Origin of the sequence: Thermoleptolyngbya sp. PKUAC-SCTB121, assembly GCF_016919485.1 — a bacterium.
GTDB lineage: Bacteria > Cyanobacteriota > Cyanobacteriia > Elainellales > Elainellaceae > Thermoleptolyngbya > Thermoleptolyngbya sichuanensis.
On sequence record NZ_CP070366.1, the window covers coordinates 1,610,273 to 1,725,615 of the forward strand.

The following is a 115,343-nucleotide window of genomic DNA, read 5'->3' on the forward strand; positions in this document are numbered from 1 at the left end:
TTGCGGGTAATCCGAACTAATCGCTGACTTTCTGTCTTGGGTTCCCTCAGAACTAGAAGAGATTCAGTATCATAAGCGGTGAGTCTTGATGCTTGATCAGGCTTGCCGCTTTTTACATCCGGCTTTCAACCCTGAGCAAAAAGGACTGAGAGATAAGACCGATGCGCGATCGCTCTCTTCAGTTTGCAATCTACCTCGCGCCCTATTGGGCCCGGCTGCAAGCTCGGCTGCGGCAACTGCGGGCAAAGTGGCGATCGCAGCCGCCAATTGTGCGGGCTTCCCTGATAGCCAATGCCGTGATGCTGACCCTGCTTACGGGAACCCTGCTGCGGCATCACCACACTCGCCTCGCGCCCAGCGCCCTGTCTCAGGCGTTGCCCCAGACCCCACAAGCTGCGCCCCCACCCGCCACCCAGACCGGAACACGCCACCTGCTGAACTATCAGCAGTGGGTTGACCTATTGCAGCAAGAGGCGATCGCCGCCGCCGAAAATCCACCAGAGCGGCTGGCCGTGCTGCTGGGCGATTCCATCAGTCTATGGTTTCCGCCCGACCTGCTGCCGCCAGAGCGCAACTGGATTAATCAGGGCATTTCGGGGGACACTACCGATCGGCTGCGGGCACGCCTCCATCTCCTCGATCCCGTGCAGCCCCAAACCATCGTGGTGATGATCGGCATCAACGATTTAATCTGGGGCGCAGACGATGCAGCCATCCTGTCCCACTATCGAGATATTGTGCGCTATCTGCGCCACACCCACCCTGGAACGCAGGTGTTGGTGCAGTCCATCCTGCCCCATGCCGCAGAGCAGGCGACTTGGGAAGGGCGCGATCGCCTCCTAGCCTTACCCAACAGCCGCATTCGGGCGCTCAATCAACAACTCGCGGCGATCGCCCAGTCCGAGGGAGCCTACTATCTCGATCTATATCCGCTCTTTGCCAACGCCCAGGGCAACCTTAAGATGTTCCTCAGCACGGACGGTTTGCATCTCAATTCGCAGGGTTACCTGGTGTGGCGGGCAGCGCTGCAACTGTACCTGCGGCAAACACTGCCCACCGGGTAGCGCAATCGATTACGCCGCAAGCGTCTGCTTCAAAAATGCCAGGACTTACGCATTTACGACAAGCTTTCTGGATTTTGGGTGGTTTCTTGTAGACAAAGCCCGCGAGAAACCGCCCTAGTGCGTAATTCCTAAATCTTCAAAAATAAAGCATTGAAGATGGTGCGACTCGGCGCGTCTGTTGAACCGGGCGGTTATCCCGCAAGATGGGCTGGAAGTAAGACATGAGCATCAGAATAATAAGCGTGATCCAAATCCAGGGAAAGTCGTTGTTGGGCGAGGGATCTTTGGGGGTTGAAAGGTCACGCTTGAAGTCACAAGAGAGACACTGGTAGAGATTGGGGCCAGCCAGGACTACCGTCTTTTTGCCGCAGCTTGGGCACTCAACAATTTCAGCCATGAGGAGTCTCCTTAGGGTGGGGGCAGGAGCAGTCAAGATTTAAGGAACCAAATTTAAGGAACCAAGTAGGGAGCCAGGGCTTTTAGCTACAGAAACCTACTGGTCGTCCAAACTTAGCTATGCAACTTGAGTCATACACCCTGAGTGATGCAGCCTGAGTGATGCAGCTTGAGTGATGCAAATAAATATCAGCCTGGGATATCAAAATTACGTAAATCCCTTCTAAATCCTTACTAAATAGGTGGACATTAATAAATAAACATAAAACCCAAAGACCCTGCGCCGCCCGCGCAGCGGGCGGCGCAGGGTTCAGGGTCTGTTTTTTAATCTGGTCTATCTACTTATGAAGTTTCTTGGCATCGATTTTGGCTGGACTTCTCAGCCCAGTGGTCTTTGTTGCTTGGTTTTTCAGGACAACGCTCTGTGGCTGAAGGATCTCACCCGTCTTGCCGATATTCCCGACTTGTTGGCCTGGATCGATGCCTGCGTGTCGCCAGAAGAGCCTGCGGGGGTGGCAGTTGATGCGCCCACGCTAATTCCCAATGCCACCGGAATGCGCCTCCCCGATCGCCTGGCCCACAAGCACTTTGGACGCTATCACGCGGGCTGCTATCCGGCCAATCTGGGACTCCCGTTTGCCCAGCGCACAGTGCAGCTTGGCCTCAGCCTGGAGGCTCGCGGCTTTGCCCACGCCCCGACAATTCAGCCCCAGGCTCCCATCCGCTTTCAAATCGAATCTTTCCCGCACCCGGCGATGGTGCATTTGTTTGGGCTGTCGCGCATTTTGAAATACAAAAAGGGCACAGTTGCCGAACGTCGTGCCGAACTCGCTAAACTGCGGCATTATGTCCTGACCGTGCTGCCTGTCCTGACCCCAGCGCTGCATTTTATGCCCGATCAAACCCTGCCCAATATTCCCATGCGCGGTGTGGACTTGAAGGCCGTAGAAGACATGCTCGACAGCATTGTGTGTGCCTACATTGCCGCCCACTGGTGGTATTGGGGCGAGGCAAGAAACTGGGTGTTGGGCGATCGCACTCAGGGCTACATTGTCGTTCCTGCCCCCGCTGCTGACCCGTCAAGCCATGCAGTAGCGGCCATGCCAGTGGGATAAGCTCAAGCCCCACATCCAATACCTGACGCAGGTTTAGCCAGTGGTTCTCTTCAGCAATCTCGTTGATCTCGTTGAGGCCCCAAGCGCATTTGTCTGCCCTGTGCCGGGGGTCAGGTTTCAGAGCTTGCAGGTTATGACGAAATCTCAAGAATCATTGCGGTAGGTGCAGGGACATGGGTGGAGGGCGATCGCCACAACATCGACCAGGCAAGAGATTGGGCGATCGCTCTCTGGCTAAACCCCACATTTCCGTCCGTTACAGCCCGCACCCCGGGTTCCCCATCCTCTGCGACAATCGAATATCGTAAACGGAGCCAGTGCCCGCTCTACATCTGGGCTTGCTGCGCCTCCTTGTCCCCAACTCCAAACCCCTATGAAACTTGCCTACTGGATGTACGCTGGCCCAGCCCACATTGGCACATTGCGGGTAGCCAGTTCCTTCAAGAACGTCCACGCCATTATGCACGCGCCGTTGGGGGACGACTATTTCAACGTGATGCGATCGATGCTGGAACGGGAGCGAGACTTCACGCCTGTCACGGCGAGTATTGTGGATCGCAACGTTTTGGCACGCGGTTCGCAGGAAAAAGTAGTAGACAATATCACGCGCAAAGACAAAGAAGAACGCCCCGATCTAATCGTGCTGACACCCACCTGCACGTCCAGCATTTTGCAAGAAGATTTGCAGAACTTTGTCGAGCGGGCGCAGCTAGAGGCGAAAAGCGATGTGCTGCTGGCAGATGTGAATCATTACCGGGTGAATGAACTGCAAGCGGGCGATCGCACGCTGCATCAAATCGTGCAGTTTTACATTGAAAAGGCCCGCAAAAAAGATGATTTGCGGACGGATAAAACGACGGAGCCATCCGTCAATATCATCGGTATTTCCACGCTGGGATTTCACAATCAGCACGACTGTCGCGAACTGAAAAAACTGATGGGTGACCTGGGCATTCAGGTCAACGCGGTCATTCCTGAAGGCGCATCGGTGCATGAGCTAAAGAACCTGCCCCGCGCTTGGTTTAACCTGGTTCCCTATCGCGAACTGGGGCGCATGACTGCGGAGTATTTGCAAGCTGAATTTGAAATGCCCTTTGTAGACATTACGCCAATGGGTGTGGTGGAAACAGCTCGCTGTATTCGAGCAATTCAAATCATTTTGAACCAGCAGGGCGCAAACGTAGACTATGAATCGTTCATTCAAGACCAGACGCTGTTCGTCTCGCAAGCGGCCTGGTTTTCGCGCTCGATTGACTGTCAAAACCTAACGGGTAAAAAGGCGGTCGTGTTTGGCGACAACACTCACGCAGCGGCGATTACCAAGATCCTGGCGCGGGAAATGGGCATTCGTGTGGTGCTGGCGGGAACCTATTGCAAATACGATGCTGAATGGTTTCGTGAACAGGTGCGCGGCTACTGCGATGAGATTTTGATCAGCGATGACAATGGTGCAATTGGAGATGCGATCGCCCGGTTGGAACCCGCTGCCATCTTTGGTACGCAAATGGAGCGCCACGTCGGCAAACGGCTGGATATCCCCTGTGGGGTAATCGCCGCGCCGATTCATATCCAGAATTTCCCCATCGGCTATAAACCATTTATGGGGTACGAAGGGACGAATCAGATCGCGGATTTGATCTACAACTCCTTCACGCTGGGCATGGAAGATCACCTGCTGGAAATCTTTGGCGGGCACGATACCAAAGAGGTCATTACGAAGGGCGTTTCGGCGGATTCTGATCTGGCGTGGAGCAAGGATGGTCTAGCAGAACTGAACCGCATTCCCGGCTTTGTGCGCGGCAAGGTGAAGCGCAACACCGAAAAATTTGCCCGCGATCGCGGGATTGAAACTATCACCGCCGAAGTCCTCTACGCGGCCAAAGAAGCCGTCGGCGCATAGAGCGAGACCGCTGAAATGCGGGTTTGCTAAGATTTGCAGGGACAGTGATGTGCCTGATGTTTCGATAGTTTTCTTCTCAGTGAATTCCAGCAGTTTAGCGAACCGTTTAACGCATGGGCGATCGCCCTACCCGTTCCAGACAGCCGTTCAGCCTGTTGCTTTGGCGTTTTGGGCTGGGCGAGTGCTGGCTGTGGGGGTGCTGCTCAGTGTCGGCATGGCTACGGCTGCCCTTGCCGGAACCCGCCAGCCGCAGGCCACCGCCGCCGCACGTCAGGCATTCCGCCAAGAACAGCAGGACAAAATTCGTCCAGAACACTATGACCTAGCGCAATATCCCCTGACGGAGGAGACGGTCGTCCACTGGCGCGGGCTGCTGTGGGCGACAGCAATCTTGGAACCGGCCGATGAATCGATCGATGCGGCCATCGCGCGGCTGCTAGAGTTTGCCTATTCGCCCGATGAGCTGGGGTTTTCGTCGGCGCAGCGGTCGGTGGTGGAAATGGCGCTTCAGGTGGGGACGCAGCGCTTGCTCGGCGAAACCTCGTCTCCGCAAATTGCAGCACAGTTTCAGCAAGTCCTAGAGCGCAGCGAGAACCCCCGCTGGGTAGCGATCGCCCTCTCGGCTCTGGCGCAGGCTACAGACCATCCGGCAGATCGTCGGCAGTGGGGCGATCGCGTCCGGCAGCGCTTCTCCACCTGGCAGCAGGAGCCGCTTTTGGAAACGACCCTGCGCGACGTGGCAGCACTGGATGCGCCGCCGGCCCTGCCGCCGCTGCAAGATTTGCTGGACTGGCAAATTGCGCCCAACCAGATGCACGCCTATGTCTTGTGTCCGCGCGATCGCACGGCCCTGTGTCAACTGACGGTCAAAGACTGGACAGGAGCGTTTGTGGAACGGGCAGACGGGACGCGATGGTCAGTGCCACTGCTGCGGCGATCGCTCCACGGGCTACGCTGGAACCTGACGCGGGGCGACACACCCCAGGGCATTTATCGGATTGAAGGCGTGCGATCGCCCAGTGCTGACACCTTCCGCGCCTACGGGCAGTTTCCCCGCGTGAATCTGTACGTGCCCCATGAGGCCGGCGTGCGGGAATTCTTGCCAGGACAGCCGGGAACCGTGGGGGCGATCGCCCAATATCGCGCCCTGCTGCCCCCGTCCTGGCGCAATTATTTCCCGATTTACCAAAGCTATTGGGCCGGGCGCATGGGTCGGGGACTCTTTCGCATCCACGGCTCCGGCGAAGACCCCGCCTTTTTTGCCAACAGCGCCCGCTTCCCCCATAGCTATGGCTGGAGTCCTGCGATTGGCTGCCTCTCTGCCCTGGAGCAATACGACGAATCCGGCAATCTGCAACAGGCCGATATGCCTGCTATTTTGCAAGCCCTGACCCAGGCGAGTGGCGCAGCGTCTCCCTCAGACTTGGTGGGCTATTTGGTGCTGGTAGAGAGAGAGTGAGTAGAGGGAGAGTGAGGGCGCGATGTTCTCCGAATCTAGCCCCCCGTCAGGCATGAACCTCTCCATCCGGCATGATTGCCCCACTGAGGTACGCCCCCGTCATCTTCACCATGATCCGATCCTTCACGCCCATGCGGGCCCCGCGCAGGTTTGCGCCGCGCAGGTCTGCCCCGCTGAGGTCTGCGCCAATCAGGTTGGCATCTTGCAGGTTGGCGTGACTGAGATCGGCTTCTAGCAAATTGGCGCGAAACAGGTTAGCCCGCTCCAAGTTGGCATGGTTCAGGTTAACGCGGTGCAAAAAGGCATCGCTAAGGTTGGCATCGCTGAGGTTGGCGTTGCTCAGGTTGCGTCCGCTCAGGTCTTTTTCGCGCAGATCGCGCCCGCTCAGGTCACTGCCGCTGAGGTCGGGGTCTTGGCGACGGGGGGGACGGGGCGGCGGTTCCGGCGGAGGCGGGCTGGTGTGGCTGCTGTGGGAATTGCCTGGATGCGTGTGGCTGGTGTGGCTATTGCCGGAGGCGTGGGCGCTGTTGCCATTCCCGCTGGGCGGCCGCGTGGAGTGGTGTCCTGATGGGCCAGCCGTTCCTCTGGCTGTGGAGTGAGAATAGGTGGATTCGGAATAACTGGAGCCAGACGACCCAGCACCGGGATAGCTTGAGTACGCGCTACCGGGATAGCCTGCGCCGCGATAGGAAGAACTGGGGTCGGATGCACCTTTATAAGTGGAGCCTTGGGCGTATCCGGGGCGGGCGGGCGGGCGATAGCGGGCGCGGGAATAGGAGGGGCGGGATGGCTCTGGACGAGCGCTGCTGGTGGATTGAGCCGATGGGCTGGCGGCAGCGCTTGATCCAGCGTCGGATTTCAAAAAGGTGCGGAGGCGATCGCGCGCCTGGTTAATTTCCTTAATCTTTTCCTGCGCCTTCTGATGCAGTCGCTCGTTATCAGTCGGAATTCGATCGGGATGCCATACAAACACCAAGTCTTTGTAAGCCTGGTTCACCTCTTCGAGGGACGCACCAGGCTCCAAATCCAGGACTCGGTAGTAGTGTTCGAGGTCTTTCATCTAGAACACCATATCATTTCCCCAGGGGCGCGGGGATGGCGGAAATCCTCTCTGCATCATAGATTGATCGCCGGTTGATCGCCGACTGATTGCCGATGGCGGCGGCCGAATGGGGGTTGGTCTGCGCTGCGCCCAAAATCGCCGCCTCGATTGCCATGAGTTGGGTTGAGCCGTTTGTTGGGATCAGTTGATCGGGGCGATCGCCCGTCGTCCCCATCCCGCGCCTCTACAGCAACTCTAAGCAAGACCCCGCAAAAACTCATCCGAGCTACGGGAAATCTAAATAATTGACGTGTCCAAAGCTTCATCTGTCTTGCAAACCGGGCCGCTAAACTGTGGGGTGATGAATGCAAAGGGTAAAAACAATGATGGATGCCACTGCACTCTGGCAACGCTATCAAGACTGGCTTTACTTTCATGAAGGGCTGGGTCTGTATCTCGATATTAGCCGGATGCGCTTTGCCGATGACTTTGTGGAGCGCATGAAACCCAAGTTTGAGAAAGCGTTTAAGGACGTGGCGGCGCTGGAAGCAGGGGCGATCGCCAACCCCGACGAAAACCGCATGGTCGGCCACTACTGGCTGCGAAACCCCGACCTCTCGCCCAGTCCGGAGATCAAAGCCGAAATCGTGGATACCCTGGCCAGCATCAAAGAGTTTGTTGCCAAAATTCATGCAGGCGAAATTCGCCCGCCCCAAGCCACGAAATTTACCGACCTGCTATCGGTCGGCATCGGTGGATCTGCCCTCGGTCCGCAGTTTGTCGCCGAAGCGCTCGGCCCAGAACCCGCGCCGCTCAAAATTCACTTCATTGACAACACCGACCCCGCAGGCATGGATCGCGTGCTAAATCGGCTCAAAGACCGGCTGAACAGCACGCTGGTTCTGGTTACCAGCAAATCCGGCGGCACGCCCGAAACCCGCAATGGCATGTTGGAAGTCAAGCAGTTTTACGAAAAGCACGGGCTAAACTTTGGGCAACATGCCGTCGCTGTCACCATGCCCGGTAGCAAGATGGATGGCATTGCCAAGTCCGAGGGCTGGCTGGCCACTTTTCCCATGCAAGACTGGGTGGGCGGTCGCACCTCCGAACTCTCCAGCGTGGGCTTGCTGCCTGCGGCGCTGCAAGGTATTGATATCCAGGCCATGCTGGACGGCGCAAAGGAAATGGACGAAGCCACCCGCGTCCCCGATCTTCGCAACAATCCTGCCGCCCTCCTAGCGCTGTGCTGGTATTACGCGGGCAACGGCAAGGGCGAAAAAGACATGGTGATGCTGCCCTACAAAGACAGCCTGCTGCTGTTTTCACGCTATTTGCAGCAGCTGGTGATGGAGTCGCTGGGCAAAGAAACCGATCTCGACGGCAATAAGGTCTATCAGGGCATTGCGGTCTACGGCAACAAGGGATCTACTGACCAACACGCCTATGTGCAGCAGCTTCGGGAGGGTGTGCCCAATTTCTTTGTCACGTTTATTGAGGTGCTGGGCGATCGCCAGGGCGACTCGATCGAGGTGGAACCCGGAGCCACCAGCGGCGATTTTCTATCGGGGCTGCTACAAGGCACTCGTCAGGCGCTCTACGAAAACCAGCGCGACTCGATCACGGTGACGGTTCCCCAAGTCACGCCGCGCATCGTCGGCGCACTGATCGCGCTATACGAGCGGGCCGTTAGCCTCTATGCCTCGCTGGTGAATATCAACGCCTACCACCAGCCCGGTGTAGAAGCAGGCAAAAAGGCAGCGGCCTCGGTGCTGGAGTTGCAGCGGCAAATCGTCGCTACCCTCAAGGCCACCGGGCAACCCCTCTCGCTGGCAGAACTGGCGGACAAGATCGGCGCATCTGACCAGGTAGAAACGGTTTATCTCATCGTCCGCCATCTCAGCGCCAATAGTCGCGGCATTACGCTGGCCGGAGATCTGGGCAAGCCCAGCAGCCTGACGGTTTCTGGCCGCTAGTCGGGTTTGTGGCTTGAGTCTCCGGCGCGATCGGTGCGACAGATCAACCCGTTTGGCAGGGGTGGGGAGTTTGGCGCTCTGCCCCTGCCTATGCAGGATCACGCCTGGTAAAAAAGAAGAGGTTTTCTATCACGAAACGTGCCAGTTTTGCCATTTCAGTAACAATCTTTTTATAGTGGACGTATAGGCTAAAACTGTACGCTCACAGATGAGGTGCTGATATGGGTCTGAAAGGTCGCGTTGAAATTCGCCCGTTGACCTCGATCAAGGGCGGCATGGCTGAGTTTTATACCCCCCAGTCCAGCAATGAAACGATGCTGGTCAGTATTCCGGCGGGCATGATTGATGATTTATTCGTCCACCACTTCCAGACCGACCAGCTTCTGGTGGTGCGCGGCAGTTTTGTGCTGGTGGTGCTACAAAACCGCGAGTATCAATATATTCCCTTGAGCGATCGCCACCCCACGGTGGTCACGATTCCCCCCGGCATTCCACACGCCGCGATCCATCTGGGTTCCGAGCCGTGCTTTTTGGTGAACGCAGTGCTGAGACATGGCGATGCCCACCCCAAAGACTATCGTCCGATGAAACCGCCGATGCCGTTTGATTTTGTGAAGGCTCGCGCCGCGCTAGCGGAGTTGGAGTATCCCATTGGGATCGCAAGCTAAGGATTCAGGCTGCTGCACGGGGGCAGGAGCTCGGCTGAGCGAGGAATGCACGCGGCTTCCTGCCCCCCTTTTCGCTATGCCGTTGCGGCCGTTTCCTGCTTTTGCGCCGATCCCTGGGTGCCCAGTTGAATCAGCTCCACCTTATAGCCGTCGGGATCTTCCACAAAGGCGATTACCGTCGAGCCGTGCTTCATGGGGCCAGGCTCTCGCGTCACCTTGCCGCCGAGTTCTCGAATACGATCGCACGTCTTGTAAATATCTTCCACGCCCAGCGCAATGTGGCCATAGCCATTGCCCAGGTCATACTTGTCCGTGCCCCAGTTGTAGGTCAACTCCAGCACGGTGTGATCTGCCTCGTCGCCGTAGCCCACAAACGCCAGCGTAAACTCGCCACCGGGATAATCTTTCTGGCGCAGCAGCTTCATTCCCAGCACATTGCAATAAAACGCCAGCGACTTTTCCAGGTTGCCCACGCGCAGCATCGTATGCAGCATTCTCATAGCGTTCGCCTCTTGTGTCTCCGTTGCTGTGTTCCCTCCTAATTCTAGGGCAGGGTTTTGGCGTGACGCGGCTTTGGGAGAACGGGGTCTAGCGCTAATTCTCTGATTCGTCCACTCGCCCCACTCGCACCACCTTGCCCCGCCTTCTATACTCAGGCTACAGTCAGCTAATATTTGACCCATTTCGGTAATGTCTTCTATGACTGACGCGCTCCGCAGAACGCCGCTGTATGATTTGGCGATCGCCCAAAAAGCCCGCATGACTTCGTTTTCGGGCTGGGAGATGCCCGTGCAGTTTGGCGGCATCACACAGGAGCATCAGGCCGTGCGGCAGAGCGTCGGCGTGTTCGACATTTCCCACATGGGCAAGTTTGTGCTGCGTGGCGAGGCAATCTTGACCCAGCTTCAGCGGCTAGTGCCCACAGATCTGGGCGGGCTGCAACCGGGCATGGCGCAATACACCGTGCTGCTGAATCCGCAGGGCGGCATTGTGGACGACTTCATTATTTATGCCCAGGGGACAGACCGGGCAGACCTGATTGTGAACGCGGCGACGACTGAGAAAGACAAGACGTGGCTATTGGCACATCTTTCAGGGGTGGAATTGGAGGATTGGTCGGGCGATCGCGCTTTACTGGCCGTCCAGGGGCCCGATGCCGTCGTCACGCTGCAAAAGTTTGTCGAAGAAGATTTATCGAACGTGCCGAAATTCGGGCATCTCGAAGGCCATGTTTTAGGAAAACCAGGGTTTATGGCGCGGACAGGCTATACGGGCGAAGACGGCTTTGAGGTGATGGTGGAGCCAGAAACAGGACGCGAATTGTGGCGATCGCTCCTCGATGCAGGCGCAGTGCCCTGCGGACTGGGGGCCCGCGATACGCTGCGGCTAGAGGCGGCGATGGCGCTCTACGGCCAGGACATCGACGACACCACCACGCCCCTCGAAGCCGGCCTCGGCTGGCTAGTGCATCTCGACAAAGTGCCAGAGTTCATCGGGCGGGATGTCCTTGTGCAGCAAAAGCAGGACGGCGTTTCTCGCAGGCTCATCGGCTTACAGCTTACAGGTCGCAACATCGCCCGCCACGATTACCCCGTGCTGCACAGCGGCGAACCCATCGGCAAAGTCACCAGCGGCACGCTCTCGCCCACGCTGGGCTACCCCATCGCCCTGGCCTCTGTCCTCGCCGACCTTGCCAAAATCGGGCAAATCCTGGAAGTCGAAATTCGCGGCAAGAGCTACCCGGCCACCGTCGTCAAGCGCCCCTTCTATAAACGCTGAAAAGACTCTGAAAACGCTGACTTGCAAAAACGCTGATTTGTGAGCGCTGATCAAGCCCCAGCCCTGTCGGAAATCAGACCGACCAACGCCGAAAATTACGGTAATCTTTTCCTGTATGCTTCATTGCGCCCAAACCTATGAGCCTGGAATATCCCGAAGATCTGAAATACACAGATTCTCACGAGTACATCCGCCTGGATGGAGATACCGCCACGATAGGCATCACGGCTTTTGCGGTTGATCAGCTTGGCGACATCGTGTTTTTAGAACTGCCCGAAGTTGGCGACGCGCTGGAAAGGGGCGAAACCTTTGGCACTGTGGAATCGGTCAAGGCTGTCGAAGACCTAAAAGCGCCCCTCTCTGGCAAGGTGATCGAGCGCAATGACCCCCTGCTTGACGCGCCAGAGCAGCTTGCCGACGACCCCTACGGCACGGCCTGGCTGCTCAAAGTGGAGGTCAGCGATGGAGCCGAGCTAGACGATGCGCTGTCGATGGAAGAGTATGTAGCGCTGGTGGAGGGAGAGGAGGGGTAACCCATCAATCCGGGAATCCCTTTAGAATGAACAAATATGCGTTGTAAACGCGCATTGTAAAGATGCGTCGTAAGCACGCACTGTAAAGTAGTAACTCAGGCTAGCTTATGTCGGTTTTGGCGGCGATCGCAGTTCTTGCACTCCTAATCTTTGTTCACGAGCTGGGGCACTTCCTGGCGGCGCGGCTCCAGGGGATTCATGTCAATCGGTTTTCCCTGGGCTTTGGACCGATTTTGTGGAAGTATCAGGGCCCCGAAACGGAGTATGCGATTCGCGCCATTCCGCTAGGCGGTTTCGTGGGTTTTCCCGACGACGACCCCGACAGCGACATTCCGCCCAACGACCCCAACCTGATGCGGAATCGCGGCGTACTCGATCGGGCGATCGTGATCAGCGCCGGGGTAATTGCGAATCTGCTGTTTGCCTATCTGGTATTCGTTACGCAAGTGGCAGTTGTTGGCGTGCCACAGGCGTTTAACTATGAACCGGGCGTGCTGATCCCGCAGGTAGTGTCCACCGATTCGCCGGCTGCGCTGGCAGGTGTGCAGGATGGCGACATTGTGCTGGCGGTCAATGGGCAAAGCCTGGGCGAAGGCGAAGCCGCTCAGAAAGCGCTGATGGAGGCGATTACTACAAGTCCAAATCGCCCCATTAATCTGACCGTTCAGCGCAATTCGGGTCAGGTCAATCTCAGCGTTACGCCAAAGCCAGATGCCGAAGGCGTAGGCAAGATTGGCGTAGTGCTGAACCCGAATGGCAAGGTTGAGTTTCGCCGTCCAAATGGACTCTTCGAGGTGTTCAGCCTTGCTGCCAGAGAGTTTCAGGATATGTTCTCGCGGACGGTTCAGGGCTTTGTCTCGCTGATTACGAACTTCTCGTCGGTGTCAGGGCAGGTGGCTGGCCCGGTCAAGATTGTGGAGCAGGGCGCAAACCTAGCGGCAAATGACTGGATTAACCTGTTCCCGTTCACGGCCATCATCAGCATCAATCTGGCAATTATTAATATTCTGCCGCTGCCTGCGCTGGATGGCGGACAGTTGGCGTTTCTGCTGATCGAGGCGTTGCGCGGGAAACCACTGCCCACTCGCTTCCAGGAGAGCGTCATGCAGACGGGATTGATGCTGCTGCTGGGGCTGGGCGTGTTTCTGATTGTGCGAGACACTACCCAACTGTCCTTTTTCAGAAATTTGCTTCAGTAATTTGCTTCAGTGACCTGCGTCGGGAACGTGCTTTAGATAAGCTCTAGACAAGGAAGAGATTGCGTGCCAAGACGGGCGGGACAGAAGCAGCGAGCTTTGGAAACTCGGGCGCTGGAGATCTTGGAGCGGCTGAGGCGGCTCTACCCGGATGCGACCTGTTCGCTAGATTATGAAACGCCCGTCCAATTGCTCGTGGCTACAATCCTGTCGGCCCAGTGTACGGATGAGCGGGTGAATAAGGTAACACCGGAGCTATTTCGCCGCTTCCCGGATGCAGCATCAATGGCGAGTGCAGACCTGGCAGAGCTTGAAGAGCTGGTGCGCTCTACAGGGTTTTATCGCAATAAGGCAAAAAATATCCAGGGAGCCTGTCGCAAAATCGTCACTGATTTTGGGGGACAGGTGCCGCAGACGATGGAGGAACTGCTGACGCTGCCGGGTGTGGCCCGCAAGACTGGAAACGTGGTGCTGGCTCATGCCTTTGGGATTAATGCGGGCGTGACGGTGGATACTCACGTCAAGCGGCTGAGCCAGCGACTTGGGCTGACGACGCACACGGAACCCGTGCAAATTGAGCGCGACCTGATGAAGCTGTTGCCTCAGCCCGACTGGGAAAACTGGTCGATTCGCCTGATTTATCACGGGCGGGCTGTGTGCAATGCGCGGAACCCGGCGTGCGATCGCTGCCAGTTGGTCGATCTCTGCCCCTCCGCCGACCCGACAAAAGCTGCACTGGCGACAACGCCTGCACCTATATAGGAACCTGCGCTCCTTGAGCCTTGATTTCGTAGCTTCATAGCCCCTGCTCAAGGCTAAACAAAAAGCTGGGAGTTGATTGGTGAATCGCTCCCAGCTTTAGTTACAGGACTTACGCACTTGCGATAAGCTCTTTGGGTTTTGGTAGCAACATCTAGCCGATGCGTTCCACAGCCGTATTGCTGACACCGGGACAGTTCTGATCGCGAGATATCGCTTCAGCGACAGTCTGTTGCTTCAAATCGTTGCTTCAAACATGCGTACCAAAAGGGGCTTTCCAAACTGCGCTTACTTATGCTTACTTATATAGACGCTAGCAAAGCAGTGCTACATCCTTTGGCATTAGCGCGATGCCGTTTGGCTGCGACCGATAACCTCCAGACTGACAGGTGCGATGCCGCTGCCGATCATGCCGATGGCGCGGGCAGCTCCCGCCGATAGGTCAATCACTCGACCCCGTGAGAATGGGCCCCGATCGTTGATGCGAACCACCACCGATTGTCCGGTGTTGAGGTTGGTCACGCGCACCTGGGTTCCAAAGGGCAAATAGCGGTGGGCAGCGGTCATGGCGTTTTGGTTAAACACTTCGCCGCTGGCGCTGCGGTTGCCGTGGAATCCGGGGCCATACCAGGATGCAATGCCTGATGCAACTCGCGTACTGCCTGTTCGGTTCGCAGGAGACACTGACACTCGAACCGCAGGACGGGGACGATCTTGGATATCTTGCAGCGGGGGGGCGCTGCCCAACAAGCGACGAAGACGATTGGTGGCTTGCAGCGCGTCTTCGGCTGGGTTGCGCGTAGTGTCCGGCAAGATGATGTCGGCGTTCATCTCGATTAGCTCTTCACTGCCAACCTGGATGACGTAGCGCTCGCGCTGGGCATCCCAGCGGACAGTAATCGTTTCGGCGCTGGTGCCATCTCGGTGGATCTGGCGCAATCGAGCGGCGATCGCCCCAGCTCGCTGCATCGGGTCGGCCGAGGCGTCCGCCGTTGCACTTGAGCCGGAATCGGGCTGCCCAGGCACCACCGCAGACGCATCTGCTTCGGGTGGGGTTGGGCGCTTGACCGTTTCCGATTCGCCAGTCGCCCTACCTTCAGCCGCGTTGTCTAAAGCGCCTGCTGTAGAAACCGATGATGGATCGGGCTGGGTGACGGCACCCAAAAACGTGAAGACAGGAATGCTCTGAATACGGAGCGTGGCTGATGAGCGGTTGTTCACCTCATGCGGAATGATGGTGACCGTCAAGTCTTCAGCGGTATCTGTTTCTTCCTGGTCTTGATACTCGCCCACCTTGCGGACTTCGCCGAGGGCGGCAGCAATCCGACGAGTGGACGGGGTTTCCGAAATAGCTCCGGGCTGGACTGTATCTGTTTCCGAGGCGCTACCCACGGTTGCAGACAGTGGCTCAGGGGAACCTAGCTCGGCTGAGGCATCCAGGGAGGGAACCTTTTCCTGGGAAACCTCGTCACCCTCGCTAGCGAGATCTGTCTGTGCGTCTGCAAAGGCAGCCGAGACAGGTGCTAGAGCAGTGAACAGGAAGGCGGCAGTCGTGAGGCCGCTCCAAAGTTTCTGAGACATACACTCCATAGTGAAGGACATGGTGAGCCGAGACCTTGAACCAGCTTTGGGATGGCGATCGCCGCAAAAATACTCTGACGGCCGTCCATCACGCCAAGCACACTAAGCACAGACGCATTGACCAGTAGTGAGTCAGCGCCGTATCGGGTTCAATCGAAGCAGACCATCCGCAAAGCACCTCAAAAAATCTGCACCAGGCAGAAAATCTTTGAGTCGCCTAACGGCTGACCGCTCAACTCGTACTCATTTCGTGTTCAACTTATGGCTGTGGAACTGACTTAGCCTAGCATAGGAAATTTTGCCTGGGGATCAGGGTTCCCCAACATGCGTGGAAAACTTTACACAAGCTTCATACGGATTTATCGGGTAAATCCTTCGTCCCAAGCGTATTTTAGGTTTTTCTTCCGCAAACTTACTTCACGGAAACTTTATATAATTTTTGTTTTTCTTAGACTTTTCTCCCGTCAATTTCAGCCTTCCAGTTTCGGCCTTTCAACCTCAGCTTTGTTCCGTTGAACCGAGCAATCCAAACTTGCAGTGTCTCTCAGGCAATCTATGGGGTAATGCAAAGTGCAGTGAAGAGGAAGAGAGGATTTTTGCGTTCAGTCTGTTGTCCTCTAGCTGTACCTGATGCCACTTTATTCGATATCAAAAGACTAAAGCTATCATAGTATGGTATCACATTCCTGGGTGTTATGCCAAAACGTACCAAGTTCCTCTCCCGCAACCCCGAAAAACCTTCTCCGCGCGATCGCTTCTGGGCCGTCCTGGCAAATACGCCCCGCCTGGTTCAGTTGGTTTGGCAAGCGGCACCCCGGCTGCTGCTGCTGCAACTGGGGATCACGCTGAGCAACGCCCTCATCCCCGTCGCCCAGCTATACATTAGCAAGCTCATCGTCGATCAGGTGGTCTTGGAGCTATCGCAGCCCGGAGTCGATTGGACGGTTTTAGGTCGCTTGGTTGGGCTGGGGCTGGGCATTACGCTGGCGCAAGTTGGTCTTAATCAGGCTGAAACCTACACCACCCAGGTTTTGAATGACCGCTTCACGCTGTATGCCAACCAAATCTTGCTAAAACAGGCAATTCGGCTCGATCTGGCCCACTACGAACTGCCAGAGTTTTACGACACGCTCAACCGCGCCCAGCAAAGCGGCAGCGCCTACCCCGTGCGCGTGTTTGAAACGCTGATTGATCTGGCGGGTCAGTCCATCACCTTTGCGGGTTTGCTATCGCTGCTGGTGGCATTTAATCCGCTGCTGCTGTTGCTGCTGCTGCTGACCTCTATGCCTGCGCTCTGGGTCGGCATTCGCTTTTCGGGAGTGCGCTTTTGGCTGAAGCGTCGCCAGACCGAGAGCGGCCGTTTGGCGGAATATTTGCAGCAGGTATTGACCACGCAGGAATTTGTCAAAGAGGTGCGCCTGTTTAACTTGGGCGATTACCTGCTGCGCCAGTGGCAAAGTATTCGTCTCCAGTTCAATCGGGAAATGGCCGAAGTGCTGGCGCGAAATGCGTGGCTCCGCTTTGGCGTGGGGCTGATTGCCAATTCGGGCTTTTACGCCGCCTACGCCTGGGTTATTGTGCGGACGGTTCAGGGTGCGATTTCTCTGGGCGATCTGACCATGTACTCGGGTGCGTTTCAGCAGGCGCAGGGCCTGATCCAGGGCATTTTGTTCCAGATTGCATTGATTTATGAATTCAATCTATACGTGTCCCAATATTTTGAATTTCTGAACTTGCAGCCCCAGGTTGTGAGTCCATCCGACCCGATTGCGTTTCCCAATCCAATGCGTCGGGGGCTGGAATTAAGGGACGTGAGCTTTCGCTATCCCGGCGCGAGTGAACCCACGCTGCACCGCATTAATCTGACCGTGAAGCCAGGGGAGAGCATTGCGCTGGTGGGCATGAACGGCGCTGGCAAGACAACGCTGCTAAAGCTGCTGACTCGCTTTTATGATGTGGAATCGGGGGAAATCACGATTGACGGCATTCCGCTGACTGCCTTCGACCTGGAAGATCTGCGGCGGAATGTGGGTGTGGTGTTTCAGGACTTTTCGCGCTATCACCTGAGCGTGCAAGACAATATCGGCTTTGGCGACCTGCGCCACCGCGATGACCTGGACCAGATCGAGCGAGCTGCCCAAAACGCAGGCGCGACGGGCGTGATTGCTGCCCTCGAACGGGGCTATGAAACGATTTTAGGTAAAACCTTTTCCGATAGCGCAGAGCTTTCGGGCGGGCAATGGCAAAAACTGGGACTGGCCAGAGCATTCATGACTCCTGCCCAAGTCCTGATCCTGGATGAGCCGACGGCGGCGCTAGATGCGATCGCCGAATATGATCTTTTCCAGCGCTTCCGCCAGCTGACGCAGGACAAAATGACCTTCCTGGTCAGCCACCGCTTTTCCACCGTCCGCATGGCCGACCGCATTGTGGTGCTAGAGCATGGGCAAATTGCGGAACTGGGCAGCCATGCAGAACTGATGGAGATGGGCGGGAAGTATGCCCAGATGTTTCGGCTGCAAGCCTCGAGCTACGCAGGAGTCGCGGAGTGAGGGTTTGCGATAAGAGGTTGACTGGCTTTCAGGGGGTCTAGCCCTCCTTGTTTTGCAGCGGCTCTACTACACGGGCGATCGCCTCTTTGACGAAGCCCTTCATAAACTCGTCGCGGCGGTTAAGCTGGAACTGTTCCTGCACGACTTCGCTGATGCCGCCGTCGCCCCAGGTCTGGTTGCGGCGAAAGTATTCGATAAAGCTTTTGCCTGCGATGCGAGTCAGGTAGGCGGCAGTCGCTCCCTGGATGGCGCGGCCAATGACAAAGGTTCCGGCATTGGTTTGCAGCGCCAGCGAAAAAATTTCCACTGTGCCCCGCACCACGCCCAAGCTGATGAGCGTTTTGGCGAGCGATCGCGCCAGTTCTTTGCCCTGGTCAAGATTCATCTCACAGCCATAGACCCGACCTAGTTCCACTACCATTTGCGCGTTGACAGCGGCGGCGGCCAGCAAGTCCACCATTGGCAACGGCGTGACCGACACCACTCCTGCACTAATCCACTGGAAGCGTTCCACCACTTTTTCTGCCTGGCGCAGCCGCTGCTGGTCGAGAATCTGGCGGGCTTCGTCGCCCAACTGCTGAGATTGCAGCAGGATATTGTCGGCAATCAGGTCTTCGCCCTCTTCGCGCAGCACGGCCGACAGACGGCGCAGCAGCGGCAAGATATCAGGCTGGGGCTGCACTCGTTCGCCGTTGGGCAGGGTAAACGGCTGCGGGCTGGCGGCTACCGCTACGATATCGGCAGGCGACAGCACCGACCGGAGGCGATCGCGCAACTGCTGCAAAATCGCCTGCAAATCTGCGTCGCTGTACAAATCTGCTTTGTTCAATACTAGGATCGACCGCTTGCCAATGCTGGAGAGCGATCGCAGCGGGTCATATTCCGAGCGGCGCAGGTCGCCGTCGATGACAAACAGCAGCAGGTCGGCGCTGGCTGCCAGTTGTCGCGCCTGCTGTTCACGCGCCGTGCCCGCGATGCCTGCTTCCAAAATGCCTGGGGTGTCGGTGATCCAAATTTCTCGATCGACCCCCCGCAGCAAAAATCGAGCCGTCTTTTCCTGGGTCGTAGTGCCCATGGCTGCCCCGATATCCCCCACGCCCAGCCCCAAAATTGCGTTGATCAGCGACGTTTTGCCCGCAGATCCTGTCCCAAAGACCACCACCCGAAATTCGCCTCGCGCCATATTTTGCGCGATTTCGCGAGAGCGGTCGATCAGCGCTTGACGAGTTACCTCATCCTGAATCTGCTCGACTTGTTGCTGCACGGCTTGCAGGTTTACTTCGGCAGCTTCGGTGCGGTCGAGGGGCACTTTGACGTGCGATCGCACCGTTTTTGCCGGACGCAAGAATAGGTAAGCATAATAGCCCAACGCCACCAGCAGCCCCACCAGCAGCGCTACCACGCTCCCCACCACCAGATTTGCCAACGTCGCCGACACTGCCGCAAGCTGGGTGTAAAGCTGCGTCAGCGACGTGACCAGCCACAGCGCAAACCCCAGCCCTATCAAGAGGGCAAGAATGATGAGCAACAAGCGCGATCGCGTCATGGCAGCCAGTGCAAGAGAGACAGCAGCGGAGAATTGAGCGAAGTGGCGAAAATTGCGCCCGGTAGACCATTCAGGGTGTCTTGATTCTAGCCTCCGGGGAGGTGCAGCGAGGAAACGGCAAATGGCAAACGAGCAACGCCAAGGCGTGGGTTAAGCCCGGCAAAAAAATTGCTGCATGGCATTGCCATGCAGCAAGCTATACCTATGAAACACTCATGAAACCAAGCCCGAATTCAAGTTGCCGACAGAGCCTTCACCGGACGGAGAATAGCCTCTTGGCAAAAGTGTCTGAAGCCATTGCAGCAAACCAGTGCCCAAGTCTTTCAAAAGCCAAAGACTCAAAGCTCTAGGCTAACGGAAACAGACTACACCTATGAAAAAACTCCAGAAGACCTGAAGTTGAAAACCGATCTATAGGTATAGAGAGAATTAAGAATTAGAAGAACCTACATTCCACCGTTGCGGGGTCGTCCGCCACCGCCACCGCCGCCTTCGCGAGGCTTGGCCTTGTTGACTCGAATCTCACGACCGAGCCACTCAGCACCGTCTAGATCGGCGATCGCCTTGTCTTCCTGCTCCTCGTCTTCCATTTCTACAAAAGCAAAACCTCTTTTTCTGCCAGTTTCGCGGTCGGTCGGCAAGCTCACGCGACTCACCTTCCCATACTCGGCAAACACTTCACGCAAATCTTCTTCGGTAGCCTGAAAAGACAGGTTTCCAACGTAAATAGTCACAATCCTCTCCAAACCTAATAACGCGGGGGGGCTCGTTCGATGGATAAACCCGCAACAGCAAAGCTGACACGCCTTAGTCTTCCATTAATCGAACGCTACTTCGCTGTCATCATAGCTGATCTATTAGTAAATGGCAGTAGCATGTCAGCAAAACGTATATATCTTTTGCCAAAAATTCCTAATGGGTGCTATGAGTACAACACCACTTTGTTTTTATCAGACTCTAGGAGTTGAGTCGGGCTTGCCCTGCATTGGCTACAGTCCTCTATCAGTAGGGCTGATGAAGATGTTACAGAAAGTTTTTCTGTGCCAAATTGGGCGATCGCATTTTGTATTCTAGGCAACATTAAAAACCGTCAAACTTTGGAGGCTGCTTGACAAATCAGGGCTGATTCTTTGTCGAGCGATGTAATCTTAGAACCCAGCTTCAACCCCGTTTCCTAGTTTTTCCGCTCGGCTAACCTAGCTAGGCGTTCGGGTGAGCGATCGCCTTTTCTGCCACTGTCTTGTTACTGTCTTACTTGTTATTGTCTTATCTCCCTCCTAAATCTGCATCAGATCAGGATAGCTAGCCACAAGTTCATCGCGGCTGAGACTAGAAGACTCGTCCTGCGGGGCCCATAGCAACTCATAGATCAGCAGGTAACTGGGCGGCAGGCTACCCAGGCGGCGTAGTGCAGCCGCTAGGGCTTCGGTCGAGCGGATTTCGCCAAACAGGGGGCGATCGTCTGCTGTGCCCACCAGCAGCGTCACCACGATATAGGCAGCGGGATCGCTATCAAGCGGCTGAGACGTGGCCTGCTGGCGCACCCGCCCGCCAATGTTCACCAGCGTTTCGGCGCTCAGCTTGCTGCGCTCAGCCAGCGACAGTTGCTCAAACAGGCGCGACCCCGCTTCTCGGCTCTGGACGGTTTGAGAGGTGGCGCGAACGTGCGTCCAATATTCGGGCGATCGCAGCAGCGCCAGCACCGTTTCTCGCAGCAGTTCTGACAAGCTCTCCTGATTGCCCCAGTTGGCCTGTTGCGCCAGCGCATTTAGGTCTCGCTGCAAGTCCCGTGCCCCCGCCAGCAGCCCGATTTGAATTTGGGACACCGTTACGATGTCGTTGTATAGCTCACGGGTTGACCCGGCTGGGGCGGCTGTGCTGTTGCCGCTCGACCCTGCCCGCACGTAGTTCAGCACCACAGGCAGCAGCGCAAACCCGACGATCGCCAGAATAAACACAAAGCCCAGGTCAAACCCGCCGCCGCCCACAGGCACGACCACCGTTGGCGATGGGCGGTAGCCATAGTCGGGAATCGGCACGAACACGGGCCCCGGAATAGGCGTGGGATAGTAGCCGCCACCAGAGGGCGATCGCGGCATGGGGCGAGGGGCAGAAGGGGCAGGTGACGACCCAAATCCGCCACCCCGGGCCCGTCCACCTGCCACGGCTCCTTCCATGAGTGCCTCTGCAGTCAGCGCCGACCCGCTCGATTTCACCTGACTCAGCGCAGGCGGGTGGAGTATCTGACTGTGGGCATAGCGCGGATGGGGACGGCTAACGCTGTAGAGAAAGGCGACACTAACGACCAAAAGCAGGGCAGTGGTCAATAACAGGGCACGCAGAGGACGATTCTGCTGCATGGCAAATCTCCGGGAAATCGAGCAATTTCAAGGCTCTGGGGCATTAGAACTGGAGCATGGCTAGGATAGCACGCCCTCTATTCTGGCTGGTGTGCCCCCGGACTGAACTACAGCATTTGTAATAGATCCCTTGGGAATTAGCGAACTAGATGGGCGATCGCCCCTAACAGCCGCTCAATTTCCGACTCTAGCGTGAAATAGTGAACGCAGGCGCGAATGCAATCCGGATACAGCAGCGTTCTCAGCAGGAATCCATTTTGCTCCAAAGTCTGAACTGCCTGAGCATGGCCACAGTCTGCAAGCTGGAACGAAACCAGACCTGCTTCTGGGGGGGCGGTCCGCAGGCAGGAAACCTGCGGCAGTTTCGCCAGCCCTTCCCACAGGAGCCGACTGAGATGACAGATGCGACGATAGCGATCAGCAGTGCTGCCCCAGCGTTGATGAGTGGCGATCGCCTCACTCATCGCTCCGTACAGGGGAACATCCGAAGTCGCCACTTCAAACCGCCGCCCGTCCGGCAGCCAGCCGATGGGGTTGCCCTGTGCATCTTTCGTCACGCCGCGCCAGCCGATGAAGGTGGGGCGCAGGTCGGCCAGCGCGTTGGGTGAAACGTATAGCCCTCCTATCCCTGCTGGGCCGCACAGCCACTTGTGCCCCGTAAAGGCGTAAAAATCAGCGGCGATCGTCCCCAAATCCAGCGGCAACACACCGACGGACTGCGCCGCATCCACCAGCACGCGCACCTGCCCGCGCCGCCCTGCATAGCCATGACACAGGGCCACAATCTCTGCCAGTGGCAACACCTGACCCGTGTTCCACAAAATGTGGCTGATCACAACCAGCCGGGTTTCGGGGCGGAGGTGTTGGGCGATCGCCTGCACCGGATCGCCATGATTGAGCGTGGACAACAGCGGGCAGACCGACACTGCCAGGTCAAACCGTCGGGCCAGTTCCCGCACAATACCCACCACGCCGGGATGCTCACAGTCCGACAGCAAGATGTGGTCGCCTGCCTGCCAGTCCAGCCCCCACAGGGCAATGTTGCAGCCGACGGTCACATTTTCAGTCAGCGTGAGCGTGGTGGGGGAAATCTGGAGTTCAGCGGCGATCGCCCCCCGCACCTGCTGCATCTGCTGATGGGCCCAGGCATTGACCGTGTTGGAAAACGGCCCGTGGGTTTGCATATATTCATGCCCAGACGAAATTTCGGCGATCGCCCCCTGAGGCATCGGGCCCTGTCCGCCATAGTTGAAATAGCACTGGGTAGACAATGCCGGAAACTGCTGCCGATGTTGTGCTAGGGATGAGTCCAGATTCAGCATTTCAGTTGTGTTGAGAGCCTTTTGTAAAGACTAGGACTGGAAAAAACGAAGGCGTGAGAGTCACCCTCCCACGCCGCGCATCTTCAAAACTATAATGACCTCACTAGTCATGCAACTATGCCTGCGATCGCCGTGTTCTAGCCATCGCGATCGGCTATCCAAAAATCTGCTTTCAGGGCAGCCGATAATCTCTACAAGTTCTTACCGATGCTTGAGAGGGTTTTACACTCCAGGATGTGCTTTTAGGCTGACTGAAGGGACGCTTTTTCCTAGTGCAAAACCTGGGAAACAGAGTGCTAGAGCCTGTCCCAACCCTGGTTTCGATAGCGTTCTTCTGGCTGATATTGCCGACAAAGGCATCGCTCTAGATGCTGCACTCGATAAAAGCGTGAGAATCGATGAATGTCTAAGATAATAGGGCTATTCCGATCGAATACGCGCTGATTCAGGTAATGCCAGAGAACGGAGGAGAAGAAAGATCTGGAAGTCATAGGTCAGCAAACAGCTAAAAGAACTAGGGGTTTAGCAGACGAATGGAGCAACCTTAGGGAATAACGTCACCGAGGAAGATTTCACCAGACCTCATTCGGCAACCTATTGCCAACACTGGAACCGCGACGGTCTAGCGGTTCTAGGGCAGCAAACAATTGCCTATCTGGTGCCTATCTGGTGCCTATCTGGTGATTGAGCGTTGCATACTTTAAGCGTTCCCACATCACTGGAGGAATCTCCCACGTCACAGAAGTTCACAAGTGGATACTTGTTTTCGTGCGATCGCAGCAAAAATCCGCCTGGCTATTCCAGCCGCACGGTCTGCTAGAACTGGGTTCCAGCCCTCCTAAAAGCCGATTGCGTTGAATAGCCTTGGCGCACACATCCTCCACCACGTAAATCTTAAAGAAGCCTTAAGACTCAATAAAACTGTCGCCAGACGGAGAATGCCCATCCCTTCAGTTACCTTTTCATCAGCTTAGGAGAGATTTCGGGACGGGACAGGGACAGATCTTTCACCGTCCGCTGACTACCACTTGCCATCGCTTTCGCTATACACTGGGGCTTCTGCCAACGATTTTGTGAATTTTCGTATATGTTCATTTTGTTGATTGGCTTGGATCGGCATTGATTGGCTTTGATTCGCTAGATCGTTCCTGCGTTGATCTGAACTTGTTTCTAAGGCGGGATGTGCAACTTTGCTGTCCTCCTCACCCTTTTCTGGTATGCCGAAGGCTTTAAGCCTGCTCCCAGAGCGGGAGAGGGGCTTCGAGCCTCTTTTGCTCCCCTTCTCCTGACTTGGGAGAAGGGGGTGGGGGATGAGGGTAGATTAGAAAGTCGCACATTGTGTTTCTAAAGCAACCGACTTGTTTCTAAAGCAACCTATGACCCAGCTTCCAGATTCTCTAGACGAGGCGATCGCCCAAGCGGTGCAATCGACCGAAGCCGCGATCGCCGATGGGCTGACTCGCCTTCAGGTAGAGCTATTGTTTCCCGAATTGCCTATGATGCCTGTGGCGCAAGCGTTTGTGGCCGGTTTTGCAGAACGAGGCAGCGGGCTACGGGTGTTTTTCCCCGATGCAGGGGCGGCTGCCCTGGCCCGGCGCGACTGGGGCGAGGTGCCCTACGCGGTTCGTGGCATTGAGGATGTAAAAACCGAGATTCAGCCGGAGGAAACGCTGATTCTCTTTATTCAGCCGTCTTCGGTGGAGGTGGGGAAGGTCGAGGCGCTGTGTCAGCAGGCGGGCGATCGCCCGGTGGTGTTCTTCAACCCCCGGCTAGAGGATGTAGCAACCATCGGCATTGGCTATGCCGGACGGCAACTCCGGGAGCGATTCCTGAACCAGTTCCAGCCCTGCTACTCGATTCGTCCGCTAGAGAACGCCGCCGTGTTTCGCGCGTATCCCGCACTGTGGCAGGTTTGGCTAGAGCAGGACGAGACGTATCAGCTTGTGGCTGAAGAGGCGCAGCGCCCTGCTGGAGAAGCGCTAGATACGATTCTGCTGCGAGCGATGGGGCAGGAACCCAGTTCGCCCGTCCCCAATCGGGGGTTGTTTGCGGAGTTGCAGCGGTTTTTGCGGGCCCTGAGTCAGTAGCGCCTCTGGAAATCACTGGGCAAGCTTCATGGGAACTTGTCAAAAAATTCACGGGCGATCGCGGCGAAAGATTAGCCTCTCTGGGCATAATGAAAGAAATACCCCCATTTTCCACCCATTTGGGATGCGCTGGGTATCGCTCTGATAGCAGCCTCACTCATCAGAGCGGGTCAAAAATTCCTTGCCCATCTCTGGTTCAGTTCTGGTTTAGTTTAAGTCTGTGAATCGCTGTGGTACGAAGGCTGGGCGGAGTGCTGATCTGCTGAGCGTGTTTCTGGCTCCGGAGGAAGATCGGTTTAGGCTGTATCTGTCTTTATGGAGCGTTTTTAGAAGTCCTTGCTTTGCCTCGCTGATCGCTTGGATTCAGATGAATGCTGAGTCAAAACGAAGAGTTCTTAGCGTTCAGCGCGTTCAGCATTGCCATCAGGGTGTGTCAGGGCGTATCAGGCAAATTCGAGCTTTGGTTTGAGCTTTGGGTGGTCTAGCCAATAGATTAGGAAGGTTTGCGGTGGGCAATCGGCGCATTTTTATTGGAGACGTACACGGGCACTATGATGGCTTGATGCGCCTGCTAGAGGTGATCGCCCCAGACGCAAGGGATCAGGTCTACTTTCTTGGAGATCTGATCGATCGAGGGCCCAAAAGCGCGCAGGTGGTTTCCTTTGTGCGGCGGCAGGGCTACGTTTCGCTGCTGGGAAACCACGAGCAAATGCTGCTAGAGGTCATGCCCCACGGCAAGCTCTCCTATCAGGCGCTACAGGCGTGGCTATTTAGCGGTGGCCAGACCACGATGCAGAGCTATGGCAAATCTGACGACCTGCTGATGGAACATGTGACCTGGATGCGATCGCTCCCCACCCACCTCGACTTGGGCGACATCTGGCTGTCTCATGCGGGAATGCACCCCGCCCTGTCCGTCGCCGACCATACTGCCCAAGAATATTGCTGGGTGCGCGACGAGTTTCATAGCATGACCCGTCCCTATTTCCCCAACAAGCTCATTATTACTGGGCACACGATTACCTTTACGTTGCCCAACGTGCCGCCAGGGGCGATCGCCCAAGGGCAGGGCTGGCTTGATATCGACACTGGAGCCTACCATCCCCGCAGCGGCTGGCTCACCGGGCTGGACCATACCCACCAGCGGGTGTACCAGGTCAACGTGCAAACTCAGGAATCGCGAGTGCTGCCCCTAGCAGAAGCCTCTGTGCAAATTGACCCAGCCCGCGTGATGGCGCGCCGCCGCCAGCCGATGACCCTGGAGGCGCTAACTAAGCCTGTATAGTGCCGTTGTGTAGTCCGTTTGTAACCCGTTTGTAACCCGGAGCCAGCAGCGTTTTGCAAGCCCCGCCTGTCTGGAATTTCCGTAGGACTTACGCAGTTGGGCAATTTCTCGCGGGCGCAGCCCGCGAGAAATTGCCCAACACCCAGAGAGCTTATCGCAAGTGCGTAAGTCCTGTTCCGATTTGGGACAATCTCGGTGTCCGAGGGCGTGCCAATGTTGCGATAATGCTGGCATGTCTATTCTGAGCCACTCCGGTGCCAAAGCCAGTGCCTATCCCATCCGGCAAGATTGGGTATGGATAACTGCGCTGCTCATTGTGGCGCTGCTGCTGATGACGGTCAACCTGGGTAGCGTGCCGCTGCGCGATTGGGACGAAGGCACCGTCGCACAAGTGGCGCGGGAGATTTGGCGATCGCCCCCAGAAGCGCGGGCCTGGCTGTTTCCGACTCTGGGCGGTGAACCCTACCTGAATAAGCCGCCGCTGATGCACTGCCTGATGGCGATCGCCTATGGCATCGGCGGGGTTAATGAGTGGACTTCTCGGCTGCCGGGGGCGATCCTGACCGCGCTTTCGGTTCCGCTGCTATACGCCATTGGGCGCGAACTGTTTCCTGGTCGCTTGCCCTCGCTGCTGTCGGCGCTGGTGTATCTTGCCTGGCTGCCCGTTGTTCGCAACGGTCGGCTGGCAATGCTGGACGGGGCGGTGCTGTGCTGGCTGCTGCTGCTGGTGTGGTGCGGACTGCGATCGCGTCGAGACACGCGCTTTGCCCTGGGGATCGGCCTCAGCTTGGGGCTGATTTGCCTGACCAAAGGACTGATGCTAGGGCTGCTGCTGGGGAGTATTCTGCTCGTTTTCTTGATTTGGGACACGCCGCGTCTGTTGCAGCAGCCCTATCTGTGGGCGGGTATTGCCCTGGGCAGCGCTCCGGTCGCCTTCTGGTATGCAGCCCAGTGGGGGCACTATGGCAGGGAGTTTCTGGGGCGAAACCTGGTGCAGCAGTCCGCCAGCCGCATCTGGAAACCCGTCGAGCAAAATGACGGCCCGCCCTGGTATTACCTCCTAGAAATTGTGAAGTATGGCGTGCCGTGGGTGGTGTTTTTGCCAGCGGGGATTCGCCTAGCGCAGAATAATCTGATTTTTGGCTGGGCAAAGCTGGCGCTGGTGTGGAGCGGTCTCTATTTTGCCGCCATTTCCCTCATGTCTACTAAGCTGCCGTGGTACGTGCTGCCGCTGTATCCGGCGCTGGCGCTGCTGGTGGGGGGCAAACTGGCTGACCTGTGGCGGGAGGGACGGCAGGTGGGCGTGCGGCAAATGCCAGGAGAGGGCTATTCGCCTCTCTGGTGGCAAGTTTTGGGCGGGCTGGGGCTGTTGGGCTGGATTGGGGCGGTGTATCTGGGATGGATTCAGCAGCCGCGCGAGGTGGATGTGGGGATTGTGATGGCTACGCTAGCGGCGGCGCTCACGGTGGCGGCGGTGCTGGTAAGGCGGCAAAATCCGCAGTTTATCGGCGTGCTGATCTGGGGGATGTACCTGTCGCTGCTGCTGCTCATGCTGACTCCCCACTGGCTATGGGAGTTGGCGGAGGCGTTTCCGGTTCAGCCTGTGGCGGCGCTGGTGCGATCGCACACCCCGGCTGGAGAAACGGTTTATAGCTCCTATGGCGATCGCCGCCCGTCTTTGGAGTTTTATAGCGATCGCCGGGTTTTGCCGGCCAATGCCGAGCGGCTGCAAAAGCTATGGACGAACGAACCGCAGGTTTATCTACTGCTAGACGAGGCGGCGCTGAAGTCTTTGGAATTGCCCCAGAAACGGGTTTTGGGGCAGGCAGAGGGATTTACGCTGGTGCAGCGGGTGCGCCCGCCTGTGCAAACGCCGCCCCTATGATATTCGGCGATATTCAGCGATATTCGGCATCGCATTAGGGAATCGCCCAAAGAAAATCTCCAGAAAAATTCCCCGAAGAAATTCCCCAAAGAAATTCCCCAAAGTCGCTATGCTGAGGGAATATGGCTGAAAACGGGTTTATTCGTTCGTTCAACAGGTTTAGGACTCACGAAGTGGAACGATTTTTCGAGGTGTCGCCCGTGAAAAATCGTTCAAAATCCAAAAAACTTATCGCAAGTGCGTAAGTCCTGAGGTTAATTTTTAACAGGATTCTATTAGAAACTGAAGGGTATGAAAAAAGCGTTATATCTACTGGCGGCAATTAGCGATCGCGACTTTGAGTGGCTCTTGCAGGCAGGGAAGCGGCAAGGCGTGCCCAAGGGATCGGTGCTGATTTCTGAAGGACAGCCGATCGACGCGCTGTATGTGGTGCTGAGTGGGCGATTTGTGGTGTCGGTGGCTTCGCCAGATGGCGATCGCCCCATTGCTGTGCTGTCCTCTGGTGAGGTGTTGGGGGAAATTTCCTTCATCGACTCGCGCCCGCCCACAGCGACGGTGAGAGCGGTTGAAAATTCAGTAGTTTGGTCAATTCCCCGGATGCAGTTGACGGCTAAACTGTCGCAAGATGTCGCCTTTTCGTCTAACTTCTATCGGGCGCTGGCGGCCTTTTTGAGCGATCGCCTGCGAACGACGGTCAGCCGCTTGGGCTATGGGGGCGACTCGCCCAACGTGCCCGATGATGAATCGCCCGACCACCACAATCCCCAGGTGTTCGATAACCTGGATCTGGCAAAAGCCCGCCTAGAGTGGCTAGTGACGCATTAGCCCAGTGATGCATTAGCCCAGTGACGCATTAGCCCAAATGTGACCTTCCCGGCGTTGCCCTATGGATTTCCCGCCAGCGCGACAGCGGTTCTACCAAGAGATTCACCAGCCCGATGAAGCCATCGACTTGGCACGGGCCGCACTGTATATCGCACAAGAAGAATATCCCCCGCTCGACCCGGAAGAATATCTCAACGCGCTGGACGTGATGGCCGCAGAGGTTGAAGAGCGCTTGCCACCCGAACGCTATCCGCTGCGGGTCATCCAAGCGCTGAACCGCTATCTATACGAAGACCTGGGCTATGTGGGCAATGCCGCGCAATATTATGACCCGCGCAACAGCTACCTGAATGACGTAATTGAGCGGCGGCGGGGCATTCCGATTACGCTGTCGCTGGTGTATCTGGAAGTTGCAAAACGAGTTGGCTTCCCGATGGCGGGTGTGGGGATGCCCGGTCACTTTCTAATTCGCCCGACCGTGGCAGATATGGATATACTGATCGACCCATTTCATCAGGGTGCAGTGATGTTTGCTGAGGACTGTCAGGAGCGGCTGAGCCAGGTGTATGGGCGGTCTGTGGAACTGCGCCCAGAGTTTTTGCAGCCAGTCAGCAATCGTCAGTTTTTGGCGCGGATGCTGACCAATCTAAAGATGATTTATTTGAACCAGGAAGATCTGCCGCGATCGCTCTCTATGGTCGAACGTATCCTGATGCTGTTTCCCGATGCGCCCCAAGAACAGCGCGATCGCGGCATTTTGTACTATCACCTGGGTCGCTGGCCGGAGGCATCGCTGGATCTAGAAGCCTATCTTGACCAGGTTCCCACTGCCAGAGATGCCAAGTTGATTCGTAATCTACTGGCGCAAATGAGCGGTTCTTAGGCCTGCCCTGCTGACTGAACCTGAAGCTGATTCAGCAGACGCTCGAACCGCAGTTGGGCGATCGCCACGCCGTCTTCCTGGGAAACATGACCGTTGGCGGTGGGTTTTGCGCCCTCGTCGCCTAGCTGCTTCACCGTGCCCCGCAGTCGCTGCGACAGCAAAATCGCCAGCGCTCGATAAAAACGGCAGCCAAAGCCTTCATCCTGCTGGAGCTTTTCGGCGAGTTGGGCGCGAGGAATCGCCAGCACCGTAGAATCTTCCAGCGTTTGCACCGTCGCCGAAGGTGGGCGCGAGTCGATAAACGACATTTCTCCCACCAGCTCGCCACTCGATAGGCGAGCGATCTGTCGGCCGTCCAGCGCCGAAATCGACACCACCAGCGTCCCATCCAACAAGATATAGAGCGTGTCTACCGGATGCCCCTCGTAAATCAGGACGCTGCCCGCGGGCACCTGTTGCTTGCGACCGACCTGCACGAGCCAGTCAATATCGCGATCGCTCAACTCACCCAGAATACACAGAACCTTTTGCATGGGCTGCTTCCTTGATAATCTTCAATCCCAAATCGCGGTCATTTACAACAGATGATCAGAGCCATCGCTCTGCCACCAGTAGAAGCACCCAAACCGAACTCGGCATCGAACCTTGAATAGCTGTGTGCGACTGGTCAAAACAGCCTTAATCTGCTGGTTTGACCTCAGGACTTGGCTGGCTCCAGGGTTGTTGCCCTAACCAAACTCTGTAGTCGAGAGAGGCTTGTGAGTATCAATTTCTCACGTGTTTCTACATCTTATACTGAGGTGGCAGGGTGAAATCCGCAGAAGACCTTAAGGTTCTTCGTAAGGGCTTGACGAATCGAGCCATGCTGGTGCGAGAAATTACATGAATCTTGCTGTGCTGAACCCAGGTGTGGGCTGAGAAACATTCAGCTAGAAAATTCAGCTACTATGCAGTCAGATATGCTGTCAGATATGCAGCCAGACGCTTTCCTTCCCCTCTAGGCTGTCTAAATGGTTCGCTGGGCAGCGGGGCATTTCGGCGCGGGTCGAGCCTTCTGTCCCTTGACTGCATCAATCCTAATGAATCCTGAAACCCTGACAATTCTATGATTTCTGATCTGCAACATCTGCTCTCTACTCTAGACCTGGATGCAGACTGGATTGGACTCCGGGCAGTCAGGGAAACCGCTGCCAGTTGCTATGTCCGCGATGGGCTGCCAGAGGGCAATGCCAAGTCGCTGAATCAGGGCGTGATGGTGGAGGTCATGGCGCAGGGGCAGATTGGCTATGGAGCGGTCAATTCCTTTCAGCCGGAACAGATCCGCGCGGCCGCTAAAACCGCCTATCAGCAGGCGATCGCCGCCAGCCGCTGGGGCATTTATCCCGCTACGCCCGCCATTCGTCCCAAAGTGGTGGGGCAATATGCCTCGCCGTTTCAAAAGCCGCTGAATGCCCTCTCGCCAGGAGAGATCAACGAGCTGCTTGTGCGCCTCTGCAAGACGCTGAAGGTTTCGGAGCAAATTGTGCAGACGCTCGCCGTTGCCCGTCACGAAACCGTGGATTCCTGGTTTGTCAGCAGCAACGGCTCTGAGGTGTATCAGCAGTTGTCACTGATTGAAACGCACTATGGGGCGATCGCCCAGGACGGCCCCATCGTGCAGCAGCGCAGCAACAACGGCCACCTGGCGCACTGCTATCAGGGCGGCTGGGAGCTATTTCTAGATGACCAGCTTTGGAGCCGCGCCCAGCACATTGGCCAGCAGACGGTCGAACTGCTGACGGCCGAGGAATGCCCCACCACCCGCACCACGCTCGTCCTCGCTCCCGACCAGATGATGTTGCAAATTCACGAAAGCGTTGGCCATCCGCTAGAGCTAGACCGCATTCTGGGGGATGAGCGCAACTACGCGGGCGGCAGCTTCGTGAAGCCGTCAGACTTTGGCAGCCTCTCCTATGGCTCCCGGCTGATGAATGTTACCTTTAACCCTGCCGTGCCGAATGAATTTGCCAGCTACCGATTTGACGACACGGGCGCACCCGCCAGTCGGGAATACCTGATTCGTGAAGGCGTGTTGCAGCGGGGGCTAGGCAGCCTGGAAAGTCAGGCGCGGCTGGGGGTTCCGGGGGTGTCTTGTGCCCGTGCCTCGTCCTGGAACCGCCCACCCATCGACCGCATGGCCAATTTGAACCTAGAGCCAGGAGAAGATTCGCCCGCCGCGATTATCGCCGACATCGAAGAGGGCGTGTATATGGAGGCAAACCGCTCCTGGTCTATCGACGATCAGCGCTACAAGTTTCAGTTTGGCTGCGAATATGCCAAGCGCATCGAAAACGGCAAGCTGACCAAAACGCTGCGAAATCCCAACTATCGCGGCACGACGCTCGACTTCTGGCATCGGCTGAGCCGCATTGGTAATTCAGAAACCTGGGAAATCTACGGCACGCCCTATTGCGGCAAAGGAGAACCCAACCAAGCGATTCGCGTGGGTCACGGCTCTCCGGTATGTGCCTTTGAAGAGGTGGAAGTGTTTGGCGGTGGCTGATTTGACGTTGGACAGTTTCGTGAATGAGCAATTTTGCAGGGCTTTTGAACAGTTGGCCTTTAGATGGCTTTTGAATGGCTGTTAAACGGTCAAACTTGGACGGTACTACGCTAGAGGTTAACGTGACGCATCTCAACCTTGAAACCACACCTGAAACCACACCTGAAACTGGAGCGGCGATCGCCCTAGATGCGTTAGAAGCTGAGTTTTCTGACCTAGCAGCGGCGATCGCCGAGCGGCTATTGCCAGAGGAACAGTTCACGCTGGGGCTAAATGCTGAACAGAGCCAATTTGTGCGGTTTAACCACGCCCGCGTGCGGCAGATGGGCGGCATTGTGGATTGCCAAGTGGGGCTGACGCTGATGGCAAACCAGCGCACTGCGTCCTGGCGGTTTCCGCTGACGGGCAATTGGGACACAGACTGGGCGATCGCCGCCGATGCGCTGGCCGACCTGCGGGCCGACCTGCCTCATTTGCCGATCGATCCCTATCAAGTGTTGCCGTCGGGCGATGCCACCAGCCGCGACGTGCATCACGGTTGCCTGCTCGATCCAAATGCCGTGGTGGATGCTGTGCTGCCGGAGGTCGATGGGCTGGACTTTACGGGCATCTACGCGGGTGGGCGAATGCTGCAAGCCTACGCCGACTCGGTGGGGCAGCGGCACTGGTTCGCCACGGACTCCTTCTCGCTGGATTATTCGCTGTTTACCGCCGACGGGCAGGCTGTGAAGGGCACCCTAGCAGGCAGCGAGTGGGATGCGGCTGCCTACGCCGCCAAACTGGCCGATTCCAAACAGCAGCTTGAGCGCCTCGCCCTCACCCCCAAACCCATTCCCAAAGGCGGCTATCGGGTTTATCTGGCTCCGGCGGCGCTGGCTGATATTGTGGCGATGTTCTCCTGGGGCGGGGTCAGTGAGGCATCGCTCCAGCAGGGCGAAAGTGCCCTGGGCGCGTTGCAGCGGGGCGATCGCACGCTGTCTTCTCAATTCACCCTGCGCGAAAACTTTGCCTCTGGTCTGGTGCCCCGGTTCAACCACCTGGGCGAAATTGCCCCAATGGAGTTGACGATTATCGACCAGGGCAAGCTTGTGAACACGCTGGTCAACTCGCGCACCGCTAAGGAATATGGCAAAACCGCCAATGGGGCAAACAGCGCCGAATCGCTGCGATCGCCCGAAGTGTGTCCCGGCAGTCTGCCTGCTGCCGACGTGCTGACGGCGCTGGAGACGGGGCTGTACCTGTCTAATCTGCATTACCTGAACTGGAGCGATCGCCCAACCGGCCGCATCACGGGCATGACCCGCTACGCCTGCTTTTGGGTGGAGCAAGGCGAGATTGTGGCCCCGATTGAAAACCTCCGCTTTGACGAAAGCCTCTATCGCTGCCTCGGCGACAACCTGATTGCCCTGACGCAGCAAATTGAATTTATCGCCACTGTGGACACCTATGAGCGCCGTCGCCTCGGCGGAATGTGGGTTCCCGGTGCGCTGGTGGAGGACTTTACCTTCACGCTCTAGCGGGCGGTCGATCCAGCATCAAACGCTGAAGGGGTCGGCAAGTCTTTCCGGGCGGGGCCGCCGCCAGCGACCGTTTGGACGAAGCTTAGACCTTTCTGACTCGTATCTTTCACAACATGGCAAACTCAGCGCTCTGGCTTAGACTAGGCGCTAGTTTTTGCACCGTTTCACAGCAGTAGGACTTACGCAGTTGGGCGATTTCTCGCAGGCTGCGCCCGCGAGAAATCGCCCAAGACCCAGAAAGTTTATTGCCAGTGCATAGGTCCTGAGCAGATTAAAACACTCCAAAAGCTTTGAGAGAAATTCGGCTTCTTCTGGTTCAATGCTATGGGAAGCGCAACGTGTAACCTTCACGTCCATTTACGAATTGCGAATTCACGAAATTATTTGAGGATTAATCATCATGGCGGCGATCGCATCCATTAAAGCCCGCGAAATTCTCGACTCTCGCGGCAACCCGACGGTAGAAGTAGACGTGACGCTGGACGATGGCGGCTTTGGGCGGGCGGCAGTGCCTTCTGGCGCTTCGACGGGAACCCGTGAGGCCCTGGAACTGCGCGACGGGGACAAGGGCCGCTATGGGGGCAAGGGCGTGCTGAAGGCGGTGGCAAACGTGAACGGGGCGATCGCCGACAAGCTCAAGGGAGCCGATGCGTCGGATCAGAAGGCGATCGACCAGACCATGCTGGATATGGACGGCACCGAGTACAAGAGCAATCTGGGCGCGAATGCCATCCTGGGCGTGTCGATGGCGGTGGCGCGGGCCGCGGCCGATTCGGCAAACCTGCCCCTCTATCGCTATCTGGGCGGTGAAGCCGCTGTGCTGCTTCCTGTGCCCTGCTTCAATGTGCTAAACGGCGGGGCCCACGCCGACAACAGCGTAGACTTTCAGGAGTTTATGATTGCGCCTGTGGGTGCCCCCAATTTCCGCACGGCGCTGGAAATGGGGGCAGAAACCTATCACGCCCTCAAGTCGATCCTCAAGGGCAAGGGCTATAGCACGGGCGTTGGGGACGAAGGCGGCTTTGCGCCCAACCTGAAGGCAAATGTCGAGGCGGTGGATTTGATTCTAGAAGCCATTACGAAGGTGGGCCTAAAGCCCGGTGACGACATTGCGCTGGCGCTCGATCCCGCCGTTAGCGAGATGTGGCAGGAGGACGGCACCTACATCAACTTCAAGTCCGACAAGGCCATCCGCACCACAGAAGACCTGATTGCGATGTGGGAAAGCTGGGTAGCGCAGTATCCCATCGTGTCTCTAGAGGACGGTCTGGGTGAGCAAGATTGGGAAGGCTGGAAGGAACTCACCAAGCGTCTGGGCGACAAGATTCGGCTAGTCGGCGATGATGCCTTTGTGACCAATCCCACCATCATCAAGCAGGCGATCGCCGACGGCGTAGGCAACTCGTCATTGATCAAGGTCAACCAGATCGGCAGCGTCACAGAAACGCTAGATGCCATTGAGCTGTCTCGAAGTGCTGACTACACAGTCATGATCAGCCACCGCTCTGGCGAAACTCCGGACGACTTCATTGCTGACCTGGCCGTTGCAACCAATGCGGGTCAGATGAAAACGGGCGCACCCTGCCGGGGCGAGCGCCTGTCGAAATATAACCAGCTTCTGCGGATTGAGGAAGATCTGGGCGATCGCGCTCAGTATCCTGGGCTTGCGGCCTTCAAGAAGTAGGCAAAAGGGGCATTTTTCGGGTGTGACACGCCTGAAAAATGCCTGGAAAATGCCTGGAAGATGCCTGGAAAATTCCTAGACAATGCCCCATCGCCGCCGCCAGCTTGTGGTTGATTCCAGCGGAGCCTGCTGTTGCTCTTGCTGATGTCGCGTCAGGATGGCGGCGGCGCTGTCGCTGAGGCTGGGGTCGCGGTAGGGCACGGCGGCGCGGGTGTGCAGATGCTCTTGCTCCATTGGCGAGAGGGGCAGCAAGCCATCGGACGACCAGGCGGCCACCGTGCCCTGGGACCATTCGTGGGGTCGGCGTGCGGCTCCGGCGGGCAGAGGAATATTGCCAAGGTGTAGTCCCGCTGCCTGCATTGCCGCCCGCACCGAGGCCGAACGCGAATAGGTGGCTAGAACTCCCGTCGGACTGAGGCATGTCGCCACCTGCGCGAAAAACTCCACCGTCCACAACTGGGGGCAGCGGCGCGGCGAAAACGGGTCAAAGAAGATTGCGTCCGCCTGGAAGTGTTGTGCCACCACCTGCCGAATGGTCTGTCGTGCGTCGCCGATCAGCAGGCGGGCGCTGAGTTGGAAATCTTGGAATTCGGACTTTTGGGCGATCGCCCTCAGCACGTTTTGCACCGGGGGCGACCAGGCGGCGAGTAGATCCGGGGCGATCGCTGCCTGGGGAACAGTCGGGTCTAGCTCTAGGGCGATCGCCTCCACTCGACAGGTCGGATTTTCTGCCCACACCGTTTCCAGCGCAGCGGCCGTGTTGTACCCCAGCCCGTAGCACACGTCGAGCAGGCGGATCGGCGGCGAATCGGATTCCGTAAACTGCCGGGCCAACGCCGCCAGCCGCGTCACCTGGGCAAACTTTTCAAACGCCTCGGCTCGTGCCCCCAGCCGACTGTGAAACGCTTCGCCAAACGCTTCCGAAAAAAAAGTAAAAGAACCGTCTTCGGTGCGCTGGGGCACCCAAGCTAGTTCGTTTGGCAGTCTGTCATTCGGCTGCAACGCTCGTCAACCTAGCAAAACGACCGCTAGACCCGCGCTTCCATCGACTGGAGCTTGAGAAACTCGGTATTCACACCCGACTCGCGCACCAGCGCAATCTTGCCCGTGCGGGCCACTTCGCGGATGCCAAAACGACCAAGCTGCTGCACGATCGCCACCATTTTGCCGGGATCGCCCACCACTTCTAGCGTCAGCGAGTCTTCGCCCACGTCCACCACCCGCGCTCGGAAAATCTGCGACAGTTCAATAATTTCTGACCGGGTGACGCTAGTGGCGTTGACCTTGAGCAGCATTAGCTCTCGCTCGACGCAGGGCGTTTCGGTAATATCCTGCACTTTGAGGACATTGACCAGCTTGTATAGCTGCTTGGTCAACTGCTCGATAATCGAGTCGTCTCCGGGGACGACCATCGTGATCCGCGAAATGCCAGACTGTTCCGCCGGGCCAACCGCCAAACTTTCGATGTTGAACCCCCGTCGGGCAAACAGGCCCGCAATCCGGGTCAACACGCCCGCTTCATCTTCGACCAACACAGAGATAGTATGCTTCATGGGATGCGATGGGACTGCGAACCGCCGCCGGGGTTAGCGTTCGGGACTTGGATTAAACCGGGACTTGGATTAAACGTAGTATTTATCAATGGATTTGTGCTTATCAATTTTAGCCCGACCCATGCGCCCTATTCCTGTCTGAAAGTTAAGGGATTGCGAGAATTTTTGCACCAGTCTATCCAGAGCGAATTCAGAGCGTATGATGAAAAGATGTTAAGAAACACGGGAACGCAGTCTCATCCGCGTTCTAGATCACCCGTCTTAAATCACTTGTCTTAAATCACTCGCTTAAGTAACCCGTCTTAAGTAACCCGTCTTAAATAGGTTGACAGACCCCTCTACCAAGCCTTTTTCGCAACTACTCATCTCAAATGGCGACGGCGTATGCATGGGGACGCACTCAAAGACCTCTACGGGTTGGGGCAGATCCAGCCGGCTGACCGAACAGAGGTCGGAGACAAAGCCTATTATTTAGGACTGCTGGAGCAGCGGGGATTTCCTGTCGTGCCGGGGTTTGTGGTAGGGGCGCGAGTGCTGCGGCAGTTTCTGTCAAGTTTGGACTGGCAGGAGCCGCTATTTGCGGATTTGCCGGATTCGTCGCTGCATGTGGATGTCGATCGGCCGCAGCAGCTTCAGGCGATCGCCCAAAAGATCCGTCAGTCCATCCTCTCTGGGCCGCTCTGGGACGACTGGCTGGCGGAGGTCGAGGCGCGAGCGCAGCAGTGGCAGTCGCCGATGGTCGTTTTGCGACCGTCGCTCGGTCTGGCGGCAGGACTCGACCCGACCTTTAGCGGGCGGATGCGGGGGCTATTGGGGTCGCAAATTTGTGAGGCAAGTCGAGGGGCGATCGCCCTGGCGTTGCGGCTGGTGTGGGCAGATTTGTTTCGGGCCAAAAGCCTATTCGTCTGGCAGCGATCGCGCCTCCAGCTTCATCAGCTTCATCTGGGCGTGCTGGTGCAGCCGATTCAGGATGCGATCGCTGCGGGAACGGCTTGCGTGAGTCCAACAAGCTGCGAAACTCAGTCGATTTGGGGGCTGGGGGCCGCTCTAGCGTGGGGAGAACTGGCTCCCGACCGCTTTTTGTTCACTCATCCCCCTGCCATCCACATGCCTCCAGCCAGCCAGGAACCTGCCGCAGCGGAGCCTGCCCCTCGAAACCTGCTTCCGGTGGTTCGGCAGGTGCATCCCAAGCCCTATTGCTATCGGCTGTGTCAGGAGTCGTCTGCTTCTGCCCACAATGGCCTGCGGAGTTCTGTTTCGGGTTTGCGGATCGAACTGCTAGAACCGTCCCAACAGCAGCAGCCCAGCCTGAGCGAAGCGCAACTTCAGACATTGCTCGCACTGTCGCGCCAGGTTCAGCAAACCCTTGGCAGCAGCGTCGATCTAGAGTGGATGCTGGGGCCGCTTGAGTCCAGTGAACCGCCTCAGTTTCAACTGACTCAGCTCAATGTGCTGTTTCCTCGTTCGGTGGCGGCGGCTCCGGGGTCATCCGCTATCGCAACGGTTCCGGTGAATAACGCTCCAGCGAATAATGCTCCGGCGAATAACGCTCCGGCGAATAATGCTCCGGCGACTGAACCATTGCCATTGCGTGGGCTGGCAGCAGCAACGGGTCAGGTTTCGGCTCAGGTCTGGGTGGTGGAGGATCTGAGCCAGGTGCCGCCAGACTTTCCAGCAGGGCAACTGCTGGTGATGTCGCATGTGCCACCGAGGTGGCTGGGGCTGGTGCAGCGGGCGGGTGGCATTGTGACAGAGCAGGGTGGCATGACCAGTCACGGCGCAATTTTGGCGCGGGAAATGGGGATTCCGGCAGTGGTGGGCGTAGCGGGGGCGACGCAGATCTTGCGGACAGGCGAATGGGTAACGGTAGATGGCGATCGCGGCTTGGTGCATCGCCTGCGAACTTCGCCAGAGGGGGGGCGGGGGGCACTCCATCCAGAAATATCCCCAGAAGTATCCCCAGAAGTATCCCCAGGAATATCTCCAGAAATATCCCTAGACAGGGTTCCAGAAATTGCCCCAGACATGGCTCCAGTGTCTAGGGTTGGACTGGATTCTCCAGCGACCGACCCCCCGCCGCCCCGCACCCGCACGCAACTGCTGCTGGCGTTGGGGCAGGCTGCCGATCTCGATGCGATCGCAAACTTGCCCAGCGAGGGGGTTGGGCTGCTGCGGGCAGAGCATCTGCTGATGCCGCTGTTGCATCAATTGGCGAGCCAGACCAACCGCGGGAGAACGATTCCGCCGATTCCTCAAGCTGAGATAGAGATAGCTGAGATATCCGCGATATCCGCAAACTGGACTGGCCCGTTTCCGGCAGAATTCGGCAAGGAAGCGGCCAAGGAAGTGGCAGAGGCGATCGCCCAAAAAATCCTTCCCGTTGCCGCCGCCTTTGCGCCCCGCCCGGTGTTTTATCGGTCGCTCGACGTGCGATCGCAGGACTTGCTGGGTGCTTTCTCCAGTTCCCAGCCCGGTTCTCCGGAGCCAAACCCAACCCTGGGAATGCACGGTGCCTTTAGCTACAAAAACAGCCCCGCCTGGTTTGACGCGGAGCTTTTGGCGCTGCGACAGGTGCAGCAAGCTGGCTATGTCAATCTTCGACTCATTTTGCCCTTTGTGCGCGGGGTCGAAGAGGTGCGCTTTTGCCGTCAGCGGGCGCTGGCGACCGGGCTAGGGGATACCCCCGACTTTCAGCTTTGGATCATGGCAGAGGTGCCATCGGTGCTGTTCTTGCTGCCGGAGCTAGTGCAAGCAGGGGTGCAGGGCATCGCCATTGGCAGCAATGACCTAGCGCAACTGCTGCTGGCGGCCGATCGCGACCTGCCGCACTTCTCCGAGGCGTTTCCGCCGCGCCACCCTGCTGTGCAGCGTGCTATCCGGCACTTGGTTCAGACGGCTCGCCACCTCGGCATTCCCTGCACCCTCTGCGGCGAATTGCCCGGTCAGCACCTTGATTTGGTAGAAGAATGGGTGCGCTGCGGAATCACCGCGCTCTGCGTTGCGCCCGGTGCAGCCCGCAGCGTGCAATGGGCGATCGCCCGCGCCGAAACCGTCATCGCAGAGCGCGAACTGCTGGGATGAGCGCGAACTGGAGTAATTAACTGGGGCGATCAGAAGTTGCAATCAGACGAGATGCAGGCAGACGGTGCAATTCGGTGCAATTCGGTGCGATTAGTAAAGTGCAGCTAGAAAGCGACGGAGTGACGGAGGCGCAAAATCGCTTCAGCAACTTGCTCTAGCCCTCCAACACTCCAATCACTCCAATCACCCAACGCTACTCTTGCGTTCGACTACACTTCCTGATTTAGCTTTTCCTCATGCTTCATCACGGCCCAGAGTCCGTGAATTGCACCCGGCACAAAGCCTAGAAGCGTCAACAGGATATTGATCAGTAGCGTGGAGCTGAAGCCATAGGTCAGATACACGCCGACGGGGGGCAGCAGAACCGATAGGAGAATGCGTACTAATTTCATAAGCCACCTACTCAATCAAGGGAAACGGGAACGTTGCTAGAGCAGTTGTATGAACCTGTGGCCCATGATTTTAGAGCCAAGTTCAAGACTTCAGAAATCTAAAGAACTTTGAACAACAGGTGCAGTGAACTGTACTTTTCTATAGTAGCGAACTATTATCTTTGGAAACGATTCCAAAAGTAGATTTAGTGGGTAAAATCCGAACCTGAATGTTACGGAGATCACATTCATTGATTTCGTGCTTATTCGTTTCTATTTCTTTTCTATTTCTTTAGAAATGGACAAGAAATAGAAGGTCAGTATTCTCTTATGTCAAAGGTATGTCGAAGGTCGGAAATTACCCTTTTTGGCAGTTCGGCTGCGAATGATGAATGTGCTGAGTTTTACATTGTGGAGTTTTAAGTGGGGTTTTAATATCTGTCGAGATTCATCGAGCGATCGCCCAAAAAACTCTAAACTGCTTGACTGGAAAGCTTTTTGAGCTTTGCTCGACAGGCGGAGCGCAGAGAGTTAAGGGCGATAAGCATAAATTTTGACCGCGTGTAATTTAAAACAGGTCGTATTTTCTAAATCAGTTGAGTAGAGATGTCCATAAAGACAGGTGCTTTAGTGTGAAATTAATCGGTACTATACTGAATCTATGGGATGAAGTGACGTGAATGGAGTGAATCAAACGTTCACTAGTCAATGGTTATCTACGCCAGTTATCTGTTTAGTGATTCATCCTGTTGAACTATTGCGATCGCAGGATGTATGAGATAACAAAAAGCATTAGTGAAACGACGGTTCACAGATTCGATGAAGGCTTCAAGTTGTTTTGATTCAACCTGGATGGAACTGCTATGTTGGGATACTTGTTGACGACTCTGATTACAGCCCTGAGCCTGCTGGTGGTAGACATCGTAGTGCCAGGGGTGACTTTGGCGAACTTTCCCGCTGCCCTACTCGCTGGGGTGTCGATTGGTGTGGTGAATACGCTGGTAAAGCCTGTGCTGTCGCTGCTGTCGCTGCCGATTAACTTCCTGACGCTGGGCCTATTTGGCTTTGTGGTCAATGGGTTCTGCTTCTGGCTGGCATCGCTGTTTGTGCCTGGATTTGCGGTCAGTGGGCTGCTGGCCTTCCTGCTGGGGCCCGTGGTACTCACCTTCGCCAGCACCTTCCTAAACCGCTACTTTGCTGAGAAGGAAGCTGCTAAGACGCTGAATGCTGGCTCTACGCCTGCGGTGAAGCTGGAAACGAAAGAAGTTGAGAAGGCAAGCTAGACTGCTGTTCTGGCAAGGGGTGAAGCGATGAGTGGGGGCGATCGCCCTCCCTGCCTCCCCAATTCGAGGATTCGCGATAAAGCTGAAAAGCGGGATGGTTTGAGGCGCTGTGCCTGGCTGTCCCGCTTTTCGTTCCCAACTGTATTAAGTCTCCAACTCGAATCGCTAAACCAGCGTCACCTGCTTCAGATGCTCCGCCAAACGGATGGCCATTGCTGCCAGCGTCAGCGTTGGGTTGGCGGCGGGCGATGAGGGAAACACCGACAGATCGCAAACATAGAGATTGTCGTACCCCAGAAACTTGAGGTTGGTATCCACCACGCCATCGTTGAGCGCTATACCATCCTGTGTTTCGCCACTCATTCGCAGCGTGCCAACTTCATGGGCAACGCCGCCCAGTCCGGCGGGCTTGAGGCTGAGGTCGTTGCCCACTAGCGGCTGTCCTCCCAGCGCGGCAATCAGCTGATCTTTGAGCCGATTCATCTCGGCAAACAGCGCCCCCTCCACCGGGCAGGGCTGCATCTGCACCACAGGTCTGACGTAGGACGGGCCCAACTGCTGCACAGTATTTTGCTCCATCAGCGGCGCATCCAGCAAAAACACGATTTCGCAGAGCATGACGTTGCCCCGCTCGCGCCGATGTCGCTCCAGCAGTTCCAGATCTACATAGCGCCCCTGGTTAAAGTCGGCCCCAAACTCCAGAACAATGTTGAACGGATTGGGCCCTTCGCGATACTGACACAGCACCTTGCTGGAAGACGTGGGGTCGTAAAGTTCTGCGGTGGCAGGCAGGACAAAATGCGTGAAGAAAATGGGATGGTCGGTGATGCCAACGCCGATTTTGCCGTTTGGGTCGCTGAGCCTGCTGAGTTGGGCGATTTTGGCGCTTTCGATCGTCCCTGCGGCAAGCACCACCTGCTTTGCCTGATAGCGGCGCTCTTGCTGAGCAATCAGGTCGTAGGCAACCACCTGCGTCACCGATGTGCCCGCCGTTTCCACCCGCACCACGGGATGGTTGAGGTTGATCGAAAGGTTTTGGTTGCCTTGGGGGCCATTGGTCAGCATCGACTCCATCAGCAAATCCGCCGTGGAAAACATGCCCGTGGGAATGGTGCTTAGGTCTTGCGTGTTGGAATATTGCACCGCCATTGGCGCATCGAAGTGGTTGAATTGGTCGAGGGTCTGCTGCAAAAAGCGCTTGACCCGGCGGCGATAGGGCGTGGGGGGCAAGGGCACGCGGTTCATCAGGTCTTCGGCCTTTTGATAGCCGCCGTCTTCTAGGAACCAGCGGACGCTACGGGGCCAGGACTCCATTTCCCAGGTGGTCATGCGCGGAATCAGCCCGCCCCAAAAGAGCGATCGCCCACCCAGGCTAAAGGCTTGCCCACCGTCGAACTGAGAGCCATAGCCGTTGGCGTAATTGGTGACTTTGAATTCGTCGTAGAGGCTCCAGACGTGCTTGTCAAACTGACCAATGCGGTGCTGGCGCGGCAGGTTGGCGGTGTGGGTGGGAAATAGGTAGCTGCCCGCCTCCAGCACCAGCACGTCCATTCCCCGGTTTGAAAGCTGATCCGCTAGGATGCCGCCGCCAATGCCAGAGCCAATCACAATCACGTCAAACAGGTGCGCCTCGTCCAGGTTGGGCGGAAAGAACATCTGCTGGACGTGCCCATTTTCCACCACCATTTCCTGAATCGGCGGAAACTGGATATCCGGCTCTTGATAGAAAAAGTTGCTGCCTGCTTGGGGCTGAATAAACCGATCGGCTCCGGTCATCCAGTAGGTGCGCTCCAGCACAAACTTGAACGTGAGACCGTTGGGATACCGGGCTTCGGGCAGTTCAAACCGCCATTCGCCGCCGTCGTAGATGCCAGGGAGGTCTTTGTCCCAGCCGTCGATGTTATTTCGCAACGTGACCAGGCGATCGGGGCGATAGTTGACGGTTCTAAAGCGGATGGTAAACATGGGGGCTTGTTTCCTCCAGAGAGATTGCGTAAAAAGAGAGCGCTAGCCAGCGATGAACCCTTTCATGCAGATCTCCAGCGCGATCGCCCCACAATCCCGAAAGATAAGATAACTCTATGTCAAAAAGCAAAGACATTGGACCTGCTTGACTGACAAAACAGGTTAAAGCTGGAACGAAAGCCAGGAGGGAAGCAGAGCTTGATTTAGCTGAGAAGTAACTACAAAATAGTCAAATCAATGTCACCTACTTCCCGTCTTTATGATGCGTTGAATGTATGATGCGTTGAGTGATTTTCTGCGTCTATGTGACATTCAGTGGCAGGATGCTCGCCATCTGCAAACACTTTGCTGGATGATCATTGGCATGATTGGAAGCCAAAACGTTCATCTCAATGGATTTGGGGTGTATGTGAGTAGTCGCGCTCAAATGGCTCAATCCCACCAACGCCGGTTTCGCCGAAGGTCAAGCACGGGAAAATTGTCAACATTCATGCTCCCGATAAGTATGTTTTTGGTCAAAATGTTCATGAAGCCGTCAGCCTGCTGCTGAATAGTCTCGTCGTCTCCAAACCCGGAAAGCTAGAATTTTTGGTCTGTCGAAATCTGGGCTGGCCGGTTGAAACCCTGGAGGTTGCTTTATACAAGATCCTGCAATCTGGAAAGAACATTCCAATTAGCCTGCATCCTGTCCCAATCCAAAATCGCCAATCTAAATTCTAAAATCGCCATCACCCTTCCCACAGCCGGAGCTGCGTAATGGCGATATTGCCTGCAAAGCACACGTCCACATCTGCACCTGTATCGCGCTGGCGCTGGTTGTAGTTACCTGCGTAAATGAACGTGTCGCCCTCTATGCGATAATCCGTCGGCAAGGGCTGTGTACAGAGCGGGCAAAATACTAGCGTGGGGTCGGGTGCGCCCGGTTCCAGGTGGGGCAGGTTCACATTCCAAAACGTTCCCGGCAGCGTGCGAGCATTTAGCAAGCGATCCAGCACCAGCCGCACCAGTCGCGTAGACATCTCCCAGTCGATCTCCAGCCCGCGCCGCTTGTATTGCGAAAAGGCAATGCCCGGAACGCGATGCAGCGCCGCCTCGCGTACGGCTGCCACCGTCCCCGATACATAGATATCTGCGCCCAAGTTGCCACCTGCATTCACCCCTGATAGCACCAGCGATCCCTCTGGGCAGAGATGCCGCAGGGCAAGACGGGTGCAATCTGCGGGCGTACCGCCGACGGCAAAGGCGTGGGGCGATCGCCTCTCCACCGAAATTGGGCGATCGCTCGTCACCTGATGGCTACAGCCTGAATAGGGCTGCTGCGGTGCGACAATCACGCACTTCTGATCCAGCGCCCGCTGCAATGCCAACAGCCCCGGTGCGTCAATCCCGTCGTCATTGGTCAACACCACCGTCATGCTTGTCTACCCAGCCTCCAAGCCCTATCGGCCGCCAAGCCGCAGCACTTCGTCGGCCACGCCCGACTCCTGAATGCAAATGGCATAAAGCTGGAGTTCATTCAGCGGCAAGCGCGATTTCGCCTGTTCGACCGACATCCCCGGAGCCGTGCAAAACTCCCGCACCACCTGGCTATATTGCTCTGGGGTGCCCAGCAGCGTGTCAAGCGTTGTGGGGTCTTGCAGGCTGGGCAATAGCCGCGTCAGGACGGCATCGGTGAGGATGTCGGTAGATGCGGTCGCCGTGGCAGGCAGCAGTTCGCTCTGGGTAATTGCAGTTTGCACGGCCTGACGCAGCACGATTCCACCCTGGGGGCTGTTCACAAACATCCGCAGCATCTCCGGAGACACGCCCGAATTGGACTGCAAAACTGCCCGAAACCCAACCAGGCTGCTGGCCGTCAGCACGTCCGACACGGTGGCGACATAGGCAGCATAGGGAACGCTGGTTGTTGACCCATCGCCACAGCGCACCGCGCCGCTGCTGGTCGGCCCGGCGGCCACATCGACCTTGCCCTGCTCCAGACAGGCTCCAATGGTGGACTGGATTTCCGGCGAAAACATTTGCTCCAGGCGTTGCAGGGCGTTGCTGCGCTGGGGCGAGGGCGGATCGGCTGCAAATCCGGGTCGGAGAGCCAGACTGGGCAGCGCGAGGGCGCTCAAAACCGTCAGTGCGGGGAAAATCTTGGGAAGAGTCCAGGGCATGGTTCAGGAAGGTTGAGAAATATCTAGGAATATTGGGGTCTGTGCGGGAACTGTTCCATATCCAACTTCCCAAACGTAGCACATGGGCTAGAGCTAGGCGGCCGGGCGATCGCCCAACGCCCCGCCCCGGACATCGCCACACAGCACCCGCCGCATTTGCTGCATATTGCGCGGCAGGTCGAGACGCACGGCCTCCTGAATCAGCGGGGCCGGAATGGGGAGCGAGGGCGCGGCCTCAACGCTATAGGAAAGCAGCGCGCCAAAGCCCAGCGGCTCGATCACCAACTCCGCCAGAAAGTGCTTAAAACTGCCCCGTTCCTTCTGAAAGCGAATCTGACGGCGATCGCCCTGCATCCGCTCGATCACGTTCAAATACACCTCCACCTGCACCGACAGCATCAGAAACGTCTTGCTGGCCGCCTGAAACAGCGTTTTCATGCGCGACTCGGCACATTCGTGCAAGACCTGGCTCTGGGAGATGTCTGGAAAGTACTCTACCCAGCGGGGATATTGGGTCAACTGGCTCCAGGCGCAGTCGGGCGACAGGGGCAGGTGCATCTGTGCCGTCACGCCCGTGCCCCACAGGTCAATGGGATGCGGCGTAATCAAAATCTCGCCTCGCAGCAGGCGATCGCGCTCGGTCTTGGGGAGATGTTGGAAGTTGGTAGCCGCTAGCCCAGCCATCGAGTCCGAAAAGGGAAGAGTATTCAAAAGTCTGAGCCTCCTATTGAGTCTCCTTGAGTCTCCTGGAGCCTGCTATGCTATGCCTCCTAGCCAAACTCGAAACCCATCATGGCTCGAAATCTGTTGTAGAAAGCGTTTGTAGAAAGCGTTTTTCCAGCAGGCAGCACACATCATTCACACATCATCAATAGTGTGCAATGGGGATCATCAGGATTCCAGGGGGTAAACCCTGAAGATTGCAAGAAGATTTGGGCAGGTTTTCGCCCGTTGCGGTTGCAGGGACTAGGGGGCGGAGCGTGGGAGGGGCGATCGCGCTTCTCATTCCAGTCTCATTCCGGCTTGTCTCATTCCGGCTTGAAGTATCGCACCAAAATCCGAATCACCTCACCCTCCACAGGCGACGGCAGCGGCGGACTCCACTCGCCCGCTTGGGCAAAGCGCAGGACATGTAGCTCATGCACAATCCGGTTTACGCCCGCCGGAGCGCCGCAGATCAGCAGGCGAATGGGGATCCGATCCGCAGGCGCGTTGGGGATAGGCGCACGAATGAGATCGGGAACGGTGTTTTTGTTTTTCATCATCATGGTTTCTCACTAAGATTGTTTCTGCGTGTCAATTGAAATGACTAGTGAAATGACAAACTGAAGGAAAAGGCAGTCCTTTTCCCCAGAGCGACGCTGGAACTCTTGAATTAAGCAATGTGACTAATCATATTGTTTAGAAAGAGGCCGGTCAAGATGTCTAAACAACTTGTTTAGCTTTCGTCCATGCCCAAAAAGCCAGACCCCCCATCCCCTACAGAGATTTCACCCCTAAAACAACTCCGGGAAGAGTTGGGAATGAGTCAAGAAGATTTTGCTCGCGCTTTGGGCATCTCTGGACAAACCGTTAGCCGCTGGGAACTCAGGAAAAATGTCCCCACCTTTACGGTGCAGCAGATGAAGGCACTAGAGCGGTTGCTCCAGACCATTGGTAAGACGATTCTGGATTTGCCAGATCAGCTTTAGAGTCGCTGGGACGGCACACCTCATCCGCTTGGCGATCGCCCTTCAGGTTGTAGATCCGTAGGGGCGATCGCGTTTCAGGTTTGTCTGAGTGTAGAGCAAGTCTTTTAGAAAGTAAACCGCTAACGCTATTAAAATAGATTCTAAAGCCAAGAAAGCAGTGCCGGACGAAACCGAGTGATAGCATCACCGCAGACAGCGTGTGTTTGGGCAAAGCGGTAAAGGGCGTGATTCATTGGCGGTTAGCAGTCATCATGGCTGAACGGAATATCAGCAACAATGAATTGGCTGAGATGCTGGGGATGCATCCAACATCTATTTCTCGCATGAAAACTCGACGCCAGTTCACCCGCATTGACGAACCAACCCTGAACGCTCTCTGCGAAGCGCTCCAGTGTCAGCCTGGTGATCTCATGGTTTACGAACCCGACGATTCCAGACCAAACAAGACATAGCAATGTTCGATTTGTCTCTCCTTCTCCTACGAAAGGAGAGTCTGGGGGATGAGGGCAATTTGCAAAAATGACATGCTCCTTACTCTCGATAGAGGGCACCTCGAAAAATTCAGATCCTCTTGAGAATGGCTAGGAGAAAACAAGGGTTTCAGGCTCCTAAAATTCTCAATAAGGCAATTAATTGAGGTGCTCTCAGGAACGTTTCGTTGAACTACTTGAAAGATAGTGTCTAGGTCAATTCGGTGGGTGTATCCCACTTTTGTAACCCTCACCCTAAATCCCTCTCCCAAAGCGGGAGAGGGACTTCCAATCCGGCTCCCCTTCTCCCTTTTTTGGGAGAAGGGGCTGGGGGATGAGGGCAAACGTGCATAACTGGGATGCGCCCAATTCGGTCATATTGGTGAACAATGATATCTCGGATTCCAGCGATATCACTCCAGGGAAGTATTCTGGCGCTAACCTGGTAAAAAAAATCGTTCTCAACTCCGATTTCTGTGTTAACAAGAGTAAGTCTGACTTAATGCCTCCCGCCCTGCCAGGTCAAATCGATGAGCGAGCCAAACTCTTCTCAAAACGAACAAGCCCAAAACTCGGTAAATCCGCCCTCCCCTTCGAGCTGGTTTGCGGGCTGGGCAGAGTTTTCGACGGATCCGCCCGTAGAAGCCGCACCGGAATCCGTGCCCGCAGACCCGGACGTTCCGAATCGTGTTCATCATGTTCCGAGTAATGTTCCGACTGTTTCTAACCCTGAGGCGGCATCATCCCCAGTCGGGTCTTGGGAAGAGTGGCAGCCTGTGAATTTTCCAAACGCTATCAGCGCAGACGCGATCGAGCGGCAGTCTGTGTACTGCGAGGCGGCATACGGCGAGGCAGCGAGTCCGCAGGTGGGTCAGCCGCAGTCGGGGCGATCGCAGCCGGGGCGATCGCATTTTATCCAGCCCCAGCGCAATACCGAATCGCGCAATCCTAGTTCGCCCAATACTTCGCCCAATGCAGCGCCTCAATCGGGTCAATCAGTGCCGCCGACCACGCGCCGCATTGTTCCAGAGCGCCCCAGTTGGGATGTAGTGGCTCCAGCCGCCAGCGAACCGGAGGCCGCTTCTCCCAGCGTTGCCGATTTGATTAGCCTGATTCAAGAACTGAACCAGTGCAACAACGCGCTGCTGGATCGCGTGTCGATGCTGGAGGATGCCCTGGAGCAGCAGCAGGCTCGTGCGGCAACGGCGATCGCCGCTGATCAGGTGCAGACCACCATTCAGCCCTTGGAGCAGCAAATTGTTCAGCTTACGGAGCAACTGGAAGCGACCCAGCAGCTTAGCCATCGACAGCAGGTGTTGGCAGAAACCGTAACCCAGGAGCTAGCGCTGAGCCGAGAGCGAATTATGCAGCTTGAGCAAGAGAATCAGCTAGCCCAGCAGCGCTACGAAGAGCAGGCGCAGCGGCTGGCTCATAGCGAGGCTCTGGTACGAGATTTGCAAACGCGGCTCCAGCGGCAACAGCGCTATACGCTCCAGTTCAAGGCGGCGTTGGAGCGTTGTTTGGAGGTTCCGGCAGCCCTGCTGGATACACCCGGCGAGGCGATCGCCCAGCCCACGCCACAGTCCACGCCCCAGCCCTGGCAGTCCCCTCCTGCCGCCGAACTGCTCTCGGCTCCGTCGCTGTTGCCCAAAGCGGCGACGATCCGCCCGTGGTCAGCAGAATCCGCTGAGTCAACGGTTCCCCCCAAGCTGGTCAATGTATTAGCCAACCAGCCTGAAAATGCGGAGGAAACGGCGGCGTGGCTGGGTGATGTGGTTTCCGCAGATGCCCTTTTGCCCAATGCCCTTTTGTCTAACGAAGCGGAACAGGGCCGTGTGTCCCTGCCAGGTTCTAGCCTTGCTCAAGGAGGGATTGCTCAAGAGGGGACTGATCCAGACCTGATTAATGCCGAGGGGACGGAATCTGTCGCTCCTCTGGACGAAGGTAGCGATGCTGCAACGGTGACGACGAACGTCATTGCGTTTCAATTTGGAGCAGGAGCAAGCCACTCAAGGCCAGCGGCGGCCGGTGCGTCGCCAGCGCTAGACCCCACGAACGCGGCTGCTTTGGAACTGAACCCACAAGCCAGTGCGGAACTGCGGGCGGCTGACCTTTCGGCGGCTGACCTTTCGGCGGCTGAACTTTCGGTTGCGGACAATGTGCGCTCTCTGTTCCGAGAGTTCACCGACCTGGTAAACGAAGTCGGCAGCGCTCCCAGCACTGACCCAAATGCAGAAACGAGCCTCTGGCAAGACCTGGCAAAGCTGGTGGAAGTCTCTGCCGAAGACCTGGTGCAAGCAGGGCTGATCGACCAGTTGGCGGCGCTTTCGACCGAGGCGATCGCCCCCGATGGCGAAATTCACCCCACGCAGCCAGCAGGCGACCCCTCCCCAAACACGCCACCCCCCGCGCTGCATGGCGCTGAGGAATCCCAACTCCAGCCCCCGTCGGACAATTCGGTATCTCGATCTGCTGCTTCGGCACCGATTCCCCCCATGCCGCCCCGACCGGTGCCCGTGCAGCCCAAATTGCTGACCATGCCCTTTGAAGCCCATCGCTGGGCTGCTACGGCAGCAGAGTCTGCGGCTCCGGCTCGCCCGGATCGCAGCAATCCTGAAGCGACAGGTTCCGAAGCCGCAGCGAACCTCGCGCCCGTGGTTTACCCCACGCGCCCATCCAAGAAACTGTCGTCCCTGGCCGCCATTGACCTGCCTAACTTCCCCAAGTAAATCGATTAGGACTTACGCAGTTGGATGATTTCTCGCGGGCGCAGCCCGCGAGAAATCATCCAAAACCCAGAAAACTTAATCGAAAGTGCGTCAGTCCTATCGATTTTGGGATTTTGGATTTTGGATTGGCGATGTTGGATGGCTCGTCAAGCGTCTACGGGGTTTCTAGAGATAAAACCCTTAGGACACTGCCTGCTTGAGGGCTTCGCGTTTGGCATCCGGCAGCGGCGTTCTGATAACGATGGGGCTGAACGCAAACAGTTCTTCGACGACACGCTCTGCGGCTTCGGCGTGAACCAGTACCAGCAGCGCAGACGAATTGGGTTGGAGTGCCTCTTCAACCTGGATGAGGAAATCGGGGTTAAAGATTTCCTGGGCGATCGTCAGCGAGCGATGAAACACCACTGCGCTCAGGATGCCGCCCCACAGGTCGTTGCTCAGTTCGCCCACAGGCTCCAGCAGGTCGTGGTAGGCTTTGACCCGGATTTTTCCCTGTGCATTTTTGGTTACGACCACCGCATCTTCAAAATCTGCCAGATGGGACTGCTCGCGCCCCAGCAGATCCAGCAGCGCATGGTCGGCTGCCAGCTTTTGGTCAAACACCACGACAATTAATTCGCTCATAAGTTAGTAGTTCACTTGTAGCTTGGTAGCTTGGTAGCTTGTTCTCTGGCCGTTAAGGAGGCTCAGCCCGTGCTTTTGGGGGACCCGTGCAATAGGGTGAGTGATTCGCCTAAAATGGCGTAGCCCAGCGTTCTGAATCCTAACGGGTTTGTCTGACCCTTTTGGTAAAGACGGGTTTAAGAAAGTCTTGTGCAGTATTCCATCCATCCGCCCAGCGACTATATTTTGCAGCACCAGTCGCGGCTGCTGCCTGCCTGGCCGCAGGCGATTGCGTCGGTGCTAGTAATGCTGCAACCCAGCCAGTTTGCGCTGCTAGCGCGGATGCTCGACACAGAGCAAGAAAAGGAAAAGCTGCGATCGCACTTCCTGAACCAAGGGAGGGCGATCGCCCTGGCACTCCAGCAGCAGGGGTACCTGGCAGACCTGTTCGACCCGCGTACGGGCTGGCCGATTCTCTCTGCCAGGGGCACACTGCCGCTGGACGATGTGGCCGTAGTGCGAGCGGCCCTGGGCTACTCGACGGATCGCTGCGGCAACTGTCGCGTGATTTTGCATCCCTGCCTGGGGACAGCAGTTTATCCCTCTACGTTGGTGTCGTCGGCTCCGGTAGAGGTGCTAGGGGCGATCGCCCAGCAGGTCTTGGGAATTACGGCTCCACAGCGCTAGCACGAGGGGAGACTCGCAGCTAGGGAGAGCCAGAGAGATTGTTTTGCGCCGCCAATTCCTCAGGATTTGGAGATTTTAACTTTCGCGAATACCACCACTCGCGCTGCTCCGGCGACAGCTTAAGCCAGTACAAGGTCACCACAAACGGTTCATTGGCGTGTTCCTGACCCAGGATTTCCACCACGTAGGAGGGCGAAGAGCGGGCCCCCACGTCGGGCACTAGCCGCCGACCAATGCGCCGCCAGCTTGGCTCTTTGCCGCGCCACTCTAGCCGACAACAGGGGTAGGGCAACTCTTCCCGGTCAAACAGGCGACAGCAGGGCCCCAGAATGCGATAGGTATAGCAACAGCCCGGACTCGAAAAGACTTGTCCGGGCTGGAGTGGATGCTGATTCAAGACTTGTGCGACGAAATCTTAATGTCGTGTAACCTGACGGCAACGAGCCGCCAGCTATTAAGCCAAACAGTTCAGTGAAGCAGTCAAGCTAGAAAGAGTTGTCCGGGAAATATTCCCAAATGCTCTACCAGCTAGACTTCACCACGCCAGGGAGCAAACCCTGGTGCGCCATTTCTCGAATGACGTGACGCGACAAGCCAAAGTCACGGTAGTAGCCCCGGGGCCGGCCGGTCATCCAGCAGCGGTTGCGCTGGCGGGTGGGGGCGCTGTTGCGAGGAAGCTGCTGGATCTTCCGGTGAATTTCGAGCTTTTCTTGCTGCGATTCAGCCTTTGAAAATTCTTCCAAAAGGGCTTCCCGCTTAGCAGCATACTTTGCCGCTAGCTTTTCACGCCTTTTCTCACGCTCGATCATGCTCTTCTTAGCCATGAATACTCACATTCACCTTTTGATTTAGACAGCGTTCTCCATTGTAACAGCTTAAATCCCAGTCCTGCCAGAAAAATTTGAAGCAGCAAGCGATTCTGATGCCCTACTCTTCGGTAGAGGCGATCGCCGCAGGTGGCTTACTTTCGGCAGAGGCGACACTCTCAGCCGAAACCACAACAGGCGACGGAGCAACCACCGAGGGCCCACTAGACTCAGCAACAGGCGGGCTAGGCGGCGCTACAGGTTCGGGCGGCTTTTCGGACAATCCCAACTGCTTGCGGGCTGCGGCGACCACTGAATCCAGCGTTGATTTGCCCGAATCCAGCAGTTTTTTGCCTGTCTCAGGGGTCAAAAGCTGCTCTGGCGAGGGTTTTTCGGCGGTTAGGTCGTTCACCCAGGCGCGAGTTTTGCGACCAGCCGCGATGGAATTCTCCAAAAACCAATCAGTGCCGACTAGCGCTAGGCACAACACTAGCCAAAGAAAATTCCCAGTTTCCCTTAAAATTTTCCAGGAAACCTCTAGGGCTTCTCGATAGGTTTTTGCGGTGCTGGGTTCCGTAATCAACGTCCAGAGTTTGTTAGCCTGATTAGAAAGTTGTTTGCTCATGATTGCTCTAGGGGCGCATTAAGGGCGCATTGTCAAACCAGAAGGGGTCAGACAGAAGGGTGCGTTCAGGTCAAAATCGGGTCGAACTTAGGGTCTCCCCTAACTTAGGGTTTATAGGGTTTCACTATCGCTCCTCAAGTCCACGTATACACTAGCAGCCTTGTTTGAGGTTGCCTAGTAGCGAAACCCCTAATTTCCTGGCCAGACTTTCAGATTGGAAACTCTCAGGTAAATCTAGATTTAGCACTGTGTCTTCAGACCTTTCGGCACGTTTTGCAACGCTGACCAATTACCAGATCAAGCTGCTGGCGGCGGGGCTGATGGTGATCGATCACGTCGGTTACGTCTTTTTGCGCGAGACGGACTGGGCCATGCTCTGCTATGGCTTGGGACGGCTCAGTTTTCCGCTGTTTGCATGGCTGCTGGTGCAGGGCGAGTCCCACACGCAAAATTTTCGCCAGTATGCGCTGCGGCTGCTGGGGATGGCAATCCTGTCGCAGCCGATTTATCAACTCACCTTTGGGATTGCGCTATTTGAGGATTTCAATATTTTATTTACGCTGCTGCTGGGCTTGCTGTGTTTGCGGGCGGCGCGGCAGTGGCCCCGTTGGGCAGTGCTGATCTGGCTGGTGGGGGCGATCGCCGCTGAGTTGGCGACCTTTAACTACGATGCCTATGGCATTGCTTTGATTGCGCTGCTCGGCAACTACAAGCCAACGCCGCTGTGGTGGACGGTGTGGTGCATTTTCACCGCCCTGACGGTGGTGGTCATGCCGGGAAATCTTCAGTTTCTCGCGGGGTTTGCTGCCCTGATCTTCGCCTGTGCGAACCACGAGCGCGGCCCCAAGGCGCGATGGTTTTACTGGTTTTATCCCGCCCATATTGGACTGATTGGGCTAGCTGCGTTTGGGCTGAACCGTCCAGCAGGCTAGCCCCCAGCCCATCGCCTCCACCCCAGACCCAGCTCATTGGAGAGCTGACATTTCGGCGATCGCATTTCGGTAGCCCTCGGCGCGGCTCTGCTGGCGATATAGCTCGGCAGACTGGCGCAGGTCGGCCAGTGCCCCAGCGCGATCGCCCAGCCGCCGTTTGGCAATCCCCCGGTGATAGAAACTGTCGGCATCTTGCGGGTTGAGCCGGGTTGCCTGGTTGAGGTCGTTGAGGGCACTGCGGGCATCGCCTAGCCGCAGCCGCACTGCGCCGCGTTTGCCATAGACCTGGGCGTTATTGGGTTCGAGGGCGATCGCCTGAGTCAAGTCTTGGGCGGCCCCAGCAAAATCGCTCTGGGCCAGACGGGCCTCGGCGCGGGCCATCATCAGGCTGGCACTGTTGGGCTGACGCTCGATGGCGCGGGTATAGTCGGCGATCGCCCGCTGCGGTTCGCCCATCTGCATCAGCACGTCGGCGCGGGCTTTGTAGGCGGGGGCATAGTCTGGCGACAGCGACACGGCCTGGTTGAGGTCGCTCATGGCTCCGTCCAGGTCGCCACCTGCAGCCCGCAGCACGCCCCGGTTCATATAGGCAGCCGTATAGCCCGGATCAAGCCGAATTGCCTGGTTAAAGTCGGACAGGGCAGCGCGGCGATCGCCCAGGGTTCCCGCCGCATAGCCCCGGTTGAAATAGGCCACGGCGGAGGTATTGTCTTTGGCGACGGCCTCGTTAAAGTCCCGCAGGGCCGCTTCTAGGTCGCCCTGGGCAAAGCGGGAACTGCCCCGGTTGAGGTAGGCATCGGCATAGTTCGAGCGCTGGCGGATCGCCTGGTCATAGTCGGCGATCGCGGCATCGTGGTTGCCCTGTCGCGCCCGCACCACGCCGCGATTCAGGTAGGCTTCGGGATAATTTGCCTGGAGCGCGATGGCCTGATTCAAGGCGGCGATCGCCCCGTCGAGGTCGCCCGTTGCCGCCCGGGCCCGCCCCTGGAAGAGAGATACCTCAGCCCGGTTTGGCGTAAGCTGGGCTGCCTGGTTAAAGTCGCTGAGGGCGGCGCTGGCATTGCCGACGCTGTAATATGCCACGCCGCGATTGAAATAGACATCGGCGTAGGTGGGGTTGAGTTGTAGGGCAGTGGTGTAGTCGGCGATCGCCGGTTCAAACTGACCCAACCCAGCGTAGGCCGCGCCCCGCATGGCATAGATGGCGGCGCTGCTGGGGCTAAAGCTGAGGGCCTGGGTAAAGTCGGCGATGCTGCCGCTGTAGTCGCGATTGTTGAGCTTGGCAACGCCGCTGTCGTAGGCCCGCTGCGCCGCCTGGGGCACGGGTTGGGCGATCGCCCCCGCCAGTCCCAGTCCGCCCAGCCACAGCGCCGCCAGCCCTGCAACCAGAGAACCGCGCACCCCTGACCGCTGGGTGGAAGGGCAGCTTCGATGGGGCGATCGCGTCAAAGCTGGTTGGAAGAATCGAGGCTGAGACGGGAGAGGTTGGGACGGTAGATGAGCAGGATAAAGTCGTTGCGCTCGATGCATCGCGGTTTTCCCCATGATATTTCCCCATGATTCAGTAGTGGCGAGTTCAGTTCAGGAGCGAGTCCAGTGAGCAAATTACCGCTTCCGGTCTGGCAATTGTCAAGCAGAAGCAGAAATGGTCAGGCAGGAATGGTCAGGCAGAAATTGTGAGGCAGAAATGGTTAAGCAGGAATGGTCAAATTCAGTCAGGCTGCACCCATACCCCAAGTTTTCTGCCCAAAGTTTCTGCCCAAAGTTTCTGCCCAAAGCTTCTGCCCAAAGCCTTCTGCCCAAAGTTTTCTCCAGAGTGCCCAGCTTTGCCCAAAATCTTAAAGGGTCGTCTAACCCAGAACTCAAGCCCCTTGCGTTACGTCTTGCTGCCAGGAGGGGGCAAAAGGGAGCGGTCGAAAGCCATCTTTGAAGGATGCCAGACTGAGAAAATCTCTGGAAAATCAAGCCCTTCAGCGCTTTTCATCGACTCTCTTGAAACCGGATTGGGAAAGGTTGCTAAAAATTCTCTAAAATTGAGACGGCCTGGAGCGGATACCGGATTTTAAGCCAGAACCCCTCCCGATTCGCGTACCCACCAGTCATGGATGGAGGACAAAAAATACTGTGAACATTGGTGAGCTTTTTTCTAAGGGCGGCTTTGTGATGTGGCCGCTGCTGCTGCTCTCGATCCTGTCGCTAACGGTGGTGATCGAGCGCGTCCTCTTTTGGTGGAAAATTTTGACCCGTGAACGAGAAACTGCCGGACGGGTGCTAGAAGCAGCCCAGCGCGACTGGCGATCGGCGGGAGATTTGGCCCGCAGCGCCATCGATCAGCCGATTGGGCGCTTTTTGAATGCGGGTCTGGAGCTAAAAGACCAGGAGCCGGACGTGGTGCAGTTGGCGATGGAAGCCAGCGCCCAGGAAGAACTCGCCGCCATGCACAAGGGCGACAAGATTTTGGAAGCCGTGATTGCGATCGCCCCGCTGCTGGGTCTGCTGGGAACGGTGCTGGGGCTGATCAACTCCCTCGGCTCGATTCGGCTGGGCGATCTGGGCACGACGGCGACAGAAAACGTGACGCTGGGCATTTCTGAAGCGCTGATTACCACCGCCACGGGGCTGATTATCGCGATTCTGTCGCTGGCTTTCTATCGCGTGTTTCAAGGGCTGATTGCTCAACAGGCCAAGATTTTCCAAAAGGCGGGCAACGAGCTAGAACTGCTCTATCGCAAAACCTGGAGTAGTCAGGATGCCGGACGCATCGCCAAACGGGTCAACTCCAGCGCGATCGCCCCAGACCCTTCGGGCACCAGCGCCGAAGCCGCAGAGCCGTCCTGAGGGTTTTAGCCCGCCCGTTTCAGCACAGGGGCTGTCTCACCCCATCTCCCTAACGTTTCTCCAAACCGCTGGCTATGAAAATCCTCAACCCCGGATCGCAGCAAGACGACGTGCGGATCGAGCTAATTCCGCTGATCGACGTGATCTTTTGTATCCTCACTTTCTTTATCTTGGCGGCGGTGTCGCTGACGCGCCAGTTTGCGATTAACACCGATTTGCCCAGGGCTTCTACGGGTGTCGCCCAGATGCGACAAACCAAAATTGTGACGATCGACCCAGTGGGCACGCTGTACTGGGATGAAGACCCGGTGGACGAGGCGCGCTTGGTGCAGTTGGTGCAGCAGTTTCAGCAAGAGTCGCCCGATGGAACGATCGTGCTGAATGCGCCGCCCTACGCCAGCTACGACAGCGTGGTGCGGGTGCTGGACTTGCTGCGGGCCGTGGGGGGCGATCGCGTGGCGCTGGCCGTCACGCCCAGTACCCAAGAGCCAACCGACCAGTTTGCACCGGGTCAACCTGGCTTTTCAACGCCCGGTGGAGCGTCAGGGTTGAATAATCCTGGTCTGGGAAATCCAGGAACGCCGCTCGATCCCTTTGGCTTGCCGACCGTGCCGGGTGATCCGCTGGGAACGCCTGCTGCACCGCTGCCCCGCAGCAATGGCGGCGGTCCTGCCCAACCGGGTGGCGCTGGCGCAGGTCAGACCACTCCTCGCACTCCGACGCTACCGCCTGCGGGTCAGCCCTAGATTTAGCCCTAAATACTTTGAAATGTTTAGAGTTTAGATCAGGGCTTGGGCAGGGCTTGGGCTGGGCTTTGACTGGGCTTTGACGAAGGCGATCGCTCCCTGCCACTGCACTGTCTGGTGGCTCAAGCATTGGCGTAATAGCGTCTGAATTTGGTTCAGATCTGCATCCGAGAGGAATTCGCGGATCTGTTCCGCATAGGTGGGCTTGGCACTGGCAGATGCAAACCAGCGGTCAATCAGCGCGGGTGAAATCAGCAGTTCCGTTTGCGTGTGTTCCAGCGCAATCTCTGCGGTGAACCCTGCTTGATCAAATAGCGTTTCCAGGTCTTGTACATTCCAGGTCATGCTCCAGACCGCGGCGCTTTCGTAAAGCTGTTCCTCCGCCTTGCGCCAGCGATTCAGTAGCCTGGATGGAATGCGGTCTGAGGGAATGAGCTGGTGCAGGCGCTGCGTATGACGAGGTATTGTCTCTGCCAGGAGCAGATACCCTTCAGGTTGCAGCAGCAATTTCCAGGCTTGGAGCCAGGTGTCGGGAGGGGCGATCGCATTCAAAAACACGTTCCGACCCATGAGCCGCTCGAAACGCAGGCTTGGACACTCGGCGTGTAGCACAGCGGGTAAATCGGCGATCGCGCTGTGCAGCACAACGGGACGCAGCAGTTCCGGCAGCGCGGCCGACTGTTCTTGCAGCGCGGCTGCATCCTGCTGCTGGGGCGCACAGGCGTAGACTCCGCCTTCGGGAACGAGCCGCACTGCCTCCCACGTCAACAAGCCACTGCCCGCATTCAGGTCGAGAATCAGGTGATGCCGCTGGGGCGGAGCCAGCGCAAAGAGGCGATCGCGCACCTGGGCCAGCCGTTCCCCAGACTGGCTCAGCGTCCGTTGCAGCCACCGCTCTACGCCCGCATCGGCCGGGCCAAAGGTCAGCACCTCCGGCAGCGCCACGCCCACACCCTCCACCAGCGCCGCCAATTGCGCCTCGCGCCGCCGCGCCACGTCCTGCTGAATGCGCCCCTCGTAGCCCTGCTCCGACGGTTGATAGAAGACTTGCCCCTGCAAGCTGCCTGGAAGATACTGCTGCGCCACCCAATGCTCCCGATAGGAATGGGGATAGAGATAGCCCTTGCCATGCCCAAAGCCGTCCTTGTCTCGGTTGGCATCGCGCAGGTGGGTCGGCACTTCGGCTTCGCGTTCGCGTTCCACCGCCGCCAGCGCATCAAAAAACGCCATGACGCTGTTGGATTTGGGGCAGGTCGCCAGATACAACGCCGCCTGGGCCAGCGGATAGCGACCCTCCGGCATCCCCACCCGGTCAAAGGCTTCGGCGCAGGCATGGACAACGACCACGGCATTGGGGTCGGCCATGCCCACATCTTCGCCCGCCAGGATCAGCATCCGCCGAAAGATAAAGCGCGGATCTTCGCCTGCGTAGACCATGCGGGCCAGCCAATAGAGGGCCGCGTCCGGGTCGGAACCGCGCAGGCTTTTGATAAAGGCACTGATGGTGTCGAAGTGGGCATCGCCTTCCTTATCGTATAAAACCGCCCGTTTCTGAATCGATTCTTCAGCAACCTCCAGCGTGACGTGAATCGTTCCCTCTGAATTCGCAGGCGTGGTTTCAACGGCGAGTTCCAGCGCGTTCAGCAATGTGCGAGCATCGCCATTGGCAACGTTGATCAGATGCGTGCGAGCGTCTGGATCAATCTGAACCTGTCGCGTTCCATAGCCGCGATCGCCCTCCTGTAATGCCTGATCCAGCACTCGTTCCAAGTCCTGTTCCGTTAGCGGCTTGAGTTGAAACACCCGCGAACGGCTGACTAGCGCCTTATTCACCTCAAAGTAGGGATTCTCGGTCGTTGCGCCGATCAGGATCACCGTGCCGTTTTCCACCCAAGGTAGCAGCGCATCTTGCTGAGATTTGTTAAATCGATGCACCTCGTCCACAAACAGAATCGTGCGCTGACCGTACATGCCACGGGTTTCCTGGGCAAGGGCGATCGCCTCTCGAATCTCCTTCACCCCCGCTAGCACTGCGTTAATCGACAGAAAGCGGGCGCGGGTCGTGTTAGCAATCACCATCGCCAGCGTCGTTTTACCCGTTCCCGGCGGCCCGTAGAAAATCAGCGACGAAAGCTGGTCTGCCTGAATAGCACGGCGCAGCAGTCGCCCCTCGCCCAAGATATGCTCCTGCCCAATGTATTCTGCTAGGGTGCGCGGCCGCATTCGAGCTGCTAGGGGCGCTTCGGCGGCGGTGATCTGCTGTCGATGCTGCTCAAACAAGTCCATCGTCTACTGCGCCGAGGGCGATTAGTGCGGCTTTTTGGAGTGTTGGTCGCTTAGATCTGAGCTTTGTGATTGCGATCGTAAGTCAGGCTAGAATTTGCCATGCGACTGCGATCGCCTGACTCTAGACATGAGAATGCGCTCCACTTGCTCCGTCCTCTGTTCCAATTGATCATACTTCGCGGAATTGCCGTCTAGCAGACTGCATCAGCTTCACCCGATATGGATCAGCATCCTTCCGCCACACGACCCGATGACCCTTCAACGCCGCACAGTGTTCTTCCAGGCATTTCTGCCATCCCCAGCGATCTCGGATCTTACTCAAATCATCCAATAGCCCCCAATCTGCCTCCTGCTGACTCAGTTTGGCAAACTTTTCATAGAGCGGATAGTCGGGCTGCACCAGCAACTCCTTTTGATGCAACACAGGTGGGTTATCTTCTGGATCGTAATCCCGATAGCTGACGTGTAGATCTTGCAAGTCAATCTGCATACTGGTGCGGAGACAGGGGTGCGGGTCGCGATCGAAGTCTGGATAGAACAGGTAAGAAATTTTGGGCTTGCGAGTATGAAACTTGACCAATGTTGCTTCTTCGGGGCGACCAATCGTGCGAGAGGCACAGCCCTCGTAAAGCCGAAGCAGGGGATCGAGCGCATCCAAGGCAGAGACATGAACCCAGAGGGAGTTCGATAGCTTTTTGCCAATCGCGCTGGACTGACACCGCTCCGCCATCACTTCCCAATTCCCCAAGCGCAGCAGCATCAAATCTGCTGCGGTACAGGCTTGCTGGTAGCTGCCAAATAATGCCTTAATATCGTGCTGAACGATGGGGGCGAGATGGCGCAGTTTTGGGCGCGTGCCAAAATGACTGAGGGCAAGATAAACCAGCAAATCCTGGCGGCGCTTCTCGCTGATGGCATCCCATTCCTGACGCTCTGTTGCCTGAAGAACCAACTGGAAGGCGCGTCGTAGCGTTCCAAATTCCGATTGCAGCGCCGCAAACTCCTGAAGTTCCTCCTCAATGGGCAACCGTCCCCGGTCGGTGAAAAATGCCATCAGGGGAGCCAGCATTTCCTTATACTGCTCAAATCGCTTGACGCTGGCTTTGACTCTGGGAGTCGTGGCACGCGATCGCCATCGGGAAACCCGGAACGTCTGCGCCTGAGCCTCGTCCCGAAACACCAGGTAGATGCCCAGCGCAACCGGGATTGCGTCCACGCCCAGCACTTGGTCGATATAACTTTTCAGTTCCTCCTGACTGTAATTCTTCTGGAACGTATTGCGGCGGGTAATCACCCCATCCCCGTAGGCCATCATGCCGCGTGTCGAGTCTTCGATCAGCACTTGCGCGGCGACAATCAGCACCTTCCTGGTCAGTTCCCAGGCTTTGAGCAATGCCTCTCGCCGTTCTGCCGGGTCTTCGATGACGTTGATGACATAACCCAGGTTGACGATATCAGCCGATGTACAGGCAGAATCAGGACGATAGTAGGGGTCCCAGCCAGAACTGGTGTAGCCGCGATCGCCCACGCGCTCTACGTCGCTCCCATGCCCACAGCCATAGTCAAAGAAGGTCGCGCCAGGGGTAAATAATCCCGCCTCTAGCGCAATCCTCACGGGCTTGGAAAGCTCGTTGCGGACGAGGGCAGCTTTGTGGCGCTCGATTTTGGGCTGAGCAACTCCAGGGATTTGAGCAACCGGACAAGCTAGGACATGGCCATGAATCTCGATCCGGCAGTCCAGCAGACGCTTTGCCCAGCCCTCACGGGTGCCAATTTCCCGCGATTGATTGAGTAGCCCGAGTGCCTCTTCCTGACGAGTCAGTTCTACAAAACGCTCATACAGCGGATAGTCAGCGGTGACAAAAGTCTCCTTGCGATGCAGCACTGGCGGGTTATCAGTGCGGCTATAGTTACGAATCGTGACTTGCGCTGTAGCTAGATCAACCTGAATGCTCCAGGATAAGGCGGGATGGGCATCGGTCTCAAACTCAGGGTAAGCCAGATAAGATACCTTGGGTTGGTCAGTATTGAACTTGACGAGCGTTGCCCCGTCTAGCTGAGTTTGGGGTTGCACCTGCTGACGCGCCAGGGTTTCATAATTTTGGAGCGATCGCTCTAGGGCTGGGAGCGCCGAGAGATGAACGTAGAGCGAAGTCGGAAGCCGCTTGCCAATTGGGCTGCGATTTACGCAATTCACAATTTCGGCAAAATCTGAAGCAATCGCCTGATCTGCTGGCTTTGAAACGTTTGGCTTTGGGGCGTTTGACTTTGGGGGGTATAGTGCTGACTCTAAGCGGTTCATGAAGCTCACCCAGTCGCTAAACCCAGCATAGGGCATTCCTTAGAGCTAATTTGTAAAGGAGCCTGAAAGCCTTGTTAATCAAGGATTTCCGAGAAACCGCTTTTCCTGGGCAAACATGACCTCAAAGCCACACATGCCAAGAGTTTCAGGCTTCTTAAGATTTGCTTCATAAATTAGCTCTTAACTTGAGGCGCAGTGCTTGCAGCGAATAACTGGCGAATGAGTTGGAAGGCACTTGAAATGCACGATGAATTTGAGTATACTTATACTTAAAACGTTCAGACTCCTCTAGCGCTTCAGAATTCATATTTAGTCTTCCGGACTCTATATCTAGCGCAAAGCTTCCAGTTCTTGCTATGGTTAGGGGGACAGAGGATGCAAAAGCGTGGTTGATGAACCCCCTGAGTCTATTTGAAGAAGAACGCCTGACCCTGTCGAAAAGCATTGCGCTATCGGTAGAGTCGCTGTGTCATTACGGTTCGCTGTACAAGCACTGGGCAGTATCTTTTTCGGGCGGCAAAGATTCTTCTGCAACCGTCACCCTGATCGCCCACCTGATAGAGACAGGGCAAATCCCTCGCCCCAAAACCCTCACCATCCTCTACGCCGACACGCGCCAAGAGCTACCGCCATTACACTTGGCGGCACTGGAAATTCTGAAGGAACTGGAGCGGCGCGGGTTCGCGACTCGCGTGGTCTTGCCGGCTCTAGACTATCGCTACTTTGTCTATATGCTGGGTCGGGGAGTGCCACCGCCGTCGAACACGTTCCGCTGGTGTACGCCCAAGCTCAAGGTGATGAGCATGGAGCGGGAGCTAGAGGTGCTGCGACAGGAACGGGGCGAAAAGTTCCTAATGATGACGGGAGTGCGGATTGGCGAGAGCGCCGCCCGTGACCAACGCATCGCCCTTAGCTGCACCAAAGATGGTGGTGAGTGCGGACAGGGCTGGTTTCAGCAGAGTACGTCAGAGGCGATCGCCGATATGCTGGCTCCCATTGTTCACTGGCGCGTCTGCCACGTTTGGGACTGGCTGGTGAAGGCAGATGTCGAGCTAGGCTTTCCCACGTTTGAAATTGCCAAGGTGTATGGGCAAGATGTGAGTGATGGCGAGGAGCCGATCAATGCCCGTACGGGCTGTATTGGCTGTCCACTGGTGCAAAAGGATGCCGCCCTCGACCGCGTGGTGGCCCAGCCGGAATGGGCCTATCTCGCCCCCCTGCAACGGCTCCGCCCCCTGTATTGGGAAATCAAAAAGCCGCAATATCGCCATCGTAAGCATGGGGAGGTCAACAAAGACGGGTCGCTGGCGGCCAAGCAAAATCGGCTGGGGCCACTGACGCTAGAGGCGCGACGCTGGATGCTGGCGCAGGTGCTTGGCATTCAGGCTGAGGTGAACCAGACCGCAGAACGACTGGGGCGACCGACCCTTAGCCTCATTAACGATGAGGAACTGACACGGATTGAAGAACTGATCGCAGCGGGCACATACCCCGACAAGTGGGACGGCACAGAACCCCACGGTGATGCGTGGCTGCCGGAAATCCTGCCCGACGGCAGTGTTCAGCCCCTCCTTTTTGATCGGCTTTAGAATATGGGCTAGTGAAAGCCGCTATTGCAGTATGTCCTGGATGATATTGCTCAGATGACTTACAGGAGAAGACAATGCAAGAACACAAGTTTAAAGCGGGAACCTCGAAAAATTGGTTAAGTAGTGTCTTGAGTTGAGACAGGCATGAGGTCATAGTCAGAGAGGGAGTGAGGGTGACGACTGATAAGCCAAGCCGGATTTTGGGAGGGGGAAGAACGCCAAGCCAAACTGAGGCAGAAAAAAGATCTAAAGATCTATTGGTGCGGCTCAACTGGTGCGGCTCAACCAAATTGTTCCTTGGGAGAACTTTCGACCCACATTGGAGCAAATCCATAACAAAGCTCGAAAGAGCAATGCGGGACGCAAAGCAATCGATGTCGTGGTGATGTTCAAACGCCTGGTTGTGTAACAGTTGTGCAACATCAGCGATGAGGAACTGGAAGATCAAGTCAGTGACCGTCTGTCGTTCATGCAGTTCACGGGGTTTAGTTTGTCCGATGAAGTGCCTGATGCAACAACCGTCTGGTTATTTCGCAAACAACTGATTGAGCAGGGGTTGATTGAGGCGTTATTCGAGCAATTCGATGGTTACTTAATCAAGCAGGGCTATGCTGCCAAAGGAGGGCAGATTGTAGATGCGACCTTAATTCCTGTGCCCCAGCAACACAACAGCGACTCAGAGAACCAGCAACTCAAGCAGGGCGAAATTCCTCAAGATTGGCAGGACAAGCCGCATCGATTGGCGCAAAAAGACACGGACGCTCGATGGACGAAGAAACGAGGTGTGTACCATTTTGGGTACAAAAACCACGTCAGTATCGATGCTGAGTATGGTTTGATCCGGCAGTATCAAGTCACCGATGCAGCAGTGCATGATTCGCAAGTGTTGGGACATTTATTGGACGACGACAATGAGGCAGATAGCTTATGGGCAGACAGCGCGCCTAACGCAGCGAGGCGATTGAGCAGGTGCTACCCAATTGTAAAAGCTTTATGATTCCGGCTTTTTTCAGCCTTTTATTTACTTGTATTACATGAATTTTTGTTAAGACAGGCAATCACTGAAGCTTCATAATTTCAGTTTTCTCCGTAAAGATTCGCATTCACTTGCACCACACGGATGCGTTTAGCAAATAGTGAAGCTAATAATTTTTGAACAAGGAGCTTTGTTCTCACTCCTCAAAGTATCTCCACGATGCCTCTTTATTAGATAAGCATCTTCAGAATTACATTTGGTCACTTCGATTAATTGCCTTATTGAGAATTTTAGGAGCCTGAAACCTTTGTTTTCTCGTAGCCATTCAAGAGGATCTGAATTTTTCGAGGTGCTCATTTTTATATTGTCAGATCTAAGTTATCGGATCTGCGTCGTCGGACGGCGGCATGTCTGTTGCGAGGAACGTCCGAGGTCAAGAAGACAGGGAATCTACGCTTAACCACTCATTCAAGGAACTCTTTGACCATGCTGACATCGGTAGATCAGGGTTTCGCTTTGGGAACGAATGAAGCACCCGAAAAATGCCCGAATTCAGGCAACAATACAAAACCTTCTTTAAGATCAAGAATTGAGATTATCCATGACATTAAGATGCTTGTCCCTGCTGGTTCTCCTGAGCCAGAGGATGAACAAGTCTTGAGCCAGCTAGCAAACTTGACCCAGGAACTCACGAAGGTCTATCAAGCGGCTGGACAACTGAGGGAAGATCCCTTTGCAGATGCCTGGAACCGTCGGGTTCACTGCTACCGAGATTTGGTCGCAGAGCAGGTCAAGGGTCGGCGTATTCTGGTGACGGGTGGAAATGGTTGCGTCGGCAGTCAACTGATTCAGGAATTGAAGACCTTTGAGCCTGAGAAGATTATTTGCCTGGACTTATGGCTAGATGAATCGTCTTCTCTGAACGAAGATCATGATTCGGTTGAGCAATTCACATTCTATAACATCGACATCAGAGATCAGAATGAACTAGAGAAGGTTTTCCTCCAAGAAAAGCCCGACCTCGTATTTCATCTGGCAGCCATACGCCTTCCTGGAATGGCAGAGCAGCGCGTTAGAGATGCTGTTTTGACGAATATTATGGGAACTCATAATGTGATTCGATTCTGCGAAAAATATGGGGTCAAAAAGTGTATATTCTCCTCAACAGGGAAGGCATCGCGCTATGTTACTGGAGAAGTCTATGCAGCCACCAAAAAGGTGTGTGAGTGGCTCTTTGATCAGGCGGCTCGGTCAGGCTTAACCGTGTATGGCATGGTGAGATTTACCCACATGCTGGACAATAGCGCCGCCTGTGAACAGTTTGATCAAAAGGTCAGGCACGGGAAAATTGTCAACATTCATGCTCCTGATAAGTATGTTTGTGGTCAAAATGTTCATGAAGCCGTCAGCCTGCTGCTGAATAGTCTCGTCGTCTCCAAACCCGGAGAGCTAGAATTTTTGGTCTGTCGAAATCTGGGCTGGCCGGTTGAAACCCTAGAGGTTGCTTTATACAAGATCCTGCAATCTGGAAAGAACATCCCAATTTATTTTCAGGGTTCGCCCGTCGGCTATGAAGAGGGCTTCTTTCGGGGCAATGTAGACTGGGATGATCCGTCGGCGTTTAACTTATTAGTCAACGCGATCGAAAAAGTTTCAAGTCGAGTTGATGCGTCCGGCGACTTTATCGTTACGCCTGTTTTGCCCTGCTGTTTTGAGCGTCTAGAAGCTGAGTTGGTGGCTGTGCGGAAGGTTCTCAATGATCCTACAAGTGCCGATAGCCAAATCAAGCAAGCCCTTGCTGAATGCATTATGAAGGTTGCTTGCTCCATCTATTCTCAAGCACCGATTGAGTTGCTCTCGAAGGTGCTGAACTGGGGCACTGATCCTGAGTACCTTCAGTTGGACGGGGCAACGCTAGATAGCCATCAGCCCACGATTCGCTTGTTTATTGAAAGCCTATCTGCCAAGTATCGAAACAGCGCCAGTCATAGTGTTGGTCACAGCGGCAGTCTCAGCACTCGTTGAAGCGATCGCCAAGATTAAGCCTATAGTGAGCGCGCTTTAGTATGTCTGCGCCTTGATCAGGCTGAGTTTGACGTGTGCTGTGGGTGGGGCGAACGAGGCGTTTTGCAGTTGGCTCCGAGTGTTGGCAATTTCAACCGCGCTTTCAATCTGCGTTGAGATTGCCAACAGCCAAGGGGCGATCGCCTTTTTATAATTACCTTTCCCCGTATCAGTGGAAAGTGGAGAATTGGATGAGAGTGCATCCCACTTTTGCAACCCTCACCCTAAGTCCCTCTCCCAGAGCGGGAGATGGATTTCCAATCCGGCTCCCCTTCTCCCGTTTTGAGAGAAGGGGCTGGGGGATGAGGGCGAATTTGCATAATTGGGATGCACCCTTAGATGAAACGGTGAGGTGATGGTAAAGCGCTAACCGGACGGAGCTTTGAGCAAGATGTTAATTTAGCATCTGAGATTAAAGTTCAGTGTCTCAGCGTCAGTGATCGCATCAGTGATTGCGTTCCAACCCTGGCGCTGTCTCCTACCGTTTGCAACTCCCCCGCAAAGCACTATGGCAACCACTCTCTTTCACCTGGCGTTTCCCGTGAGTGATCTGGCCGAAGCCAAAGCCTATTATGCCGATGGGCTGGGCTGCGAGATCGGCCGCGAAAACGCCAGCTCGGTGATTATGAACCTCTACGGACATCAGATTGTAGCGCACCTGGCCCATGAACCGCTGATGCCCCAGCGCGGCGTGTATCCCCGGCATTTTGGCGTAATTTTTATCGACGAGGCCGATTGGGAAGCCCTTTTAGAGCGATCGCAGCGATTGGGACTTCGCTTTTATCAGCCGCCCAAGGAGCGCTTTGTTGGCACGCCGCTAGAACACCGCACATTTTTCCTGGAAGATCCGTTCTATAACCTGATGGAGTTTAAGTTTTATCGCCATGCCAGCGCGATTTTTGGGCAGGCAGCGTTTGCCCAGATTGGAGATACCGCAGGCTGAAGGCAGGCAAGCAGAAGGCAGGCAAACAGTAGTTTAGGCAAACAGTAGTTTAGGCAAACAGTAGTTTAGGCAAACAGTAGTTTAGGCAAACAGAAATTCGGGCAAGCAGGAATTGAGGAAAATCGGTTTACCGCTTGCCTCGTCGAGAGGTGGCATTCAAGAGAATCGCGCCCCTCTCCCGCCTACACCAGTTCCAGCACCTCAAGACTCGCGAATCCCTAACGCGAATCCCTAAATTGCTTCAAGGTGTGTCAGGTTTCCTGATCCCAGCGACCCACAGCGGAAGAAGGAAAATATTACACACTGTTTTGGGACGATTCGCCTTGTGACGGCTGATCGCGGCTGATCACGACAGTTTAGCTGAAGGGCGATCGCCCCAAATTGGCAAGGTTTTCTGGCAGGATTTTCTGGCAGGATCTCCTGGCAAGATTTCACAGCATTGAGGGGCAAAGCGTGAGTAAACAATATCACTGGCTGGATCTGGCGGAGTATGCATCGCTGGTGGGCTTGGGCGTGGGTTCCGTCGCCTCTTTCACTACGTCGCAACTGGTCTACACCTCCGCACCCATTTCGCTGCTGGTATTGCTTAACCTGGCTAACCGCAGCCGATTCGAGCAATCCATGCAAAATCAGGTCGGCGTTGCCATCGACGAAATTGAAAAGCGCCTCTCGATGCATGTGGAGTTGCTGAATCAGCAGATTGGATCGCTGCCCACGCCAGAGATGATGGGCAGTTTGAAAAAGTCCATGCTGGTGAAAAGCCGGGAAGCGTCGGAGTCCTTTGCGGCTGACCTAAAAACCTTGCAGCGAGATCTGCAAATTCGGCTGGATGCGCTGGAAGCGGGCGATCTGGGCAGCGTGCGCGGCGAGGTGCGGCGGCTGCGCGACCAATATAGCCAGCTTTGCGACGACATGGTGCATATCACCGAGCGGCTGCACGACCTGTCGAGTTCCCGCCAGGTGGAGGAGTTGGAGACGGCGATCGCCCAGATTCGCTCTGACACGGCCCATCTGCAAACCAGCCTGCAAGTCTTCAGCGACCAAACGCGCCCTGCCCTCAACACGCTGCAAGAGCAAATCACTCGGCTGAATCGCCAGCTTCAAGCCCTGCCACCGCCCTTCGATGCCAGCACCCTGCGCCAGGATGTGTCGGAACTGATTCGCGTGGTGTCTGATCTGGTTCCCCGGCGCGACTGGACGGCGCTGGTGACCGAGATGCAGTCACTCCATGAACAGCAGGACTCGCAGGCGCGGGCAGAGGAACTGCTGCGGCGCAAGGTGCAAGACCTGACCCAACAACTGCGCGACCAGCCTAGCCGCGAAACGCTGCACTCGCTCCAGCAGCAGGTCAATTCCTTGAGCCAGCAGGTAGAAAACCTGCCGCCGCCCTTTGACCCCACCTCTTTGCGGCGGGAAATTGCCCGGTTGCTGCGAGTGGTGGGCGATCTGGTTCCCCAGCGAGATTTCAGCGGCCTCGTAGGACAGGTCAGCGCCTTGCAGCAGCAGCAGGAATTTCAAATGCAGATCGAGCAGGCGCTGCAAGCGGAACTTCAGATCATCAGCCAGCAGTTGCAAGATTTGATGGCTGAAACTCGTGGGGAGACGGGCGATCGCCCCCCTGCTTTAGCTCCCAGCGCCGACTCGACCGACTCGATCGAAACCGCCGAAGCGCTATTTGAGGCTCAAGTTGAAGCGATGCTGCGGCAAGAGCTACAGCGCATCAGCCAGCAGTTGCGATCGCTCCCCACGGGCGGCACCTTCCAGATGCAGGTCGAGGCAACAGTGCTGGGCGTGCTGCAAGAGCTAAACCAGCACCTCCGCACCTATCCAACGGGGCCGCGCTACGAGTTTGTTCTAGATTTTCGCGGTGGCCCGCCCGCCGAAGTCGAGGCCGCCACAGCCCTTCATCCGGCACTGTATGACGAGTTCACGGCGGCGGCGCTGCTCGATGTGCCTAGCAGTCGTCTGGTGCTGGAGCAAGCGCTAGATACCACGGGCGATCGCCTGCTGGTGACGTTGCCTTGGTCGAGCCAGTGCCCCATCGATCGCCCGATGGTGCGCCGCCTGCATGAGTTTTTGTCCCAGGGTCGGCAGTTGGCAATTGGCTGGTGCTATAGCGCTGACCAGGATTTGCCCCGCTTCCTCAGCGCAATGGTGCAGCGGTGGCACGCCCCGTCTGAGCAAGCCCGTAGCCTGCAAGAAACGCTGCAAAACCTGCTGGAACTCAAGCGGCAGTTTCCCAACCAGTTTCAGTTCAAGATTTTGGGAACGCGGGAGAACTTCCTCGTGTCGGACGACCGCTACGCCGTGCTGGGGCTGGACGAGTCGCTGGTGGACGATCTGGGCATTCCCCGGCTGGAACTCAAACTGCGGACGAGCGACCCCGCCACCGTGCAGCAGTTGACGCAGCGGTTTGAAAACCCAGTGCTGCACCCGACCGATGTGCAATCTCACTGGAACCGGGCCATGACGCGCTATGAATTGGGCGACCCGCAGGGGGCCCTCAGCGACGTAGAGCAAATCTTACGCATCCGCCCAGATCAGGCACTGGCATGGAATCTGCGTGGGCTGTGTCATGACGACTTGGGAGAGCGGCAGCAGGCGATCGCCGACTTTAGCACCGCCCTCCAGCTAGACCGCAACCAAATGGATGCCCACTGCAACCGGGGCTATCTGCGCTCGGAGCAGGGCGACCTGATCGGGGCGATCGCCGACTTTACAAATGCTCTGACGATCCAGCCCAACTGCGCCATGATCTACTTTTTCCGGGGGCTGGCCGCGCAAAAATTGGGCGAAATCAAGTCCGCGTTTCGCGACTATGCCGCCGCCATCCAGCTTGCGCCCGATGTGCCCACGCCCTACTACTACCGGGGGCTGGCTCGTTCCGGCAACCCCGCTGGGGCGATCGCCGATTTGCAGCAAGCCCTAGAACTCTTCGCCCAGCAGGGCAACGAAACCAACGCCCGCAAGGTCTTTAGCCACCTCCAGCGGCTCACCAAAACTCGCAACGGCAACTTGCCCATCTTTGACCCTGATGCAGTGCCCGATGCTGCGCCGATTCCCGTGGCGATCGCCTTTGAGGAGAACTAAAGACGGGCTATTATGATTGATTTTGGATTTGCGATTTTGGATTTGCGATCAGGACTTACGCACTTGCAATAAGCTCTTTGGGTTTTGGACAATTTCTCGCGGGCGCAGCCCGCGAGAAATTGTCCAACTGCGTAAATCCTGTTGCGATTTTGGATCTGCGATTTTGGATTGCTACAAGCGTCTACGAGGCTTCTGGCACTCTCGTTCGCAAGATGGGTTGATTGTGCTGCACGGCGCACCCCAAGAGCCAACCTCCAAAATACCGTCAAAACAAACCCTAGTCCTCACATTCCCATAATCTCGTAGCCCGCGTCCACGTACAGCACTTGACCCGTGATGCCCGTAGACAGGTCGCTACACAAAAACGCCGCCGCGTTGCCCACTTCGGTCTGAGTCACGGTGCGGCGCAGGGGGGCGACCTCTTCAACATGGTGAATCATGTCCAAAATGCCGCCGACAGCGGAGGAAGCCAGCGTCCGAATCGGCCCGGCGGAGATGGCATTGACTCGAATGTTTTGCGGGCCCAGTTCCGCCGCCAGATACCTCACGTTCATCTCTAGCGCTGCCTTGGCAATGCCCATGACGTTATAGTTTGGCACGACGCGCACACCGCCCAGATAGGTCAGCGTCACCACCGAGCCGCCCTCGGTCATCAGCGGCTTGGCGGCGCGGCAAAGCTGCACCAGCGAGTAGGCGCTCACGTCCAGCGCTAGGTTAAAGCCCTCACGGGAAACATCGCTGAAGTTGCCGCTGAGGTCATCGCGATTGGCAAAGGCGAGACAGTGGATCAGCACGTCCAGCCGCCCCCACTTTTCGCGCACGGTGGCAAACGCCGCCTCGACTTGCTCATCATTTTGCACATCGCAGGGCACAAACAGGCTGGGTTGGAGCGGCTCAACCAATTCCGCCACTTTCTTCTCTAGCTTGCCTTTGTCGTCGGGCAGGTAGGTGATGCCCAGGTTTGCCCCGGCTTTGTGGAGCTGTTGGGCGATGCCCCAGGCAATTGAGCGATTGTTGGCAATGCCTGTGACGAGCGCATTTTTTCCGGTGAGGTCAAGCATGGGTAACGGCATCCAAATTTCGAGGGCAATTCACAAAATACTCAAAAACGGGGCAGGACGGATAGGGGAGAGTGGGATAGGGAGGAAGGGAAGAGATGGGGGTGAAAGATGAGGGCGAGACGGGAAAATTTTTTCCTAAATTGTATCTCTTAGATACAATTGCGATATGCTGTCTGGAACGCAGGATTGAGGGCGATCGCCCAGTTTCCAGAACAGAGTCTGGGTTCTCTCATCCGGGTCTACCGATAGAGCAAACGCAGAAATTGGTATCAAAACGATCATTCTTCTTATGGAAGCGTGTTTTTAGATACAAAAAGCGGCCCCAAACTTAGTTTAAGTGTTCTAAGACTGCATTTATCCCGGTTTTTCGCCTCTTGGGCAAAATCTGGGTCTTGCTTTCATCTTTTGTTTCAGTTCGGACTTACGCAGTTGGACGATGTCTCGCGGGCACAGCCCGCGAGACATCGTCCAAAACACAGGAAACTTATCGCAAGTGCGTAGATCCTGTCAGTCATGTCTCGGTCATATTTCGGTCATATTCGCTCCCTGAGGGCGCTGGGAATCGGACGGTATGGTTGCCTCACATGAAAAGCCTTTAGCAGATGTGTTTCGCCAATTGAGCGGCGGTGCGTTTCCGCCGATGGTAGAAACCTTTGACCGGGGAAAGACCATTTTCTTTCCGGGCGATCCGGCTGAGCGGGTTTATTTCTTGCTCAAGGGCGCGGTGAAGCTGTCGCGAGTCTATGAGGCGGGCGAAGAAATCACCGTGGCGCTGCTAAGAGAGAATAGCGTGTTTGGCGTGCTGTCGCTGATTACGGGGCAAAAGGCAGACCGATTCTATCATTCCGTGGCGTTTACCCCGGTGGAGTTGCTGTCGGTGCCGATTGAGCAAGTCGAAAAGGCGCTGAAGGAAAATCCCGACCTGTCAATGCTGATGCTGAAGGGGCTGTCGTCGCGGATTCTGCAAACCGAAATGATGATTGAAACATTGGCCCACCGAGATATGGGGTCGCGTTTGGTCAGCTTTTTGCTGATTTTGTGCCGCGATTTTGGTGTCCCCACGTCTGAAGGCATCACCATCGACCTGAAACTGTCTCATCAGGCGATCGCCGAAGCAATTGGCTCGACCCGCGTGACGGTGACGCGACTGCTGGGCGATCTGCGCCAGGATCGGATGATCTCCATTCATAAGAAAAAGATCACGGTCTACAACCCCGTAGCGCTGAGCCAGCAGTTTACATAAAAAGCACGAATCAGGGGGCTGAGCTAAGGGAAACTGCTTCGCTCTGGGGTGCTTGGGAAACAGGTAGCAGGGGCGATAGCTAACCTAGTGGGGCGACTATCTATCTGGGCTGAGCCTGTCGGAGCATTTTTACGGTGTTGCGGTATCCGGGCAACTGCGAGCTACGCCGTTCAACGGCACAATTGCAGTATGGTGTAGCTGAGTGTGAGTTTTATCGGCGATGACCACCGGGCTGGTCTTGATTGCGGCAATTTTGGTGCTGGGGGCTGTGGTGGCCACGGTGGGCGATCGCCTTGGGATGAAGGTGGGCAAGGCTCGTCTCAGTTTGTTTGGCCTGCGTCCCCGCCAAACTGCCACGCTGATCACCGTGATGACGGGGATTCTCATCTCGGCAATGACCTTTGGCATTTTGTTTGCCGTAGATGACCAGTTGCGGACGGGGGTGTTTGAGCTAGAAGACGTGCAGCAGGAGCGAGACGCAGCGCTAGCAGAACTAAACCAAGCGCAGCAGCAAACCGCCGAAGTGCAGCGACAGCGCGATCGCGCTGAACGAGAACAACAAGCCGCCCAGCGCCGTCTGCGCCGCACCAACGAGTCCTTGCAAGCGGCGATCGCCCAGGAAACCCGCACCCGTGAGGAATTGCAAAGCACCCAGTCGCAGCTCAGCAGCGTCGCTGCCAACTATCAGCAGGCGCAGACTTTGCTAACAGACGTGTCTCAGCAGGCCACCCAGCTTCGCGCCGAGATTCAGCAGCTCCAGGCTGATCGCCAGCGCCAGCTTGCCCAGCGCGACCGAGATGTAGCCGAGCGCGATCGCCAGATTGCCGAACGCACCGCCCAAATCCGCGAAAAAGAATTGCAGTTGGATGACCTAGAAGCCCAGCGTAGCGCTCTGCTGGCAGAAGTGCAAACCCTGGAGCGCGAATTTCAAGGGCTGCGCCAGGGCAGTGTGGCAGTGTTGAGAAACCAGCCGATGGCCTCCGGTGTGGTGCGCGTGATTACCCCAGAGGCTGCTCCCAGCGCTGTCAATCGCCTCCTACTAGAGGCCAACCGCTTCGCCAGCCAGCGCATTCAACCGGGCACGGTGAATGTAGACAAGCAGGTGATTCAAATTACCAATGCCCAAGTAGAGCAATTGATCAATCAAATCCAGGACGGCAAAGATTATGTCGTGCGGATTTTGTCGGCAGGCAATTACATCATTGGCGAACCCTGCGTCTTGGCGGGCGAGGCTTGCATCCAGGTTTATGTCAACGCTGCGCCCAATCAGGTGGTGTTTCGAGAGGGCGATCTGGTGGTCACGATTGCGCTCGATCCCACCCGGATGCGAGATGAAGAATTGGTGGAGCGTGTCAATCTCCTGATTGCTAACGCTCAGTTTCGCTCGCGACAGGCTGGGGTGCTGGGCGATGTGCTGCAAATTGCGGACGGACAGACCGAGGCTGTGGTTAGGTTATTGCAAGATATTCGAGCCTACGGTCGCCCGGTAGAACTCCATGCGATCGCCTCTGAAACCATCTTCACCGCTGGGCCTGTCCGGCTCGACCTGGCCGCCGTACAAAATGGGCGGGTTCTGTTCAGTACGGACAGCAGAGTCAACACCACACCGCCCCCGCAGCGATCGCCCTTCGCGCCAACGAACTAAACCGCCCTGCTGCCGTTTGCCTTTCACCCCTGCCGTTTGCCCATGTCCTATTCCACTTCTGCACCTGAAGCCCTGGGGCAGCCCGTCATTCTGGGGTTCGATCCGGGTCGGCAAAAGTGTGGGCTAGCCGTGATGGGGGTCGATCGCAACCTGTTTATGCATCAAGTCGTCGCAGCAGAGCGGGCGATCGCCACAATTCAGGCGCTCCGCCAGCAATACCCGATTTCGCTGCTGGTCATGGGCGATCAAACCAGTGCCCGCCAGTGGAAACAATCGCTGAGCGAAGCCCTTATCGACCCAATCCGCGTGGTCATGGTTGATGAACGCTACTCGACGCTGGAAGCCCGCAATCGCTACTGGCAAATGTATCCACCCAAGGGACTCCAGCGCCTGTTGCCCCAGGGAATGCGAACGCCGCCACGCCCCATCGACGATATTGTGGCAATCTTGCTGATTGAGCGCTACCTCGATCGCCTGTCTGAGCCAGTTTAGACGCGGCCGGGCCAGGCAGCCTACGTACTGACCATGAAGATTTGCTGAGGCTATCGGCATAACATCCCTTGGCAAGCATATTATGCAGAACAAGATCCAGATAAACACCTCTATGAGGGTCATCATCACTACTTAATTCAGCATAACTGCCGAATTCGGGTAGATAGCCCGGCAGATTTCTGTATAAGACTCCGATCTGGTTAGTTATGCGGATAATATTCTGTATAACTGCTCCGAGAGGAGGTGATATGCCAGAAGTGTTGAATCTTGATAGTAAAACTTTACAAAAAGCACTCTCAAGAGGCGGATTATTGAGGATGGAAGCAATAAGTAGGTCATTACAGGCAGAATCATAGACCTTTTGTACTGGATTCAGCTATGAACTTGCCCTGCTAACATTGCGTTCAACACTTCTGGTGATATGCAACTTTGTTTTTGGCTAACTACTCTGCTACGGGGTGTTAGGCGGAATTTAGGAAGGAAAGTCAGTATAAGCAGTAGTTATCTCGCTTTAGTCCTGGGTTGGGGCAGTGCTTTAAGCCACTCATCCAAAGTGAAGACTCTCTACGATCGCCCCTGTCCCTTCCGCTAGAACGTTCGCCTTAGCGTGTCTGCCAGGACAATCGCCCCTATCACCTTACTCATCACACCCATTCCACCCTACAAAGAGCTTGATTTGGCGGCATTTTAGGCAGCGACTATAATTGAGCGCAGTCGTTTGCGCCTTCATGCCTTTCTATGACCCAGCAACCCACCTACGGCCCCCACAACCCCCACCCCCTCTCCCAAATGCGCACGGAACTGGTGTGGGAGGGCAAGTATGACGAGTATGGCCATCGGCGGGAGGTGGATATTGCCGGGTGTGCGATGCCGATGCAGAAGATTGAGAGTATTGATGAACCGCGACGGGCAGCGGCGGCGACGGGGCAGTTGGAGCTATTTGAACAGCAGAATCCCCGTGTGGATGACTTTAGGAATCGGCTGATTTGGGGCGATAACAAGCTGGTGATGGCTTCGCTGATGCGGTCGTTTAAGGGCAAGGTGGATCTGATTTATATTGATCCACCGTTTGATGTGGGCGCAGATTTTTCGATGCAGGTGCAGATTGGAGATGAGAAAGATTCTGTTCAAAAGGAACAGTCAACCTTAGAAATGGTTGCCTATCGAGACATTTGGGGTAAGGGATCAGATTCCTACCTGCAAATGATTTACGAACGTCTAGCTTTAATCAAAGAGTTACTGTCTGATAATGGCAGTGTTTTGGTGCATTTAGATGATTCAGTAGCTAGCCACGTCAAGATAATTCTTGATGAACTTTTTGATTCAGAAAATTTTCGTTCTCAGATTATCTGGCAGCGCGTCACAAGCCACAGTGATAGAAAAGGATTCGCGTTTAACTATGATGTAATTTTTCACTATACAAAGTCCCAAAACTTTGTCTGGAATCCTCAGTATCAAGCCTACGATGAAAACTATCTAAAATCTCACTACCGAAGTGTAGATCAGGATGGTAGGCGTTATGAGTTAGCAGATATAAGTGCTGCTGGTGCTGGAGAACCGCGCTTTTTTTTCGGAAAGTTGATTGCTCCACCTCCAGGAACCCACTGGCGTTGGTCACAGGAAAGAATTGACAAATTAATTGCAGAAAATAGAATTGAACTTACAAAAAATGGTACTCCTCGTTACAAGCGATATTTAGATGAAATGCCTGGGAAAGCTGTGCAAGCAATCTGGACAGATATTCCACCTGTCAATTCTCAGGCTCATCAGGATACAGGTTATGACACTCAAAAACCAGAAGGCCTCTTAGAAAGAATCATCCAAGCCTCTTCCAACGAAGGCGATCTGGTTGCCGATTTCTTTTGTGTCCGGCAAGGTACGCGGGTGTGGCGGGTGAATAGCCCCCCTAGCCCCCCGCGCACGGGGGGGAATGACTTCAACTCCCTCCCCGCACGCGGGGAGGGCCGGGGAGGGGCTAATTCCCCTGCTGCGTGGCAGGAGGGCTGGGGTACGCAAATGGAGCAGTTTAGCCCCCCTGGCCCCCCGCACACGGGGGGGGATGACTTCAACTCCCTCCCCGCACGCGGGGAGGGCTGGGGAGAGGCCAACACCGCTCTCGTTCCCATCGAGACCATCCAACCCGGAGACCTCGTACTCGCCCATGACGGCAAAGCCCATCGTGTGCTTCGCACCATTCATCACCCCTATCAGGGTCAAATGATTGGCTTGCAGCATTCCCGTTCAGACAAAACCCTCTGGCTCACCGCCGATCACAAAGTTCTCGCTAAAACAGCCCCCCGTACCCTGGGCGGCAACTGTGACTGGTCAGGCATTCCCAGACATATGCGCGGGCGCAGTCGTGAATTGCGGCAAAACATGACCCCGCCAGAGCGCAAACTGTGGAGTGCCTTACGGAACAAGCAGCTAGGGATTTCCTTTCGCCGTCAACACCCGATCGGTTCCTACATTGCCGATTTTTACTCCCGTGAAGCACACCTTGTTGTCGAAGTGGATGGTGCAATTGCCCACAGCAGTCCAGAGGCGATCGCCCATGATGCCAACCGCGATGCTTACTTGCGATCGCTGGGATTACGGACAATGCGTATCCCTGCTAAGGAAGTCATGACCAACCTGGAGGGAGTCGCAGCCTGGATTCAAACGATTAGTGCCGAACAATTTAGCCCCCAAGGGGCTGAGTGGATTGCGGCAAGCGATCTCAAAGCGGGTGATATCGTCTTTTGGGGTTCTACGCTAGAGGGCGTGCATTTGACCAGCGTAGAAACCGTCTCCAGCGAAGAAGAAGTTTATGATCTAGAAGTGGAAGCAGTCCATTCTTATCTCACAGAGGTTTGCGCCATCCATAACTGTGGCAGTGGCACCACCGGCGCGGTGGCGGAGCGGTTGGGGCGCAGGTGGTTGCTGTGTGATTTGGGGCGGTTTGCCATCCATACCTCGCGCAAGCGGCTGATTGAGCTTCAGCGCAAGCTGCACAGTGAGGGCAAACCCTATCGCGCCTTTGATGTCTATAACCTGGGGCGCTACGAGCGGCAGTGGTGGCAAAAAGACCGCTTGCAGGGGGCGGATGAAGAACATCGGCGGGTGATTTTGGAGTTCTTCAAAGCCGAGGTGCTGACCAATCCGCCGTCACCGCTGCTGCATGGGCGCAAAGCGGGGGCCTTTTGCCATGTGGATGGCATCGACTCGATATTTACCCGCGAAGAAGCGAAACAGGTGGCGCAGGCCGTGGCCGCAGCGGGCGGGCGGGAGTGTTACTGCCTTGCCTGGGAGTTTGAGATGGATTTGCATCTGCTGGTGAATGCCTTGACGCAGGAGTTGGGCGTAAAGCTGAAGCTGGTGCAGATTCCCCGCGAGATTATGGAGAAGAATCGCAAGTCGCCGCCGCCGTTTTTGGAAGTGGCTGTCCTCGCCGCCGAACCCGTCTACCGTAAAGCAACGACTGAAGTCGTTACTACAAACAAAAAGGCTCGTAATGAGGACTTTAGTCCTCAAACCCACACGGTAGACATCAAACTCACCCAGTTCCTCCCCTCCTTGGCGGAAGTGCCCACCAAAGAACTGGAAGCCATCAAAGAACGGGCGATCAAAAGCGGCTTTGACTTTATTGATTTTTGGGCGATCGATTTCAACTGGCATCCCGGCAAACCCTTCACCCACGACTGGCAAGACTATCGCACCCGCAAAGATCGTTCCCTCAAAACCATCAGCGATGCGGGCTACACCTACCCCGCGCCCGGTAAATACACTGCCTGCGTCAAAGTCGTCGATACCTTCGGCTGCGATACCTCGATTACTGTGGAAGTGGAAGTTTAGGAGGTCAGACCATGCACCAAGTTGATATTACTGATGCTCAGACTCAAATCACTCAACTTCTGGAATCTGCTCTGCAAGGCGAAGAAGTGGTTATCACTCGTAATAACCAGCCGATTCTGAAGTTGATTCAGATTCTACCCGTTACCAAACGACGACAACGCGGTAGTGCAAAAGGTCAAATTTGGATAGCTCCAGACTTTGATGCACCCCTCGAAGATTTTAAGGAGTACATGGAATGAAAATACTCCTGGATACGCATACCTTTCTTTGGTTCATTAACGATAGTCCCGAACTGAGTAGCTCCGCCGCTGATCTGCTGGAATCTGATGTTGATTTGCTCCTCAGTACAGCTAGCCTCTGGGAAATCGCTATCAAAGTCAGCCTGAATAAATTGACGTTACCCGATGATTATGAGCGGTTTATCCCTCAGCAGATCACCCTTAACAACATTGAGATTCTGACTATTACCTTTGAACACTTGACGGTTGTATCAAGGCTACCTTTCCATCATCGTGATCCCTTCGATCGCTTACTGATTGCTCAATCCATGTCTGAAAAGCTTCAAATTGTTAGTGCTGATACAAAGCTTGATAGTTATGAGGTCGATCGGAAATGGTAATCCTCGAATTGGTTCACGAATAAACTCAAAGAAAGGAGAAACCCTATGGCAGAGCGAGTAAAGGTTTGGTTTGACCCAGAGGCTGACTTTCTAGAAGTCACCTTTTCTGAAGCTCCCGGTTATCTGCGGGAAACCGAAAACGATGCCGTTATGGAGCGTGTCGATTTAGAGGGCAACCTGCTTGGCTTCTCCATTCTGGCGGTTAGTCAGCTTGCCAAATCAAAACCATTGATGGCTGAGTTGCTTTCAGGAAAAGGAAATGCAGCTTGAGGATTATGTTGAGATGCCTTTTGTTGTAATGCTCAGCCTCACCCCCTATGAAGGAGACAACACTGATGATGACACCCCTTGAACTCAATCGCCTTGGCTATCGAGCATTACTAGATGCCTTCGGTTTTGATGGCATGATCCGTTTCTTGCGGCAGTTTGAACCAGGGCAAGGAGACTACACGGCTGAACGTCAGCAACGCCTACAAAACATTTCGTTAGACGATATTTTTGCTGAGATCGAACATCACAAACCATCTTGAACTGGCTGCTGCCTTACCCATGACCTCCTCCTCCTCTACCCTCAATCCCACCGTTCTCGAACCCCTATTTGCCCCCTGGCAAGAACCCAACGCCCATCGCGTTCGGGCAGAAAAATCTGGCGACCCCGCCGTGGTAAAACAGGGACGCAGAGCATCCCCGATTGAGGTGGTCAATAACCTGCGGGCAGCGGTGCGGGAGTGGCGAGAAGCTTTCTACATCGGAGCCAGCGACACCACGATTCAATTGCTCAACCACTGGTTTAACCGCGCCCACCGCAAAACTACCCCAGACGGTGAAGAATTTGAGTTTCGTTACTACTTCTGTCAGCGAGAAGCGGCAGAAACCCTGATTTACCTCAAGGAAGTGCGGCGGATCGAATGCCTATCCCAAATCATTGCCGAATTTGGTGGCGCGAATGCCGAATTACAGGCATTGGGCATCACTGAAGACGAAGATGCCTGGAGCCGCTACGCCTTCAAACTGGCAACGGGGGCAGGCAAAACTAAGGTCATGAGCCTGTGTATTGTCTGGAGTTACTTTCACGCCCTGCGAGAATCCGACTCGGAGATGGCACGGCATTTTGTTGTCATTGCCCCGAACCTGACGGTCTACGAACGGCTCAAAGAAGACTTTGGCAATGGGCGCATCTTCGACGAAGACCCCCTGATTCCCCCTGAATGGCGCGGCGATTGGAACCTCTCTGTGGTGCTACAGGACGAAGCCAGTGGTGCCGCTACGGGTGGGACGCTCTATCTCACCAATATTCATCGTCTCTACGACACGGCCAAACGCAAAAAGAAAGCCGAGGAAGATACCTATGCCTGGATGGGGCCAGCCGTCTCAAAAACCAAAGCGCTGGATACAGGAGCAGCATTGCGGGATCGGATCACGGCCCATCGTCGGGTCATGGTGCTGAACGACGAAGCCCACCATGTCTGGGATCCCGGCTCGGCCTGGAACGAAGCCATCCGCACCCTGCACGAAACCATCCTGGCTCGCAGCAGTTGCAACCTGGTAGCCCAACTGGATTTTTCCGCCACCCCCAAAGACAACAAAGGGCTACTGTTCAAGCACATCGTCTGCGATACACCCTTGGGTGAAGCGGTGGATGCCGGAATTGTCAAAACTCCCATTATCGGACAAGCCAACCGCAAGTTAGTCGAACAAGCCGACGACAACGCCGCCTACCGCTGGGAACAGCATTTGCTCCTGGGTTACGAACGCTGGAAAGCCAGCCAAGCAGAATGGCAAGCCAGCGGCAAAAAGCCTTTACTGTTCATCATGTGCGATGACACCGAAGCGGCGGATCAAATTACCCAACGCTTCAACACCGACCCGTTATTTGAGCAACTCAACGGCAAAACCATCAACCTGCACACCAACCTGAAGGGCAAGCTCAAAAAAGTGGGACGAGGCAAGGATGCCCGCTATGAATTTGTCGAAGACGAAAAAGCCATCAGCGACGATGACCTGAAGGCACTGCGAAAACTCAGCCGCGAACTGGATAGCAACGCCAGTCCCTATTTCTGCATTGTTTCCGTGCTAATGCTACGGGAAGGTTGGGATGTGCGAAACGTGACCACGATCGTGCCTTTGCGTCCCTACAGCTCTAAAGCCAATATTTTGCCCGAACAAACCCTGGGTCGAGGCTTGCGTCGCATGACTCCCCCCGGACAAGCCAATGAACTGGTGACAGTAGTGGAACATCCCGCCTTTGCCAGCCTCTATCAGCAAGAACTTGCTCAAGAAGGCTTGCCGCTGGAAATTGTGGAACTCGATCGCGTTCCTGCCACAACGATTTCCATCTTCCCCGATGAAGCCCACAAAGATGTCAATGCGCTGAATATCCAGATTCCTTCCCTTTCCGCTGGCTTTCGCATTGTGCCCAAACTGGAAGGCTTGACGATTCAGGATGTGAAAAAAGCGTTTAAGCCCTACCGTCCTTTACCGTTGGGCAAACAGGGCAACAACGAAATTCAGTACGAAGGACGACACCTGTTTACGGGCGAAGTGGTTGAGAAACTGCAACTTAATCTACCGCTGTTGGCATCGGGAGTTGGTGCCGTCTCCTACTACGTCAAGCAACTGGAAACCATTTGCAAATTACGGGGATTGCATCCCATTCTGGCTCCTCTGATTCAGACCTTTCTCGAAGAAATCCTGTTTGAGCAGAAAACCACCCTATTCGATCCAGCTCTGGTGGCTCGGTTAGCTGACTCCGATGTAGGTGAACACTTGCGGGCGGTGTTTGTGCCCTTGATCCGTAGCCGCACCACCACTACCGAAGAACGGTTAATGGTTGAACCACCCAAATCCCTCAATGCCTGGAAACCCTATCAGGTAACCCTGAGTGAACGCCGTCCCGCCCTGGAAGCGGCAAAAACCCTGTTCAACCTGGTTACCTGTAATCGTGAGTTAGAAGTAGCAGTGGCGAAGTTTTGCGATCGTGCCCCTGATGTGGCTGCCTTTGCCAAAAACGCTGGATCACAATGTCTGCGAGTTGACTATCTGGCAAATGGCGATCGCCTTGCCTTCTATACCCCCGATTTCTTCATTCGTACTCTCGATGGTCACTACTACCTGGTCGAAACCAAAGGGCGAGAAGATCGGGATGTACCCTTGAAAGCCAAAGCAGCGATCGCTTGGTGTGAGGCTGCTTCGAGTGAAACAACTCAATGGCACTACCTCTACATTCCCCAAGGCGTGTTTGAGCGCATGGCAGGCGATACCATTGCTGAATTGGCTCGTGCCTGTGCCCCTGCCCTGCAAAACCTGCTCCAATCTGAGGAATTCCAGGACTTGCCTCTGTTTGTAAATTTGGGGCAGGTGGATGAAGAAGCTTCTGAGGTCGATAGCCTGATTGATCCAGCGATTCTCAATGCTCTGCCTTCTCGCTATCGCCGTGCCGCCGATCAATCTGTCATGCTCTACCGCTTCTTCGAGAACAAAGAGGGGATGAATTATGCCCCTGTTTTCACCGCTCTGTTGGGTTCGATCGATGAAGTGGCGAAAGGCTTTCTGGTACGGCGACTGCAACCAGAAATGCCCGTCACCGTAGAAGACCAAAAAGCCTGGTTTGCTCCCTATCTGGGCGGTGTAGACCGTAAATCTGAAGACTATTACCGCAAACTGGCACAAAATCTGAAACGAACGCTGGTGTTTAATAACGGGCTGTCACTGATTGGCTTACTGCGATCGTGTTTAGACTATGCTCTCAACGACACAACAAAAATTGGTGGTGTGTTTGAAGCCTTACAAACTCAGTTGCGATTTCAGGGTGGGCGTAAGTTTTTGGAAACTGTCACCCGCATCAACGACTTTCGGAACACCTACATTGCCCACCAGGAACAAGAATTAACCGATAAGAACTTAGCTGAGCAAGAACTCAAAATCTGGATTGAGGCATTGCATATGATTGGAAAGTAAGCAAGATGTAGTTGCCAAGCGAGATAACATAGGCCCTGAGGGAGACGGAGTCAATAGATAGCCGTGAAGAAACATTGAGTCAATGGATACACAAAATCTAAACGCAGCAGATTATAAGTCAGCCTCATGCTGACTGCATCACATTCATCGCCACATTCCCAAAAGCGTTCCGTTCGTTGAATTGTTACGTGTGTTTTAGCGTAACTTGAACCCTAGAATTACCGCACTCACCTCCTGCACTCGTCATCCCCTCAAGCGGACTTTGGACTAGCATCGCCGCTAGCGGCGACCTCTTCCGCTGGAGCGCCGCCAGATAGCGGTCTTCGTCATAGGGCACTCGGTCTTGCCAGCAGCGCCAGAGAATCCGTCCCCACTTATACGCCAGAGCGCGAATCGCTTTGGGATGACTTTTGCCGGATCGCCGCTGCTGCTGATAGAACGCATTGGCCCACGATGAGTGCCGCCGCGACTGGTCAGCCCACTCTACAAAGGACTGCCGCAAGAACTTTGGACAACTCCAGCGCCAATGCGTCCAACGTTTCTTGCCACTCTCCTCTTTGACGGGTGCAATGCCGATATAGCTCATAAACGCCTGGGCGCTGCCGAAGCGACTGCGGTCATCGCCAAACGCAATCAGTAGCCGGGGCGCAAGATGGGGTCCTGCTCCGGGTAAAGCATCGAAAAACGCCGCATCTGGCAAAGACTGAAACAATTGCTCAATCGTTTGATTTAACTCATCGAGTCGATGCAACAGCGCCTTGAGCTGAATCACCAGCGTTTGCACCAGCCATTGCATCGGTTCAACAATCCCTGGGTCTTCTGTCAGGGGTATGCCAGCGGTTTGGATTTGGTGAATGCGCCGCTCAATGGCGCTCCGGCGGATGACTCGATGAGACTGGAAGAACAGAGTCAATTCCTCAGCCGAAACCGCTTGGGCAGAGTGGAGGTCAGGGTATTGAGTGATAAAGTCACAAAACACTTGAGTATCTTTATCCTCAAACCACTCCAGCACTTGAGGATAAAAGTTCTTCAAAGCAGCGGTCATACGATTGGTCAGTCGTACCTTCTCTCCCACCAGCATGCGGCGGGATTCACTCCACTGCCGCAACGCTCGCAGTTCACAAGATGCGGCTTGCCACGGGGGGATCTTGTCTGGGTGCTTGAGCAGCAGCTCAATCAAAATCTGGGCATCTACGGGGTCTGATTTTGCTCGTGAGGGCTGAAAGGCTCGTCGATAGTTAGAAACCGTGCGCGGATTGATGGGAAACAGCACTAGGTTGTCGTACTGGCACAGCGCGTAAATCAGGGGTCCTCGCTTTTGCTCCAGGCAGATGGCAATTGGGCTGTTGCCGTATCGCTGTTGCAAGGTCGCAACCCAGTTGGCAATCTCTTGCGGTTGAGCGCCAATCACGCTGTATTCTCGCTGTGCGCTCTCGGGGTCATACAGACAGATGTCGTGTTTGCGATCTGACCAGTCAATGCCGATGTAGGCGACAAAGGTTCTTTCCATCAGCTAAGTTGGGGATAGTTTGTTGTCTGGAACTGGGCTGCCTGCTTCTGAGCGAAGAGATTATGGAAGGTGTCTGTCACCACTCCCTGAGAATTCGTTGAAGGAAGCTGGTCAAGGTTGAGGCGATGCAATATGTTAGTAGACATCGAGATGTCTGACGTTGGATGGTCGTCCTCAATCCCTAGCCCAGTTCCTTTTCCTATTACCATTTCTCTGGCTCTTAGTGAGCTGTATGAGAGGAGCGAAGCGATATGTTAGTAGACATCTGACTGTTGCTCAATGCATGGTCGTCTCCTCTCTGTTGCGGTTCTGTCTCCCCATAAATCGTTGGGCGGACACTAGGAATAGCAGGAACTGACGGATGCTGAAATCACACCAAACCGCACTATTTCCCGAGATGGACCTGCCTCACTTTAGTGAGGGTGCGTCGGGAACCTTCGCCGACAACGCGAGACTGCCCGTGCATCGGTGGTTCCGGTACAGCGCCGGGTTCAGCGGAGCGTGGGCCGCGGACGTGATTAGGCGGGAGGGCAAAGAACGAGACGTTCGGGTATTCGATCCGTTCGCAGGCAGCGGTACCACGCTCATCGCCGCCGAGCAATGCGGCGCGGAATGTTGGGGAATCGACCCCCATCCATTTGTGGCTCGCGTCGCTCAAGGCAAGCTGGCCTATCGAACATCTCCCGACGTGTTCGTAGATCGCGCGAAGCGCGTGCTTGCAAGCGCACGACGGCGGACGCCCGCGCTTGACTCGTATGCGCCGCTCATCCGCAAATGTTACACGGACGACGCCCTCGCTCAGCTAGATTGCCTCCGGCGTGCAGTCGAGGCCCAAGCGGACGACTCGGAGGCTTCTCTGCTCGTGTGGCTTGCGCTCGCCGCGATCCTCCGCCCAACTTCGCACGTCGGGACTGCGAACTGGCAGTACCTCCTTCCGAGCCGTCGAAAGGCGCGCGTTCAAGAGCCCTTCGCAGCCTTTGACGACATGACGAGCACGATGCTCCAGGACATGCGCGCGACCAACGGCCTCGATACGCCGCGGGCAAAGTTCACTGTGGACGATGCTCGCTCGTGCGAGAGCGTCCCAGCGGACACATTCAACCTCGTCGTCACATCGCCGCCGTACCCGAACAACTACGACTACGCCGATGCGACCCGCCTGGAACTGACCTTCTTCGGCGAGATCAAGGGCTGGGGCGACTTGCAGGACAACATACGCCAGCACCTTCTCCGATCCTGCACGCAGCACGTTCCCGATCACGCGGTGGACCTTCCGGCCATACTCTCACGTGCCGACTTGGACCCGATCCGTGACGAGCTCACTTCCGTGTGCAAGGAACTTGGAGAGGTTCGACTTACTCGCGGAGGCAAGAAGACCTACCACAACCTGGTCGCATGTTACTTCCTCGACCTGGCTGAAGTTTGGCACGCCCTGCGGCGCGTGTGCAGCTCCCCGTCCAGGGTGTGCTTCGTAATCGGTGACTCGGCTCCCTACGGTGTCTACGTCCCCGTGATCGAATGGCTTGGAAAACTGGCCCTTTCCGCGGGCTTCAAGAGCTTCCACTTCGAAAAGACCCGCGACCGCAATACCAAGTGGAAGAACCGAAAACATCGCGTCCCGCTCTGCGAAGGCCGCCTGTGGGTTGAGGGGTAGCTCGCATGGCACAATCACCTGCACATAGGCTTGGGCAGATCATCGGTGAGGAGTTGGAGCGGGCGATTCACAAACCGCTGCAAGAAATCGCCGAAGAGTTTGGACTCTATCTCGACTACAAACACCCACGCCCGGCACGTGGCGGCAAGAGAAAGGTCGCTTGGACGGACTCGCGTGGGAACGTGCACGACCTCGACTATGTGCTGGAGGAGGGCGGAAGCGAGGAATCCCTTGGGCGCCCGCGCGCCTTCATCGAGTCGGCGTGGCGCCGATACACAAAGCACTCTCGGAATAAGGCGCAGGAGATCCAAGGTGCTATCGCGCCTTTGTCCGAGACCTATCACGATTGCCACCCGTTCCTCGGCGCCGTGTTGGCGGGCGTCTTTACCGACGGCTCGCTCGCGCAGTTCCGCTCGCACAAGTTCAATCTCGTCTACTGCCAGTACGACACCATCGTCCAGGCGTTCGCGAGCGAGGGCGTGGATGTGGCCACCGACGAGAGAACGAGCGAAGGCGATTTGCAGCGGAAGGTAGATGCTCTCGACCGACTCACTGAAGCCCAGCGCGAACGGATCGCCGAAGAAATCCGAAGGCTTCACGCAGACCAATTCGATCAATTCTTCTACGAGCTGAGGACTTGTCTGAACCGCATGATCGAGCACGTTTTCGTCCTAACCCTTTCGGGTCTGTCGCGACAGCTCGCTTCAATTGAGGATGCAGTTCGTTTCGTTGAGGAGCACGACGAAGCGGCTCCGGCAAGCGAGTTCGTTCGCTACGAGTTAAACATCAGGTACACGAACGGGGACGAGATTAGAGGCAGCTTCCGAGAGAAAGCTAAGGCAATCGATTTTCTTCGGTCATTCGCACGGAGCGTCTGATGGAATCACCGCACAGCCGCCCAACAACCGGTTGCAGCGTTGCAGCGTTGCAGGGGCCAGGCTTCAAATTTCTGCCCGAATGGTAAATGAATAGTCGCCGCCCAGTTCTAGCTGATAGTCACTGCGCTCCAAAAAGCGCTCCAGAGGGTCTTTGATCAGCGCCCGCCCCAGCGACGGCTGCACAATCAGTTGCCCCTGCCGAAAGCACCACTGGAACTGCCACTCGTAGGCATTCGCCCGCACTTCGCCTTCAATTTTGCCCTGCTGCCAGGATTGATGGGTAATCCGAACGTAGGCGGTGGTTTCAGGAAGGCGCTTGCTCATCGAAGAAGGAAGGGGTCAAATGCTTTCCACTATAGGCACGGGGTCGGCGCAAGTTCAAGGGCGATCGCCATCAACCTCAAAAAACATTTAGGACTTACGCAGTTGGACAATTTCTCGCGGGCGCAGCCCGCGAGAAATTGTCCAAAATCCAGAAAGCTTATTGCAAGTGCGTAAGTCCTGACATTCTCAGAAAACACTGACAACCCCAATCCACACAAAAATCGCCCCACAGACCTTACGCACTTGCGATATGCGTCTAGGTTTTGGACGATTTCTAGCAGGCTGCACTCAGAAGAAATCGCCCAACTGTATCAGTCCCATACCCCAAAAGAATGCTGCACAAACCCATCACATAGGGTTTATGCAGCAGTTTTAGTGAATTCGCGTCGTCAACATCTAACGCAAGAGACAAAAGACTTAACGAACGATGAAAAGGGCGGGCATGAACGGGCGATCGCCCCTTACACCACAAAATCGCAGGAGCTAAGCTGGCTCACGGCGATTCCTTCCAAAACCGCCAGCGTATTGAAGAACTTACCTGCTTGCTTGCCATTCCTATCAATTTGAACCAGCGTATTTCCCTCACGTTCGATCAACCGCACAAACGTGTTGAGCCGCTGATAGTTGCTGCGTCCTGCAACCTGGAAAGGAGCGCGGGCAAAGATGCGCCGCAGGTCAATCACGTCAACCCCTGGCTGATAGTTTTGGATCAAATCCGTTCCGTGATTAACCCGGCGATAAACAAACATATCGCGGTCTAGACCGCCGATGAGCGTGTCATTTCCTGCACCGCCAACAATCGTGTTCTTGCCGCCGCCGCCATTGATCACGTCGTCGCCTCGTCCGCCCACCAGAAAATCTCGCCGTGGGCCACCCGTCAGGCTGTCATTACCCTGTTGACCGCGGAGGATGTTCTGCCGCTGACGCACCTGCAATACATCATTCCCCCCACCACCAAACATCTCAAAACCGCCACCGGGTCTGTAGTCTGCCCGGTTAAACTTGCGGGCCCTTGCAGGGGAACCTGCGGCTGCGGCTCGCCAACTGCGAGGACGGCCAGGCTGTGTAGACACCAGTTCTACCGTCAGCGTGTTGGGCCCACCTGTCAACGTCAGCGGCTGCAAGCGACGCTGCCCTCTGAGGGTGAGGAAAGGGACAGGCGTGCCGTTTCGGCATCTCAGCGGAATCGCCGCAAGACCCGTTTGACCATCCCCCACAATCATATCACCAGGAAGCGTCCCTGGACCGCCGGGGCCGGTACCACCGCCGCCACCGCCAGGGCCGCCGGGGTCAGTACCACCGCCGCCACCGCCAGGGCCGCCGGGGTCAGTACCACCGCCGCCACCGCCAGGGCCGCCGGGGTCAGTACCACCGCCGCCACCGCCAGGGCCACCAGGATCGATGATGGGGCCGCCGCCACCGCCGCCACCGCCAATCAAACTACTATCCAGACCTTGTTTGAAATCTAGGAAGTTTTCTGCGGGGGTATTGTCTACGAAGGTGTAATCAACCTGCTGGCCGGAGACCAACGAGTTGTAGAAGTTTGCGAGAAATGTGGGGTCTTGAGTGAAAAACCAGCCTGTGTCTAGCTCTTCATTGGCAAAACCAAAATTGGGGCGGTTAGAGCTAACTGGATTTCCCAGACCGTCTGTGGTGATGGTTTCAACATCGCTCCAGTTGCCGATGTCGAAACCGTTGAGGAGGAGTCGGTTTTGGTTAAAGTCAAAGTCTGAGGGCGCGTTATCCCCGTCGAACAGGGTAACGCGCACTGCAACCCGACTTAGCCCGCCGCCGAGCGTATTGATAAAGGTGGGGGTTAGCCCAGTCTGGGTGCCGATGAGTTGCTGGCTAGTGGTAACTGTACCTTCGTACAGATCAGACGCAGCAAGCTGTGCAACAAGGCGCTGACCATTGGCACCAACAAGGTCGAGAACGATACCACCGATGATGGTGACACCGCTGGGCAGAGCACCGCCTGCGGGAGAAACATTAGGATCGATTGCCATGAAATTTTAAACCCTGGTAACAAAAAACAAACGTCAATAGAGCATGACTCAAATGCTGAGGTCAATCGCTGAGATCAATCACTGAAGTCAATCTCAGAGGGAACGATGTCTGTTTCGTTTGACCCTGGGGTTACGACACCAGACATTGGGGAGACAGCAAACTTGGCATGAGCGCAGTTTTCGCGAACTCGCTCTAGTTTTCTCATGCTGCTTTTCGATCGTGAATCGCCAGTAGATTGCCTGATTTTTTGAAAACGCGAAACTGAAAATGCGAGAGAGGAGCGCCTAATCCTCTGTTTTTTCGCGGCCTGCGTCTATCACAGGCTCTTGAAACAACTCAAACAGTTTATATTGCCAGTACCCGGTCATAATAGAGCTATATCCGTATATTCTAGGAGACTTTGTTCTTTTTTCTTTACATTTCAGTTTGATTTCGGTATGAGTTGCTAGTTTTTACAGAGGTATCCCAACTAGAACATCTCTACTCCAGGAAGTTTAGAGAAGGGCTGCAATGCCCGATTTGCGAGCGCTCTCTGTGGATGCAGGTAGAAATTCTTCGAGCGACTCTGAATGCTTGACAGGCTTGATAGGTTAGGAAAGTCTGAAGGGATTAGCCTACTCAGCCATTTGTCAACCGTAATTTGCCTGATGTGTGGATCTGGAACTGGGGGGCGATCGCCCTTAGAATACTCTTCCGAAAGTCTCCAACGTTTTTCCTTTTGCGGCTGTAAGCCTGGGGCGATCGCCTCTATCGCCACGTCGTTGCTTCCTGCCCCCGGTTTCTGGTTCATTGGAGTCAGGACTAACGCACTTGCGACAAGCTCCTTGGATTTTGGACAATTTCTTGCGGGCGCAGTCTGCAAGAAATTGTCCAACTGCGTCAGTCCCAGGATTATTCGGGATATTCGGAATATTGATTTGGCTAGATTTGCTTTGGATTCTCGGTCTGGCTATCGGCGACTGCTGCCCTATCTCAAACCCCACTGGGGAACTGTGGTGCGGGCGTTTTGCTGCACGCTAATTTTTACGGCGGCGTGGCCGCTGCTGGCATGGCTGGCGGGGCGGCTGCTGAGCTTTTTGGTGGCGGGGGACGTGCGATCGCTGGCGCAAATGGCGGGCATCGTAGCGGGCGTGTTTTTGGTGCAAAAGATTGCTCAGTACGGGCAGGATGCGCTGATGGCCAAGGCTGCTTTGGCGATCGCCCTCGACCTCCGCACCCGCACCTACGCCCACCTGCAAACCCTCAGCCTTGGATATTTTGAGCGGGCCCAGACGGGCGACCTGTCCTATCGCCTCACGGAAGACATCGACCGCATCGGCGAAGTGGTCAACAAAGTGTTTCACGACTTTACGCCCTGCGTCCTGCAACTGGTTTTCGTGTTCGGCTACATGGTGTATCTCAACTGGCAGTTGACCCTGGCCAGCCTAGTGATGGTGCCGCTGATGGGGCTGCTGATTAGCTGGTTTGGCGATCGCATGTTGAAGATTTCGCGCCGCAGCCAGTCCCTCGTCTCCGACCTATCTTCCCTGCTCACGGAAGTGTTTAGCGGCATCCGCCTGGTGCGGGCCTTTGCCGCCGAAGATTATGAAATTCGCCGCTTTGCCCGCGAAGCCGAGCGCAACCGTCGGGCAAAATACGCCGCCGCCTGGCTCAAGGCAGTGCAATATCCCGTGGTGGGCTTTATGTACGCCGTCAGCGTGCTGCTGCTGCTGCTGCTGGGGGGCTGGCAAATTTCGCGGGGCAACCTGACGGGCGCACAGTTTGGCAGCTACGTCTTTGCAGTGGCGATGCTGGTAGACCCGATCGCCCACCTCACTGACAACTACAACGAGTTCAAACAGGGGCAAGCCTCGGTCGATCGCATTTTTGAACTGCTGGACGTGGAACCTGCTGTCTACGAAGCCCCAAACGCCCTCGTGCTGCCGCCCGTCACAGGCAAAGTGGAATACCGCAACGTCAGCTTTGCCTATCCCCAGCCAGGGGTTGGGAACCAGGATTCTGCTCCCGCTCCATCACCCGTCCTCCACCAACTCAGCCTGCTGGCCTTCCCTGGCGAGGCGATCGCCCTGGTCGGCCCCTCCGGCGCAGGCAAAACGACGCTGGTGAACCTGCTGCCGCGCTTTTATGACCCGCAGCAGGGGCAAATCTTAATCGACGGCGTGGATATCCGCACCGTAACGCTGTACAGCCTGCGGCGGCAGATCGGCATCGTTCCCCAGGAAACGGTGCTGTTTTCCGGCACGATCGCCCAAAACATCGCCTTTGGCCAGACCGATTACGAGCGGCAAGCAGTGGTCGAAGCTGCAAAAATCGCCAACGCCCACGCCTTTATCTCCCAATGTCCCGATGGCTATGACTCGTGGGTGGGTGAGCGCGGTGTAAACCTGTCGGGCGGACAGCGCCAGCGAATTGCGATCGCCCGAGCCGTGCTGCTCAACCCGCGCATTCTGATCCTGGACGAAGCCACCTCTGCCCTCGATTCCGAATCCGAAGCACTGGTACAGGAAGCGCTGGAGCGGCTGATGCAGGGGCGCACTGTGTTCATCATTGCCCATCGGCTGGCCACCGTCCGCCGCGCCGATCGCATCCTTGTGTTAGAACAGGGGCGCTTGGTGGAATCCGGCACGCATACAGAACTCTTGGCGCAAGACGGACGCTATGCCCAGTTCTATGCCCAGCAGTTTGCATAGCGTGCGTCGCAGTTTGCATAATCAGCTTCACAGTTGGACTTACGCAGTTGGACGATTTCTCGTGGGCTGCGCCCACGAGAAACCGTCCAAAACCCAGAAAACTTATCGCAAGTGCGTAAGTCCTGAACGGTTTGGCTTAAGGGGTCGTATACTTTAGCAGCTTGCCCATCCTCTGAACAAACCGTGCAAAAAACCTGCGAGCAACCATCCTGCTGGATAAATCTTCTGACTGAATACTCAAAAGTAGAGAATCGTCCAAGATTTGGGAATGCTATGCCTAGCAACGCGCTGTGTCCGTAAATATTCGTCCAGAGATTCACCGAAGGTTCATGGGTCAAAGCTAAAAGTTTTCGTAACTGTCCTTTGATTTCTAACTCTGGAAACCCATAATTTAGTTTGGGGCTGTGTGACTTGGGATTATAAAACTGGAATTGCATGACTGGAATTGTATTACTGGGCTGGGGCTAAGGATGCGTAGCTAGACACCAAGTGCCTGATAGTTAACCATGACGCATCAGGATTTTCCGCTGTTGATGGATGGATTTGCATGGGACACGTATTGCAGATTGGGAATCGGTCGGTCACATCGGAAGAATTGCCGTCGCTGCTGGCAGGCTATCAAATGCTGCCGCAGTTGGTGCAGGAAGTGTTGATTGATGAGGCGATCGCCCCCATCACCTGCGCTGAAGAAGAACTCATCGGGGCCCGCGAACAGTTCTACGCCCAGCACCAGATCGTAGACGAAGCCACCCGTCAGCAATGGCTAAACCGACACGGCATGACCCTGGCTCAGCTCGATGCCCTGGCCACGCGATCGCTCCGCATCGAGAAGTTCAAAGAAGCCACTTGGGGAGCCAAGCTCGAATCCTATTTCCTGGAGCGCAAAAGCAAGCTAGATAAAGTCATCTACTCGCTCATCCGTACCCAGGACATGGGCATCGCTCAAGAAATCTACTTTCGGGTTATGGAAGGCGAACAGAGCTTCGCCGAACTCGCTCGCACCTATTCTCAAGGGCCCGAAGCCCAAACCGACGGGCTGATTGGCCCGGTGGAGCTAAGTGTGCCCCATCCCCAACTGGCTCATATGCTCTCTATTAGCCAGCCGGGGCAACTCTGGCCGCCCCACCGCATTGGCGAGTGGATTGTGATCATTCGTCTGGAAAAATTCATCCCTGCCCAGATGGATGAGCAAATGCGCCGCCGCCTGCTCAACGAGTCGTTTAACCAGTGGCTCCAGCAGCAGTTGGATGACGTGTCGCTGAGTCCTCTGGCGGATGCGCTACCGGCGGATGCGCTTGCTACCGAATCCCTGCCCACCGTCGAACCCAGCGAGCCTCCTGCGGCAGACACATCCTCCCAGCCACCAGCCTCCTCGTCAACTGCCCCACCCGCAGAGCCACCTGCCAAGCCCGGAGCGCCCAAGCCGCCCTCTGGTGCAGCAGGCGGACAAGGCAACGGCGGACATCCCCCCGCTGCCCAACCCCAGCTCGTGCCGACCTCGATTTTGCTGAGTGTGCCCGATCCAAAAGCCGTAAAACCAACCACGTTATCGTCTTCCCCGCCTGCCGCCCCCACCGTTGCCCCCATTGTTGAATCATGACGTTTACCCAAAACCTTCCCAAAGAGACGGTTCAAGAATTTCTGGCAACGGTCTTTCCGTTTACCCAGCTTTCTAGCGCGGTCCTGGCTCGTCTGCTCGAACAGGTTCAACCCTTCCGCTACAAGATGGGGCAGGCAATTTTGGTGCGCGAAAAAATGCCCGCCCAGGTGACGATTTTGTATGAGGGGCAGGCGCGATCGCTCGGCTATGACCCCCGCACCGACAAGCCCACCACGCTGGGGCTGTTGCAACCGGGCGCGGTGCTGGGGGCGGTCAGCCTGATGCGCGGCGTGGCCTGCGAAACGGCGATCGCCTCCGAGGAATCTATCTGCCTGACGCTGCCCGCCCGCGTCTTCCTAGATCTGCTGGAAAAAGAGCCAGCCGTCGCCAGCGCCCTGTCTGCTCAGGCTGCGCCGATTGAGGTGTTTGATCTGCTGGGGGAAGAACTGTCGCGCCAGGCCGACGGCACGCTGGATCTGAAGGAGTTGACCCACGCAGGGCTATCTCAGGCAGAGGTGCGCTGCATTCCGCCGGGAACCTTTGCCACGCACTCGCTCCAGCGCGATCGCCTGTGGCTGGTCAGCAGCGGCGAAATCACGGGCTACCCTGTTGGCAGTCGGCTCAATCTGGGGCTACTCGACGAAATCGAGGTGGCGGGCGAGAAACCCGCGCGGCTGGTCAGCTTTCCGCTATCTCTGTTCCGCCGTTCTGCCCCAGAAGACCCGCAAGACACCAATCAGGCAGACGCAACCCTTGGAGCGCTCGATATTCCCTACGCGCCCGAACGCCCAGAGGAACTGGAACCCGTCATCATCGACAGCAAGGGCAAGGCAAAGGAATACCCCATCGTGCGCGGGCGGGGGCAGCTAGAAGCGACGATGGCCTGCTTCCAGATGCTTTGCCAGCACTTGAATCTGCCCTTCCGCCGCGATGTGGTGCGCCGCATTTTGGTGAACCAGATGGAGCGCACGGGAGGGCTGCCGCTGGATCTGTGTGGGGCGATCGCCGAATTCATGGGCCTCAGCGCCCAGTTGGTTACCGTGCCGGCCCAATCCGTCGGTCGCCTGGAAGCCCCCGCAATGGTGCGCTGGCAAGATCGCCCCGTGCTGCTCTACAGCGTCAGCGAACGGGAAATGGTGATCGCCGATCCAGAACTGGGGCTACTGCGCCGCAAGCCGTCGGAGTTTGCCGCCACTTGGGGCGAACAGGGCGACGTGCTGCTGCTGCGAGCCACCAAGCAAACGCCGCAAAAGCGCTTTAACCTCAGTTGGTTTTTGCCCTCGGTGGCGAAGTATCGCGGCGTGCTGCTGCTGGTGTTTCTCGCCTCCTTCTTTGTGCAGCTTTTTGCCCTGGCAAACCCGCTGATGATCCAGGTGATCATCGACAAGGTGATCGTGCAAAACAGCCCCGACACGCTGCAAGTGCTGGGCATTTTGCTGCTGCTGCTGGCATTCTTTGAGGCGCTGCTGGGGGCGTTGCGAACCTACCTGTTCGTAGACACCACCAACCGCATCGACATGACGCTGGGGTCGCAAATTATCGATCACCTGCTGCGGCTGCCGCTGCGGTATTTCGAGAAACGTCCTGTGGGCGAACTCTCCACCCGCATTGGGGAACTGGAAAATATCCGCTCTTTTATGACGGGCACGGCGCTGACGGTGGTGCTGGATGCCTTCTTCTCCGTTGTCTACATCGTTGTCATGCTGTTCTATAGCCCGCTGCTGACGCTGGTGGCGCTGGCGACGATTCCTTTCTTCATTGCGCTGGCGGTGATCTTTTCGCCGATTATCCGCAACCAATTGCGGGTCAAGGCGGAACGCAACGCCGAAACCCAGTCCTATCTGGTGGAAGTGCTGGGCGGCATCCAGACCGTGAAAGCGCAGAATATGGAACTGCGATCGCGCTGGCAGTGGCAACAGCGCTACGCCCGCTACGTCAGCGCCGGATTCACCACGGTGCAAACTTCCACCTTTGCAGGCTCCCTCAGCAACTTCCTAAATCAGCTTTCGGGCTTGCTGGTTCTCTGGGTGGGCGCGTATCTGGTGCTAAAGCAGGAGCTTAGCCTGGGGCAACTGATCGCCTTCCGCATCATCGCAGGTTATGTGACGAGTCCTCTCTTGCGCTTAGCCCAGCTCTGGCAAAACTTCCAGGAAGTGGGCCTGTCGATTGAGCGCCTCAGCGATATCGTGGACTCCGCCCCTGAAGCCGACGAGCTAGATAGGCTCAATATTCCCATGCCGCCGATTCAGGGCGAAGTCGCCTACGAAAACGTGTCTTTCCGATTTGGCACGACCGGCCCGCTCCAACTCAGCAATATCAACCTGGAATTTGCCCCCGGCTCCTTCGTCGGCGTTGTCGGCCAGAGCGGTTCCGGCAAGAGTACCCTGATGAAACTGCTGCCTCGCCTCTATGACCTGGAATCGGGGCGCATCCTGATTGACGGCTACGACATTACCAAGGTAGAACTCTATTCTCTGCGACAGCAAATTGGCATTGTGCCCCAGGACACGCTGCTGTTTGACGGCACGGTGCAGGAAAACATCGCGCTGAATGCCCCGGATGCCTCCGCTGAGGAAATTATCGAAGCGGCCAAAGTAGCGGCGGCCCATGAGTTCATTATGGGTTTGCCGAATGGCTATAACACCCGTGTTGGTGAACGGGGTGCGTCGCTTTCGGGCGGTCAGCGCCAGCGGATTGCGATCGCCCGCACGGTCATGCAGAATCCGCGCCTGCTAATCATGGATGAAGCCACCAGCGCCCTCGACTACGACTCCGAGCGTCGCGTCTGTATGAACCTGGCGGAGCATTTTCGCGGCCGCACCGTCTTCTTCATCACCCACCGCCTCAGCACCATCCGCCACGCCGATCTAATTCTTATGATGGATCAAGGCTCTGTTGTGGAGCAGGGCACCCACGAAGACCTGATGGCTATGCGCGGCCGCTACTATTGCCTCTATCAGCAGCAGGAAGCGCAGCTTTAGAGATAGCCAGTTCCCAGCTTTCTGCTAGCGCTCTTGCACCCCACCCCTTCTCCCCTTTCCCCCACCCCATGACTCAGACCTCCCCCAGACACAACGGAAACGGAGCCGCCAACGGTTCTGCCAAGACTCCGATTCAGCCGGAGGAGACGGAACTGGTGCTGGTATCCCCGGACGAAGAAACAGGAACCCAGTTGCCATCGCAAAAGCAGGTACGGGCCCAGGCGTTTGACCAGCCCGTGATCTTGCAGCAGACCTCGCTGTGGTCAAAGCTGGTGGTCGGCGGCATCATCGGCGTGACTTCGGCAGTGCTGCTGTGGGCCGCCGTGGCGCGGATTGAGGAAGCAGTGCCTGCGACGGGCAAGCTAGAACCGGGCGATCGCGTTCAGGAGATACAGGCTCCTGTGGGCGGCGTGGTTCAGGAAATTTTGGTAGAAGAAGGCGAGCGAGTCCGGCAAGGACAGGTTCTCATCCGCTTTGACCCGACGGCCGCCGCAGCCCAGCGCCGTTCGTTGGAGCAGGTGCGCGATTCCTACTTAGCCGAAAACCAGTTCTACCGTAGCGCCCTCAGTGGCATCTCTCTAGAGCCATCCAACCAGCCCCAGAGCATTCCCCCCGAAATGCGGGCGCTGCTGACCAACCGCGCTACCCTTGCCTCGGAGACAGCGCTCTTTCGGGCGCAGGTCTATGGCGGAAATGGCAGCTTTTCTGACGAAGAGCGGATTCGCCTGTCGGCAAGCCAGCTTGAGGCACAGTCTCGCGCCGCCGCCGCCCAGCTTGAAGTGGCCCAGCTCCAGCAGCAGTTAATCCAAACCCAGGAGCAGCTTTCCACCGCCCGCCAAACGCTGGCCATCGACGAAGGCATTTTGCGCGATATCGAGCCGCTTGCGGAACAAGGGGCACTCTCACGGATTCAAATGCTGCGACAGCGCCAGCAGATGATGGATCGTAGGGCAGAGGTGAATCGGCTCACGCTAGAACAGCAGCGGTTGAGTTTAGCAGTGGATCAGGCTCGTCAGCGCCTTTCCAACACCGTCGCCACGACTAGCACCGACCTGCTTGCCCGAGTTGCCGACAACGAAAAGCGGATTGCAGATATTGACAGCCAGATTAACCGGGCGATCGTAGACAACGAGCGCCGCATCGCCGAAATCAACAGCCAGCTTAGCCAGACCGAACTCACGCTGAAATATCAGGAGCTTCGCGCCCCCATTGATGGGGTGGTGTTTGACCTGAAGGCGCGGGGCATTGGCTTTGTGGCTAATACGAGCGAGCCGATCCTGAAAGTCGTGCCCACAGATAACCTGCTGGCTGAGGTCTATATCACCAACAAAGACATTGGCTTTGTTAGCGAGGGGCTGCCTGTAGACGTGCGAATCGACTCTTTCCCCTTCAGCGAATTTGGCGACATCAAGGGAGAAGTGGTGAATATCGGCGAAGATGCGCTGCCTCCAGACCAGATTTACCCCTTCTATCGGTTTCCTGCCAAGATTCGGCTGGATAGCCAGACCTTGAAGGTGAATGGCAGAGAAATTCCGCTCCAGTCGGGGATGGCGGTAACGGCTAACATCATTACGCGCGATCGCACGGTGTTGAGCATCTTCACTGACCTGTTCTCGCGCCGCATCGAGAGCATCAAAACCGTCCGCTAGGATTGCCAGGGCAGGCGGAACCGAAATTTGGGCGATCTGGGCGATCGCAGTTTCGACTCATTCCAGTCATTCAAGTCGCGGTAGTGCTGCCACAGCGCCCAGTAGGGACACCCCGGCTGGAGTCGGAAGCCAGCCCAGTGCAAATATTGCAGCGGCTGATTCATGTTCGGGTCGAACAGCCGCCAATCCCGCTGGCGAAACTTGCTGCCGGCCCAGTTTCCCGGTGCGCCGCCGGATCGATGCACCAGGTTAAACCGATTGGAAATTTGCTTTAGCACTAGATAATTAATAATCGGCTGATCGGACGTTTTCTGGCTAAAGTCGAAATAATCAGGATGAGCCGCACATTCTGCAAAGACAGCTTCCAAGTCTGAGGCAGAAATCAGCCCGGTTTTGCTGCCCCAGAAGCCACAATTAAAGATTTCCGCCAGGACGCTTTCGCTAAACCCTGGAGCCTCTAGAATCGCCGGAGTAAACACATTTTGAATGCCGCCGCGATGCTGATAGTCGCAGCAGATAAAGTCGTAAGTCTGCAAATGCTCTAAAACCGCAATAATGCGTTCAAACACCACAATATCGGTGTCGATATAGAGAAATCGACCGGGTTTTCCAAACCATGCCGCCTGCTTGCGAAACTGCTGCGGCCGTGTAAAAAAATCGCTGCCAAAGGTTTCCTCAATCGTGGCATCCAGCCATTCCAAAATGGTCAAATCGGGAAACAGCGTCACTCCAAAGCGATCGCCCAAAACCGCCGCTGCCTCTTTATATTTGTCGTTGTAGGGAATCAGCACGACGGGCGTTTCAGGATCATAGAGCCGAATGCTGTTGAGCAGGGCGATCGCCTGATCCAGCACGCGATCATTGCCCAAAATATAAACTTGATCCTGATGATCCTGATCTTGCTCCTTTGGTTTATTCATCCGCCCACCGAATTCAGACTCCTCATCTTCTCTATCCAAACGCTAGCCGCAACTTTTTCAAGATTCGTTTCACGACCCCAGGCTTTGCCAAAACCCTCTTACCACGGGACTCCGGCTGCTTTTCTGGTTCATACAAATAGCGATAGTGCAAGAAGGTTTCTCGGTAGGGAAAATCCACATTTCTGCCGCTACAAAGTTGATTGAACAGATCGGCAGGTAGCCCAATGTAATGCAAGTAAGTCAGCGGATGTCCGCGATCGTAAACCCGGCCCGCTTGCTCAACAAAATGGCTGGAGGTGACGGAATTTCCTGTTGCCTGTTCAGGGGGCAAATGCAGTGCCAGGTTATGAATTGAAAACGATGCGCTTTCACGCTGAGCAAGCCGCATGGCCATGTAGTTCAAAACTGACTGATTGGGCGCATTGGGATAGAGGATTTCTGCTTCTCCTGCGGCAAGGTGCTGCAATAGCCAGTCGCGCTGTTCTGCCGAAAATGCACCCCGTCTACCCGCAAAGCACCCTGCACAAAAGATAGCGCGATGAATCTCAGCGGGGCTAAACACTTCTGGCAATTTTGAAGCAGTCACATCAAAAATGTGTGACGGATCTTTGTGCTGAAAGTCGTAGGTGACAAGCGAATGGGAATCGAGCGCTGCAAAGAAGATTTGGGGTGAATTGAGCAGCAGCGTATCGGCATCTAGATAAAGAAATCGGTCGAACGGCGCACGCCCATCAAACGCCGCATAGCGTCGGTTGGAGGTGAGTCGATAGACATCAGCAATGCCCTTCTTGCGCCAGGTGGCGATCGCCGTTGGATGCCTCTGCCACACCTGTCGCGAAAACGCCTCCCACGGGGCAAACAGCGCCGGATCATCCAGCAGCATCACCTGCGGACGAGGGGCGATCGCCGCCTGCACATTCGTCAGACGGTTGTCGTAGGCAATCACCGCCACGGGCATCTCGCGCCCTGCATGAACCTCAATGCTGTTCAGCAGCGCCACCAGTTGGTTGCACACGACATCATTCGCCAGCGTATAAATGCCGTCCATTCAGCCCCTTGATATCAGTTTTCCCCGAGCGGAGCGACGAATGCAATGACTGGAAGCCCCACAGACGATTGACTGGTACTTGACTGGTACTTGACTGGCACTTGACTGACGCTCCAAAACCGCAAATCCAAAATCGAGCATCGATATGATTCTCTCTAAGCCCGAATCCCTAACGCTTCTGCCCTCACTGCCAGCCAGTTTAACAAGTTCAACTCATGCAGAATAACCTGACGCGCTTCGGCGATCGCCTCCTTTGCAGCGTACCAAGCTTCCGGCGTGGCAGTGATGTTGCGGATGTAGGCAATGCCACGCTCATCCAGGCTGGGCAGCCGCAAAAAACTGCCAGAGGGCAGCAGCCGATCTGCCGCGCTACCGCCGTAATAAATCGGCAAACTCCAAGCTAGCAGGGCATCCCACAGCTTCTCGCTCACGTACCACTCGTTGTCGGCAAAGTTTTCAATCGCCAGGTTGTAGGTGTAAGGGGCGATCGCGTGCCATTTATCCGCCACCGGGCCAAACGTGCGGATCTGCCCCCGGTTCACCTGTGCCCAGTCTGGCAAGCCCCGCCCGTACAGGTCAAAGGGCACGTCACTGGCTTGCAGCCGCCGCAGGAAATCTAGCCGATGGCGATGATTGGCTGTGCGGTCGATGCCCGACGTGATCCAGCTACAGGGGCGGAGCTTTGCGGGCGGCGGCGCGGCTTGCAAATAGTCAAACGGCTGCGACACATACCAGATAGCAGGCATAGGTTCCGACACGGGTGCAAAGTCGTCGGGCCCAGACACCACGCCGCACCACTGCTGCGCCCGTCGATAGGTGTCGATTCGCGCCTGTTGCTTTTCGGGAAAGGGCGGCTCCCGGTAGGAAAACAGAATTTGTTCGGGGGAGAGCGATCGCACTTTCTGCTGAAATTCTCTGACCTGCCCCGCATTGCTGGACTGCGCCTTCCGCCACGGCCAGCGAAACCTTCCTGCTGGTGCAGCGTCGTCAGCCGCGTCGCGGGGAAAGTCGTGGAAGTTATACAGCAGCAGCCCGTCGGGATTGGGGCAATTCGCCAACACCTGAATTCCCTTCCACAGCCCAAAGGGGTGCGGACTCTGCCGCCACAGCCAGTCCCACGGCGGCGGACGGAGGTCAGCATAGCTGCTGATCATGCCAATGGTGACACTGCCCATAGAAATCAGCCCCTTTGGGGTGTCCAGAGAATGACTGTGCTACAACACAGTGCGTCAAATCGTACAGCAGGGTCGGGCGTGCCGTCCGCTTCAGAGCGACTTATACGCTGCTCCATGCAGAAGCTCCGTAGCAGAGGCTCCGTAGCAGAGGCTCCATACTGCGTAGCAGAGGTTCACATAGCATAGGTTCCACAGCACAGGTTGCATACATAGGAGTTGCTTATATCCCGTATAAGGGTTAAGTATGTTTTCAATTCAAGACCACGCCATCTTCAGGAAGATAGAGTGGGATCAGGGAACTCCATAGGGATTCCCCACCGTCAGACAAAACAACTGTCAGACAAAACAACTGTCAGGTATAACAACCGTCAGGCACAGCAGAAGCGGAACGCTCCCTGAGAACATCCTTCTAGGAGACTCCCTTCTAAAGCGTTCCTCGACGTTTGTGAGGATTTTTCCGTTTTTGATATCGAGTGTTTGATTTGGATCATGTTGCAGCAAACTGAAAATTTTGTCTCTCGCGATCTCCAGTCCACGCTAGACCAGATCGCCTCCGGTGCCAAAGACCGCAAAGATGAAATCGTAGATCTGCTCAGTAGCGAACAGCCCAAAAAGAGCCGTCAGATTGATGCCGTCTTTGATCGCTGCATCTGGTGGGAAGGCTGCTACTATTGCCAGGACGAGCAGGGGCAATGGCAGCGCGTCAAGTGTTTTATGTAAAAGATGTAAAAGACGCTCACACACTGCAAACCACTCAGCCAGCCGTTCAGCCATCTGTCCAGCCAGAGATTCAGCCAGCAGGGGCAACCTTTGACCCGTCGGGGCGCTATCGCTACGCGCTGTGGCGTATGTGGGATTTTGCTGCTCCTCGCGTGGTGTTTGTCATGCTCAATCCCAGCACGGCCGATGCCGAGCGCAACGACCCAACGATTCGCCGCTGCATTGGGCTGGCAAAAGCTTGGGGCCATGGCGGGCTGGAGGTGGTGAATCTGTTTGCCTATCGGACAACGCGGCCCCAAGACCTGAAGCAGGTGGATGATCCGATTGGGGAGGCGGGCGATCGCCCCCTCATCACCGCTGCCGAACGAGCAGCTCAGATTATTCTCGCTTGGGGCAACGGGGGATCGCTCTATCAGCGCGATCGCGCTGTGCTGGCACTGTTGTCGGGCTATCCGCTTCATTGCCTGGGCCTCACCCAGCAGCAACAGCCCCGCCACCCGCTCTACGTACCCGGCGGAACCCTCCCCATCTGCTATTCGCCACCCAGCGAATGTACCAAAGACTGACGTAGCAGCCCGTGAGAAATCGTCCAACTGCGTAAGTCCTATCCAAAATCGACATGGGCAAACCAGCAACCCAGCAATGCTGTTACGAACTGCGTGGCTGTTACGAACTGCGTGGATTCTGCTGAATTCCTGTGGACGTGCTTGTAGAACAGGGAAAGGTAGAGTAAATCCGCCCTCTTCCTAAAGCGCATCCCCTATGCCCCTGCTCTACTATCTCCCCGACGAGCGCTGCGTCGAAACCGAGGAAACCGACACGATCCTCGCCTCCTCGCTCTATGCAGGTATTCCGCATATCCATGTGTGCGGCGGCAGTGCCCGCTGCTCCACTTGTCGAGTGTGGGTACTGGAAGGTCTGGAATACTGTTCCCCGCGCAACGATGCCGAAGATGGTCTGGCCAAGCGCCTTTGCTTTGACCCGAAGATGCGCCTGGCCTGCCAAACCCAAGTCCTGGGCGAGGGCAAGGTCACGGTGCGGCGACTGGTAGTGGATGCCGAAGACATGTCGCTGGTCGAGCAGCAGCTAAGCGGGCAGCGCAGCGCTATTGGCGAGGAGCAAATGCTGGCGGTTCTCTTTGCGGACTTGCGGGGCTTTACTGCTTTTGCGGAAGTATTGCCCGCCTACGACGTGATTTACGTGCTGAACCGCTATTTCAGCCGCATGGGGCAAATCATCGAACGCTACGGTGGCATCATCAATAACTACATGGGCGATGGATTCATGGCGCTATTTGGCTGGAACTGTCCTGATCGCCCGGTGGAGCGAGCCGTCCGCGCCGCGTTAGACATGCAAACTGCAATGGAAGCATTTAACGCCTACCTGGAAACGCTCTATCAGCGCCAGCTCAAAATTGGCATTGGCATTCACTACGGCTCGGTGGTGGTGGGTGCGGTGGGCGCGTCTCCCAAGAGCCAGCAAATTACCGCCATTGGCGACACGGTGAATCTGGCCAGCCGGATTGAAGCCGCCAACAAAGCGGTGGGGACTAGTCTCCTCGTTTCCGAGGCAGTCTATCAACAGGTGCAGCCGCTGGTCAGCTTGGGTCGCCAGTGCGACATGTCGCTCCCTGGCAAGAGCGGCGAATATCGACTGTATGAAGTGATCGACATTGCGCCCGATGCCACCGGGGCGATCGCCCTCCTGGCGCAATCCTGCCAACCCCAAAAGCCCTCCCGCTTCCGACGGGTATGGGTCTGGCTGCGTCAGCTAGGGAGACGGATGATCGGCGTGGGAGAATAGGATGAAGAGACTGTAATGAGCCAGAATGAGCCAGCCACTCCTCTGATAGCGATCGCCTTCCTCTGGGTACTTTGGGTGTAAGAGCGTGAACCCTGGAGAATGGCGATTTGGCGATCGCATACGACCTACAACAACCCGTGCAAAACAAATCCCCGGTAGAGCGAAACAAGTTGCGGCTGATGGTGGTAGACGACGAAGCCGACAACCTGGATCTGCTATACCGCACGTTTCGGCGCGACTTTCAGGTGTTTCGAGCAGACAGCGCCCTGGATGCGCTCAACCTGCTGGATCAGGTGGGTGAAATGGGCATCATTATTTCCGACCAGCGGATGCCCAAGATGAACGGCACCGAGTTTCTCAGCCATGTCGCCCGCCAGTTTCCCGATACGATTCGGATTCTGCTTACGGGCTATACCGATGTCGAGGATTTGGTAAACGCGATCAACGCGGGCAAGGTGTTCAAATATATCACCAAACCCTGGAACCCAGAAGACCTGATGACCGTGGTGCAGCAGGCCGCCGATACCTATCGCGTGGTCAAACAACGCACCAACGAGCTGCATCGCGCCCTGCGGCGGGAGTCCATTTTCAATAAAGTTTCCACGGCAACCCGCGAATCGCTGGACTACCAGAGCATGATGCAGCGGATCGTAGAGGTGCTGGGGCAAACCTTTGGGGCAACCTGCGTGCTGCATCCGGTAGAGCAGGACACAGAGGGCGTAATAGGCGACGACGGCAACACCTATCGCCTGCTGCCCAACCTATTCAGCTTTGGCCATGCCTCTGGCGAGGTCGCAAAAGCCCCGGTTCTGCCAAATGATGCGCTGCTGGCCGCTTTGCAGAGCCGTCGGGTGCAGCTTTCGGAATCAGACGAGCAAGAGACCCGGCTGGCGCTGCCGCTGATCTATCAGCAGGAATTGTTGGCGATCGCCAGCCTCCACCGCCAGGGACAGGCGATCGCCTGGTCAGAAGAAGATCTTGACCTAATTCAGGAAGTGGCAGAACGAGTCGCCCTGGCTATTTCCCAGGCCAAGCTGTATCAGCGCATCCAGCGACAAACCGAGCAAATGCAGGCAGAACTGGCCGTCGCTCGTCAAATCCAGACCAACCTGCTGCGCCAGAGCTTGCCCGAACTGGACACCGCCAAAATTCAGGCTTGTTGCCACCCAGCGCGGGAGGTCGGCGGCGACTTTTTCGAGGTTTACGAGCATCCCCAGGGCGACCTCTGGCTGGGCGTAGGAGATGTGTCGGGCAAGGGCGTTCCGGCAGCTCTGTTTATGGCTAGCGCTATTTCGGTGCTGCGGCGCGAAATTTATCAGGAAAGCCCGCCCGATCCGGCTCAGGTCATGCAAAACCTAAACCGCAGCCTGATGGATGATCTGGTGAGCAACAACTGCTTTATCACGATGGCGCTGGCCCGCTACAGCCCCGCCACGCAAGAATTGGTGTATGCCAATGCAGGGCACATCTACCCGATGGTTTGGTCGGTTAACAAGCCATCGGCTGAACCGCTATATCTAAAAGAAAGGGGGGTGCCGTTGGGCATCTTGCCCGTGTGGAAGGCGATCGCCGGCCGGCTGACGCTAAACCCAGGCGACCTGCTGCTCCTCACCAGCGACGGCATCACCGAAGCCACCCTCGCTCACCCACACGCTGCTGGCAACAGCCTGATGCTCGGCCAGCCAGGTCTTTGGGAACTGCTAAAACAACAGCCCCAACCACTTGATTTATCCAAACTGCTTTCCTGCATACAGTCACAAAGCCATGCCCAGGAAGATGACCAAACCATACTCTCGCTGGAGGTTCTGTAGTCCATGAAAACCGAGTTGCATATTCCCAGCGACCTGAAGTTTTTGCAAGTAGTCGAAAACTGGCTGCTCAATTCGCTGGAGCTAGAACTGGGCGATTTGGTGGACTGGAGCCATCAGTCGAATCGGCTGCGGCTGGTGCTAGTGGAGGCCTACTCCAACGTCGTGCGCCACGCCCACCGCAACCAGCCCAATCTGCCCGTACTGATTCGCCTAGAGCTAATCGATCGAGATATCCACCTGGAAATCTGGGATCATGGCCAGGGCTACGACCTTTCCACCTATCTGCCGCCTGCCCCAGATGATATGCAGGATGGCGGCTATGGCTGGCTGATTTTGAATCGCCTGATGGACAAGGTAGAATACCGCCTCCAGGTAAGCGGGCGCAATTGCCTAAAGTTGCAAGCGACCCTACCAGAAAAAGCGGGGGTGGAAGGGTAGGTGGTTGGGGATTAGGGGGCGATCGCCCCGCCTGGCAACAAAACTAAAGACGAAGCGCTGGACACCGTTTCTCAGGGATTCATCCAAGCGCTTGCCCAGAGAGGGCAGTCCAAACGCTTCGTCCGCATCGCCCAAATTATGCCGGTTCACTGTACTAGTCACTGTGCTTGGACTTCCGCGCTTGCGATAAGTCCTGTGTGCCCAACGGCACTAATTGGCCGCAGCGTTGGCAGCACTAGCCTTGTTAGGCTGCGGCTTCTTGCCATTGACATCCCGCGTCAGCCCGCTCAGGAACATCGGCACAAACCGTTCCACAAATGCCTGCGGATCGCGGTTCCAGACTCGCTGGATCGCGTCGAGGCGGGTGCGCTGGAGGTCGGGTGACAGCAGACTTTGGGGCAGGCGCTCCATCAGATATTGCGGGCGCTGCCACGCGGGCAGGGTGTTGGCAATATCCAGCAAATGACCCACCCGACGCAGCTCAGCCCCGGCGGTAATGTCCATGCCCGACTCAAACGCAGCCTGCTCAATCGCGGCGTGCTTGCGCTTGGCCTGTTCGACCTTGGCGCGATGCTCCGGGCTTTTGTCGGCCATTTGGGCTAGCCAGCGGTTGCCCCAGCGGACGTGGGCGGCTTCTTCAGGCAGAATGCGCTCCAGGGTTTCCCGAATCTTGACGTTTTCCTCGGTCTGCGGTGCTTGCTTGAGGGCGTGGATATGACCCGAAAAGTATTCACAGCCGCGCTTTTCGGTCACGTTAATGGCCGCCAACGATGAAATCACAAAGTCATCCAGGCTCTCAGGGCTAGGCGACTCCTGATCGAGCAACCGCTCAAATTCTTCGATGTAGGACATACCGGGGGGCGTGCCTACGCTGCTGCCCAGGTCTACCAGCAAATCCGTCAGCCACATGGCGTGGCGAGCTTCGTCCGACACATGCCGCGATAGGTCTTTGACCAGTTCGGCGGGCTTCCCATCCAGTTGTTCGATCAAGGTAGTCAGGTCTTTGCAACTCCGCTGTTCGCTGTAGCGATAGCGATTGAGCGTGATCAGGTGAATGTCGCGATCTCGAACCACTTGTTTCATCACGTCACGGGCGCTGAGGCTGCCCAGGGAGCTTTGCAGCTTGCGGGGGTAAACGACTGTCATAGCGAAGAGTGAAAGATTGTTGACTTTTGTAAAAACTGCCTAGATCCTAACCCAGGTTCCCAAAATGCGGAAAACCCCTATGATTCTGGGAGAACGAGTTCAGTCATGGTTTAATCACAGTTTGCTCGCCACGGTTTGCTCGCTACGGTTTGCTCGCCTTGAGTGTGACCTAATGCCGTGGCTGAATGCCGCTTGATTGGGTCGAGCGATCGCCCTCTTATCTCTTGTTATCTCTCTTGTTATCCTTTGTCAAAAGCCGTCCAGGACGCTTGCATGAGTACTAAAAATTTAATCTTTTCAGTTTTGCTCATTTTCGTGCCAATCTCGCTGCTCTCGCATTACGTGTTTCATTGGGGAGAACTGGTGCAATTCGCGCTGGCGTGTCTGGCCATTTTGCCGCTGGCGGCCTGGATGGGCACGGCGACCGAAGAACTGGCAGTGGTGGTAGGGCCATCGCTAGGCGGCTTGCTGAATGCGACGTTTGGCAATGCAGCAGAATTAATTATTGCGATCGCCGCCTTGCGGTCTGGTCTGGTAGAAGTCGTCAAAGCCAGCCTCACAGGTTCGATTATTGGCAACCTGCTGCTAGTCATGGGGCTATCCATGCTGCTGGGCGGACTGCGGTACAAGGAGCAGAGCTTTCAACCCGTGCTGGCGCGGGTGAATGCGTCAGCCATGAACCTAGCGGTGATCGCGCTGCTGCTGCCAACGGCGGTGAACTATACCTCGTCGGGTATTTCAGAGCCGCTGATGCAGAAGCTATCCGTCGCGGTGGCAATCGTGTTGATGGTGGTCTACGTGCTGACGCTGCTGTTTTCCATGAAAACGCACAGCTATCTGTATGACGTAGGCGTGGCAGATCTCAAAGGTGAAGCGGGAACCACCCACGACGAAGAACACAGCGACCACAAGCCCAACCCGGTGCTGTGGACGGCAGTGCTGCTGGGCGCAACGACCTTTATCGCGCTGGAATCAGAAATTTTGGTGGGGTCGCTGGAGGTGGCAACCAGCAAGCTGGGACTCACGGAATTATTTACAGGCGTGATTTTGCTGCCGATTATTGGCAACGCCGCTGAGAACGTGGCAGCGGTCGTCGTGGCCATCAAAAACAAGATGGATTTGTCCGTTTCCGTGTCGCTGGGGGCCAGTATGCAGGTTGCCCTATTTGTCGCGCCGATCCTGGTGCTGGCGGGGCTGATTTTGCATCAGCCGATGGATTTAAACTTCAACCCGTTTGAGGTCGTCGCGGTGGCCGTGGCTGTGCTGATCGCCAACTCGATTAGCTCCGATGGCAAGTCCAACTGGCTGGAAGGCGTGCTGCTGCTGGCGACCTACGCCATTCTCGGCATCGCCTTTTTCTATCATCCGGTGATCGAAGCAGCCGTGAGCTAAGGGGCCTAGTTCCGAACCCCGAACCCTGCTTTCAGCCGCCCGATGCGGCGCTGGAGCCGGCGCTTGGGGCTGGTGGCCCATTCCAGCGAGAGCAGTAGGGCGTTGATGGCAAAGGCCAGCAGGGAAACGGCGATCGCCCCTGCCCAAATCTTGTCGTAGCGGCTCTGGGCAACGCCGTCGAACAGCAGCGTCCCCAGTCCGCCTGCACCAAACTTTGCGCCAATGGTCGCAATGGCGATCGCCACAATGGCCGCCAGCCGCAGCCCCGCCAGAAAAATGGGCAAAATCAGCGGTACTTGCACCCGCCACCAGCGCTGCCAAGGACTCATGCCCATACCCCGCGCCGCCTCCAGCACCGACGGCTTAATCCCCTCCAGCCCTACGACCAGGTTTCGCACCAATATCACCTGCGTATACAGCACCATCGCCACAATGACCGACCGCGCATTTAGCCCAAACACAGGCACCAGAAAGATAATCAGCGCCAGACTCGGAATCGTATACAAGATGCCCAGTCCGCCCAGCACAGGCACCGACAGCCAGCGATAGTGCGTCACCAAGAGCGCCACGGGTAGGGCAACCAGAACGGCGATCGCCAGCGCTGCCAGCGTCATCTGCAAATGTTCCAGTGTCAGGTTCCAGATCAGGCTTGGGTTCCGCAGCAGGTAGAGCATCAGGAGTTGGAAGGAAGAGTTGGGAGTGAGGGAGACGAGCCGATGATATCGAGCCGATGATATAACAAAAGGCACTGGGAAAAGGGCGTATTGGAGTGTTGGAATTTTGGGGAATATCGGGGAAGATTGGTAGCCGCTTCCCTCCCTCTACCGCCCCAACCCCCGCACCGTGCTGACCATCACAACCGACAGGCGCCGGCTCACGATAATATTCTTTAATCCTGTTAGAGCGTTTCCAAAGCAAGCAAGGTTTGTGGGGAGTCCGCAACCCCCTTATTCTTTTAGCCCAGCGCTGACCTCACCCCGCAAGGAAATGCCGTATCTAAAAAACCGCCCCTTTCGCAGAGGTTCAATCGGGATGCCCTATGAGTAACAGCACATTTCAGCAACTCCGTGAACAGTTTAAGGCTCTGGGTACGCAGCTTAGCAAGGAGATTCTCGAAGAAGCCAAGCGCTCCGTCATCGATTGGCTAAACCAGAACGCTGCGGAGCTATCCCATAAAAACCCCAGCACTGAGTACAACGGGGTTTTCATGCAATATTTCCACTGGTATTTGCCACCCGATGGCACCCTCTGGAAAACGCTGCAACAAGACGCAGGGGCGATCGCCAAAGCAGGTTTTACGGCTCTCTGGCTGCCGCCAGCCTACAAAGCAAACGGCGGCGGCTACGATGTCGGCTACGGCGTATACGATCTGTTTGACCTGGGTGAGTTTGACCAGAAAGGCAGCATCCGCACCAAATACGGCACAAAAGACGAATACCTGGCCGCCGTCAAAGCAGCCAAAGAGGCCGGACTGCAAATCTACGCCGATGTTGTGTTTAACCACAAAATGGGCGGCGATGCAGAAGAAGAAGTAGAAGCGGTGCCTGTAGATTCCGACAACCGCCTGGCGGCCGTCGGCGGCGTTGAAAAAATTAAAGTGTGGACACAGTTCGATTTTCCCGGTCGAGGCGACAAATACTCCAGCATGAAGTGGCGCTGGTGGCACTTCGACTCGGTGGATCACAATATGTATCAGCCAGGGCGCTATCAGATCTATCGCTTTAAGGACAAAAGTTTCCAGGACAAAGTAGAGCTAGCTCACGGCAACTACGACTATCTCATGGGCTGCGACCTGGACATGACCCACCCAGAAGTGCGCGGCGAACTCAAGTATTGGGGCGAGTGGACGCTGGACACCGTAGGCGTAGACGGCTTCCGCCTAGACGCAATCAAGCACATCCACGGCGACTTTTTCAACGACTGGCTGGATCATCTAGAGGCCTACGCCAAGCGCAGCCTCTTTGCCGTGGGTGAATATTGGACCAAAGACCTGGGCACACTGCACTGGTATCTGGCCAACACCGAAGGTCGGCTCTCGCTGTTTGATGTGCCGCTGCACTACAACTTTTACGAAGCGAGCAAGGCAGGTGGCTATTATGACATGCGGAAAATCTTGGACAACACCTTAATGCAGCAGGTGCCGCTGCTGGCTGCCACTTTTGTAGACAATCACGATACACAGCCGCTCCAAGCGCTAGAATCTCCTGTTGAAAACTGGTTCAAGCCGTTGGCCTACGCGCTGATCTTGCTGCGGGCGGAGGGCTATCCCTGCGTGTTTTATGCCGACTACTACGGTGCCCATTACAAAGACAAAGGGCGCGACGGCAACGAGTATGAAATCTGGATGGATTGCCACAAAGACATTCTGGATAAGCTGCTGTTTGCCCGCAAGCACTTTGCCTACGGCGAGCAGTATACCTATTTTGACCATGAAGACGTAATCGGCTGGACTCGTCTAGGAAACGAAGCGCATCCCCGCGCCCTGGCCGTAATCATGAGCGATGGCCCAGGTGGCAGCAAATGGATGGAAGTGGGTAAATCTAATGCCGTGTTTTACGACATTACCGAACATGTGAAAGAGCCAGTGCAGACGAATGCGGATGGCTGGGGCGAGTTTCGCTGCAACGGTGGGTCAGTGTCGGTATGGGTGCAGGCGGATTCGCTGGTGGATAAGGTATCGACTCTGCTGGCGAACTTGGGACTGCTCTCGTCAGGGAGCTAAGGGGCGATCGCTGCGGATGTAGCCTTTGCGAATGCAACCTTGATGAAGGCAGCCCCGATTCGGATTGCTTAGGGCCGCAGCGATCGCCACCGAGCAAATATAAAAGCAAATATTAAATAGAAAATATCAAAGCACGTAAAAGGGGACTAGACATTTGTGACTAGCCCCCTCTTTCTGGATTCAACTTAACTTGAACACTGAACCAAATTGAACGGTTCCAATTGAACTTGAACTCGATTTGAACTTAGATCTCGATCAGATTGATCGGATCAAAACTGAATGAACTCTCCTAGCTGAACAGCATCAGCCACTAGTTGAAAACTATACGAAGTAGTTGTCAGTGAAGCTCAGTTCGATTTACTAAGGGTTGACCAGAAGCCATCACAAAGCTCCTGCTTATTAGCCTTTCACCCAACCTCTATAGAAGGTGTTGAAGCTATGGAGTGACATTGACTTGCTGCTGACCTTCGGACTGTAGATAGCGGTCTAGCAACTTGAAATGTACGACTCGCTCTGACTGTAGGATGTAAAGACTAATCGCATCGAGTGTGATGCCGGAGATTAAGCCGGAGGCACAACGCTCATCTCCAAAAAGTTTTGTTTCTCTGGGTTCTTAACCAGATTTGTGCCTGCATTTAAACTAACACTAACCTATTTAGATTTGGAAACCCTTTTACCAAAGTTGAAATCGGTTTACATCGCTCAATATCTTGGTGACAAAGCGAAAGGTAAGGCAGAACGAACCGGGCAACCCCAGGCAGCGGGCGATCGCCTACCAGTCCTTGCCCTATGCCTCCAAGCCCTAGGGCGTGTTTTAAAACCCTTTGATCCCCCTAGCCCCCCTTAACAAGGGGGGAACCGAGCCGAGCCACTCCGGAAGTCCCCCTTTTGAAGGAGGGAGATTGACTCAGGGCAATCAATGACCTAGAGAGCTTTAAAGCAGTGCCTAGGTCTACAGGCCCTATGCCTCCAAGCTCTCCTGCAAAACGCCTCTGAATCGGCCATGCAGTAGTCTTGGAATTGCGTTTCGGGAATGGAGAGTAGGGAACTCGAATCCCTGGCCTCTGCGGTGCGATCGCAGCGCTCTACCAACTGAGCTAACTCCCCGACAGGCATCATTCGTATTGATGATTTGCTATTTTAGCAGGGAAGCAGGGAGGTGAAGATCTTCTCAAAAAATCTGCCGCTTGAGCGCGGAGGGCGATCGCCCCGGTTTCAGTCCCCCTGCTACTAGCGGGACGCATCCAGCAGATTGGGAATCCCTTCGCAGCCACCGGGAATCGTAGCGCGGGTTTTTTCGCTGCCCCAGGCGCAGCAATACCATCGCAATTCCTCAGACATGCGGGTGGCATTGGTGAAATCGGCATCTTCGATTACTGCGCCCGTGTAGGCTCCTGTCGTGTAGTCGGGCGGGTGTGTGCGGCTGCGGGGGGTAGCAGTTTTGGCAGAACCGTAGAAGAATCGAGTGCTTTGCAAGTCTGCTCCTGCCAAACTCGCTTCGCAGAGAATGGTTCGGGAAAAGTTTGCCTTTACCAAGTCACAATCGCTGAGGTTGGCGCGGATTAGGTTTGCGTCGCTGAGATCAGTCCAGCGCAGGTCGGTGCCCGCCAAGTTCGCCCCCGCCAGCATCACCCCCAAATCAATCACGCGCACGCCGAAGGTGCGGTCTTCTTCGTAGCCGCCAGCCCCGTCCAGGATGGCGCGGCCCAGCAGGCGATCGCGCTTTAACGGGGTCAACAGGCGCGATCGCGATAGAAACCGAATCACCTTGGCTTTGCCGCCCGCATCAACGCTGCTGAGAATCGCGGCGGTGCGTCCAGCGGCGATCGCCCGCTCTTGGGGCCAATCTTCCAGCAACCCCTCAGAGTCCAGCACCAGTTCAGAGATGCCCTGAAAGTAGGAGTCGATAGTCTGTTGCTGGGTGATTAGGTTTTGCTGAATCGTCAGGTCTTTGGAAATCACATACTGCCGCCAGGCCACATAGACCGCAATCACGGCAATTAAGATCTGCCCGATCGCTCCAAAAACCTCGCCCAGCGCACCCACGGCATCCCAATCTAGCTGCGCCGCCCAGGCACTCATCCAGGTTCCCAGGGGGCTAAACCGCACTAGCCCGACCAGCCCAACACTCAGCCCCACCAGGGCGATCGCCAACACCTGCTGTCGAGCCGACAGCATTTCTCGAAAGACCGCATAGAGATCTTCCCAAACCACCTGAACTGACAGCAGCAGCGCCACTAGCGACCCAACAATACCTAGCCAGCCCAGGTTAAAGACTAGTC

At 56.1% G+C, this 115,343-nt stretch carries 91 protein-coding genes, 1 tRNA gene and 1 pseudogene (2 of these 93 running past the window's edge); 57 read left to right on the forward strand and 36 right to left on the reverse strand.

All coding sequences use genetic code 11. The features are described from left to right. The 3 genes from JTM80_RS06790 to JTM80_RS06800 form a co-directional block, all read left to right on the forward strand. Positions 1 to 20, forward strand: the final stretch of a protein-coding gene (locus JTM80_RS06790) for an ammonium transporter (RefSeq protein WP_205370827.1). Its footprint begins 1,585 nt before the window's first position; only the last 20 of its 1,605 coding nucleotides appear in the window; its start codon lies beyond the left edge, outside the window; it ends in the stop codon at positions 18 to 20. Between the two features lie 141 nt (positions 21 to 161). Beyond that, positions 162 to 1,064: an SGNH/GDSL hydrolase family protein gene (locus JTM80_RS06795; RefSeq protein WP_205370828.1), complete on the forward strand. Its 903-nt coding sequence runs from the start codon at positions 162 to 164 to the stop codon at positions 1,062 to 1,064. 740 nt (positions 1,065 to 1,804) lie between these two features. Beyond that, the gene (locus JTM80_RS06800; protein WP_205370829.1) at positions 1,805 to 2,575 is read left to right on the forward strand and encodes a DUF429 domain-containing protein; all 771 of its coding nucleotides are present in this window, start codon (positions 1,805 to 1,807) and stop codon (positions 2,573 to 2,575) included. Between the two features lie 131 nt (positions 2,576 to 2,706). On the opposite strand, the gene JTM80_RS06805 is transcribed toward JTM80_RS06800, so the two are convergent. After that, positions 2,707 to 2,844: a hypothetical protein gene (locus JTM80_RS06805; protein ID WP_172353292.1), complete on the reverse strand. Its 138-nt coding sequence runs from the start codon at positions 2,842 to 2,844 to the stop codon at positions 2,707 to 2,709. 104 nt (positions 2,845 to 2,948) lie between these two features. Between JTM80_RS06805 and bchB the strand changes: the two genes are divergently transcribed. Further along, complete coding sequence (gene bchB / locus JTM80_RS06810; protein WP_205370830.1) at positions 2,949 to 4,475, forward strand: ferredoxin:protochlorophyllide reductase (ATP-dependent) subunit B; 1,527 nt, start codon at positions 2,949 to 2,951, stop codon at positions 4,473 to 4,475. 79 nt (positions 4,476 to 4,554) lie between these two features. Continuing rightward, positions 4,555 to 5,934, forward strand: a complete 1,380-nt coding sequence (locus tag JTM80_RS06815; RefSeq protein ID WP_172353290.1) for a hypothetical protein — start codon at positions 4,555 to 4,557, stop codon at positions 5,932 to 5,934. 46 nt (positions 5,935 to 5,980) lie between these two features. Here JTM80_RS06815 and JTM80_RS06820 read toward each other — a convergent pair whose 3' ends face one another. Then, entirely contained in the window at positions 5,981 to 6,994 is a 1,014-nt protein-coding gene (locus tag JTM80_RS06820; protein WP_172353289.1) for a pentapeptide repeat-containing protein, read from the reverse strand. Between the two features lie 13 nt (positions 6,995 to 7,007). Further along, complete coding sequence (locus JTM80_RS06825; protein ID WP_205370831.1) at positions 7,008 to 7,211, reverse strand: hypothetical protein; 204 nt, start codon at positions 7,209 to 7,211, stop codon at positions 7,008 to 7,010. A gap of 151 nt (positions 7,212 to 7,362) precedes the next feature. On the opposite strand from JTM80_RS06825, the gene JTM80_RS06830 reads away from it, so the two are divergent. Both JTM80_RS06830 and JTM80_RS06835 read left to right on the forward strand, forming a co-directional pair. Continuing rightward, complete coding sequence (locus JTM80_RS06830) at positions 7,363 to 8,949, forward strand: glucose-6-phosphate isomerase (protein WP_172358696.1); 1,587 nt, start codon at positions 7,363 to 7,365, stop codon at positions 8,947 to 8,949. A gap of 221 nt (positions 8,950 to 9,170) precedes the next feature. After that, on the forward strand, positions 9,171 to 9,617 hold the full coding sequence (locus tag JTM80_RS06835; RefSeq protein ID WP_172353287.1) for a dTDP-4-dehydrorhamnose 3,5-epimerase: 447 nt from the start codon (positions 9,171 to 9,173) through the stop codon (positions 9,615 to 9,617). A 74-nt stretch (positions 9,618 to 9,691) separates the two neighbouring features. Here JTM80_RS06835 and gloA read toward each other — a convergent pair whose 3' ends face one another. Next, positions 9,692 to 10,117, reverse strand: a complete 426-nt coding sequence (gene gloA / locus JTM80_RS06840) for a lactoylglutathione lyase (protein WP_068508689.1) — start codon at positions 10,115 to 10,117, stop codon at positions 9,692 to 9,694. 190 nt (positions 10,118 to 10,307) lie between these two features. On the opposite strand from gloA, the gene gcvT reads away from it, so the two are divergent. The 4 genes from gcvT to nth all read left to right on the forward strand — a co-directional run bounded on the left by gcvT (position 10,308) and on the right by nth (position 13,887). Continuing rightward, entirely contained in the window at positions 10,308 to 11,396 is a 1,089-nt protein-coding gene (gcvT, locus tag JTM80_RS06845) for a glycine cleavage system aminomethyltransferase GcvT (RefSeq protein WP_205370832.1), read from the forward strand. Between the two features lie 137 nt (positions 11,397 to 11,533). Further along, positions 11,534 to 11,929 (forward strand): glycine cleavage system protein GcvH, encoded by a 396-nt coding sequence (gene gcvH, locus JTM80_RS06850; protein WP_172353285.1) that lies wholly within the window; start codon positions 11,534 to 11,536, stop codon positions 11,927 to 11,929. Positions 11,930 to 12,036: 107 nt separating this feature from the next. After that, positions 12,037 to 13,128: an RIP metalloprotease RseP gene (rseP, locus tag JTM80_RS06855; RefSeq protein ID WP_172353284.1), complete on the forward strand. Its 1,092-nt coding sequence runs from the start codon at positions 12,037 to 12,039 to the stop codon at positions 13,126 to 13,128. Between the two features lie 96 nt (positions 13,129 to 13,224). Continuing rightward, positions 13,225 to 13,887 (forward strand): endonuclease III, encoded by a 663-nt coding sequence (gene nth, locus JTM80_RS06860; protein ID WP_225906782.1) that lies wholly within the window; start codon positions 13,225 to 13,227, stop codon positions 13,885 to 13,887. A 339-nt stretch (positions 13,888 to 14,226) separates the two neighbouring features. Here nth and JTM80_RS22635 read toward each other — a convergent pair whose 3' ends face one another. Next, positions 14,227 to 15,465: a septal ring lytic transglycosylase RlpA family protein gene (locus JTM80_RS22635; RefSeq protein WP_172353282.1), complete on the reverse strand. Its 1,239-nt coding sequence runs from the start codon at positions 15,463 to 15,465 to the stop codon at positions 14,227 to 14,229. 695 nt (positions 15,466 to 16,160) lie between these two features. On the opposite strand from JTM80_RS22635, the gene JTM80_RS06870 reads away from it, so the two are divergent. Beyond that, positions 16,161 to 18,017, forward strand: coding sequence for an ABC transporter ATP-binding protein (locus tag JTM80_RS06870; RefSeq protein ID WP_205370834.1), 1,857 nt, complete (start codon positions 16,161 to 16,163; stop codon positions 18,015 to 18,017). 37 nt (positions 18,018 to 18,054) lie between these two features. Here JTM80_RS06870 and JTM80_RS06875 read toward each other — a convergent pair whose 3' ends face one another. The 4 genes from JTM80_RS06875 to JTM80_RS06890 all read right to left on the reverse strand — a co-directional run bounded on the left by JTM80_RS06875 (position 18,055) and on the right by JTM80_RS06890 (position 23,245). After that, positions 18,055 to 19,563: a YcjF family protein gene (locus JTM80_RS06875; RefSeq protein WP_172353280.1), complete on the reverse strand. Its 1,509-nt coding sequence runs from the start codon at positions 19,561 to 19,563 to the stop codon at positions 18,055 to 18,057. A gap of 446 nt (positions 19,564 to 20,009) precedes the next feature. Then, positions 20,010 to 20,297, reverse strand: coding sequence for an RNA-binding protein (locus JTM80_RS06880; RefSeq protein WP_068508672.1), 288 nt, complete (start codon positions 20,295 to 20,297; stop codon positions 20,010 to 20,012). A gap of 543 nt (positions 20,298 to 20,840) precedes the next feature. Then, complete coding sequence (locus tag JTM80_RS06885; protein ID WP_205370835.1) at positions 20,841 to 21,923, reverse strand: DUF1517 domain-containing protein; 1,083 nt, start codon at positions 21,921 to 21,923, stop codon at positions 20,841 to 20,843. A 137-nt stretch (positions 21,924 to 22,060) separates the two neighbouring features. Continuing rightward, on the reverse strand, positions 22,061 to 23,245 hold the full coding sequence (locus tag JTM80_RS06890; RefSeq protein ID WP_205370836.1) for an aminotransferase class V-fold PLP-dependent enzyme: 1,185 nt from the start codon (positions 23,243 to 23,245) through the stop codon (positions 22,061 to 22,063). 1,376 nt (positions 23,246 to 24,621) lie between these two features. Between JTM80_RS06890 and JTM80_RS06895 the strand changes: the two genes are divergently transcribed. The 5 genes from JTM80_RS06895 (at position 24,622) to JTM80_RS06915 (ending at position 30,210) form a co-directional block, all read left to right on the forward strand. Then, on the forward strand, positions 24,622 to 25,332 hold the full coding sequence (locus tag JTM80_RS06895; protein WP_172353276.1) for a DUF1995 family protein: 711 nt from the start codon (positions 24,622 to 24,624) through the stop codon (positions 25,330 to 25,332). Between the two features lie 508 nt (positions 25,333 to 25,840). Then, a complete protein-coding gene (locus tag JTM80_RS06900; protein ID WP_225906783.1) occupies positions 25,841 to 26,617 on the forward strand; it encodes a metallophosphoesterase family protein in 777 nt (258 codons plus the stop codon). Between the two features lie 232 nt (positions 26,618 to 26,849). Further along, positions 26,850 to 28,502, forward strand: coding sequence for a glycosyltransferase family 39 protein (locus JTM80_RS06905; protein WP_205370837.1), 1,653 nt, complete (start codon positions 26,850 to 26,852; stop codon positions 28,500 to 28,502). A 291-nt stretch (positions 28,503 to 28,793) separates the two neighbouring features. Beyond that, positions 28,794 to 29,327, forward strand: coding sequence for a cyclic nucleotide-binding domain-containing protein (locus JTM80_RS06910; protein WP_172353273.1), 534 nt, complete (start codon positions 28,794 to 28,796; stop codon positions 29,325 to 29,327). A gap of 61 nt (positions 29,328 to 29,388) precedes the next feature. Beyond that, a complete protein-coding gene (locus JTM80_RS06915) occupies positions 29,389 to 30,210 on the forward strand; it encodes a SirB1 family protein (RefSeq protein WP_172353272.1) in 822 nt (273 codons plus the stop codon). Here the strand turns inward: JTM80_RS06915 and JTM80_RS06920 are convergent. Further along, positions 30,207 to 30,743, reverse strand: a complete 537-nt coding sequence (locus tag JTM80_RS06920) for a cyclic nucleotide-binding domain-containing protein (protein ID WP_205370839.1) — start codon at positions 30,741 to 30,743, stop codon at positions 30,207 to 30,209. The two genes, JTM80_RS06915 and JTM80_RS06920, sit on opposite strands and share 4 nt — an antisense overlap. A 572-nt stretch (positions 30,744 to 31,315) precedes the next feature. Here JTM80_RS06920 and JTM80_RS06925 point away from each other — a divergent pair. The 3 genes from JTM80_RS06925 (at position 31,316) to eno (ending at position 35,956) form a co-directional block, all read left to right on the forward strand. Beyond that, complete coding sequence (locus JTM80_RS06925; protein ID WP_205370840.1) at positions 31,316 to 32,752, forward strand: TldD/PmbA family protein; 1,437 nt, start codon at positions 31,316 to 31,318, stop codon at positions 32,750 to 32,752. Positions 32,753 to 32,931: 179 nt separating this feature from the next. Continuing rightward, positions 32,932 to 34,269 carry a TldD/PmbA family protein gene (locus JTM80_RS06930; RefSeq protein WP_399367881.1) on the forward strand — a complete coding sequence of 446 codons (1,338 nt, stop codon included), beginning with the start codon at positions 32,932 to 32,934 and terminating at the stop codon, positions 34,267 to 34,269. A 403-nt stretch (positions 34,270 to 34,672) separates the two neighbouring features. Continuing rightward, on the forward strand, positions 34,673 to 35,956 hold the full coding sequence (eno, locus tag JTM80_RS06935) for a phosphopyruvate hydratase (RefSeq protein ID WP_172353268.1): 1,284 nt from the start codon (positions 34,673 to 34,675) through the stop codon (positions 35,954 to 35,956). A gap of 75 nt (positions 35,957 to 36,031) precedes the next feature. Here eno and JTM80_RS06940 read toward each other — a convergent pair whose 3' ends face one another. Next, positions 36,032 to 36,919 carry a tRNA (5-methylaminomethyl-2-thiouridine)(34)-methyltransferase MnmD gene (locus JTM80_RS06940; protein ID WP_228721679.1) on the reverse strand — a complete coding sequence of 296 codons (888 nt, stop codon included), beginning with the start codon at positions 36,917 to 36,919 and terminating at the stop codon, positions 36,032 to 36,034. Positions 36,920 to 36,984: 65 nt separating this feature from the next. Then, on the reverse strand, positions 36,985 to 37,509 hold the full coding sequence (ilvN, locus tag JTM80_RS06945; protein ID WP_172353267.1) for an acetolactate synthase small subunit: 525 nt from the start codon (positions 37,507 to 37,509) through the stop codon (positions 36,985 to 36,987). A gap of 384 nt (positions 37,510 to 37,893) precedes the next feature. Here ilvN and JTM80_RS06950 point away from each other — a divergent pair, with 384 nt between their 5' ends. Continuing rightward, entirely contained in the window at positions 37,894 to 40,590 is a 2,697-nt protein-coding gene (locus tag JTM80_RS06950) for a putative PEP-binding protein (RefSeq protein WP_172353266.1), read from the forward strand. A gap of 209 nt (positions 40,591 to 40,799) precedes the next feature. Here the strand turns inward: JTM80_RS06950 and JTM80_RS06955 are convergent, their stop codons facing one another. After that, positions 40,800 to 40,982, reverse strand: coding sequence for a YqaE/Pmp3 family membrane protein (locus JTM80_RS06955; RefSeq protein WP_068508908.1), 183 nt, complete (start codon positions 40,980 to 40,982; stop codon positions 40,800 to 40,802). 842 nt (positions 40,983 to 41,824) lie between these two features. On the opposite strand from JTM80_RS06955, the gene JTM80_RS06960 reads away from it, so the two are divergent. Beyond that, entirely contained in the window at positions 41,825 to 42,244 is a 420-nt protein-coding gene (locus tag JTM80_RS06960; protein WP_172353265.1) for a phage holin family protein, read from the forward strand. 165 nt (positions 42,245 to 42,409) lie between these two features. On the opposite strand, the gene JTM80_RS06965 is transcribed toward JTM80_RS06960, so the two are convergent. From JTM80_RS06965 to JTM80_RS06985, 5 genes are all read right to left on the reverse strand, one after another. Further along, positions 42,410 to 44,209: a GMC oxidoreductase gene (locus JTM80_RS06965; RefSeq protein ID WP_172353264.1), complete on the reverse strand. Its 1,800-nt coding sequence runs from the start codon at positions 44,207 to 44,209 to the stop codon at positions 42,410 to 42,412. Positions 44,210 to 44,937: 728 nt separating this feature from the next. Continuing rightward, entirely contained in the window at positions 44,938 to 45,624 is a 687-nt protein-coding gene (gene surE, locus JTM80_RS06970; RefSeq protein ID WP_172353263.1) for a 5'/3'-nucleotidase SurE, read from the reverse strand. Between the two features lie 24 nt (positions 45,625 to 45,648). Beyond that, positions 45,649 to 46,368, reverse strand: coding sequence for a hypothetical protein (locus tag JTM80_RS06975; RefSeq protein WP_172353262.1), 720 nt, complete (start codon positions 46,366 to 46,368; stop codon positions 45,649 to 45,651). 93 nt (positions 46,369 to 46,461) lie between these two features. After that, the gene (locus JTM80_RS06980; RefSeq protein ID WP_225906784.1) at positions 46,462 to 47,079 is read right to left on the reverse strand and encodes an SRPBCC family protein; all 618 of its coding nucleotides are present in this window, start codon (positions 47,077 to 47,079) and stop codon (positions 46,462 to 46,464) included. Between the two features lie 317 nt (positions 47,080 to 47,396). Next, a complete protein-coding gene (locus JTM80_RS06985; RefSeq protein ID WP_205370842.1) occupies positions 47,397 to 47,636 on the reverse strand; it encodes a hypothetical protein in 240 nt (79 codons plus the stop codon). A 255-nt stretch (positions 47,637 to 47,891) separates the two neighbouring features. Between JTM80_RS06985 and JTM80_RS06990 the strand changes: the two genes are divergently transcribed. The 3 genes from JTM80_RS06990 to JTM80_RS07000 all read left to right on the forward strand — a co-directional run bounded on the left by JTM80_RS06990 (position 47,892) and on the right by JTM80_RS07000 (position 51,258). Continuing rightward, on the forward strand, positions 47,892 to 48,059 hold the full coding sequence (locus tag JTM80_RS06990) for a helix-turn-helix transcriptional regulator (protein ID WP_255548888.1): 168 nt from the start codon (positions 47,892 to 47,894) through the stop codon (positions 48,057 to 48,059). A gap of 290 nt (positions 48,060 to 48,349) precedes the next feature. Further along, positions 48,350 to 48,511 (forward strand): helix-turn-helix transcriptional regulator, encoded by a 162-nt coding sequence (locus tag JTM80_RS06995; RefSeq protein WP_255548920.1) that lies wholly within the window; start codon positions 48,350 to 48,352, stop codon positions 48,509 to 48,511. Positions 48,512 to 49,059: 548 nt separating this feature from the next. After that, positions 49,060 to 51,258 (forward strand): hypothetical protein, encoded by a 2,199-nt coding sequence (locus tag JTM80_RS07000; protein ID WP_205370844.1) that lies wholly within the window; start codon positions 49,060 to 49,062, stop codon positions 51,256 to 51,258. A gap of 180 nt (positions 51,259 to 51,438) precedes the next feature. Here JTM80_RS07000 and JTM80_RS07005 read toward each other — a convergent pair whose 3' ends face one another. Further along, positions 51,439 to 51,882: a DUF1269 domain-containing protein gene (locus JTM80_RS07005; protein WP_172353259.1), complete on the reverse strand. Its 444-nt coding sequence runs from the start codon at positions 51,880 to 51,882 to the stop codon at positions 51,439 to 51,441. A gap of 189 nt (positions 51,883 to 52,071) precedes the next feature. Between JTM80_RS07005 and JTM80_RS07010 the strand changes: the two genes are divergently transcribed. Continuing rightward, complete coding sequence (locus JTM80_RS07010) at positions 52,072 to 52,548, forward strand: methylmalonic aciduria and homocystinuria type D protein (protein WP_205370845.1); 477 nt, start codon at positions 52,072 to 52,074, stop codon at positions 52,546 to 52,548. Between the two features lie 19 nt (positions 52,549 to 52,567). Here JTM80_RS07010 and JTM80_RS07015 read toward each other — a convergent pair whose 3' ends face one another. The 3 genes from JTM80_RS07015 to JTM80_RS07025 all read right to left on the reverse strand — a co-directional run bounded on the left by JTM80_RS07015 (position 52,568) and on the right by JTM80_RS07025 (position 53,979). After that, positions 52,568 to 52,945 carry a hypothetical protein gene (locus JTM80_RS07015; RefSeq protein ID WP_172353257.1) on the reverse strand — a complete coding sequence of 126 codons (378 nt, stop codon included), beginning with the start codon at positions 52,943 to 52,945 and terminating at the stop codon, positions 52,568 to 52,570. Between the two features lie 124 nt (positions 52,946 to 53,069). Next, positions 53,070 to 53,372, reverse strand: coding sequence for a 30S ribosomal protein S14 (gene rpsN / locus JTM80_RS07020; RefSeq protein ID WP_172353256.1), 303 nt, complete (start codon positions 53,370 to 53,372; stop codon positions 53,070 to 53,072). A 103-nt stretch (positions 53,373 to 53,475) separates the two neighbouring features. Then, the gene (locus tag JTM80_RS07025) at positions 53,476 to 53,979 is read right to left on the reverse strand and encodes a hypothetical protein (protein ID WP_172353255.1); all 504 of its coding nucleotides are present in this window, start codon (positions 53,977 to 53,979) and stop codon (positions 53,476 to 53,478) included. 248 nt (positions 53,980 to 54,227) lie between these two features. On the opposite strand from JTM80_RS07025, the gene JTM80_RS07030 reads away from it, so the two are divergent. After that, positions 54,228 to 54,911 carry a TraX family protein gene (locus tag JTM80_RS07030; RefSeq protein ID WP_225906785.1) on the forward strand — a complete coding sequence of 228 codons (684 nt, stop codon included), beginning with the start codon at positions 54,228 to 54,230 and terminating at the stop codon, positions 54,909 to 54,911. Positions 54,912 to 54,944: 33 nt separating this feature from the next. Here JTM80_RS07030 and JTM80_RS07035 read toward each other — a convergent pair whose 3' ends face one another. Further along, positions 54,945 to 56,360 carry a tetratricopeptide repeat protein gene (locus tag JTM80_RS07035; RefSeq protein WP_205370846.1) on the reverse strand — a complete coding sequence of 472 codons (1,416 nt, stop codon included), beginning with the start codon at positions 56,358 to 56,360 and terminating at the stop codon, positions 54,945 to 54,947. Between the two features lie 675 nt (positions 56,361 to 57,035). On the opposite strand from JTM80_RS07035, the gene JTM80_RS07040 reads away from it, so the two are divergent. Continuing rightward, positions 57,036 to 57,749 carry a MotA/TolQ/ExbB proton channel family protein gene (locus tag JTM80_RS07040; RefSeq protein ID WP_172353253.1) on the forward strand — a complete coding sequence of 238 codons (714 nt, stop codon included), beginning with the start codon at positions 57,036 to 57,038 and terminating at the stop codon, positions 57,747 to 57,749. Between the two features lie 74 nt (positions 57,750 to 57,823). Further along, entirely contained in the window at positions 57,824 to 58,495 is a 672-nt protein-coding gene (locus JTM80_RS07045; protein WP_172353252.1) for a biopolymer transporter ExbD, read from the forward strand. Between the two features lie 33 nt (positions 58,496 to 58,528). On the opposite strand, the gene JTM80_RS07050 is transcribed toward JTM80_RS07045, so the two are convergent. Together JTM80_RS07050 and JTM80_RS07055 are read right to left on the reverse strand one after the other, a co-directional pair. Beyond that, positions 58,529 to 60,781: an AAA family ATPase gene (locus JTM80_RS07050; RefSeq protein ID WP_205370848.1), complete on the reverse strand. Its 2,253-nt coding sequence runs from the start codon at positions 60,779 to 60,781 to the stop codon at positions 58,529 to 58,531. Positions 60,782 to 60,950: 169 nt separating this feature from the next. Then, a complete protein-coding gene (locus JTM80_RS07055) occupies positions 60,951 to 62,978 on the reverse strand; it encodes a DNA phosphorothioation-associated putative methyltransferase (RefSeq protein ID WP_255548889.1) in 2,028 nt (675 codons plus the stop codon). A gap of 497 nt (positions 62,979 to 63,475) precedes the next feature. On the opposite strand from JTM80_RS07055, the gene JTM80_RS07060 reads away from it, so the two are divergent. The 5 genes from JTM80_RS07060 (at position 63,476) to JTM80_RS07080 (ending at position 71,745) form a co-directional block, all read left to right on the forward strand. Beyond that, on the forward strand, positions 63,476 to 64,672 hold the full coding sequence (locus JTM80_RS07060; protein WP_205370850.1) for a phosphoadenosine phosphosulfate reductase family protein: 1,197 nt from the start codon (positions 63,476 to 63,478) through the stop codon (positions 64,670 to 64,672). A gap of 469 nt (positions 64,673 to 65,141) precedes the next feature. Continuing rightward, positions 65,142 to 65,669, forward strand: coding sequence for a transposase (locus JTM80_RS07065; RefSeq protein ID WP_255548890.1), 528 nt, complete (start codon positions 65,142 to 65,144; stop codon positions 65,667 to 65,669). Positions 65,670 to 66,134: 465 nt separating this feature from the next. Beyond that, a complete protein-coding gene (locus JTM80_RS07070) occupies positions 66,135 to 67,673 on the forward strand; it encodes a polysaccharide biosynthesis protein (RefSeq protein ID WP_205370852.1) in 1,539 nt (512 codons plus the stop codon). Positions 67,674 to 68,220: 547 nt separating this feature from the next. Continuing rightward, positions 68,221 to 68,655 (forward strand): VOC family protein, encoded by a 435-nt coding sequence (locus JTM80_RS07075; protein ID WP_172353246.1) that lies wholly within the window; start codon positions 68,221 to 68,223, stop codon positions 68,653 to 68,655. Positions 68,656 to 69,108: 453 nt separating this feature from the next. Continuing rightward, positions 69,109 to 71,745 carry a tetratricopeptide repeat protein gene (locus tag JTM80_RS07080; protein WP_172353243.1) on the forward strand — a complete coding sequence of 879 codons (2,637 nt, stop codon included), beginning with the start codon at positions 69,109 to 69,111 and terminating at the stop codon, positions 71,743 to 71,745. 284 nt (positions 71,746 to 72,029) lie between these two features. Here JTM80_RS07080 and fabI read toward each other — a convergent pair whose 3' ends face one another. After that, positions 72,030 to 72,806 carry an enoyl-ACP reductase FabI gene (fabI, locus tag JTM80_RS07085; protein WP_172353242.1) on the reverse strand — a complete coding sequence of 259 codons (777 nt, stop codon included), beginning with the start codon at positions 72,804 to 72,806 and terminating at the stop codon, positions 72,030 to 72,032. Positions 72,807 to 73,377: 571 nt separating this feature from the next. Between fabI and ntcA the strand changes: the two genes are divergently transcribed. From ntcA to JTM80_RS07130, 10 genes and pseudogenes are all read left to right on the forward strand, one after another. Continuing rightward, positions 73,378 to 74,049, forward strand: a complete 672-nt coding sequence (gene ntcA, locus JTM80_RS07090; protein ID WP_172353241.1) for a global nitrogen regulator NtcA — start codon at positions 73,378 to 73,380, stop codon at positions 74,047 to 74,049. 220 nt (positions 74,050 to 74,269) lie between these two features. Beyond that, a complete protein-coding gene (locus tag JTM80_RS07095; protein ID WP_172353240.1) occupies positions 74,270 to 75,694 on the forward strand; it encodes a DUF3084 domain-containing protein in 1,425 nt (474 codons plus the stop codon). 42 nt (positions 75,695 to 75,736) lie between these two features. Then, complete coding sequence (locus tag JTM80_RS07100) at positions 75,737 to 76,186, forward strand: pre-16S rRNA-processing nuclease YqgF (protein ID WP_172353239.1); 450 nt, start codon at positions 75,737 to 75,739, stop codon at positions 76,184 to 76,186. A gap of 1,092 nt (positions 76,187 to 77,278) precedes the next feature. Next, a pseudogene (locus tag JTM80_RS22645) lies at positions 77,279 to 77,992 on the forward strand (DNA methyltransferase); the annotation flags it as partial. A 210-nt stretch (positions 77,993 to 78,202) separates the two neighbouring features. After that, entirely contained in the window at positions 78,203 to 80,017 is a 1,815-nt protein-coding gene (locus JTM80_RS22650; protein ID WP_225906841.1) for a DUF559 domain-containing protein, read from the forward strand. A gap of 11 nt (positions 80,018 to 80,028) precedes the next feature. Further along, entirely contained in the window at positions 80,029 to 80,256 is a 228-nt protein-coding gene (locus JTM80_RS07110) for a type II toxin-antitoxin system Phd/YefM family antitoxin (protein ID WP_172353238.1), read from the forward strand. Further along, entirely contained in the window at positions 80,253 to 80,636 is a 384-nt protein-coding gene (locus JTM80_RS07115) for a type II toxin-antitoxin system VapC family toxin (protein ID WP_172353237.1), read from the forward strand. The genes JTM80_RS07110 and JTM80_RS07115 overlap by 4 nt, the downstream gene beginning before the upstream one ends. A gap of 45 nt (positions 80,637 to 80,681) precedes the next feature. Beyond that, positions 80,682 to 80,906: a DUF2283 domain-containing protein gene (locus JTM80_RS07120; protein ID WP_205370854.1), complete on the forward strand. Its 225-nt coding sequence runs from the start codon at positions 80,682 to 80,684 to the stop codon at positions 80,904 to 80,906. A 65-nt stretch (positions 80,907 to 80,971) separates the two neighbouring features. Continuing rightward, complete coding sequence (locus JTM80_RS07125; RefSeq protein WP_225906786.1) at positions 80,972 to 81,166, forward strand: hypothetical protein; 195 nt, start codon at positions 80,972 to 80,974, stop codon at positions 81,164 to 81,166. A gap of 19 nt (positions 81,167 to 81,185) precedes the next feature. Then, positions 81,186 to 84,593: a DEAD/DEAH box helicase gene (locus JTM80_RS07130; protein ID WP_205370855.1), complete on the forward strand. Its 3,408-nt coding sequence runs from the start codon at positions 81,186 to 81,188 to the stop codon at positions 84,591 to 84,593. Between the two features lie 184 nt (positions 84,594 to 84,777). Here the strand turns inward: JTM80_RS07130 and JTM80_RS07135 are convergent, their stop codons facing one another. Beyond that, on the reverse strand, positions 84,778 to 86,103 hold the full coding sequence (locus tag JTM80_RS07135; protein ID WP_225906787.1) for an IS110 family transposase: 1,326 nt from the start codon (positions 86,101 to 86,103) through the stop codon (positions 84,778 to 84,780). Between the two features lie 361 nt (positions 86,104 to 86,464). On the opposite strand from JTM80_RS07135, the gene JTM80_RS07140 reads away from it, so the two are divergent. Together JTM80_RS07140 and JTM80_RS07145 are read left to right on the forward strand one after the other, a co-directional pair. Next, entirely contained in the window at positions 86,465 to 87,757 is a 1,293-nt protein-coding gene (locus tag JTM80_RS07140; protein WP_205370856.1) for a DNA methyltransferase, read from the forward strand. Between the two features lie 5 nt (positions 87,758 to 87,762). Continuing rightward, entirely contained in the window at positions 87,763 to 88,635 is an 873-nt protein-coding gene (locus tag JTM80_RS07145; RefSeq protein ID WP_205370857.1) for a hypothetical protein, read from the forward strand. A 63-nt stretch (positions 88,636 to 88,698) separates the two neighbouring features. Here JTM80_RS07145 and JTM80_RS07150 read toward each other — a convergent pair whose 3' ends face one another. Further along, positions 88,699 to 88,959, reverse strand: a complete 261-nt coding sequence (locus tag JTM80_RS07150) for a DUF3146 family protein (RefSeq protein ID WP_068508581.1) — start codon at positions 88,957 to 88,959, stop codon at positions 88,699 to 88,701. A gap of 461 nt (positions 88,960 to 89,420) precedes the next feature. Continuing rightward, positions 89,421 to 90,965: a hypothetical protein gene (locus JTM80_RS07155; protein WP_205370859.1), complete on the reverse strand. Its 1,545-nt coding sequence runs from the start codon at positions 90,963 to 90,965 to the stop codon at positions 89,421 to 89,423. 933 nt (positions 90,966 to 91,898) lie between these two features. Between JTM80_RS07155 and JTM80_RS07160 the strand changes: the two genes are divergently transcribed. The 4 genes from JTM80_RS07160 (at position 91,899) to JTM80_RS07175 (ending at position 99,886) form a co-directional block, all read left to right on the forward strand. Next, on the forward strand, positions 91,899 to 93,656 hold the full coding sequence (locus JTM80_RS07160; RefSeq protein WP_225906788.1) for an ABC transporter ATP-binding protein: 1,758 nt from the start codon (positions 91,899 to 91,901) through the stop codon (positions 93,654 to 93,656). A 547-nt stretch (positions 93,657 to 94,203) separates the two neighbouring features. Next, on the forward strand, positions 94,204 to 95,256 hold the full coding sequence (locus JTM80_RS07165) for a peptidylprolyl isomerase (RefSeq protein WP_205370861.1): 1,053 nt from the start codon (positions 94,204 to 94,206) through the stop codon (positions 95,254 to 95,256). After that, complete coding sequence (locus tag JTM80_RS07170) at positions 95,253 to 98,237, forward strand: type I secretion system permease/ATPase (protein ID WP_172353230.1); 2,985 nt, start codon at positions 95,253 to 95,255, stop codon at positions 98,235 to 98,237. Before JTM80_RS07165 ends, JTM80_RS07170 begins: the two co-directional genes overlap by 4 nt. Before the next feature lie 68 nt (positions 98,238 to 98,305). Next, a complete protein-coding gene (locus JTM80_RS07175; protein ID WP_172353229.1) occupies positions 98,306 to 99,886 on the forward strand; it encodes an HlyD family efflux transporter periplasmic adaptor subunit in 1,581 nt (526 codons plus the stop codon). Here the strand turns inward: JTM80_RS07175 and JTM80_RS07180 are convergent. The 3 genes from JTM80_RS07180 to JTM80_RS07190 all read right to left on the reverse strand — a co-directional run bounded on the left by JTM80_RS07180 (position 99,883) and on the right by JTM80_RS07190 (position 103,029). Then, complete coding sequence (locus JTM80_RS07180) at positions 99,883 to 100,806, reverse strand: Npun_R2821/Npun_R2822 family protein (protein ID WP_172353228.1); 924 nt, start codon at positions 100,804 to 100,806, stop codon at positions 99,883 to 99,885. The genes JTM80_RS07175 and JTM80_RS07180 overlap by 4 nt on opposite strands. Positions 100,807 to 100,837: 31 nt before the next feature. Next, the gene (locus JTM80_RS07185; protein ID WP_172353227.1) at positions 100,838 to 101,854 is read right to left on the reverse strand and encodes an Npun_R2821/Npun_R2822 family protein; all 1,017 of its coding nucleotides are present in this window, start codon (positions 101,852 to 101,854) and stop codon (positions 100,838 to 100,840) included. A gap of 155 nt (positions 101,855 to 102,009) precedes the next feature. Continuing rightward, a complete protein-coding gene (locus tag JTM80_RS07190) occupies positions 102,010 to 103,029 on the reverse strand; it encodes a glycosyltransferase family 10 domain-containing protein (RefSeq protein WP_172353226.1) in 1,020 nt (339 codons plus the stop codon). A gap of 489 nt (positions 103,030 to 103,518) precedes the next feature. On the opposite strand from JTM80_RS07190, the gene JTM80_RS07195 reads away from it, so the two are divergent. The 5 genes from JTM80_RS07195 (at position 103,519) to JTM80_RS07215 (ending at position 107,801) form a co-directional block, all read left to right on the forward strand. Beyond that, positions 103,519 to 103,749 (forward strand): hypothetical protein, encoded by a 231-nt coding sequence (locus tag JTM80_RS07195; RefSeq protein ID WP_172353225.1) that lies wholly within the window; start codon positions 103,519 to 103,521, stop codon positions 103,747 to 103,749. Then, entirely contained in the window at positions 103,722 to 104,315 is a 594-nt protein-coding gene (locus JTM80_RS07200; RefSeq protein ID WP_172353224.1) for a DUF1643 domain-containing protein, read from the forward strand. The genes JTM80_RS07195 and JTM80_RS07200 overlap by 28 nt, the downstream gene beginning before the upstream one ends. Before the next feature lie 196 nt (positions 104,316 to 104,511). Continuing rightward, on the forward strand, positions 104,512 to 105,552 hold the full coding sequence (locus JTM80_RS07205; protein WP_172353223.1) for an adenylate/guanylate cyclase domain-containing protein: 1,041 nt from the start codon (positions 104,512 to 104,514) through the stop codon (positions 105,550 to 105,552). Between the two features lie 179 nt (positions 105,553 to 105,731). Then, positions 105,732 to 107,363 carry a SpoIIE family protein phosphatase gene (locus JTM80_RS07210; protein WP_172358687.1) on the forward strand — a complete coding sequence of 544 codons (1,632 nt, stop codon included), beginning with the start codon at positions 105,732 to 105,734 and terminating at the stop codon, positions 107,361 to 107,363. 3 nt (positions 107,364 to 107,366) lie between these two features. Continuing rightward, positions 107,367 to 107,801 (forward strand): anti-sigma regulatory factor, encoded by a 435-nt coding sequence (locus JTM80_RS07215; protein WP_172353222.1) that lies wholly within the window; start codon positions 107,367 to 107,369, stop codon positions 107,799 to 107,801. A gap of 210 nt (positions 107,802 to 108,011) precedes the next feature. On the opposite strand, the gene JTM80_RS07220 is transcribed toward JTM80_RS07215, so the two are convergent. Then, positions 108,012 to 108,947, reverse strand: a complete 936-nt coding sequence (locus JTM80_RS07220) for a ferritin-like domain-containing protein (protein ID WP_205370863.1) — start codon at positions 108,945 to 108,947, stop codon at positions 108,012 to 108,014. Positions 108,948 to 109,220: 273 nt separating this feature from the next. On the opposite strand from JTM80_RS07220, the gene cax reads away from it, so the two are divergent. Further along, entirely contained in the window at positions 109,221 to 110,339 is a 1,119-nt protein-coding gene (gene cax / locus JTM80_RS07225; protein ID WP_172353219.1) for a calcium/proton exchanger, read from the forward strand. 5 nt (positions 110,340 to 110,344) lie between these two features. Here cax and JTM80_RS07230 read toward each other — a convergent pair whose 3' ends face one another. Continuing rightward, positions 110,345 to 111,013 carry an ABC transporter permease gene (locus tag JTM80_RS07230; RefSeq protein ID WP_205370865.1) on the reverse strand — a complete coding sequence of 223 codons (669 nt, stop codon included), beginning with the start codon at positions 111,011 to 111,013 and terminating at the stop codon, positions 110,345 to 110,347. 533 nt (positions 111,014 to 111,546) lie between these two features. Between JTM80_RS07230 and JTM80_RS07235 the strand changes: the two genes are divergently transcribed. Then, positions 111,547 to 113,061 carry an alpha-amylase gene (locus JTM80_RS07235; RefSeq protein WP_225906842.1) on the forward strand — a complete coding sequence of 505 codons (1,515 nt, stop codon included), beginning with the start codon at positions 111,547 to 111,549 and terminating at the stop codon, positions 113,059 to 113,061. A 1,034-nt stretch (positions 113,062 to 114,095) separates the two neighbouring features. Here the strand turns inward: JTM80_RS07235 and JTM80_RS07240 are convergent. Both JTM80_RS07240 and JTM80_RS07245 read right to left on the reverse strand, forming a co-directional pair. Continuing rightward, a tRNA-Ala gene (locus tag JTM80_RS07240) sits at positions 114,096 to 114,168 on the reverse strand. Positions 114,169 to 114,291: 123 nt separating this feature from the next. Beyond that, positions 114,292 to 115,343 carry the 3' portion of a pentapeptide repeat-containing protein gene (locus JTM80_RS07245; RefSeq protein WP_225906843.1) on the reverse strand. Its footprint extends 301 nt past the window's final position, so the window shows 1,052 of its 1,353 coding nt (coding positions 302–1,353); its start codon lies off the right edge, out of view — the gene reads right to left on this strand; the stop codon is at positions 114,292 to 114,294.

Excerpts from the sequence above, each read along its gene's own strand:
- JTM80_RS07180 (WP_172353228.1), bottom strand. The coding sequence starts at position 100,806 with ATGAATAAACCAAAGGAGCAAGATCAGGATCATCAGGATCAAGTTTAT.
- JTM80_RS07205 (WP_172353223.1), top strand. The coding sequence starts at position 104,512 with ATGCCCCTGCTCTACTATCTCCCCGACGAGCGCTGCGTCGAAACCGAG.
- surE (WP_172353263.1), bottom strand. The coding sequence starts at position 45,624 with ATGACGGTGGTGTTGACCAATGACGACGGGATTGACGCACCGGGGCTG.
- JTM80_RS07185 (WP_172353227.1), bottom strand. The coding sequence starts at position 101,854 with ATGGACGGCATTTATACGCTGGCGAATGATGTCGTGTGCAACCAACTG.
- JTM80_RS07195 (WP_172353225.1), top strand. The coding sequence starts at position 103,519 with ATGTTGCAGCAAACTGAAAATTTTGTCTCTCGCGATCTCCAGTCCACG.
- JTM80_RS07135 (WP_225906787.1), bottom strand. The coding sequence starts at position 86,103 with ATGGAAAGAACCTTTGTCGCCTACATCGGCATTGACTGGTCAGATCGC.
- JTM80_RS07115 (WP_172353237.1), top strand. The coding sequence starts at position 80,253 with ATGAAAATACTCCTGGATACGCATACCTTTCTTTGGTTCATTAACGAT.
- JTM80_RS06895 (WP_172353276.1), top strand. The coding sequence starts at position 24,622 with ATGACCCAGCTTCCAGATTCTCTAGACGAGGCGATCGCCCAAGCGGTG.
- JTM80_RS07045 (WP_172353252.1), top strand. The coding sequence starts at position 57,824 with ATGAAAATCCTCAACCCCGGATCGCAGCAAGACGACGTGCGGATCGAG.
- JTM80_RS06870 (WP_205370834.1), top strand. The coding sequence starts at position 16,161 with ATGCCAAAACGTACCAAGTTCCTCTCCCGCAACCCCGAAAAACCTTCT.
- JTM80_RS07095 (WP_172353240.1), top strand. The coding sequence starts at position 74,270 with ATGACCACCGGGCTGGTCTTGATTGCGGCAATTTTGGTGCTGGGGGCT.
- JTM80_RS06990 (WP_255548888.1), top strand. The coding sequence starts at position 47,892 with ATGAGTCAAGAAGATTTTGCTCGCGCTTTGGGCATCTCTGGACAAACC.
- JTM80_RS06920 (WP_205370839.1), bottom strand. The coding sequence starts at position 30,743 with ATGCAAAAGGTTCTGTGTATTCTGGGTGAGTTGAGCGATCGCGATATT.
- eno (WP_172353268.1), top strand. The coding sequence starts at position 34,673 with ATGGCGGCGATCGCATCCATTAAAGCCCGCGAAATTCTCGACTCTCGC.
- JTM80_RS06925 (WP_205370840.1), top strand. The coding sequence starts at position 31,316 with ATGATTTCTGATCTGCAACATCTGCTCTCTACTCTAGACCTGGATGCA.
- JTM80_RS07170 (WP_172353230.1), top strand. The coding sequence starts at position 95,253 with ATGACGTTTACCCAAAACCTTCCCAAAGAGACGGTTCAAGAATTTCTG.
- cax (WP_172353219.1), top strand. The coding sequence starts at position 109,221 with ATGAGTACTAAAAATTTAATCTTTTCAGTTTTGCTCATTTTCGTGCCA.
- JTM80_RS07100 (WP_172353239.1), top strand. The coding sequence starts at position 75,737 with ATGTCCTATTCCACTTCTGCACCTGAAGCCCTGGGGCAGCCCGTCATT.
- JTM80_RS07005 (WP_172353259.1), bottom strand. The coding sequence starts at position 51,882 with ATGAGCGAATTAATTGTCGTGGTGTTTGACCAAAAGCTGGCAGCCGAC.
- JTM80_RS06915 (WP_172353272.1), top strand. The coding sequence starts at position 29,389 with ATGGATTTCCCGCCAGCGCGACAGCGGTTCTACCAAGAGATTCACCAG.
- JTM80_RS07125 (WP_225906786.1), top strand. The coding sequence starts at position 80,972 with ATGATGACACCCCTTGAACTCAATCGCCTTGGCTATCGAGCATTACTA.
- JTM80_RS07230 (WP_205370865.1), bottom strand. The coding sequence starts at position 111,013 with ATGCTCTACCTGCTGCGGAACCCAAGCCTGATCTGGAACCTGACACTG.
- JTM80_RS07200 (WP_172353224.1), top strand. The coding sequence starts at position 103,722 with ATGGCAGCGCGTCAAGTGTTTTATGTAAAAGATGTAAAAGACGCTCAC.
- JTM80_RS06910 (WP_172353273.1), top strand. The coding sequence starts at position 28,794 with ATGAAAAAAGCGTTATATCTACTGGCGGCAATTAGCGATCGCGACTTT.
- JTM80_RS07025 (WP_172353255.1), bottom strand. The coding sequence starts at position 53,979 with ATGAGCAAACAACTTTCTAATCAGGCTAACAAACTCTGGACGTTGATT.
- JTM80_RS06830 (WP_172358696.1), top strand. The coding sequence starts at position 7,363 with ATGGATGCCACTGCACTCTGGCAACGCTATCAAGACTGGCTTTACTTT.
- JTM80_RS07130 (WP_205370855.1), top strand. The coding sequence starts at position 81,186 with ATGACCTCCTCCTCCTCTACCCTCAATCCCACCGTTCTCGAACCCCTA.
- JTM80_RS22650 (WP_225906841.1), top strand. The coding sequence starts at position 78,203 with ATGGAGCAGTTTAGCCCCCCTGGCCCCCCGCACACGGGGGGGGATGAC.
- JTM80_RS07060 (WP_205370850.1), top strand. The coding sequence starts at position 63,476 with ATGAACCCCCTGAGTCTATTTGAAGAAGAACGCCTGACCCTGTCGAAA.
- JTM80_RS06985 (WP_205370842.1), bottom strand. The coding sequence starts at position 47,636 with ATGATGATGAAAAACAAAAACACCGTTCCCGATCTCATTCGTGCGCCT.
- JTM80_RS22635 (WP_172353282.1), bottom strand. The coding sequence starts at position 15,465 with ATGTCTCAGAAACTTTGGAGCGGCCTCACGACTGCCGCCTTCCTGTTC.
- JTM80_RS07065 (WP_255548890.1), top strand. The coding sequence starts at position 65,142 with ATGCAGTTCACGGGGTTTAGTTTGTCCGATGAAGTGCCTGATGCAACA.
- JTM80_RS07220 (WP_205370863.1), bottom strand. The coding sequence starts at position 108,947 with ATGACAGTCGTTTACCCCCGCAAGCTGCAAAGCTCCCTGGGCAGCCTC.
- JTM80_RS07175 (WP_172353229.1), top strand. The coding sequence starts at position 98,306 with ATGACTCAGACCTCCCCCAGACACAACGGAAACGGAGCCGCCAACGGT.
- JTM80_RS06800 (WP_205370829.1), top strand. The coding sequence starts at position 1,805 with ATGAAGTTTCTTGGCATCGATTTTGGCTGGACTTCTCAGCCCAGTGGT.
- JTM80_RS07075 (WP_172353246.1), top strand. The coding sequence starts at position 68,221 with ATGGCAACCACTCTCTTTCACCTGGCGTTTCCCGTGAGTGATCTGGCC.
- JTM80_RS07050 (WP_205370848.1), bottom strand. The coding sequence starts at position 60,781 with ATGGACTTGTTTGAGCAGCATCGACAGCAGATCACCGCCGCCGAAGCG.
- ilvN (WP_172353267.1), bottom strand. The coding sequence starts at position 37,509 with ATGAAGCATACTATCTCTGTGTTGGTCGAAGATGAAGCGGGCGTGTTG.
- JTM80_RS07210 (WP_172358687.1), top strand. The coding sequence starts at position 105,732 with ATGGTGGTAGACGACGAAGCCGACAACCTGGATCTGCTATACCGCACG.
- JTM80_RS06875 (WP_172353280.1), bottom strand. The coding sequence starts at position 19,563 with ATGACGCGATCGCGCTTGTTGCTCATCATTCTTGCCCTCTTGATAGGG.
- JTM80_RS07110 (WP_172353238.1), top strand. The coding sequence starts at position 80,029 with ATGCACCAAGTTGATATTACTGATGCTCAGACTCAAATCACTCAACTT.
- JTM80_RS06820 (WP_172353289.1), bottom strand. The coding sequence starts at position 6,994 with ATGAAAGACCTCGAACACTACTACCGAGTCCTGGATTTGGAGCCTGGT.
- JTM80_RS06975 (WP_172353262.1), bottom strand. The coding sequence starts at position 46,368 with ATGCCCTGGACTCTTCCCAAGATTTTCCCCGCACTGACGGTTTTGAGC.
- ntcA (WP_172353241.1), top strand. The coding sequence starts at position 73,378 with ATGGTTGCCTCACATGAAAAGCCTTTAGCAGATGTGTTTCGCCAATTG.
- JTM80_RS06890 (WP_205370836.1), bottom strand. The coding sequence starts at position 23,245 with ATGCTGAATCTGGACTCATCCCTAGCACAACATCGGCAGCAGTTTCCG.
- JTM80_RS06955 (WP_068508908.1), bottom strand. The coding sequence starts at position 40,982 with ATGAAATTAGTACGCATTCTCCTATCGGTTCTGCTGCCCCCCGTCGGC.
- gcvT (WP_205370832.1), top strand. The coding sequence starts at position 10,308 with ATGTCTTCTATGACTGACGCGCTCCGCAGAACGCCGCTGTATGATTTG.
- JTM80_RS07235 (WP_225906842.1), top strand. The coding sequence starts at position 111,547 with ATGCAATATTTCCACTGGTATTTGCCACCCGATGGCACCCTCTGGAAA.
- JTM80_RS06905 (WP_205370837.1), top strand. The coding sequence starts at position 26,850 with ATGTCTATTCTGAGCCACTCCGGTGCCAAAGCCAGTGCCTATCCCATC.
- JTM80_RS06995 (WP_255548920.1), top strand. The coding sequence starts at position 48,350 with ATGCTGGGGATGCATCCAACATCTATTTCTCGCATGAAAACTCGACGC.
- JTM80_RS07140 (WP_205370856.1), top strand. The coding sequence starts at position 86,465 with ATGCTGAAATCACACCAAACCGCACTATTTCCCGAGATGGACCTGCCT.
- gcvH (WP_172353285.1), top strand. The coding sequence starts at position 11,534 with ATGAGCCTGGAATATCCCGAAGATCTGAAATACACAGATTCTCACGAG.
- JTM80_RS06960 (WP_172353265.1), top strand. The coding sequence starts at position 41,825 with ATGTTGGGATACTTGTTGACGACTCTGATTACAGCCCTGAGCCTGCTG.
- JTM80_RS07190 (WP_172353226.1), bottom strand. The coding sequence starts at position 103,029 with ATGGGCAGTGTCACCATTGGCATGATCAGCAGCTATGCTGACCTCCGT.
- JTM80_RS07120 (WP_205370854.1), top strand. The coding sequence starts at position 80,682 with ATGGCAGAGCGAGTAAAGGTTTGGTTTGACCCAGAGGCTGACTTTCTA.
- JTM80_RS06885 (WP_205370835.1), bottom strand. The coding sequence starts at position 21,923 with ATGCAGCAGAATCGTCCTCTGCGTGCCCTGTTATTGACCACTGCCCTG.
- JTM80_RS07165 (WP_205370861.1), top strand. The coding sequence starts at position 94,204 with ATGGGACACGTATTGCAGATTGGGAATCGGTCGGTCACATCGGAAGAA.
- JTM80_RS06795 (WP_205370828.1), top strand. The coding sequence starts at position 162 with ATGCGCGATCGCTCTCTTCAGTTTGCAATCTACCTCGCGCCCTATTGG.
- gloA (WP_068508689.1), bottom strand. The coding sequence starts at position 10,117 with ATGAGAATGCTGCATACGATGCTGCGCGTGGGCAACCTGGAAAAGTCG.
- JTM80_RS07215 (WP_172353222.1), top strand. The coding sequence starts at position 107,367 with ATGAAAACCGAGTTGCATATTCCCAGCGACCTGAAGTTTTTGCAAGTA.
- JTM80_RS06965 (WP_172353264.1), bottom strand. The coding sequence starts at position 44,209 with ATGTTTACCATCCGCTTTAGAACCGTCAACTATCGCCCCGATCGCCTG.
- JTM80_RS06950 (WP_172353266.1), top strand. The coding sequence starts at position 37,894 with ATGCATGGGGACGCACTCAAAGACCTCTACGGGTTGGGGCAGATCCAG.
- JTM80_RS06835 (WP_172353287.1), top strand. The coding sequence starts at position 9,171 with ATGGGTCTGAAAGGTCGCGTTGAAATTCGCCCGTTGACCTCGATCAAG.
- JTM80_RS07150 (WP_068508581.1), bottom strand. The coding sequence starts at position 88,959 with ATGAGCAAGCGCCTTCCTGAAACCACCGCCTACGTTCGGATTACCCAT.
- bchB (WP_205370830.1), top strand. The coding sequence starts at position 2,949 with ATGAAACTTGCCTACTGGATGTACGCTGGCCCAGCCCACATTGGCACA.
- JTM80_RS07155 (WP_205370859.1), bottom strand. The coding sequence starts at position 90,965 with ATGGCAATCGATCCTAATGTTTCTCCCGCAGGCGGTGCTCTGCCCAGC.
- fabI (WP_172353242.1), bottom strand. The coding sequence starts at position 72,806 with ATGCTTGACCTCACCGGAAAAAATGCGCTCGTCACAGGCATTGCCAAC.
- JTM80_RS07000 (WP_205370844.1), top strand. The coding sequence starts at position 49,060 with ATGAGCGAGCCAAACTCTTCTCAAAACGAACAAGCCCAAAACTCGGTA.
- JTM80_RS06825 (WP_205370831.1), bottom strand. The coding sequence starts at position 7,211 with ATGGGGACGACGGGCGATCGCCCCGATCAACTGATCCCAACAAACGGC.
- rseP (WP_172353284.1), top strand. The coding sequence starts at position 12,037 with ATGTCGGTTTTGGCGGCGATCGCAGTTCTTGCACTCCTAATCTTTGTT.
- JTM80_RS07070 (WP_205370852.1), top strand. The coding sequence starts at position 66,135 with ATGCTGACATCGGTAGATCAGGGTTTCGCTTTGGGAACGAATGAAGCA.
- rpsN (WP_172353256.1), bottom strand. The coding sequence starts at position 53,372 with ATGGCTAAGAAGAGCATGATCGAGCGTGAGAAAAGGCGTGAAAAGCTA.
- JTM80_RS07145 (WP_205370857.1), top strand. The coding sequence starts at position 87,763 with ATGGCACAATCACCTGCACATAGGCTTGGGCAGATCATCGGTGAGGAG.